This is a genomic window from Amycolatopsis eburnea (assembly GCF_003937945.1).
Taxonomy (GTDB): domain Bacteria; phylum Actinomycetota; class Actinomycetes; order Mycobacteriales; family Pseudonocardiaceae; genus Amycolatopsis; species Amycolatopsis eburnea.
In genome coordinates this window covers 227727-340782 of record NZ_RSEC01000062.1, presented here as the reverse complement: position 1 = coordinate 340782, position 113056 = coordinate 227727, and the positions used below count along the sequence as shown (strand labels likewise).

At 73.1% G+C, this 113056-nt stretch carries 111 protein-coding genes (2 of these 111 only partly in view); 56 read left to right on the top strand and 55 right to left on the bottom strand.

What is annotated here, in order from left to right; genetic code table 11:
- The 4 genes from aroC to EIY87_RS43750 form a co-directional block, all read right to left on the bottom strand.
- Positions 1–783, bottom strand: partial view of a chorismate synthase gene (gene aroC, locus EIY87_RS43765; protein ID WP_125315882.1) — the 5' portion only. The gene continues 405 nt to the left of window position 1, outside the view; 783 of the gene's 1188 nt are visible here — the first part of the coding sequence; the start codon lies at positions 781–783; its stop codon lies beyond the left edge, outside the window.
- Between the two features lie 97 nt (positions 784–880).
- Positions 881–1522: an anti-sigma factor family protein gene (locus EIY87_RS43760; protein ID WP_125315881.1), complete on the bottom strand. Its 642-nt coding sequence runs from the start codon at positions 1520–1522 to the stop codon at positions 881–883.
- The gene (locus tag EIY87_RS43755) at positions 1519–2004 is read right to left on the bottom strand and encodes a sigma-70 family RNA polymerase sigma factor (protein ID WP_239071945.1); all 486 of its coding nucleotides are present in this window, start codon (positions 2002–2004) and stop codon (positions 1519–1521) included. The genes EIY87_RS43760 and EIY87_RS43755 overlap by 4 nt, the downstream gene beginning before the upstream one ends.
- A 30-nt stretch (positions 2005–2034) precedes the next feature.
- Positions 2035–2403 carry a hypothetical protein gene (locus tag EIY87_RS43750; RefSeq protein ID WP_086678274.1) on the bottom strand — a complete coding sequence of 123 codons (369 nt, stop codon included), beginning with the start codon at positions 2401–2403 and terminating at the stop codon, positions 2035–2037.
- A gap of 105 nt (positions 2404–2508) precedes the next feature.
- On the opposite strand from EIY87_RS43750, the gene EIY87_RS43745 reads away from it, so the two are divergent.
- Entirely contained in the window at positions 2509–2943 is a 435-nt protein-coding gene (locus EIY87_RS43745) for a QcrA and Rieske domain-containing protein (protein ID WP_125315879.1), read from the top strand.
- A gap of 207 nt (positions 2944–3150) precedes the next feature.
- Here the strand turns inward: EIY87_RS43745 and EIY87_RS43740 are convergent, their stop codons facing one another.
- Positions 3151–3606, bottom strand: coding sequence for a PTS sugar transporter subunit IIA (locus tag EIY87_RS43740; protein ID WP_125315878.1), 456 nt, complete (start codon positions 3604–3606; stop codon positions 3151–3153).
- A complete protein-coding gene (locus tag EIY87_RS43735) occupies positions 3603–3842 on the bottom strand; it encodes a glucose PTS transporter subunit EIIB (protein WP_163046900.1) in 240 nt (79 codons plus the stop codon). The genes EIY87_RS43740 and EIY87_RS43735 overlap by 4 nt, the downstream gene beginning before the upstream one ends.
- Before the next feature lie 243 nt (positions 3843–4085).
- On the opposite strand from EIY87_RS43735, the gene EIY87_RS43730 reads away from it, so the two are divergent.
- The 5 genes from EIY87_RS43730 to EIY87_RS43710 all read left to right on the top strand — a co-directional run bounded on the left by EIY87_RS43730 (position 4086) and on the right by EIY87_RS43710 (position 8781).
- A complete protein-coding gene (locus EIY87_RS43730) occupies positions 4086–4874 on the top strand; it encodes a GntR family transcriptional regulator (RefSeq protein ID WP_125315876.1) in 789 nt (262 codons plus the stop codon).
- On the top strand, positions 4871–6106 hold the full coding sequence (locus EIY87_RS43725; protein WP_125315875.1) for a PTS transporter subunit EIIC: 1236 nt from the start codon (positions 4871–4873) through the stop codon (positions 6104–6106). The genes EIY87_RS43730 and EIY87_RS43725 overlap by 4 nt, the downstream gene beginning before the upstream one ends.
- 41 nt (positions 6107–6147) lie before the next feature.
- Entirely contained in the window at positions 6148–6414 is a 267-nt protein-coding gene (locus EIY87_RS43720; protein WP_086856385.1) for an HPr family phosphocarrier protein, read from the top strand.
- Positions 6415–6490: 76 nt separating this feature from the next.
- Positions 6491–7306 (top strand): serine hydrolase domain-containing protein, encoded by an 816-nt coding sequence (locus tag EIY87_RS43715; RefSeq protein ID WP_125315874.1) that lies wholly within the window; start codon positions 6491–6493, stop codon positions 7304–7306.
- Entirely contained in the window at positions 7303–8781 is a 1479-nt protein-coding gene (locus tag EIY87_RS43710; RefSeq protein ID WP_125315873.1) for an alpha/beta hydrolase, read from the top strand. The genes EIY87_RS43715 and EIY87_RS43710 overlap by 4 nt, the downstream gene beginning before the upstream one ends.
- Before the next feature lie 186 nt (positions 8782–8967).
- Here the strand turns inward: EIY87_RS43710 and EIY87_RS43705 are convergent, their stop codons facing one another.
- Positions 8968–9900 carry a D-2-hydroxyacid dehydrogenase family protein gene (locus EIY87_RS43705; protein WP_125315872.1) on the bottom strand — a complete coding sequence of 311 codons (933 nt, stop codon included), beginning with the start codon at positions 9898–9900 and terminating at the stop codon, positions 8968–8970.
- 4 nt (positions 9901–9904) lie between these two features.
- Positions 9905–11098, bottom strand: coding sequence for an endonuclease/exonuclease/phosphatase family protein (locus EIY87_RS43700; protein WP_125315871.1), 1194 nt, complete (start codon positions 11096–11098; stop codon positions 9905–9907).
- 79 nt (positions 11099–11177) lie between these two features.
- Here EIY87_RS43700 and EIY87_RS43695 point away from each other — a divergent pair, with 79 nt between their 5' ends.
- Entirely contained in the window at positions 11178–11585 is a 408-nt protein-coding gene (locus EIY87_RS43695) for a hypothetical protein (protein WP_125315870.1), read from the top strand.
- A 25-nt stretch (positions 11586–11610) separates the two neighbouring features.
- A complete protein-coding gene (locus EIY87_RS43690; RefSeq protein ID WP_125315869.1) occupies positions 11611–12270 on the top strand; it encodes a TetR/AcrR family transcriptional regulator in 660 nt (219 codons plus the stop codon).
- Here EIY87_RS43690 and EIY87_RS43685 read toward each other — a convergent pair.
- The 7 genes from EIY87_RS43685 to EIY87_RS43655 form a co-directional block, all read right to left on the bottom strand.
- A complete protein-coding gene (locus EIY87_RS43685) occupies positions 12257–13504 on the bottom strand; it encodes a GrpB family protein (protein ID WP_125315868.1) in 1248 nt (415 codons plus the stop codon). The genes EIY87_RS43690 and EIY87_RS43685 overlap by 14 nt on opposite strands.
- Before the next feature lie 43 nt (positions 13505–13547).
- Entirely contained in the window at positions 13548–14375 is an 828-nt protein-coding gene (locus EIY87_RS43680; protein ID WP_263855665.1) for a shikimate dehydrogenase, read from the bottom strand.
- 16 nt (positions 14376–14391) lie between these two features.
- Positions 14392–16764, bottom strand: a complete 2373-nt coding sequence (gene mltG, locus EIY87_RS43675) for an endolytic transglycosylase MltG (RefSeq protein WP_125315866.1) — start codon at positions 16762–16764, stop codon at positions 14392–14394.
- Positions 16761–17189, bottom strand: a complete 429-nt coding sequence (gene ruvX, locus EIY87_RS43670; protein ID WP_225440400.1) for a Holliday junction resolvase RuvX — start codon at positions 17187–17189, stop codon at positions 16761–16763. The genes mltG and ruvX overlap by 4 nt, the downstream gene beginning before the upstream one ends.
- A 64-nt stretch (positions 17190–17253) precedes the next feature.
- The gene (gene alaS, locus EIY87_RS43665; protein ID WP_125315865.1) at positions 17254–19914 is read right to left on the bottom strand and encodes an alanine--tRNA ligase; all 2661 of its coding nucleotides are present in this window, start codon (positions 19912–19914) and stop codon (positions 17254–17256) included.
- Positions 19915–19986: 72 nt separating this feature from the next.
- Positions 19987–20292, bottom strand: a complete 306-nt coding sequence (locus EIY87_RS43660; RefSeq protein ID WP_125315864.1) for a hypothetical protein — start codon at positions 20290–20292, stop codon at positions 19987–19989.
- The gene (locus tag EIY87_RS43655; protein ID WP_086865270.1) at positions 20289–20675 is read right to left on the bottom strand and encodes a DUF948 domain-containing protein; all 387 of its coding nucleotides are present in this window, start codon (positions 20673–20675) and stop codon (positions 20289–20291) included. The genes EIY87_RS43660 and EIY87_RS43655 overlap by 4 nt, the downstream gene beginning before the upstream one ends.
- Before the next feature lie 128 nt (positions 20676–20803).
- Here EIY87_RS43655 and EIY87_RS43650 point away from each other — a divergent pair, with 128 nt between their 5' ends.
- On the top strand, positions 20804–21691 hold the full coding sequence (locus EIY87_RS43650) for a hypothetical protein (RefSeq protein WP_125315863.1): 888 nt from the start codon (positions 20804–20806) through the stop codon (positions 21689–21691).
- Between the two features lie 92 nt (positions 21692–21783).
- Here EIY87_RS43650 and EIY87_RS43645 read toward each other — a convergent pair whose 3' ends face one another.
- The 3 genes from EIY87_RS43645 to EIY87_RS43635 form a co-directional block, all read right to left on the bottom strand.
- A complete protein-coding gene (locus EIY87_RS43645; protein WP_125315862.1) occupies positions 21784–22629 on the bottom strand; it encodes an NAD(P)-dependent oxidoreductase in 846 nt (281 codons plus the stop codon).
- Positions 22630–22655: 26 nt separating this feature from the next.
- Entirely contained in the window at positions 22656–23033 is a 378-nt protein-coding gene (locus tag EIY87_RS43640) for a VOC family protein (protein WP_125315861.1), read from the bottom strand.
- A gap of 129 nt (positions 23034–23162) precedes the next feature.
- Positions 23163–24539, bottom strand: a complete 1377-nt coding sequence (locus EIY87_RS43635; protein WP_125315860.1) for a replication-associated recombination protein A — start codon at positions 24537–24539, stop codon at positions 23163–23165.
- A 141-nt stretch (positions 24540–24680) separates the two neighbouring features.
- On the opposite strand from EIY87_RS43635, the gene EIY87_RS43630 reads away from it, so the two are divergent.
- The 3 genes from EIY87_RS43630 to EIY87_RS43620 all read left to right on the top strand — a co-directional run bounded on the left by EIY87_RS43630 (position 24681) and on the right by EIY87_RS43620 (position 27413).
- A complete protein-coding gene (locus EIY87_RS43630) occupies positions 24681–25376 on the top strand; it encodes a TetR/AcrR family transcriptional regulator (RefSeq protein WP_125315859.1) in 696 nt (231 codons plus the stop codon).
- 34 nt (positions 25377–25410) lie between these two features.
- Entirely contained in the window at positions 25411–26622 is a 1212-nt protein-coding gene (locus EIY87_RS43625; protein WP_125315858.1) for a cytochrome P450, read from the top strand.
- A gap of 62 nt (positions 26623–26684) precedes the next feature.
- Positions 26685–27413 (top strand): metallophosphoesterase family protein, encoded by a 729-nt coding sequence (locus tag EIY87_RS43620; protein ID WP_125315857.1) that lies wholly within the window; start codon positions 26685–26687, stop codon positions 27411–27413.
- Here the strand turns inward: EIY87_RS43620 and EIY87_RS43615 are convergent.
- The 7 genes from EIY87_RS43615 to sthA all read right to left on the bottom strand — a co-directional run bounded on the left by EIY87_RS43615 (position 27385) and on the right by sthA (position 36936).
- Positions 27385–28233, bottom strand: a complete 849-nt coding sequence (locus EIY87_RS43615; RefSeq protein ID WP_125315947.1) for an SGNH/GDSL hydrolase family protein — start codon at positions 28231–28233, stop codon at positions 27385–27387. The two genes, EIY87_RS43620 and EIY87_RS43615, sit on opposite strands and share 29 nt — an antisense overlap.
- Positions 28234–28476: 243 nt before the next feature.
- Positions 28477–29661, bottom strand: coding sequence for a phosphotransferase (locus EIY87_RS43610; protein WP_125315856.1), 1185 nt, complete (start codon positions 29659–29661; stop codon positions 28477–28479).
- Positions 29662–29740: 79 nt separating this feature from the next.
- Positions 29741–30688: a DUF389 domain-containing protein gene (locus tag EIY87_RS43605; RefSeq protein ID WP_191984492.1), complete on the bottom strand. Its 948-nt coding sequence runs from the start codon at positions 30686–30688 to the stop codon at positions 29741–29743.
- The gene (gene aspS / locus EIY87_RS43600; protein ID WP_125315855.1) at positions 30688–32463 is read right to left on the bottom strand and encodes an aspartate--tRNA ligase; all 1776 of its coding nucleotides are present in this window, start codon (positions 32461–32463) and stop codon (positions 30688–30690) included. Before aspS ends, EIY87_RS43605 begins: the two co-directional genes overlap by 1 nt.
- A gap of 97 nt (positions 32464–32560) precedes the next feature.
- Positions 32561–33163, bottom strand: coding sequence for an organomercurial lyase (gene merB / locus EIY87_RS43595; RefSeq protein WP_125315854.1), 603 nt, complete (start codon positions 33161–33163; stop codon positions 32561–32563).
- Positions 33164–33328: 165 nt separating this feature from the next.
- Positions 33329–35224 carry an intein-containing Rv2578c family radical SAM protein gene (locus EIY87_RS43590; protein WP_191984491.1) on the bottom strand — a complete coding sequence of 632 codons (1896 nt, stop codon included), beginning with the start codon at positions 35222–35224 and terminating at the stop codon, positions 33329–33331.
- Positions 35225–35523: 299 nt separating this feature from the next.
- Entirely contained in the window at positions 35524–36936 is a 1413-nt protein-coding gene (gene sthA, locus EIY87_RS43585) for a Si-specific NAD(P)(+) transhydrogenase (RefSeq protein ID WP_225440399.1), read from the bottom strand.
- Here sthA and EIY87_RS43580 point away from each other — a divergent pair.
- On the top strand, positions 36911–40027 hold the full coding sequence (locus EIY87_RS43580) for an ATP-binding protein (RefSeq protein WP_225440398.1): 3117 nt from the start codon (positions 36911–36913) through the stop codon (positions 40025–40027). The two genes, sthA and EIY87_RS43580, sit on opposite strands and share 26 nt — an antisense overlap.
- Before the next feature lie 72 nt (positions 40028–40099).
- Positions 40100–41488: an FAD-binding oxidoreductase gene (locus EIY87_RS43575; protein WP_125315850.1), complete on the top strand. Its 1389-nt coding sequence runs from the start codon at positions 40100–40102 to the stop codon at positions 41486–41488.
- A 242-nt stretch (positions 41489–41730) separates the two neighbouring features.
- Here the strand turns inward: EIY87_RS43575 and EIY87_RS43570 are convergent, their stop codons facing one another.
- Genes EIY87_RS43570 through EIY87_RS43555 form a run of 4 tightly spaced genes read right to left on the bottom strand, consistent with a single transcriptional unit; the run spans position 41731 to position 47751 of the window.
- Positions 41731–43035 (bottom strand): type I glutamate--ammonia ligase, encoded by a 1305-nt coding sequence (locus EIY87_RS43570; RefSeq protein ID WP_125315943.1) that lies wholly within the window; start codon positions 43033–43035, stop codon positions 41731–41733.
- Positions 43032–44762 (bottom strand): IucA/IucC family protein, encoded by a 1731-nt coding sequence (locus EIY87_RS43565; protein WP_125315849.1) that lies wholly within the window; start codon positions 44760–44762, stop codon positions 43032–43034. Before EIY87_RS43565 ends, EIY87_RS43570 begins: the two co-directional genes overlap by 4 nt.
- Positions 44759–46036 (bottom strand): lysine N(6)-hydroxylase/L-ornithine N(5)-oxygenase family protein, encoded by a 1278-nt coding sequence (locus EIY87_RS43560; RefSeq protein ID WP_125315848.1) that lies wholly within the window; start codon positions 46034–46036, stop codon positions 44759–44761. Before EIY87_RS43560 ends, EIY87_RS43565 begins: the two co-directional genes overlap by 4 nt.
- Positions 46033–47751, bottom strand: coding sequence for a pyridoxal phosphate-dependent decarboxylase family protein (locus EIY87_RS43555; protein ID WP_125315847.1), 1719 nt, complete (start codon positions 47749–47751; stop codon positions 46033–46035). The genes EIY87_RS43560 and EIY87_RS43555 overlap by 4 nt, the downstream gene beginning before the upstream one ends.
- Positions 47752–47893: 142 nt before the next feature.
- Between EIY87_RS43555 and EIY87_RS43550 the strand changes: the two genes are divergently transcribed.
- Genes EIY87_RS43550 through EIY87_RS43535 form a run of 4 tightly spaced genes read left to right on the top strand, consistent with a single transcriptional unit; the run spans position 47894 to position 49821 of the window.
- Positions 47894–48301: a fluoride efflux transporter FluC gene (locus EIY87_RS43550; RefSeq protein WP_125315846.1), complete on the top strand. Its 408-nt coding sequence runs from the start codon at positions 47894–47896 to the stop codon at positions 48299–48301.
- Positions 48301–48633 carry a DUF190 domain-containing protein gene (locus EIY87_RS43545; RefSeq protein ID WP_125315845.1) on the top strand — a complete coding sequence of 111 codons (333 nt, stop codon included), beginning with the start codon at positions 48301–48303 and terminating at the stop codon, positions 48631–48633. The genes EIY87_RS43550 and EIY87_RS43545 overlap by 1 nt, the downstream gene beginning before the upstream one ends.
- Positions 48630–48998 (top strand): fluoride efflux transporter CrcB, encoded by a 369-nt coding sequence (crcB, locus tag EIY87_RS43540; protein ID WP_125315844.1) that lies wholly within the window; start codon positions 48630–48632, stop codon positions 48996–48998. The genes EIY87_RS43545 and crcB overlap by 4 nt, the downstream gene beginning before the upstream one ends.
- Positions 48999–49005: 7 nt before the next feature.
- Positions 49006–49821: a hypothetical protein gene (locus EIY87_RS43535; protein ID WP_125315843.1), complete on the top strand. Its 816-nt coding sequence runs from the start codon at positions 49006–49008 to the stop codon at positions 49819–49821.
- Positions 49822–49825: 4 nt separating this feature from the next.
- Here the strand turns inward: EIY87_RS43535 and EIY87_RS43530 are convergent, their stop codons facing one another.
- The 6 genes from EIY87_RS43530 to EIY87_RS43505 form a co-directional block, all read right to left on the bottom strand.
- Complete coding sequence (locus tag EIY87_RS43530) at positions 49826–51619, bottom strand: serine/threonine-protein kinase (protein WP_125315842.1); 1794 nt, start codon at positions 51617–51619, stop codon at positions 49826–49828.
- Positions 51620–51686: 67 nt separating this feature from the next.
- On the bottom strand, positions 51687–52637 hold the full coding sequence (locus tag EIY87_RS43525) for an LLM class F420-dependent oxidoreductase (protein ID WP_125315841.1): 951 nt from the start codon (positions 52635–52637) through the stop codon (positions 51687–51689).
- Positions 52634–54739, bottom strand: coding sequence for a S9 family peptidase (locus tag EIY87_RS43520; protein ID WP_125315840.1), 2106 nt, complete (start codon positions 54737–54739; stop codon positions 52634–52636). The genes EIY87_RS43525 and EIY87_RS43520 overlap by 4 nt, the downstream gene beginning before the upstream one ends.
- Positions 54740–54759: 20 nt before the next feature.
- On the bottom strand, positions 54760–55611 hold the full coding sequence (locus EIY87_RS43515) for a PPK2 family polyphosphate kinase (protein ID WP_125315839.1): 852 nt from the start codon (positions 55609–55611) through the stop codon (positions 54760–54762).
- A gap of 17 nt (positions 55612–55628) precedes the next feature.
- A complete protein-coding gene (locus EIY87_RS43510; protein ID WP_125315838.1) occupies positions 55629–56096 on the bottom strand; it encodes an SRPBCC family protein in 468 nt (155 codons plus the stop codon).
- Complete coding sequence (locus EIY87_RS43505) at positions 56093–56413, bottom strand: ArsR/SmtB family transcription factor (protein ID WP_125315837.1); 321 nt, start codon at positions 56411–56413, stop codon at positions 56093–56095. Before EIY87_RS43505 ends, EIY87_RS43510 begins: the two co-directional genes overlap by 4 nt.
- 144 nt (positions 56414–56557) lie before the next feature.
- Between EIY87_RS43505 and rocD the strand changes: the two genes are divergently transcribed.
- Together rocD and EIY87_RS43495 are read left to right on the top strand one after the other, a co-directional pair.
- Positions 56558–57790, top strand: a complete 1233-nt coding sequence (gene rocD / locus EIY87_RS43500; protein ID WP_125315836.1) for an ornithine--oxo-acid transaminase — start codon at positions 56558–56560, stop codon at positions 57788–57790.
- Positions 57791–57871: 81 nt separating this feature from the next.
- Positions 57872–59230, top strand: coding sequence for a DUF2252 domain-containing protein (locus EIY87_RS43495; protein WP_125315835.1), 1359 nt, complete (start codon positions 57872–57874; stop codon positions 59228–59230).
- On the opposite strand, the gene EIY87_RS43490 is transcribed toward EIY87_RS43495, so the two are convergent.
- On the bottom strand, positions 59219–60097 hold the full coding sequence (locus EIY87_RS43490) for an FAD-dependent oxidoreductase (RefSeq protein ID WP_125315834.1): 879 nt from the start codon (positions 60095–60097) through the stop codon (positions 59219–59221). The genes EIY87_RS43495 and EIY87_RS43490 overlap by 12 nt on opposite strands.
- A 240-nt stretch (positions 60098–60337) precedes the next feature.
- Between EIY87_RS43490 and EIY87_RS43485 the strand changes: the two genes are divergently transcribed.
- Positions 60338–60889 carry a phosphatase PAP2 family protein gene (locus EIY87_RS43485; protein ID WP_125315942.1) on the top strand — a complete coding sequence of 184 codons (552 nt, stop codon included), beginning with the start codon at positions 60338–60340 and terminating at the stop codon, positions 60887–60889.
- On the opposite strand, the gene zapE is transcribed toward EIY87_RS43485, so the two are convergent.
- Positions 60843–61862 carry a cell division protein ZapE gene (gene zapE, locus EIY87_RS43480; protein ID WP_125315833.1) on the bottom strand — a complete coding sequence of 340 codons (1020 nt, stop codon included), beginning with the start codon at positions 61860–61862 and terminating at the stop codon, positions 60843–60845. The genes EIY87_RS43485 and zapE overlap by 47 nt on opposite strands.
- An 89-nt stretch (positions 61863–61951) precedes the next feature.
- Between zapE and EIY87_RS43475 the strand changes: the two genes are divergently transcribed.
- From EIY87_RS43475 to EIY87_RS43425, 11 genes are all read left to right on the top strand, one after another.
- Complete coding sequence (locus tag EIY87_RS43475) at positions 61952–62689, top strand: pyrimidine reductase family protein (protein WP_125315832.1); 738 nt, start codon at positions 61952–61954, stop codon at positions 62687–62689.
- Positions 62686–63234 (top strand): RNA polymerase sigma factor, encoded by a 549-nt coding sequence (locus tag EIY87_RS43470; RefSeq protein ID WP_125315831.1) that lies wholly within the window; start codon positions 62686–62688, stop codon positions 63232–63234. The genes EIY87_RS43475 and EIY87_RS43470 overlap by 4 nt, the downstream gene beginning before the upstream one ends.
- Complete coding sequence (locus EIY87_RS43465) at positions 63234–63647, top strand: Asp23/Gls24 family envelope stress response protein (protein WP_125315830.1); 414 nt, start codon at positions 63234–63236, stop codon at positions 63645–63647. Before EIY87_RS43470 ends, EIY87_RS43465 begins: the two co-directional genes overlap by 1 nt.
- Before the next feature lie 90 nt (positions 63648–63737).
- On the top strand, positions 63738–64175 hold the full coding sequence (locus EIY87_RS43460; RefSeq protein ID WP_125315829.1) for an Asp23/Gls24 family envelope stress response protein: 438 nt from the start codon (positions 63738–63740) through the stop codon (positions 64173–64175).
- Positions 64172–64405, top strand: coding sequence for a hypothetical protein (locus tag EIY87_RS43455; RefSeq protein WP_125315828.1), 234 nt, complete (start codon positions 64172–64174; stop codon positions 64403–64405). The genes EIY87_RS43460 and EIY87_RS43455 overlap by 4 nt, the downstream gene beginning before the upstream one ends.
- 48 nt (positions 64406–64453) lie before the next feature.
- The gene (locus tag EIY87_RS43450) at positions 64454–64630 is read left to right on the top strand and encodes a hypothetical protein (protein WP_086865721.1); all 177 of its coding nucleotides are present in this window, start codon (positions 64454–64456) and stop codon (positions 64628–64630) included.
- On the top strand, positions 64627–64977 hold the full coding sequence (locus tag EIY87_RS43445; protein WP_225440397.1) for an Asp23/Gls24 family envelope stress response protein: 351 nt from the start codon (positions 64627–64629) through the stop codon (positions 64975–64977). The genes EIY87_RS43450 and EIY87_RS43445 overlap by 4 nt, the downstream gene beginning before the upstream one ends.
- Positions 64978–64979: 2 nt before the next feature.
- Complete coding sequence (locus tag EIY87_RS43440) at positions 64980–65516, top strand: DUF6286 domain-containing protein (RefSeq protein ID WP_125315827.1); 537 nt, start codon at positions 64980–64982, stop codon at positions 65514–65516.
- Positions 65513–66112, top strand: coding sequence for an Asp23/Gls24 family envelope stress response protein (locus tag EIY87_RS43435; protein ID WP_125315826.1), 600 nt, complete (start codon positions 65513–65515; stop codon positions 66110–66112). Before EIY87_RS43440 ends, EIY87_RS43435 begins: the two co-directional genes overlap by 4 nt.
- Positions 66113–66139: 27 nt before the next feature.
- On the top strand, positions 66140–67219 hold the full coding sequence (locus EIY87_RS43430) for an ATP-dependent DNA ligase (RefSeq protein ID WP_125315825.1): 1080 nt from the start codon (positions 66140–66142) through the stop codon (positions 67217–67219).
- Positions 67220–67290: 71 nt separating this feature from the next.
- Positions 67291–68838 carry an alpha/beta hydrolase gene (locus tag EIY87_RS43425; RefSeq protein WP_125315824.1) on the top strand — a complete coding sequence of 516 codons (1548 nt, stop codon included), beginning with the start codon at positions 67291–67293 and terminating at the stop codon, positions 68836–68838.
- A 113-nt stretch (positions 68839–68951) separates the two neighbouring features.
- Here the strand turns inward: EIY87_RS43425 and EIY87_RS43420 are convergent, their stop codons facing one another.
- The 3 genes from EIY87_RS43420 to EIY87_RS43410 form a co-directional block, all read right to left on the bottom strand.
- Positions 68952–70100, bottom strand: coding sequence for an RNA polymerase sigma factor (locus EIY87_RS43420; RefSeq protein WP_125315938.1), 1149 nt, complete (start codon positions 70098–70100; stop codon positions 68952–68954).
- Between the two features lie 8 nt (positions 70101–70108).
- Complete coding sequence (locus EIY87_RS43415) at positions 70109–70516, bottom strand: YciI family protein (protein ID WP_125315823.1); 408 nt, start codon at positions 70514–70516, stop codon at positions 70109–70111.
- 101 nt (positions 70517–70617) lie between these two features.
- A complete protein-coding gene (locus EIY87_RS43410; protein ID WP_003068842.1) occupies positions 70618–70860 on the bottom strand; it encodes a DUF2630 family protein in 243 nt (80 codons plus the stop codon).
- 87 nt (positions 70861–70947) lie between these two features.
- On the opposite strand from EIY87_RS43410, the gene trxA reads away from it, so the two are divergent.
- Entirely contained in the window at positions 70948–71313 is a 366-nt protein-coding gene (gene trxA, locus EIY87_RS43405; protein ID WP_125315822.1) for a thioredoxin, read from the top strand.
- A 66-nt stretch (positions 71314–71379) separates the two neighbouring features.
- Here trxA and EIY87_RS43400 read toward each other — a convergent pair whose 3' ends face one another.
- Together EIY87_RS43400 and pruA are read right to left on the bottom strand one after the other, a co-directional pair.
- A complete protein-coding gene (locus EIY87_RS43400) occupies positions 71380–72309 on the bottom strand; it encodes a proline dehydrogenase family protein (RefSeq protein ID WP_125315821.1) in 930 nt (309 codons plus the stop codon).
- A gap of 13 nt (positions 72310–72322) precedes the next feature.
- On the bottom strand, positions 72323–73951 hold the full coding sequence (gene pruA, locus EIY87_RS43395) for an L-glutamate gamma-semialdehyde dehydrogenase (RefSeq protein ID WP_125315820.1): 1629 nt from the start codon (positions 73949–73951) through the stop codon (positions 72323–72325).
- 125 nt (positions 73952–74076) lie between these two features.
- Here pruA and EIY87_RS43390 point away from each other — a divergent pair, with 125 nt between their 5' ends.
- Both EIY87_RS43390 and EIY87_RS43385 read left to right on the top strand, forming a co-directional pair.
- Entirely contained in the window at positions 74077–75630 is a 1554-nt protein-coding gene (locus tag EIY87_RS43390) for a PucR family transcriptional regulator (RefSeq protein WP_125315819.1), read from the top strand.
- A gap of 19 nt (positions 75631–75649) precedes the next feature.
- Positions 75650–76306: a maleylpyruvate isomerase N-terminal domain-containing protein gene (locus tag EIY87_RS43385; protein ID WP_191984489.1), complete on the top strand. Its 657-nt coding sequence runs from the start codon at positions 75650–75652 to the stop codon at positions 76304–76306.
- A 30-nt stretch (positions 76307–76336) separates the two neighbouring features.
- Here EIY87_RS43385 and EIY87_RS43380 read toward each other — a convergent pair whose 3' ends face one another.
- The 4 genes from EIY87_RS43380 to EIY87_RS43365 form a co-directional block, all read right to left on the bottom strand.
- Positions 76337–76555: a S1 RNA-binding domain-containing protein gene (locus tag EIY87_RS43380; RefSeq protein WP_125315818.1), complete on the bottom strand. Its 219-nt coding sequence runs from the start codon at positions 76553–76555 to the stop codon at positions 76337–76339.
- A 215-nt stretch (positions 76556–76770) separates the two neighbouring features.
- The gene (locus EIY87_RS43375; RefSeq protein ID WP_191984488.1) at positions 76771–77742 is read right to left on the bottom strand and encodes an LLM class flavin-dependent oxidoreductase; all 972 of its coding nucleotides are present in this window, start codon (positions 77740–77742) and stop codon (positions 76771–76773) included.
- A gap of 48 nt (positions 77743–77790) precedes the next feature.
- Positions 77791–78183, bottom strand: coding sequence for a DUF6221 family protein (locus EIY87_RS43370; protein ID WP_125315816.1), 393 nt, complete (start codon positions 78181–78183; stop codon positions 77791–77793).
- Positions 78184–78450: 267 nt separating this feature from the next.
- Entirely contained in the window at positions 78451–79467 is a 1017-nt protein-coding gene (locus tag EIY87_RS43365) for a DNA polymerase domain-containing protein (protein WP_125315815.1), read from the bottom strand.
- Positions 79468–79693: 226 nt separating this feature from the next.
- Between EIY87_RS43365 and EIY87_RS43360 the strand changes: the two genes are divergently transcribed.
- From EIY87_RS43360 to EIY87_RS43325, 8 genes are all read left to right on the top strand, one after another.
- A complete protein-coding gene (locus EIY87_RS43360) occupies positions 79694–80359 on the top strand; it encodes a TVP38/TMEM64 family protein (RefSeq protein ID WP_125315814.1) in 666 nt (221 codons plus the stop codon).
- A 118-nt stretch (positions 80360–80477) separates the two neighbouring features.
- Positions 80478–82130, top strand: a complete 1653-nt coding sequence (locus EIY87_RS43355; RefSeq protein ID WP_191984499.1) for a serine/threonine-protein kinase — start codon at positions 80478–80480, stop codon at positions 82128–82130.
- 53 nt (positions 82131–82183) lie between these two features.
- A complete protein-coding gene (locus tag EIY87_RS43350) occupies positions 82184–82489 on the top strand; it encodes an aminotransferase class IV (protein WP_191984487.1) in 306 nt (101 codons plus the stop codon).
- A gap of 19 nt (positions 82490–82508) precedes the next feature.
- Positions 82509–82931 (top strand): peptide-methionine (R)-S-oxide reductase MsrB, encoded by a 423-nt coding sequence (gene msrB, locus EIY87_RS43345; protein ID WP_125315811.1) that lies wholly within the window; start codon positions 82509–82511, stop codon positions 82929–82931.
- Positions 82932–83005: 74 nt separating this feature from the next.
- Positions 83006–83917, top strand: coding sequence for a TIGR04222 domain-containing membrane protein (locus EIY87_RS43340; RefSeq protein ID WP_125315810.1), 912 nt, complete (start codon positions 83006–83008; stop codon positions 83915–83917).
- A gap of 66 nt (positions 83918–83983) precedes the next feature.
- A complete protein-coding gene (locus EIY87_RS43335; protein ID WP_125315809.1) occupies positions 83984–84898 on the top strand; it encodes a TIGR04222 domain-containing membrane protein in 915 nt (304 codons plus the stop codon).
- The gene (locus EIY87_RS43330; RefSeq protein ID WP_125315808.1) at positions 84891–85691 is read left to right on the top strand and encodes a DUF692 domain-containing protein; all 801 of its coding nucleotides are present in this window, start codon (positions 84891–84893) and stop codon (positions 85689–85691) included. Before EIY87_RS43335 ends, EIY87_RS43330 begins: the two co-directional genes overlap by 8 nt.
- Complete coding sequence (locus EIY87_RS43325) at positions 85688–86026, top strand: hypothetical protein (RefSeq protein ID WP_125315807.1); 339 nt, start codon at positions 85688–85690, stop codon at positions 86024–86026. The genes EIY87_RS43330 and EIY87_RS43325 overlap by 4 nt, the downstream gene beginning before the upstream one ends.
- A gap of 204 nt (positions 86027–86230) precedes the next feature.
- On the opposite strand, the gene EIY87_RS43320 is transcribed toward EIY87_RS43325, so the two are convergent.
- The 4 genes from EIY87_RS43320 to hemE are packed head-to-tail and all read right to left on the bottom strand — an operon-like array spanning position 86231 to position 90787.
- Positions 86231–87571: a CoA transferase gene (locus EIY87_RS43320; protein ID WP_125315806.1), complete on the bottom strand. Its 1341-nt coding sequence runs from the start codon at positions 87569–87571 to the stop codon at positions 86231–86233.
- Entirely contained in the window at positions 87571–88263 is a 693-nt protein-coding gene (hemQ, locus tag EIY87_RS43315; RefSeq protein ID WP_125315805.1) for a hydrogen peroxide-dependent heme synthase, read from the bottom strand. The genes EIY87_RS43320 and hemQ overlap by 1 nt, the downstream gene beginning before the upstream one ends.
- A 56-nt stretch (positions 88264–88319) precedes the next feature.
- Entirely contained in the window at positions 88320–89720 is a 1401-nt protein-coding gene (gene hemG / locus EIY87_RS43310; RefSeq protein ID WP_125315804.1) for a protoporphyrinogen oxidase, read from the bottom strand.
- Complete coding sequence (gene hemE / locus EIY87_RS43305; RefSeq protein WP_125315803.1) at positions 89717–90787, bottom strand: uroporphyrinogen decarboxylase; 1071 nt, start codon at positions 90785–90787, stop codon at positions 89717–89719. Before hemE ends, hemG begins: the two co-directional genes overlap by 4 nt.
- A gap of 88 nt (positions 90788–90875) precedes the next feature.
- Here hemE and EIY87_RS43300 point away from each other — a divergent pair, with 88 nt between their 5' ends.
- The 3 genes from EIY87_RS43300 (at position 90876) to EIY87_RS43290 (ending at position 94647) form a co-directional block, all read left to right on the top strand.
- Positions 90876–91439 carry a DUF3000 domain-containing protein gene (locus tag EIY87_RS43300; protein WP_191984486.1) on the top strand — a complete coding sequence of 188 codons (564 nt, stop codon included), beginning with the start codon at positions 90876–90878 and terminating at the stop codon, positions 91437–91439.
- 1169 nt (positions 91440–92608) lie between these two features.
- Entirely contained in the window at positions 92609–93325 is a 717-nt protein-coding gene (locus EIY87_RS43295) for a response regulator (RefSeq protein ID WP_033261886.1), read from the top strand.
- Between the two features lie 98 nt (positions 93326–93423).
- Positions 93424–94647, top strand: coding sequence for a ribonuclease D (locus EIY87_RS43290; RefSeq protein ID WP_125315933.1), 1224 nt, complete (start codon positions 93424–93426; stop codon positions 94645–94647).
- A gap of 13 nt (positions 94648–94660) precedes the next feature.
- On the opposite strand, the gene EIY87_RS49095 is transcribed toward EIY87_RS43290, so the two are convergent.
- Entirely contained in the window at positions 94661–95323 is a 663-nt protein-coding gene (locus EIY87_RS49095; RefSeq protein ID WP_125315802.1) for a TetR/AcrR family transcriptional regulator, read from the bottom strand.
- A 164-nt stretch (positions 95324–95487) separates the two neighbouring features.
- Here EIY87_RS49095 and EIY87_RS43280 point away from each other — a divergent pair, with 164 nt between their 5' ends.
- The 8 genes from EIY87_RS43280 (at position 95488) to EIY87_RS43245 (ending at position 107686) form a co-directional block, all read left to right on the top strand.
- On the top strand, positions 95488–96954 hold the full coding sequence (locus EIY87_RS43280) for an amino acid permease (RefSeq protein WP_125315801.1): 1467 nt from the start codon (positions 95488–95490) through the stop codon (positions 96952–96954).
- 10 nt (positions 96955–96964) lie between these two features.
- On the top strand, positions 96965–97798 hold the full coding sequence (locus tag EIY87_RS43275) for an urea amidolyase associated protein UAAP1 (protein WP_125315800.1): 834 nt from the start codon (positions 96965–96967) through the stop codon (positions 97796–97798).
- Positions 97795–98430, top strand: coding sequence for an urea amidolyase associated protein UAAP2 (locus EIY87_RS43270; protein ID WP_125315799.1), 636 nt, complete (start codon positions 97795–97797; stop codon positions 98428–98430). The genes EIY87_RS43275 and EIY87_RS43270 overlap by 4 nt, the downstream gene beginning before the upstream one ends.
- Positions 98427–101954: an urea carboxylase gene (gene uca, locus EIY87_RS43265; RefSeq protein ID WP_125315798.1), complete on the top strand. Its 3528-nt coding sequence runs from the start codon at positions 98427–98429 to the stop codon at positions 101952–101954. The genes EIY87_RS43270 and uca overlap by 4 nt, the downstream gene beginning before the upstream one ends.
- Positions 101951–103543, top strand: coding sequence for an allophanate hydrolase (locus EIY87_RS43260; RefSeq protein WP_125315797.1), 1593 nt, complete (start codon positions 101951–101953; stop codon positions 103541–103543). The genes uca and EIY87_RS43260 overlap by 4 nt, the downstream gene beginning before the upstream one ends.
- An 84-nt stretch (positions 103544–103627) precedes the next feature.
- Positions 103628–104257 (top strand): DUF998 domain-containing protein, encoded by a 630-nt coding sequence (locus EIY87_RS43255; protein ID WP_125315796.1) that lies wholly within the window; start codon positions 103628–103630, stop codon positions 104255–104257.
- A 127-nt stretch (positions 104258–104384) separates the two neighbouring features.
- Positions 104385–105575, top strand: a complete 1191-nt coding sequence (locus tag EIY87_RS43250; protein WP_125315931.1) for a thiolase family protein — start codon at positions 104385–104387, stop codon at positions 105573–105575.
- Complete coding sequence (locus tag EIY87_RS43245; protein WP_125315795.1) at positions 105575–107686, top strand: 3-hydroxyacyl-CoA dehydrogenase NAD-binding domain-containing protein; 2112 nt, start codon at positions 105575–105577, stop codon at positions 107684–107686. Before EIY87_RS43250 ends, EIY87_RS43245 begins: the two co-directional genes overlap by 1 nt.
- On the opposite strand, the gene EIY87_RS43240 is transcribed toward EIY87_RS43245, so the two are convergent.
- Entirely contained in the window at positions 107683–108123 is a 441-nt protein-coding gene (locus EIY87_RS43240; protein WP_125315794.1) for a hypothetical protein, read from the bottom strand. The two genes, EIY87_RS43245 and EIY87_RS43240, sit on opposite strands and share 4 nt — an antisense overlap.
- Before the next feature lie 57 nt (positions 108124–108180).
- Here EIY87_RS43240 and EIY87_RS43235 point away from each other — a divergent pair, with 57 nt between their 5' ends.
- Positions 108181–109707, top strand: a complete 1527-nt coding sequence (locus EIY87_RS43235) for a PHP domain-containing protein (RefSeq protein ID WP_125315793.1) — start codon at positions 108181–108183, stop codon at positions 109705–109707.
- Entirely contained in the window at positions 109701–110768 is a 1068-nt protein-coding gene (locus EIY87_RS43230) for an alpha/beta hydrolase (RefSeq protein WP_125315792.1), read from the top strand. Before EIY87_RS43235 ends, EIY87_RS43230 begins: the two co-directional genes overlap by 7 nt.
- A 339-nt stretch (positions 110769–111107) precedes the next feature.
- On the opposite strand, the gene EIY87_RS43225 is transcribed toward EIY87_RS43230, so the two are convergent.
- The 3 genes in view from EIY87_RS43225 to EIY87_RS43215 are tightly spaced (at most 35 nt apart) and all read right to left on the bottom strand, a layout consistent with a single transcriptional unit that may run on beyond the window.
- Positions 111108–112232: a sensor histidine kinase gene (locus EIY87_RS43225; RefSeq protein ID WP_125315791.1), complete on the bottom strand. Its 1125-nt coding sequence runs from the start codon at positions 112230–112232 to the stop codon at positions 111108–111110.
- Entirely contained in the window at positions 112229–112906 is a 678-nt protein-coding gene (locus EIY87_RS43220) for a response regulator transcription factor (protein WP_169734892.1), read from the bottom strand. The genes EIY87_RS43225 and EIY87_RS43220 overlap by 4 nt, the downstream gene beginning before the upstream one ends.
- A 35-nt stretch (positions 112907–112941) precedes the next feature.
- Positions 112942–113056: the 3' end of a PucR family transcriptional regulator gene (locus tag EIY87_RS43215; protein WP_191984485.1), read on the bottom strand. It continues 1388 nt past the right edge of the window; 115 of the gene's 1503 nt are visible here — the last part of the coding sequence; its start codon lies beyond the right edge, outside the window; the stop codon is at positions 112942–112944.

Genomic DNA, 113056 nt, shown 5'->3' with positions numbered 1-113056 from the left:
GACGCCCTTCATCGCCTGGACGCCCATCAGCGCGCCGGCCAGCCGCGCGTCGAGCCGGCGGTCCCAGTGGACGTGGGAGCCGAGGCCCGGCGGGAGGCCGTAGGCGAGGACCTCGATCACGCCACCGACGGTGTCGCCCGCCTTCCGCACGGCGTCGACCTCGGCGACCATCGCATCGGTGCCCTCCTGGCTGAACGCGCGGACCGGGCTCTCGTCGATGGCGGCCAGGTCGGCCGCGACCGGCAGCGGGCCCTCGGGGGCGTCCGCGCCGCCGATCGACACGACGTGGCTGAGGATCTCGACGCCGAGCAGCTGCTTCAGGTAGTTGCGCGCCACGGTGCCGAGCGCGGTCCGCGACGCCGTCTCGCGGGCGCTGGCGCGCTCCAGGACGGGCCGGGCCTCGTCGAAGCCGTACTTCTGCATGCCGGGCAGGTCCGCGTGGCCCGGGCGGGGCCGGGTGAGCGGTTCGTTGCGCGCGAGGCCCTCGAGGACCTGCGGGTCGACCGGGTCGGCCGCCATGACCTGCTCCCACTTGGGCCACTCGGCGTTCTCGATCTGCACCGCGACCGGGCCGCCCTGGGTGAGGCCGTGGCGCACGCCGCCGAGGAACTCGATGTGGTCGGTCTCGAAGCCCATCCGCGGGCTGCGGCCGAACCCGAGGCGGCGGCGGGCCAGCTGCTCGGTGACGTCGGCGGTGGTGACGGCGACGCCGGCGGGCATCCCTTCGAGCACGGCGGCCAGCGCGGGTCCGTGCGATTCACCTGCGGTGATCCAGCGCAACATGGGCTCAATCCTGTCACGGCGCCGGTCCGCGCCGGGACGTGCCTCCGATGGGCGGCCGGGTGGCTCGTCCGGGACCCCCTGCGGCCCGGACGAGCCCTCACAGCGTCAGCCGCAGCAACGGCCGCCCGCTGCCCCCGCGCACCTCCAGCACCGCCAGGTCCGAGCGCCGCAGCGCCGTGCCGATCACGATGCGGGCCGTGTTGTCCGGGACCGCCTTCCACGTCGCCAGCTGCGTCTCCACGCCCGTGCGGGAGATCGCCACCAGCACGTAGTCGCCGCCGCTGCGGCCGCCGGTGTAGCTGCACGACATGTCGACCTGCGTGCCCCACTCGAACGCGTCGAGGCGGGCGTCGGCGCGGACCGGGAACTGGCCCAGCGCCGTCATCGCGATCGACGGCGGCGGAGCCGGGGCGGGCCACGACGCCACCACCGCCAGCGCCACGCACGCCGACACCGCCAGTGCCGCCGAGACCGACGTCACCGCCAGCCGGATGCGGCGGCCGCGGCGGACCCGGGCGAGGACCGACGGGAGCAGGTCCGGCGGGGGCGGCCCGGGGTCGGGCGCGGCCGCCGGGGTGTCGACGCGGGCCAGCAGGCCCGGCAGCCCGGCCAGCTCGCGGACCGACGCCGCGCAGCGGTCGCACGTGCGCAGGTGCTCCTCGAAGCGCTGGCGGTCCTCGGGGGACAGCGCCCCCAGCACGTAAGCGGCGTCGAACGTCGCGAAGGGGTCTTCGCTCACTGGGTCACTCCCCTCTCCTCGAGCACCAGCCGCAGCGCGCGCAACGCGTAGTGCGTGCGGGACTTCACCGTTCCTTCGGCCACGCCCAGGCGCAGCGCCGCGTCCGCCACGGAATAGCCCTGGAAGTAACACAGCAGCAGGACCTCGCGGTGCCGCTCGGACAGCTCGGCCAGCGCCTCCGCGACCAGCCAGCCCTGGACCGCGCGGTCGGTCCCGTCGCCGACGGCGCGTTCCGGTGGCGCGTCCGTCACCACCTCCGACCGGGCCGACGCCGAACGCCAGCCGTCGATCGCGATGCGCCGCGCCACCGTGAACAGCCACGCGCGGGCCGAGCCCTGCGACTGGTCGAGCACCGCCGTCGAGCGCCAGGCGCGCAGCAGCGTCTCCTGGACGACGTCTTCGGCGCGGATCCGGTCGCCCGAGGTCAGGTGGAGCGCGTAGGACCACAGCGCGGCCGCGTGTTCCTCGTGCAGCGCGCGCATCAGCGCTTCTTCGGCGACTTCCCCCACGAACTAGGCCGAGACCCGGCGCCGGTCCTTCACGAACAGCAGCGCCAGGCCGCCCACGATGCAGACCGCCTCCGTGATGACGCCCCAGTACTCCGGCTGGCTGTTGAACTGGTCGTGGTTGCCGGCGAAGCCGACGGTCGCGGCCAGCACGTACGCGCCGAGCGTCAGCACGCCGAACCCGACCGCGCCCAGCGCCGGCAGCCAGTGCCGCCAGGCCAGCACCGCGATCGCGATGACCAGGCCGCCGATCGCGTCCAGCAGGAACAGCGGGCCGACGATGCCCGGGTAGTCCTCGGTCCACAGGAAGTAGTGCACGCCCGCCGAGCCCAGCAGCGCGGCCGCCACGACGATGCGCAGAACCCAACCCACCATGATCGTTCCTCCACTCCACACCCACTCGGCTAGATACACGGAACAGGGGCCGATCCGGTTCACCACGGATTGAACCGATGGGGTGCCGATCTCGTTGGTAAGGGCATGACTGCCGAACTGCACTCCCGCCGCACCGTCCTCACCACGGGTGCCGCCGTCGCCGGTGCCGCCGTCGGCGCCGTCGCGCTCACCGCCTGTTCGTCGGACGACGCCAAGTCCGGCACCGCCCAGGCCCCGATCGCCGCCGGGACGCCGCTGGTCGCGCTCGCCGACGTCCCGGTCGGCGAGGCGAAGGCCGCCAAGGCCCCGGACGGCTCCGACGTGATCGTGGCGCGGCCGTCCGAGTCGGCGTGCGCGGCGTTCAGCGCGATCTGCACGCACCAGGGCTGCACGGTCACCCCGAAGGGCGCCGACCTGGTCTGCCCCTGCCACGGCTCGGTCTTCAACGCGCTGACCGGCGAGGTCAAGCAGGGCCCGGCGAACAAGCCGCTGCCCAGCGTGCCGGTGAAGGTGGAGAACGGGAAGGTCGTGACCGGCTGACGAGCCGGGCGCACGCGAAGGGCCCTTGTGGACGGTGGTCCGCAAGGGCCCTTCGTGTGACAGAGGAAACTCAAGCGTCCCAGGCGAACAGCGGTCCGGAGGTCATGAACGACCCTTTCATCACGTCCGGCGAGATGAAAGGGTCGTTCATGACGTTGCGGGGCCTGTACTGCGGGTGTTCCCGCGGCCGGGTGTGACAGATGAGACTCAGGCGTCCCAGGCGAACAGCTTCTCGCCCGCCGCGACGTCGCGCTCGGCGTCCAAAGCGGACAGCACCTCCGCCGACGCGTCCAGTGCGACGACCGGGACGATCGCCGAGTAGCCCGCGGCGGTCACCGCCTCCGGGTCCCAGCTGACGACCGGCTGGCCGGCGCGCACCTGCTCGCCCTTGACGACGTGCAGCGTGAAGCCGTCGCCCTTCTCCTTGACCGTGTCGATGCCGAGGTGGACCAGCACGGCCTTGCCGTCCTCGGTGGCGATGACGTAGGCGTGCGGGTGCAGGGTGGCGACCGTGCCGTCGACCGGCGCCACCGCGTCCGACCGCCCGCCCGAGGGCTGCACGGCGATGCCCGGGCCCACCATGGCCTGCGCGAACACCGGGTCGGGGACCTCGGTGATCGGCACCACGCGCCCGGCGACCGGGCTGAGCACCTCGAGGCTCACAGCAGGTCCTCGATGTCGCTGGCGATGGTGTCCGCCTCCGGCCCGACGATGACCTGCAGGGCCGTCGACCCCATCTTCACGACGCCCATCGCGCCGGCCTTCTTCAGCGCCGCTTCGTCGACGAGGCTCATGTCCTCGACCTCGCAGCGCAGCCGCGTGATGCAGCCCTCCACCTCGGTCAAGTTCTCCGCGCCGCCGAGCGCCGCGAGGATCTTTTCCGGCCTGTCATCCGCCATCGCGGTCTCCTTGATCACTGTTTGTTCCCAACCTGACGCGAACCGCGTGTCCACCTGTACTACGCCGTTCGTCGGCATGCACCCCGCCGCGGGCCACGAACGGATAACGGTGGTTGACACCCGTCCGCGCGGCGGAGCATCCTGCCCCATCAGATCATTGGTCTAGACCGGAACGTACCAATGTTCCGGCCCGGACGCGAGCACCGGTCCCCCGGTGGCACGAGAACGAGGAGGGTGACGCCGATGAGCGCGGCCGCGCACGTCCCGCCACCCGACCGGGTCGTCAACGGGCCCACGCCCAAGCACGCCCAGCTGCGGGAAATCCTCCGCCGCACGGTGGAGCGGGAGCTCCCGCCGGGTGCGCCGATCCCGTCGGAACGCGAGCTGGCCCAACGCTACGGCGTGTCGCGGCTCACGGTCAGATCGGCGATCGGCAAGCTGGTCGAAGAGGGTCTGCTCGCCCGGGTCCGCGGCAAGGGCACCTTCACCGCGGCCCGGCGGATGGAACTGCAGCTGTACCTCATGTCGTTCACCGACGACATGCGGCGGCGGGGGCTGACCCCGACGACCGAGGTGGTCTCCGCGGCCACCGAGGTCCCGCCCACCGCCTCGGCGCACGCGCTCGGGCTGACCGAGGGCGCGCCCGCGCACCACCTGGTGCGGCTGCGCCACGCCGACGGCGTGCCCCTGGCCGTCGAGCGGGGCTGGTACCACGCGGGCCGGGCTCCCGGCCTGCTCGAGCTCGACCTGACCCAGTCCCTCTACGCGCAGCTGGCCGAGACGTACGACGTGCGTCCCGACCAGGCGTGGCAGACGGTCTGGGCGGAAGGGGCGGACCGCGAGACGGCCCGGCTGCTCGGCATGCGCGCCGGCAGCCCGCTGCTCGTGTTCCGCCGGGTCTCCAGCGCGAACGGCGACCCGATCGAAGACATCACTTCCTGGTACCGGGGAGATCACTACCAGGTGACCATGCAGTTGGACCGGAACACCCCGGAACCCGGTCAACCACCCCACTATGGAGGATCCAGATGAGCTCCACCACCGCGGAGGGGGCGAAGAAGAGCGGCAGCGGTCTCGCCGGTCTTCAGCGCTTCGGCCGTAGCCTCATGCTCCCCATCGCCGTGCTCCCGGCGGCGGGCATCCTGCTGCGGTTCGGGCAGGACGACATGCTCGGCAAGGACGGCCTCGGCTGGAACAAGGTCGCTTCGGTGCTGGGCGCCGCGGGCGGCACGCTGTTCAACTGGCTGCCGCTGCTGTTCGCGGTCGGCATCGCGGTCGGCTTCGCCAAGAAGGGTGACGGCTCGACGGCCGTCGCGGCGGTCGTCGGCTTCTTCGTCTTCAGCTCCGTCGTCCAGGTCTTCGCCCCGCTGAGCGACCTGCCCGGCTACAAGGCGGGCGCGACCGAGCTGGCGCCGATCAAGTGGCCCTACTCGGTGCTCGCGGGTGTCGTGGTCGGCATCGTGGCGGCGTTGCTGTGGCAGAAGTACCACCGCATCAAGCTGCCCGCCTACCTGGCGTTCTTCGGCGGCCGCCGGTTCGTCCCGATCATCACCGCGGTCGTCATGGTCGTCCTCGGCGTCGTCTTCGGCCTGGTCTTCCACTGGGTCGACCAGGGCATCCAGGCCGCCGGTGACGCGGTCACCGCCTCCCCGGTGGTCGGTGGCGGCATCTACGGCGCGCTGAACCGCCTGCTCATCCCGGTCGGTCTGCACCAGCTGCTGAACGTCCCCGTCTGGTTCATCTTCGACGGCGGTGACATCAACAACTTCGTCGCGGGCAAGATGTCGGCCGGCGCGTTCACCACGGGCTTCTTCCCGATCTTCATGTTCGCGCTGCCCGCCGCCGCCCTCGCCATCTGGCAGACGGCCCGCCCGGCGCAGAAGAAGGTCGTCGGCGGTGTGATGATCGCCGGCGCGCTGACCTCGTTCCTCACCGGTGTCACCGAGCCGATCGAGTTCTCGTTCATGTTCGTCGCGTGGCCGCTGTACCTCTTCCACGCGATCATGACCGGCACCTCGCTGGCGATCTGCAACGCGCTGGGCATCCACCAGAGCTTCAACTTCTCCGCCGGCGCGATCGACTACCTGCTCAACTTCGGCGCCCCGGCGGCGCAGAAGCCGTGGCTGCTCATCCCGATCGGCCTCGTCTACGCGGTGATCTACTACTTCGTGTTCCGGTTCGCGATCACCAAGTTCAACCTGCGCACCCCGGGCCGCGAGGACGACTCGATCGAGGCCGACCTCGACCGGACCGCCGCCGCGTAACATCCCTACCGACGCAAGACCCCGTTAGCGAGAGGACGAACATGCCGGAGAAACGCGTCGCCGTGGCGAGCAAGGTGGGCCTGCACGCCCGGCCGGCCGCGCTGGTGGCGAAGGCGGCCGCGGCGCAACCCGTCGCGGTGCAGATCGCCAAGGCCGGCGGGAGCCCGGTGGCCGCCGGCAGCGTGCTCAACCTGATGACGCTCGCCGCCGGCTACGGCGACGAGGTCATCATCAGCGCCGAGGGCGAGGGCGCCGAAGCGGCCGTGGAAGCGGTTGCGGAGCTCGTCGCCACCGACCTCGACGCCTGAGGCGGCGAATGCCGCGAAGGCCTCCGCACCGGTCCCCGACACCGGTGCGGAGGCCTTCGTTTCGTAGGGTGGGCGCATGGAGAGCCTGCGCCTGATCGACGAGTGGCCGGTGGACAACGCCGCGACGGCCGTGGTGTCCGCCGACGGGACCGTCCGGGGGCGCCACGGCGACACCGCGCGGAAGTTCCGGCTGGCTTCGGTCACCAAGCCGCTGACCGCCTACACCGCGCTCATCGCGGTCGAAGAGGGCGTCGTCGAGCTCGGCACCCCGGCCGGCCCCGAGGGGTCGACCGTGCGGCACCTGCTGGCCCACACCTCCGGGCTCGCGTTCGACGCGCACCAGGCGATGGCCGAGCCGGGCACGCGGCGGCTGTACTCCAACGCCGGGTTCGAGCAGCTGGCCGACGCGCTGGCCGAGCACTCCGGCATCCCCTTCGCGCAGTACCAGGCCGAAGCGCTGTTCGCGCCGCTCGGCATGACGTCGACCGCGTTGACCGGTTCGCCCGCGTCCGGCGCGGAGTCCACTGTGGACGACCTGGTGGCCTTCGCCGCCGAGCTGCAGTCCCCGAAGCTGCTCGACCCGGCCACCGTCGCCGAGGCGACGAACGTCGTGTTTCCCGGCCTGTCCGGCGTGCTGCCCGGGTTCGGGCACCAGAAGCCCAACGACTGGGGCCTCGGCTTCGAGATCCGCGACCACAAGAGCCCGCACTGGACCGGGGCGAACAGCTCGCCGCGCACCTTCGGGCACTTCGGCCAGTCGGGCACGTTCCTCTGGGTCGACCCGGACGCGGGCGCGGCCTGCGTGGCGCTGGCCGACCGCGCGTTCGGCCCGTGGGCGGCCGAGGTCTGGCCGCGCTACACCGACGCCGTGCTGGCGGAATTGAGCGCGTGAAGCGGGTCCTCCTCGCGGCCGTCCTGCTGGCCGCGGCCTGCAGCGCGCCGGCCGCCGTTTCCGCACCCGCTCCCGCGCCGTCACCCGAAACCGCTCCCCCGGCGCTCGGCACGAACGGCGCCGCCGTGCCCGCGCTGCGCTGGACGCCGTGCCACGGGTCGTTCCAGTGCTCGGGCGCGGCCGTGCCGGTGAGCTACCGCGAACCGAAGGGCGCCTCGATCACGCTCTCGGTGATCCGGCTCCCGGCGAGCGACCCGGGACGGCGGATCGGCTCGCTGTTCTTCAACTTCGGCGGCCCGGGCGCCGACGGCGTCGGCGAGCTGACGCGGTTCGCCGCCCGCTACCCCGCGGAGCTGCGTGCCCGGTTCGACCTGGTGAGCTTCGACCCGCGCGGGATCGGCGGGTCGTCGCCGGTCAGCTGCCCGGGCGCCGACCACCTGCCGCCCGCCGGGTCGCCGCTGCGGCAACCGGAGGAGTTCTTCGCGGCGAGCGCGGCCACCGGCCGGGCCTGCGCCGCCTCGGGTGCCCTGCTGAGCCATTTGTCGACCGCGAACGTGGCGCGGGACCTGGAGCTGCTGCGCCAGGCCGTCGGCGACCCTTCGCTGAACTTCTACGGCTACTCCTACGGCACGTACCTGGGCGGCACGTACGCGAACCTGTTCCCGGACAAGGTCCGCGCGATGACCCTCGACGGCACGCTCGACCTCGTCGCCAACGCGACCGGGAAGCCCGGTCAGGAGAAGCAGCCGGTGGACGTCCGCGCCGACGTCGCCGGGGCGCAGCAGCGGGAACTGGACCAGTTCTTCGCCGCGTGCACGGCGGCCGGGCCGCGGTGCGCGTTCTCCGGCGGGGACCCGAAGCAGCGGTTCGCCGGGGTGTTCGCGCGGGCGTCGCGCACCACCGGCGTCGGCTCGCTGATGCACACGGTCGACAGCGCGCTGTACCAGTCCGGCCGGTGGAAGCGGCTCGCGCAGACGCTTGCGGCGATGCCTTCGGACGCCGCTCCCGCCGCTCCCGTGCTCGACCCGTACGTGCCGACGTACTCCCCCGGCTTCCTGGCCGTGCAGTGCGTCGACAGCGACAACCCGGCGTCGGTCGCGGACTACACCGCGCTGGCGGCCCGCGAGAGCGCGCGGCAGCCGTACTTCGGGCTGGGCTCGGTGTTTTCGATGGCCCAGTGCGTCGGCTGGCCCGCGCACGACGCCGATCGCTACACCGGGCCGTGGAACCGGCCGCGGAAGAACCCCGTGCTGGTGCTGAACAACCGCTTCGACCCGGCGACCCCGCTGCACAACGCGGAGGCGACGGCGGCGGAACTGGGCGACGGCCGGGTGCTCGTCGTCGAGGGCTACGGCCACACGTCACTCGACGCGCCGAGCGCGTGCGCCTCGGCGGCGGTCGTGAAGTACCTGACCGAGCTGAACGCGCCGGCCGCCGGGACGACGTGCGCGCCGGACGCGGTCCCGTTCTCGTGACCGGGAAACCGGGTGCCGCCCCTGTTTCCCACTCACCACCAGCCGGAGCTCGTCGTTCAGCCCAACGGCCGACGGGAGCAGGGTCTTTGGACCCTGCCGGACGCACCCGGCGGGTGGTGTCATGGTTCTCGTGCGGGCCCGCCGCCGGGCCGGTGCGGGGACCTCGGGCCCCGGCGGGCCGCACGCCTACTCCATCAGCCGGATCGGTTCCCCCGCCTGGTAGGCCGCGATGTCCTCGACCGCGTCGCCGTAGAAGATCTCGTAGGTCTCGCGCGCGACGAAGCCGAGGTGCGGTGTCAGGACCGCGTTGTCGAGTGTCCTCAGTGGATGGTCGGCCGGGAACGGCTCGACGTCGTAGACGTCCAGCGCCGCGACCCGGATCTCGTTGCGGCGCAACGCGTCCACCAGCGCGGCCTCGTCGACGATCGGCCCGCGTGAGGTGTTCACCAGCATCGCGCTCGGCTTCATCGCGGCGAGTTCCGGCGCGCCGACCAGACCGCGCGTGCGGTCGCTGAGCACCAGGTGGATCGACAGCACGTCCGAGCGCGCGAACAGCTCCTCTCTGGACACCGCCGTGACGCCGTGCGGGGCGGCCTTCTCCGGCGTCAGGTTCTGGCTCCAGGCGATGGTCTCCATCCCGAAGGCCTGCCCGATCTTCGCCGCGCCCGCGCCGAGCCTGCCGAGACCGAGCAGGCCCAGCGTCTTGCCGTGCAGCATGGTGCCGACGGTCGTCTGCCAGCCACCCTCCCGCATGGACCGGAACTCCCGCGGCAGGTTCCGCGCCGCGGCGAGGATCAGCGCCCAGGTGTGCTCGGCGGTCGGCTCCCCGAGGTAGCCGGTCTTCGACACGACGACGCCGTTGCGCTTCGCGGCCGGGACGTCGATGGCGGCGTTGCGCGGGCCGGTGCTGACCAGCAGCTTGAGGTCGGGCAGCCGGTCGAGCACCTCGGCCGGGAACCGGGTCCGCTCGCGCATCGCGACGATCACCTCGAAGCCCTGCAGCTGCGCCACGACGTCGGCGAGGGGCTCGGTGAAGACCGTGATGCCGGCCTTCAGCGAGTCCCAGTCGCCGAACGTCAGCGCGACGTTCTGGTAGTCGTCGAGGATCGCGATGCGCATGATCTCACCGTAGTGGCACGAAGACGTCCACGCGGACCAAGTGGTGGTCCGAGGCGTCGTTGAGCCGGGCCAGCGGGTCGGACGGCACCGGCCAGAACACCTCCGCGTGCCACGGCAGCAGGCCCTTCGACGGCAGCACGTAGTCGGTCCGGAGGTTGCCCGGGGCGACGTCGTTGAAGTCGCCGGTGTCGTAGAAGGGGTCGCTCTTCTGCGTCGTGTTGGCCCCGCCTTGTGCCTGCGCGGCCAGCACCGCGCCCTGGCTGCCCGGGTGCGTCTCGATCACCCGGCGCGCGTTCAGGAGCTGGTCGATGGCGCCGGGGACGCTGTCGCCGTCGAGAGGGTCGGAGTTGTTGTCGCCCGCGACGACGAACCGTTCGGACGCGCCCAGCCCGCCGCGGTGGCCGCGGTCGTCGTAGAGGTAGCCGCCCTTGCCGGGTGTCACGTAGTCGGCCCAGAAGCGGATCTCGTCGTGGTTGCGGGTGCCGTTGCGGTCCTCCGGGCCGTCGAAGCTCGGCGGCGTCGGGTGCGAGACCAGGAAGTGCACGGTGGACCGGCCGATCTTCAGCGGCAGGTCCCAGTGCGACTTCGACGACAGCCGCAGCACGTCCAGTTCGGCGGGGCTGTACCAGTCGTGCGGCGCCGGCGTGGCCGGGTCGTCGGGCAGCAGCGCGCCCGGCATGTCCTTCCAGAGGAACTTCTGGAACGTCCGGACGTGCGCGAGGTCGATCGGGTACTTCGACAGCACGAGCAAGCCGTACTGGCCCTCGAACGCGCCGAAGCCCTGCGCGTCGTTGCCGCCGCCGACCGTGCCGCTGCGGTCGAGGTCGAACCCGGTCGGCACGCCCGTGTTGACCGGCGCGGTGTAGGCGTACGGGTAGTCGATGGGCTGCGCGCCGTGCTGGCCGACCGCCAGGTAGTTCTTGCGGAACAGGTCGGCGGCGGCGTTGCCGGGCACGTAGTCGAACTCGTTGATCAGCTGGACGTCGGCGCGGTTGCGCTGCACGACCTCGGCGACCTCCTGGGCCTGGGCGTTGCCCGGCGTGGACAGGTCGGTGACGAGCTGCCCGGCGGCGGCGCGGTTGAGCGAGGCGTTGAAGGTGGCGAAGCGGACGTTGGTGCCGAATCCGGCGTCGGCGGTGGCGGGGACGAAGAGCGCGGCGAGGGCGGCGATGGACAGCCCGGCGGCGATGCGTTTCACGAGCGTGACCCTACCCTCTTGAACGTGTTCAAAAAGCGCGCTACGGTCTTCTTGAACACGTTCAAAACTTGGAGGAACCATGGACCCCGTCGTCCTCGCGTATGCGCTCTACCTGCTGATCAGCATCCCGCTGACGGTGCTCGTGGCCCGGACGCTGAGCAAGCACGGCCGCACCTTCCTCGCCGAGGTCTTCGCCGACAGCCCGGGCCTGGCCGCCGCCGTCAACCAGCTGCTGGTCGTGGGCTTCTACCTGATCAGCCTCGGGTTCGTGACGCTGTTCCTGACCAGCCGGGCGAGCGTGCTCAGCGCCCGCGAGGTGTTCGAGCTGCTCTCGCTGAAGGTCGGTGTGGTGGCGCTCATCCTCGGCGTCATGCACCTGGTGAACGTGCTGGTCTTCAACGGCATCCGCCGCCGCCACCTGGCCCCGAAGCCGGTGCCGCCGGCGCCCGTCCCCTACCCGGGGATGCCGCCCTTCCCGCAGCACTGACGGAACCGGCGCTAACGTGCAGTCCGTGGCCAAGAGCGAGGAAACGCGGTCCCTGATCGTCACGACCGCGATGCGGCTGTTCACCGAGAACGGCTACGACCGCACGACGATGCGCGCGATCGCCGCCGAAGCGGGCGTCTCGGTGGGCAACGCGTACTACTACTTCTCGTCGAAGGAACAGCTGATCCAGGGCTTCTACGACGAGATCGCGCGGCAGCACCTGGCGAAGGCCCGCCCCCTGCTCGACGCCGAACCGGCCTTCGCGGCCCGCCTGCGCGCGGTGCTGCTGTGCTGGCTCGACGTCGCCGCGCCCTACCACCGCTTCGGCACCCAGTTCTTCGTCAACGCGGCCGACCCCGAGTCGCCGCTGAGCCCGTTCAGCGACGACTCGTCGGCCGCCCGCGAGGCCTCGATCGGCCTGATGCGCGAGGTCGTCGACGGCTCCGACGTCAAGCTGGACCCGGAGCTGCGGGGGCAGCTGCCGGAGCTGCTGTGGCTGTACCAGATGGGCGTGGTGCTGTTCTGGGTCCACGACCGCTCGGCGGGGACCCAGCGCAGCCGGATGCTGGTGGAGCGGAGCGTGCCGCTGCTGGCCCGGGTGGCGGCGTTGTCGCGGCTGCGGATCTTCCGGCCGGTGAGCCGGGAGATCGTGGAGCTGATCCAGGACCTGGCTAAGCGGGACTGACCGCCCGGAAGTACAGGAACCGCGGCTTCGTCCGCAGGTTCGCCGCCCACTTCGGGTCGGCTTCGTCGGCCTCCGGAACCGGCATCGGCTCCTCGAGCCGGTCCACCGCGAACCCCGCCTCCCGGACCGCGTTGAACGTCCAGCTCAACGGGCGCCGGTAGAAGCGCACCACCTGGCCGGCCGGGAACTCGTCCTCCAGCAGCTCCAGCTCGAAGTAGTTCTCCCGGTCGAACCAGCGCCAGTCCTCGCCCGGGTGGTGCACCGAAAACACCAGCGCCCCACCGGGTTTCAGCACCCGCCGGAACTCCGCCAGCATCGGCGCCCAGTCCTTCACGTAGTGCAGCACCAGCGAAGCCGTGATCACGTCGAAGGAACCGGTCTCGAGGGCGAGCGGCCGGGTCACGTCCGCGACCTCGAACCGCGCGACGTCGCCGAACTTCCGCCGGGCGACGGAAACCATCCCCGGGCTGGCATCCACCCCCAGGACATCCGCACCCCCCGAGGCCAGCAACGCGCTCAAGTGCCCGGCCGCACAACCCACGTCCAGAACACGTCGACCCGAGACCTCACCCGCCAGCGAAACGATCGCCGGGCGGTCGTACCACGCGTTCGTCACCGACTTCTCCGCGTGCGCCGCATAAGACTCGCTGAAAGCGTCGTACTGCTCGGCCCGAGCCCGGCCGAGGATTTCCTCCACCACCTCCGTTTTCGCGTCCGCGTAGTGCTGGATGTACTTCCACTCCCGCGCCGCGAGTTCCCGCTTCTTCGCCGCGTACAGCGCCAGCTCCGACGGATGCGACCGCAACCGGTCGCGGAAGAGCCGGTAGCGCGGCGTCTGGCCGTTGCCCGGCGAGTACACGTGGAGGTTGATGTTCGTGTCCGGGCCCTTGAAGCAGCGGTGCTTCTCCCAGTCCGGCTCACGGATGACGAGCCGGTACCCCGCCGCCTCCAGCGCCGGGACGTAGGCGTCCTCGTCGCCGGAATCCGGGACTTCCAGCAGGATGTCGACGATCGGCTTCGCGCACAGGCCCGGTACCGACGTCGAGCCGACGTGCTCCAGCACGAGCACCCGCTCCCCCAGCACGTCCCGGATCCGTTCGGCTTCGCGCTCGAAGAGCTTCGGCCACTCCGGGTCGTAGTCCACGAGTGTGACCGTCGAGTTGAGCTTCGGCGCCTCGCCGCCGACCCAGCCCGACTCGATCTCGTCGTCGCTCAAGGCTTCTTGACTGCTCATCCTGGGCAGACCCCCTTCTTTTGGGCAGTCCGCCAGAATAGCGTCAGGCGATCGGCAGCGGCAGCAGATTTCCGGTCGCTTCGCGCAGCGCGTCCCGCATCGCCGCGCGTGGGGCCGGCCGGCCGGTGAAGTGCTCGGCCTGGCCGAACGCCTGGTGCAGCAGCATGTCCAGCCCGGTCGCGAGGCGGCCGCCCCGCGCCGCCACCGCTTCGGCCAGCGGGGTCGGCCACGGGTGGTAGATGACGTCGAGGACGTGCGCGATCGCCGCCAGCTCCGCCACGTGCGGAGCCACCGCGGGCGGCGGGACCGTGTTCACCAGGACCGCCGAGGATGCCAGCGAAGCGAAATCCGTGTCGGCCCAGCGGAGGACGTCGACGTCGAGCGCGGCGCGCTTGGCCGCGTCGAGGGTTTCCGCCGCCCGGGCCGGTTCACGCACCACGAGGCGCACCCGGCGGACGCCGAGAGCCGCGAGGCCGACGACCGCCGCCGCCGCGGTGCCGCCCGCGCCGAGGACCACCGCCGTGTCGCCGGGCGACGGCTCGTAGCCGCCCGCCGCGCGCAGGGCTCCGGTGACGCCTTCGACGTCCGTGCAGTCCGCGAGCCAGCCGCGGGGGGTGCGGACCAGGGTGTTGGCCGCGCCGACCGCCGCCGCGCGCGGGGTCGCCTCAGCCGCGTGGTCCAGGGCCGCGCGCTTGCCCGGCATGGTGACCGAGAGGCCCGCCCACTCCGGGCCGAGGCCGTCGACGAGCGCCGGGAGCTCCTCGGCGCCCGTCTCGATCCGCTCGTACGTCCAGCCGGTCAGGCCGAGCGCGGCGAACGCGGCGCCGTGCAGCACCGGGGACAGCGAGTGCGCCACCGGCTTGCCGAGCACGGCCGCCTTGCGCGGCTCAGATGACACCGCGTTGCCTGGCCAGGTCGCGGTTCTTGTTGTGCTCGTCGTTGGTGACCGCGAAGCAGGACAGGCCGTTCTTCTCGCACTTGACGAAGTAGACCCAGTCCCCCGCCACCGGGTGCACCGCGGCCTGGATCGCGTCCGCGCTCGGCACCGAAATCGGCGTCGGCGGCAGCCCGGCGTTCTTGTACGTGTTGTACGCGCCGGACTTCACGCGGTCGGCCTCGTTCGTCAGCAGCGTCGGCCGGTCGAGCACGTAGTTGACCGTGGAGTCCATCTGCAGCCGCATGTTGATCGCCAGCCGGTTGTAGATGACCCGCGACAGCTTGCCGAAGTCGGCCTTCACCGCCTCGCGCTCGATGATCGACGCGATGATCAGCGTCTGGTACGGCGTCATGCCCGGGCCGGTCGACTGCGGGCTCAGCCCGGCGTTCTGGATGGCCTCGGTCGAGCTCTTCACCAGCTGCCCGAGGACCTCCTGGGCGTTCGCCCCGGGCCGGACGTCGTAGAGGCCCGGCGCGATCAGGCCTTCCAGCCTGCGGTCCTTGCGGTCGGCCTTGTTCGCCGGCTCGATCGCCCAGTCCGGCACGCCGAGCGCCTTCAGGTCCGCGCCGTCGACCGCCTTGCGGAAGTCGTCGGCGGACACGCAGGTGCTCTTGCCGTCGAGCTGCGCGCACGTCGCCTTCGCCAGCAGGCTGTACACGCCGGGCGTGACCTTGCCGTCGGGCTGGGTGATGTCGTCGAACTGCGTGTACGGCCGGATCTCCAGCTGGCCGACGCGCGACGCCGGCGAGGTGATCCGGTCGACCGCGCTGGCCCCGGACATGTGCGACTTCATCACGTAGAAGCCGTGCTGGATCCGGGCCAGCTTCGGGTTGTCCTCGCCGGCCTTCACGAACGCCTTGCCGCTGGCGACGATGCCGGCGGTGGCGAGCTTCGCTCCGATCGCCGACGTCGAGTCGCCGTCGTCGACCTGGAACAGCACGTCCCCGTCACCGGCGCCGTCGAAGTCCTCGTAGCCGAAGAACTTGGTGAAGCCGTAGTAGGCGCCGCCAGCGAGCAGGGCGATCACCGCGATCGCGGCGACCCAGCCCAGGAACCGCTTGCCCTTCTTCTTGCGGGGCTTGGCCGGCTCGTCCTCGTAGTCGTCGTACTCGTCGTCGTACTCGGCCTCGTCGTAGTCGTCTTCGTACTCGTCGTAGTCCGCGTACTCGTCGTCCTCGGCGAAGAACTCGCCGGGGTCCTCGTGGGCCGGCTCGGGCGGGGCCTGCGCCGGGATGATGTCCGTGGGCGGGTCGTCCCGCACCGGCGGGGGCGGCGGACGGCGGCGCCGCGGCGGTTCGGCACCGGGTTCGGGCACGCCGGCAGAGCGGTCACCCGGCTGGCGGGACCGCCGCGGGGGCTCGGCGCGGGGATCGAACTCGGCCTCGGGCTCGAGAGCCGCCCGGCGGCGCAGCGATTCGGCATCGGGCTCGGCGGCCCGGCGGCGGCGCGGATCGGCGCCTTCGGCCGGGTCGGGCGCCGGACCGCGGCGGCGCTGCTGCGGGGGCTCGTCGGCGGGTCCGCCGCGCAGGTGGGCGACTCGTGCTTCGGCGCCCTCGTCGGCGCTGCCGCGCATCCGGGCGGCCTGCGCTTCGGCGGCTTCTTCGAGGTCGAGCATCGCCTGGTGCCGTCGGGCGGCTTCGGCCTCGGCCAGCTCCTCGGGGCTGGGTCGCCGACGGCGGGCGTCGTCCAGCTCCGGCTCCGGCATCGCCTGACGGCGGCGAGCCTCGGCTTCCATCAGCTCTTCCGGGCTGGGTCGCCGACGGCGCGCGGCCTCGGCTTCGGCCAGCTCCTCCGGGCTCGGTCGCCGACGGCGGACGTCGTCCAGCTCCGGCTCCGGCATCCCCTGACGCCGACGCGCCTCAACCTCCGCCAGCTCCTCCGGACTCGGTCGCCGACGGCGGGCGGCTTCGTCCCGTGCGGGGCGGCGGCGCCGGGGCTCGGCGGGGTCCGGGGTGGTGCGGCGGCGGCGCGGGGCGGGGCCGTCGGCGCCCGCGTCGAGGCCGTGGCGGGCGCGGGCCGGGCCGGCGCGCTCGGCGTCGCGGGGGTCGAAGTCCGCTTCGGCCGGGGGCAGCGGGGCCGGGGGCTCCAGGCGGCGACGGCGGCCGCCCGGTGCGTCGGGGCCCGGCTCGGCGGAGCGGCCGCGGCGGGACGGCTGGGGCAGGTCGTACTCGCCGCTGTGCCGCGAAGCCTGCGGCAGTTCCTGGTACCCGCTCGCCCGCGGGTCGTCACGGCGCGGTGCGGGACGGGACGGCGGCGGGGTGGCCGGTCCCGGCTCGCGCAGTCGCCTGCGTCCGCGGGGCAGCTCGGGGTGCTGCTCGTTCATCGGTCTCCCTCCCGGGCGCGGTGCGCGGCGGCGGCGTCGATCCAGGCCTGCAGGATCTCGACGGCGGCGGCCTGGTCGACCACCGCGCGCTGCTTGCGGCCTTTGACCCCGCGCTGGGAGAGGATGCGGGATGCGGTGACCGTGGTCAGCCGCTCGTCGCCCAGCCGGACCGGCACGGGCGTGATCCGCCCGGCCAGGCGTTCAGCGTACGCGATCGCCAGCTCGGCCGCCGGTCCCTGGCGGTTGGCGAGCGTTCTCGGCAGGCCCACGATCACCTCGACCACCTCGTGCTCGGTGACGAGGGCGGCCAGCTGGTCCAGATCACTGTCGTCGGTCGCATCGCGGGAGAGGGTAACCAATGGCGAAGCGAGCAGGGGGGCCGGATCGCTGAGCGCCACCCCGACCCGGACGGATCCGACATCCACCCCGAGCCGACGGCCGCGCCCCGGATCGTCCTTGCCTGGGCGATCCGGGCCGCGGTTTCCGCGGTCAGCCAATGCCGGCAATCGCCGAGCGCAGGGCCGCGACCGCGTCGGCCGCGCCGGCCGGGTTGGTGCCGCCGCCCTGGGCCATGTCGGGCTTGCCGCCGCCGCGGCCGCCGATCTTCTCGGCGAACGACGGCACGAGCTTGCCCGCGGCGATCCCCTTGTCCTGGGCCGCCTTGGTCGTCGCGACGACGAAGCTCAGCTTCTCACCGGCCGGCGAGAACAGCGCCACCACGCCGGGCCGCGCGCCGAGCCGGCCGCGGATGTCGGCGGCGAGCGCGCGCAGGCCGTTGCCGTCGACGTCCGGGACGACCTCGGCCACGACCGTGACGCCGCCGATCTCCTGCGCCTTGTCGACCAGCGCGCCCGCCGAGCCCAGCACCTGCTGGGTCTTGAGCTGCGCGATCTCCTTCTCGGCGTTCTTCAGCCGGGTCAGGACGTCGTCGATGCGGCCGGGAAGTTGCTCCGAAGGGACCTTGAAGGTACTGGCCAATTGGGAGACCAGCAGCTGCTCCTTGCGGACGTACTTCAGCGCGTCCGAACCGACCAGCGCCTCGACGCGGTGCACGCCCGAGCCGATGGAGGCGTCGGAGACCAGCTTGACCAGGCCGAGCTCGCCGATCCGGCCGACGTGCGTGCCACCGCAGAGCTCGCGGGAGTACTCGCCCATGTCGACCACGCGGACGTCGTTGCCGTACTTCTCGCCGAACAGCGCGACCGCGCCCAGCTCGAGGGCCTTGTCCTTGGTCGTGGTGAAGCTGTTCACCTCGACGTTGGTCAGCAGGTAGTCGTTGACCTCCTGCTCGACCTCGGTCAGCACGTCCGCCGACACCGAGCCCGGCGTGGTGAAGTCGAACCGCATGCGGCCCGGCGAGTTCAGCGAACCCGCCTGCGCCGCGCGCTTGCCGTACGCGCCGCGGACGGCCGCGTGCACCAGGTGCGTCGCGGAGTGCGAGCGCTCGATGGAGAGACGCCGGTGCGCGTCGACCGAGCCGGTGACCTTCGAGTCCAGGCCGATCTCGCCGTCGACGACCTCGACGCGGTGCACGAACAGCCCCGGGACGATCTTCTGGACGTCCAGCACCTTCAGCTCGACGCCGTCGCCCAGCAGCACGCCGGTGTCGGCGACCTGGCCACCGCTCTCGGCGTAGAACGGCGTGCGGTCGAGGACCAGCTCCGCCTTCTTGCCCGCGGCGACGCTGCGGACCGGCTGGCCGTCTTCGAGCAGCGCGACGACCTTCGCCTCGGCCTGCAGGTCGGTGTAGCCGAGGAACTCGGTCTCGCCGTGCTGCTCCAGGACCTTCCGGTACTCCGAGAGGTCGCCGTGGCCGGTCTTGCGGGCCGCCGCGTCCGCCTTCGCGCGGGTCCGCTGCTCGTTCATGAGCGTGCGGAAGCCCTCTTCGTCGACGGTCAGGCCCTGCTCGGCCGCCATCTCCAGGGTGAGGTCGATCGGGAAGCCGTAGGTGTCGTGCAGCTGGAACGCCTTGTCGCCAGCCAGCACGTCGCCGCCGCCGCGCTTGGTCTCCTCGGCCGCGAGGTCGAAGATGCGCGAGCCGCTGGTCAGGGTCGAGAGGAAGGCCTCCTCCTCGATCCGGACGACCTCGTTGATCCGGTCGAAGCCGTCGACCAGCTCGGGGTAGGTCGGGCCCATCGTGTCGCGCACGACCGCCGCGAACGCCTGCAGCACCGGCTCGTGCACGCCCAGCAGGCGCGAGGAGCGGATGATCCGGCGCAGCAGGCGGCGCAGCACGTAGCCGCGGCCGTCGTTGCCCGGGGTGACGCCGTCGCCGATCAGCAGCACGCCGGTGCGGGCGTGGTCGGCGATGACGCGGAAGCGGACGTCGTCGGCGTGGTTGCTGCCGTAGCGGCGACCGGAGAACTCCTCGGCGCGGCCGATGACCGGGCGCACGAGGTCGGTCTCGTAGACGTTCTCGACGCCCTGCAGGATCGTCGCGACGCGCTCGACGCCCATGCCGGTGTCGATGTTCTTCTTCGGCAGCTCGCCGATCGGCTTGTGCCCGAGCTTGGGGCTCAGGTCGCCGCGGACGTCCTGCATGAAGACGAGGTTCCAGATCTCGATGTAGCGGTCCTCGTCCGCGACCGGGCCGCCCTCGCGGCCGTACGCCGGGCCGCGGTCGTAGTAGATCTCGGAGCACGGGCCGCCGGGACCGGGCACGCCCATGTCCCAGTAGTTGTCCTTGCCGTCGCGCGACTGGATCCGCTCGCCGGGCAGGCCGGTGAGCTTGCGCCACAGGCCCGCGGCCTCGGAGTCGTCCTCGTAGACCGTCGCCCAGATGCGGTCCGGGTCGAGGCCGTAGCCGCCTTCACTCTGGGGCTTGGTGATCAGCTCCCAGGCGTTCTCGATGGCGCCTTCCTTGAAGTAGTCGCCGAAGGAGAAGTTGCCCGCCATCTGGAAGAACGTGTTGTGCCGGGTGGTCTTGCCGACCTCGTCGATGTCCGGCGTGCGCACGCACTTCTGCACGGAGGTCGCGCGCGGGTACGGCGGCGGCGCCTCACCGAGGAAGTACGGCTTGAACTGCACCATGCCGGCGTTGACGAACAGCAGGTTCGGGTCGTCGAGGATCAGCGGCGCGCTGGGCACGCGCGTGTGGCCCTTGCCCTCGAAATGGCGCAGGAAACGATCGGTGATTTCGTGTGTGTCCACGGGTCAGTCCTTGTGCTGGTTGCTGCGAACGGGGTCGACGGCGGCGGCGGAAGGGTTCCGGGCAGGCCCGGATCAGCCCTCCGCCCGGCGAGCTCGCCGGACCGGGCGCCGCGCGGCAGCCGCGTGCCGTCCTTCGGCGCGGGGCGCCGAAACGCCCGTCCGCTCCTCGACCATGTCGTGCAACTCCTGCTCCCGCTCGTTCATGCCCGCGCGCACCTCGGCGCCGAACGAACCCACGGCGCCGGCCAGCTCGCGCACGGCGTCGCCCAGGTTCGATGCTAACCCCGCCGGAGTGGCCTGACGAGCCGTTTCGGCCGCCTTGCGGGACAGGGCTACCCCGGCGACCACGCCGACGCCGAGCCAGAACAGCCGCCTCATTTGGCGGCCTTCTTCGCGGCCTTCAGCGCGTTCTTCTTCTTGCGCGCGCGGATCGCCTTGGACAGGCCGTAGGACAGCGCCGCGGTCTTCACGAGCGGGCCGCCCAGCGTCGCGGTGAACACCGACGTCAGCGCGGAGACGTTGCCGGTGACGGCCTGCGCGTTCGACGTGATCCCGTCCACCCGCTCGAGCTGGGTGTTGACGTGCGTGATCGTCTGGTTCGCGCCGATCAGCAGCGGGTCGGTGTTGCTGTTGGTGCGCTCGATCGCCTCGGTGGCCGCGTCCAGCGTCTTGCCGAGCTTGATCAGCGGGATCGCCAGCAGGACGACCAGCACCACGAATGCACCTGCGGCGATCAACGCGGCGATCTGCCCTGCCGACACGGGCCCTCCTCGGATAGCGGTCTTGGGTGCTGGTGAGGTTACCGCCTGGCCGGGTCCCCGACCGTGTCACCCCGCGCGGGCCGGAAAACCCGTCGCCCCCGGCGCCCGCGGGGCGGTACACCTGGGCGATGGCACACGACGACGGACCCGGGCGCCGGGTCCTTTCCGGGCCGGGCGGCGCGGCGGCCGACGTGCTGGCCGCGTTGCCCGGCGCCGACCTGACCACGGTGCAGCTGGAGATCGCGCGCCGCCGCGCGGCCCGGGTGTCCGGTCCCGACGTGCTGCGGCGGCACCGCGACGACCGGTTCGCGGCGCCGAGCCCGCTGCCGTTCGCCCTGCTGCGCCGGGTCGAAGACGCCGCGCTCGGCGCCGCAACGGGCTTCGACCTGGTGCCCCTCTCGCCGCTCGTCCCGCTCGGCACCCATTCGGCGGTGGCCGGGGTGGCCCAGCACCGGGTGGTGCCGACCGGCCGCGGCACCGAGGTCGCCGCCGACCCCACCACCGGCCTGGCCCTGGAGGCGGCGGTCCGGCGCTCGTCGGCGGACGTCGTCCGCCTGGCCTCGGTGCAGCGCGTGGTGCGGGCCCAGCAGGTCCCGGCGGGGCTGTTCGCGCACTTCTCGCTGTTCGGTGCGGTGACGGCCGGCCGGGACTCCGGCGACCTGGCCTTCGAGCGGCAGCACTGGGCCGAGCACGCCCGGCTGCTGGCCGAGGCCTGCCGGACGCTGGGCGCGGCCGCGGTCGAGCTGGCCGTGACCGTGCTCGACCCCCGGTTCGAGGGCCTGCTCGATGCGGTGCCGGACGTGCCGGTCCGCCCGTTCCCGGACCGCGAAGGCGGCCGAGGTGGGTACTACGAGGGCCTCTGCTTCAAGGTGTACGCGTCCTTCGGCGGCGAGCTCGCCGAAGTGGGCGATGGCGGCTTCACGCCGTGGACGCGGCGGTTGCTGGGGAACGCGAAGGAACGGCTGATGACGAGCGGCCTGGGCGTGGACCGCCTGGCGACACTCCTCCCGGCCTGAAGCGCCCCAAGGTGGCCTTGGTTGCGTCTTGCGCACCGAAGGCCGCCTTGGGTGCGTCTGACGCACCCAAGGCCACATTGGGGCGCTTGGGCTCAGCACTCCTTCCGCACCGCGCGGTAGAGCGCCGCCATGTCCTCGTCGCCGTGACCCGCTTCGACGGCGGCCTCCAGGTGGGACAGCGCCGCGCGGGCGCCCGCCACGTCGACGTCCTCGCCCGCGGCCTCCACCACCAGGCGCGCGTCCTTCGCCGCCAAGCCCGCCGGGAACGACGGCGGGTATTCGCCCGACAGCATCGCCCCGCCCTTCACGTGCGCGTAGCCGACGTCCAGGCTCCCGCCCTCGATCGTCTCCAGGAACAGCGACGGGTCGACCCCCAGCGCCGCCGCCAGGCCGAGGCTCTCCGCCGTGGCGTTGGTCAGGGCCAGCACCCACGCGTTCAGCACCAGCTTCAGCCGGCTGCCCCGGCCCGCCGGGCCGAGCCACTGCGTCTTCACGGCGACCGCGTCGAACACCGGCGTCGCCTTCGGGCGGGCTTCCTCCGGGCCGGACGCCAGGACCTGCAGCTGCGCCTGCTCGGCGGGCTGGCGCGTACCGAGCACGGGGGCGTCGACGAACACGACGCCTGCCTGCTCCGCCGCCGCGGCGAGGCGGTCGGTCCAGTCGAGGCCGACCGTGCTCATCTGCAGCCACAACGTCCCCGAAGCGGGCGAAGCGGCTTCGAACGCTTCGGCCACCGCGGGACCGTCGGCGAGCATCGTCACGAGGATGTCCGCGCCCTCGGCGGCCGAAGCCGCCGAATCGGCGACCGTGGCGACGTCGGCCAGGGGCTCGGCCTTGGCCCGCGTCCGGTTCCAAACCCGGACGTCGAGGCCCGCCTTCGCGATGTTGGCCGCCATCGGGGCGCCCATGATCCCGGTTCCCAGGAAAGCGACAGTCATGCCCTCAGCGTGCCCAGCGGACGCGCTCAGTAATCACCGAGGAGGCAGAACGGGTGGCCCACCGGGTCGGCGTAGACGCGCCAGCCGCGGCCGCCGAGGTCCGGGTCCAGGAGCCGGCCGCCGTTCGCCAGGACGACGTGGTGGGACTCGCGGAAGTCGTCGACCTCGAAGTCGAGGTGGAACTGCTGCGGGAAACCGGGGTCCGGCCAGCGCGGCGGCCGGTAGTCGAGCGACCGCTGGAAGCCCAGGACCAGCCCGTCCACGTGCAAGGTCGACCAGTCCTCGTCGACCCGCCACCGCGGATCGGGCCGGTCCACCTCGCCGCCGAGCAGAGCCTGGTAGAAGCGGGCGAGCGCGACCGGTTCCGGGCAATCGAGGACGATGCACTGCAGCGTCGCGGGCACGGGTTCGCCTCCTGCGGTCACCGGGACCCGGTTCGGGTCACCTCAAGGCGCGAAGCTTACGAAACCCGATGATCTTGGACGCCGCGGCCCGCTTCGGTGATCAACCACCCGTGCATCGTTCCGCCGCGGTCACTTTTCCCCGCGGATCGTCCGGCGCAGCTTGGGGACGCGCTCGGCGAGCGTGCGCTCGGCCCCGCGCTGGGTCGGCTCGTAGTAGTCCCGGCCGACCAGCTCGTCCGGCGGGTACTGCTGCGCCAGCACGCCTTCCGGCACGTTGTGCGGGTAGCGGTAGCCCTGGGCGTTGCCGAGCTTCTTGGCGCCCGCGTAGTGCCCGTCGCGCAGGTGCGGCGGGACGGTGCCGGCCAGCCCGGCGCGGACGTCGGCCAGCGCCGCGTCGATGCCCGTGATGACCGCGTTCGACTTCGGCGCGGTGGCCAGGTGGATCGTCGCCTGCGCCAGCGCGAGCCTGCCTTCGGGCATGCCGATGAACTGGACGGCGTGCGAAGCCGCGACCGCCGCCTGCAGGGCCGTCGGGTCGGCCATCCCGATGTCCTCGCTCGCGTGCACGACCAGCCGCCGGGCGAGGAAGCGCGGGTCCTCCCCCGCCTCGATCATCCGGGCCAGGTAGTGCAGCGCGGCATCGACGTCGGAGCCGCGGATGGACTTGATGAACGCGCTGATCACGTCGTAGTGCTGGTCGCCGTCGCGGTCGTAGCGCACCGCCGCCTTGTCCACAGTGGACTCGACGATGGCGAGGTCGATCGCCTTCGCCTCGGTGGCCGAGGCCGCGTCCGCCGCCGCCTCCAGCGCCGTGAGCGCGCGGCGCGCGTCCCCGCCCGCGAGCCGGACGAGGTGGGCGCGCGCGTCCTCGCTCAGCGTCAGCTCGCCCCCGAGGCCGCGTTCGTCGGCCAGCGCGCGCTCCAGCAGCCGCGTGATGTCGTCGTCGGTCAGCGGGCGCAGCTGCAGCACCAGCGACCGCGACAGCAGCGGCGAGACGACCGAGAACGACGGGTTCTCGGTGGTCGCCGCGACCAGCAGCACGGTGCGGTCCTCGACCGCGCCGAGCAGCGCGTCCTGCTGGGTCTTGGAGAAGCGGTGCACCTCGTCGATGAACAGCACGGTGTTTTCGGCGTTGTACTGGCGCCGCCGCCGGGCCTCCTCGATGACCCCGCGGACCTCCTTGACGCCCGCCGAAAGCGCGGACATCGCGACGAACCGGCGGCCGGTGGCGATCGAGACGAGGTTGGCCAGGGTGGTCTTGCCGGTGCCGGGCGGGCCGTAGAGCAGCACGGAAGCCGGCGCCGCCCCTTCGACCAGCCGCCGCAGCGGGGCGCCCTCGCGCAGCAGGTGCTGCTGGCCGACGACCTCGTCGAGCGAACGCGGCCGCATCCGGACGGCCAGGGGCGAGCTCGCCGGGTCCGCCTGCGGTTCGCCGGCGTTCGACCCCGTCGGTTCCGGCGGGGGCGCCAGATCGGCGTTCACGGTGAAGAGCTCGTCCTGTGCCACACCGATGACGTTAACCGACGGCACCGACAGAACCGCTTGCCGTGGCACCGGTGGCCGCGCTACCGTCGTGATGACCGGTTGACCGAAAGTGCGATTCTGGTCAACAGGTCAAAAGTTCAACGAACCCGCAGGTGGAACCGCATGAGTCATCCGAACCGCGAGCGCGCCGACCGCATCCTGGACGCGGCGGGCGAGCTGCTGCTGCGCATGGGCTACCGCAAGGTGGCGATCGACGACATCGCGCGCGCGGCCGGCATCGGCAAGGGCACCGTCTACCTGCACTGGCGCACCAAGGAACTGCTGTTCCAGGCGCTGATGATGCGCGAATCGGCCGACCTGACCGACGAGATCCTGGCGGCGATCAAGGCCGACCCGGCGATGATCCTGCCGCACCGGATGATCTCGGCGTCGTTCCTGGTCACCCATCGCCGTCCGCTGGTGATGGCGATGCTGCGCGGCAACGCCGAGATGTTCGGCTCGCTCGGCGACCTCGCCCTGCGCAAGCAGCAGGACGAGCTGCGCGGGCAGTTCGAGGACGCGATGCTCCGGCGCGGGCTGATCCGCGCGGACGTCCCGAACGTCACCTACGCGCTGAACGCCGCGACGCTCGGCTTCTACCTCGGCGACACGCTCTCCGACGAGTTCGAGGGGATCGCCCTCGAGGAGAAGGCGGCCGTCCTCGCGCACATCATCCGCACCGCGTTCGAACCGGCGGGGGAACCCGATCCCGTGGCCGTGGCGGACGTGGCGGCGGAACTGGGTTCGGCGCTCGAGGCGCTCGTTTCGGGCTACCGGCAAGGGATCTACGCACACGATCCCGCCAAGGCCCCCGGCTGATCCCGGGGCCGCACAGGGGAAAGAAGGGGCGGACATGACCACCACACAAGCGGACACCTGGGGACTCCACGAATCCCAGTTCTGGCTGCGGGGGAAGCAGCCGGAGGCGCGGGTGCACCACGCGCCCGAGCTCGGCTTCTGGAACGTCTACGGGCACCCGGAGGCCGAAGAGGTCCTCCGCGACCCGGCGACGTACTCCTCGGACACCACCCGGCTGGTGCCGAAGGAGATGATGCAGGACGCCGACCTGAAGGAGATGTCGGCGGGCAACCTGCTGCAGCTGGACCCGCCGCTGCACAACAAGATGCGCAAGCTCGTCAGCCGCGCGTTCACGCCGAAGGTCGTCGCGGACCTGGAACCGCGCATCGCCGCGGTGACGAACGAAATGCTCGACGCGGCCGGCGGCGACGGACGGCTCGAACTGGTCGAAGACCTGGCCTACCCGTTGCCGGTGATCGTGATCGCGGAGCTGCTGGGGGTCCCCGCGAGCGACCGGTACCTGTTCAAGGGCTGGGTGGACAAGCTGTTCGACTCCTCGGAGCAGTTTTCGCTGAAGGAGCAGACGAAGTCCCAGGAGGAGTCGGTCGCGAAATCACTGGAAGGCCAGAAAGCGCTTGCCGAATACCTCGGCGCGCACGTCGACGAACGGCGGAAGCAGCCGCGGGAGGACCTGCTGACGAAGCTCGTCGAGGCCGAGGTCGACGGGGAACGGCTGACGCGCAACGAAGTCGTCAACTTCGCGAACATCCTGCTGCTGGCCGGGCACATCACCACCACGATGCTGCTCGGGAACGCGGTGCTGTGCCTGGACACGCACCCGGAGTGGGACCGGCGGGTGCGCGCGGACCGCTCGCTGCTGCCGGCGACGATCGAAGAGTCCCTGCGGTACCTCTCGCCGTTCGCGGCGGTGGCCCGCACGGCGACCCGCGAGGTGGAGCTGGGCGGGGTGACCGTGCCGCCGGACCAGATGCTGCTCGTGTGGGTGGCGGCGGCCAACCGCGACGACCGGGTGTTCACCGACCCGGACACGTTCAACCCGCTGCGCGACCCGAACCCGCACCTGGCGTTCGGCCGCGGGATCCACTTCTGCATCGGGGCGCCGCTCGCGCGGCTCGAAGGCCGGGTGGCGCTGAGCATCCTGTTCGACCGCTACCCCGCGCTGCGCACGATCCCGGGTGAACCGCCGAAGTTCCAGATCAACCCGAACATGACCGGGGTGCGCGAGCTGCCCCTCACCATCGGGTAGCACCGGTTGCGCCCTGGGCGAAAACCCTCGCCCAGGGCGCTGCCGTGCCCGAAGGTGGACCGATGACGGTGGCGGTGTTGTCCGACGTCCACGGGGTGCTGCCCGCGCTCGAGGCCGTCCTGGCGGAGCCGGACGTCGAGGTGGCGGACCGGATCGTGCTGCTCGGCGACGTCCTCGCCGGGCCGATGCCGGTCGAGACGCTGACGCGCCTGGAATCGCTCGGCTCCCGGGCGGTGTGGGTGCGCGGCAACGCCGACCGAGAGCTGGCGGCGTCCGCGCGCGGGGCCGGCGACTTCGTCCCGGACCCGATCTTCCCGTGGGCGGCCCGGCAGCTGCGGCCGGGCGATCTGCCGTTCCTGGACGCGCTTCCCCTGACCGTGAGCCTGGACGGCGTGCTGTTCTGCCACGCGACCCCGCGGGACGACAGCGAAATCGTGCTCGTCGACAGCCCGCTGGAGCGCTGGGCGGAGGTGCTGGCGGGGGTCACCGAGGACGTCGTGGTCTGCGGGCACACGCACATGCCGTTCGTGCGGCTGGCCGACCGGCGGCTGATCGTCAACCCGGGCAGCGTCGGGATGCCCTACGGCGCAAGGGGTGCGCACTGGGCCCTGCTCGGCGACGGCGTCGAGCTGCGGCGCACGGAGTACGACGCCGAAGCGGCGTGCCGGTTCCTTGCCGAGCACTGCGCGTACCCGGACATCGAAGCGTGGGCGGACTTCTTCGTCCGCAACCCGGCTTCGGACGCCGAAGCGCTGCGCGTGTTCAGCGGGCGCGGAACGAGTTCCACATGATGACCGCGGCGTAGGGCAGGAACTCGCGGCCGCGGCGCCACAGCCACGGGATCCCCTTGAGCACCAGCCACCCCACGTGCCCCGCGGCGCTCGGCTCGACCCCGCCGCTGCAGGTGAGGCTCACCGGCTCCGGCACGGCGAACCCGGCGCCGGCGAGCAGCCCGGTGAAGCCCTCGGCGAGCATGCGGTGCCCGAGTTCGGACGGGTGCAGGCGATCGACGCTCCACGACGCCAGCTCGTAGGCGCCGGGCAGCCGGTCGAGGTCGAGGCAGAGCACGCCTTCGCGGGCGACGACCTCGTCGATGGCCGCGTTGAGCTCGGCGACCCGGGCGCTGAGCGCGCGCTTGAGCGACGGCGGGAGGCGGAAGACCTTGCTGTGGTCGTGGAACCGCACGGGCACCACGGTCGTCCCGGCTTCGCGCAGCCGGTGGATCACGGCGGTGAGGTCGGCGGCGATCTTCGCGGCATCGAAGTCGGGCCGGAGCGTGTCGTTCATCCCGGCGACGAGCAGCGCGACATCCGGCCGGTGCGCGACGGCGGCGGGCACCTGCTCGGTGAGCACGCACCGCATCCGCGCGCCGGTGAAGGAGGGGTTGAGGTACCCGTCGTCGTCGACCCCGAGCGCGGCGGCGACCAGCGGGCCGACCCCGCGCCACCCGCCCCGCCGGGGCAGCGGATCCCCCAGCCCGACCGCGGTGGAGTCGCCGAGCACGACCAGCCGCCGCGCTTGCTTGAGGGCGTGGTCCGGCACGGCGGCGAGCGGCGGCCGGGAGGGTTCGGGAGTGACTTCGACACTGATCACGGTCACGCCCCCGACCATCGGCCACGGAGGCTCACGGCCGGTGAGGACGAGGTAACGCGACTCCGACACCGCGCCTAATTCTTGACGCTCACCTCACAAGTGCCGGAAAAGTCCCGTTCGCCGCCGCCGCACGCGCCCCGCCCTCCCTGGGGGCTGCCCTCGTCCAGCGTATCGGCGAGGTCCGACAAGACCGGCGCGGAAAAGGCGCCGCCGCCCGGCTTGTCCACAGCACCGCCCGGTTGTGGACAAGCCGAACCGGGCTCAGCGGAACGCCGGGTAGAACGCCAGGTCCGCGTGCGGTCCCAGCTTCGCCGCCAGTGCCGCCGCCACCCGGGCCGCGAACTCCGACACCGCCGTCATCCGCACGTACCCCGCGTGCTTGGCCAGATCCCGCCACCAGGTCACGAACGCCGCCTCACGGCTCACCGGGGCCGCGTGCCGGGACAGGTCGAGGGACGCCAGCTCCTCCCCCGTGATCAGCCACACCCGCAGCAGCTCGCTGGTGGTCAGGTGCGCCGCCAGCGCCTCGTCGTCGGCGAACGCCGGCCAGACGCCCACCACCTCCGCGCGCCAGGCCGCGATCATCGCCTCGCTCATGCCCGCCGGGAGGGCGAGCGCGTCCGGCCAGCTCGCGAACGGCAGCCTCAGGTGCGCCGCGTCGATCAGGGCCGAGCGGACGCAGCCGTACTCGAAGTCCAGGAAACGCACGCCCTCGCCGGTCACCAGGTTGTTGTCCGGGCTGAGCTCGACCGGGCTGAACGCGCGGAAGCCCGCCGAGCGGGACTGCTCAAGCGCCGCCGTGACCTGGGCGCGGACCGCGTCCGGGACCGGGATGCCCAGGCGCTCCTGGATCAGGGACGGCACGCGCGCGCACTGCTCGTCGACGCCGCTTTCGTCCTCTTTCGCCGGGCCGCCGAGGCGCCGGAGCAGGGCGTTGAAGTCCGCTTCGCGGCCCGCCGTGCTCGCGTGCAGCCTGCCCAGCGAGCGGGCCCAGGACAGCAGCGCGCGCTCGGCCGCGCGGGAGTCGCGCGCGTAGAGCTTGTCCTCCAGCGTCGGGGTGCGGCCGAGGTCCTCCAGCACCAGCGCGCGGTCCCGGCCGTCGTGGGCGAGCAGCTCCGGGCACATCCGCTCGTCCGGGGCCAGCGCCGTGAACAGCTGGTAGCTGACCGCCTCCTGGGCGAACGGGTCGGCGCCCGGGCCCGGCGGGTCCGGGTAGTGCTTGACGACCACCGTGCGCGGCAGCGCGAACGACGACGACACCACCCGCGCGCGGACCACCGTCGCCGGCCCGCTCCCCGCGAGGTCCTCGGGGGCGACCAGGGTGATCGCGCTGCCGAACCGGCGCGAGAGAACGGACTCGCCCGCCGCGACCGCCGCGGCGACGGCGAGCTGCTCGGCTCCTGCCCCGACCCCAGCGTCGCCGGAGGAGGAGGTGTCGACTGTCATTGGCACCGACCCTACTCGTGACTGAGCAACCATGACTACTGACATCCGGACAAGAAGACGCATCCCACCCGGATACGGGTCACCCGCGTGAAAGCGGACGCATCCCCACGGGTGAACGTTGCCCATTCCGGCGCACGATCAACACAATGGCCGCTGCTGCAACGATTCCGAGAAGGTTCACGAGCAGCTGACCCACCGATTGGACGCATCGGCTCCACTCCCCCGCCACGGCCGCCACCATCGCGTAACCCGCGGCGGGAACCGTCGTCACGGAGATGAACACGCCCACCAGCGCGGCCGATTTCGCCGACGTCATGGCCAGCATCCCCGCGGCGCCGGCCAGCATCGCCACGACCAGGGACGGCACCCCGACCGAGAAGACGAAGTCGACGTCGCTGTGCTGCTTCAGCTCGAACGCCTTTTCGCCGAAGACGTCGGTCGCGCGCACCAGCAGCGCGCCACCCAGCGTCACGGCCATCGCCAGCGGGAAGCCGACGCCGAGCGCGGCGCCCGCGAGCCGGACGAGGTCCCAGCGCCGCAGCACCACCCCCACCGCGAGCGCGGCGAGCGGGCCGAACTCCGGCCCGACGACCATCGCGCCGACGATCGTCACCGCGGAGTCCGTCAGCACGCCGACCGCGGCCAGCAGGCAGGCGATGGTGAGGAAGGCCAGGAACGTCACGTTCAGCCGCGACTCCTCGCCGGTGCGCGCGAGCAGCTCCTCCCACACCACGGCGTCCGCGCCCTCGCCCGGCGCGGCCTCTTCCGCCCGGTCGGCGGCGTCCGAAAGCGCCGTGTCGAGCGCTTCGAGCGTGATGCCACCGGTGTGGTCGAGCTCGAGCACGCACAGCGCCTCGAGGATCTCGTCCGCCGCCTCGCGCGCGATGTCGGCCTCGACCAGGTCGCCTTCGGGCGAGACGGCGGCACCGCGGTGCACGACCAGGTGCGCCGTCCCGGCGTGGGCCCGCAGGATGCCGAGCGCCTCGGCGGTCTTCTCCGGCGGGCACACGGCCCTGAGGTGCAGCACTAGTTCTGCGGGGCGGGGGCCGGCTTCGCGTCGATGCCGGCTTCCTTGCGCTGCTGCGCCGTGATCGGGGCCGGCGCCGCGGTCAGCGGGTCGTACCCGCCGCCGGTCTTCGGGAACGCGATCACGTCACGCAGCGAGTCGGCCTTGGCCAGCAGCATGACGATGCGGTCCCAGCCGAAGGCGATGCCGCCGTGCGGCGGGGGGCCGAAGGCGAAGGCGTCGAGCAGGAAGCCGAACTTCTCCTGCGCCTCCACGTCGCTGAGGCCCATCAGGTTGAACACGCGCTTCTGGACGTCGCCGCGGTGGATACGGATCGAGCCACCGCCGATCTCGTTGCCGTTGCAGACGATGTCGTAGGCGTAGGCCAGGGCGTTGCCCGGGTCCTGCTCGAACTTGTCGATCCACTCCGGGGTCGGCGAGGTGAACGCGTGGTGCACGGCGGTCCACTTGCCGGAGCCGACGGCGACGTCGTCGCCGATGTCCTCGACCGGCGCGAACAGCGGCGCGTCGACGACCCACACGAACGACCAGGCGTTCTCGTCGATCAGGCCGAGGCGCTTGCCGATCTCGTCGCGTGCGGCGCCCAGCAGCGGCTGCGTGCTCGACGCCTTGCCCGCGGAGAAGAAGATGCAGTCGCCCGGCTTGGCGCCCGCCGCGGCGGCGACGTTCTCGCGCTCGGTCTCCGACAGGTTCTTCGCGACCGGGCCGCCGAGCGTGCCGTCCTCGTTGACCAGGATGTACGCGAGGCCGCGCGCGCCGCGCTGCTTCGCCCACTCCTGCCACGCGTCGAGCTGGCGGCGGGGCTGGTCGGCGCCGCCCGCCATCACGACCGCGCCGACGTAGGGCGCCTGGAACACGCGGAACGGCGTGTCGGCGAAGAACTCCGTCATGTCGGTGATCTCGAGGTCGAAGCGCAGGTCCGGCTTGTCCGAGCCGTACTTGGCCATCGCCTCGTGGTAGGTGATGCGCGGGATGGGCCGCGGGATCTCGTGCCCGATCAGCTTCCACAGCGCCGAGACGATCTGCTCGCCGATGTCGATGACGTCGTCCTGCTCGACGAAGCTCATCTCGATGTCGAGCTGGGTGAACTCGGGCTGGCGGTCGGCGCGGAAGTCTTCGTCGCGGTAGCAGCGGGCGATCTGGTAGTACCGCTCCATGCCGCCGACCATGAGCAGCTGCTTGAACAGCTGCGGCGACTGCGGCAGCGCGTACCAGGAGCCGGGCTTGAGCCGGGCCGGGACCAGGAAGTCGCGCGCGCCTTCGGGCGTCGAGCGGGTCATCGTCGGGGTCTCGATCTCGACGAAGTCCTGGGCGTGCAGCACCTCGCGCGCGGCGCGGCTGACCTCGCTGCGCAGGCGCATGGCGGCGGCCGGGCCGCTGCGGCGCAGGTCGAGGTAGCGGTGCTTGAGGCGGACCTCTTCGCCGACGTCGACCCGGTCGTCGATCGGGAACGGCAGCGGCGCGGACTCCGAGAGCACCTCGAGCCCGGTGGCCAGCACCTCGATCTCGCCGGTCGGGATCTCGGCGTTGGCGTTGCCTTCGGGGCGCTTCGCGACCTCGCCGACGATCTTGACGCAGAATTCGGAGCGCAGCGCGTGCGCGCGCTCGGCCATCTCGCCTTCGCGGAAGACGACCTGGGCGACGCCGCTGGCGTCCCTCAGGTCGATGAAGATGACGCCGCCGTGATCGCGCCGCCGGGCCACCCATCCGGTGAGGGTGACGGTCTGTCCGGCCTGTCCGGCACGCAGGGTGCCGGCTTGGTGGGTGCGGAGCACTGCGACTGCTCTCCTTCGAGATGGGCTTTCCAGCGGCGGTTGTCGCCACCGCAAGGCTAACGAACAGCCCAGCCTACGACGTCGGCGGGCGCTCGCTTCAGAGGACGTGCCTGGGCCGGGCCTCCAGCGCCGCGACCAGGCGGTGAGCTTGGGCCAGGTAGGCCGCCACCTGGTAGATCCGGCCGCCCGGGTGGGCCACCAGCCAGCTCGCCGCGGCCGACGCCGAGGCGAAGAACGGCTGGCCGGCGCAGGCCACCGCGTCGACGTTCGCCAGGCCGAAGCCGAGGTCGATCGCGGCCACCACCGCGGTCGGCGGGTCGGCCTGCAGGATGCCGTGGCTCGTCAGGTCGATCCGGATGTGGGTGCCGGTGACCGGGCAGACCGCGGCCGCGTGCACGCGCTCGCCGGTGGCGATGGCCAGCAGGAACATGTCGACCGAGCCGTCCGGGCCGGCGCCGAGGGTGCCTTCGGCGGGCTCCGGCCGGTGGTGGGCGCCGCGCGGGGCGGGGCCGGTCGAGACGAGGTCGCGGCGCAGGGTGAAGCCGATCAGCTCGACCAGCCGCCGGGCTTCGGCGGGGGCGACGCCGACGATCGCGGCCAGCCGGTCGACGCCGACGGGGTGCCTGCCGGCCCGGGTCAGCTTCAGCGCGGCCCAGGCGAGCCGGGCGGCCGCGACGCGATCGGTCTGCGAGGTCGTCACCGTCCGCTCCTTCCGGATCGATCCCTTCGACGTTAGGCGCCGGTGACGCCGGACGACAACGGCACGATCGGACATTTTCCCGCAAGCCCGGGACAACGCGGCGCACCGGCCCGGCGATTACGTCGAACGGCGCAGCGCGTCACCCGGATGGTCCACAGTGGACCGTCAGAGCAGGCGCAGCTGCTCGGCGGGCGCGGCCGGTTCCGGGGCGGCCGCCGGTTCGGGGTCGCGAGGGTCGTAGCCGGTTTTCGGGGCCAGCCCGTGCCGCCGCAGCAGGGGCGCGACGCGCTCGGCGAGCCGCTCCCGGTACGCCTTCTGGACGTAGCTGCCCCGCGCGTACAGCTCCCGGTACCGCGGGACGAGCGCCGGGTACGAGCCGGCCAGCCAGCGGCCGAACCACTCGCGGGCGCCGGGCCGCAGGTGCAGCGGGAACACCGTCACGCTCGACGCGCCGACGTCGGCGAGCTGCGCGAACAGGGCGTCGAGGGCCTCGGCGGAGTCGGTCAGCCACGGCAGCACCGGCGCCACCAGCACCGAGCACGGCAGCCCGGCGTCCCGGGCCTTGCGGATCAGCTCGAGCCGCGCCCGCGGGCTCGGCGTGCCGGGTTCGAGGCGGTGCTGGAGCTCGCCGTCGAGCAGCGCGAGCGACACCGCGAGCCCGACCGGCACGTCGGCGGAGACGTCCCGCAGCAGGGGCAGGTCCCGCGCCAGCACGGTGCCCTTCGTGAGCACCGACAGCGGGGTGCCGGAGCGCGCCAGCGCCGTGATGATGCCCGGCATCAGCCGGTAGCGGCCCTCCGCGCGCTGGTACGGGTCGGTGTTGGTGCCCATCGCGACGTGCTCGCGCCGCCACGACGGCTTCTTCAGCTGCGCGGTGAGCACCTGCGGGGCGTTGACCTTGACGACCACCTGGGTGTCGAAGTCGCGGCCGGCGTCGAAGTCGAGGTAGGTGTGGGTGTTCCGGGCGAAGCAGTTGTGGGACACCATGCCGTCGGCGATGAAGTCGCCGGTGCCGGTGGTGATGTCGAACAGCGGCAGCTGCAGGCCCAGCGGCTCGACCGCCTCGACGCGGCGGCGGCTCGCGCCGATCACCGTGCCGTCCAGCGACCGCTTCCACGTCACCGCCGGGTTGCTCACGTGCAGGAACCGCAGCACCTCCCCGGCGCCGCCGAGCAGCCGGACCTCCTGCCGCGACGGGAACTTCGGCACCTCGTCGAGCTGGCGCGCGAAGCCGAACCGCGCCAGCGCGGCGGCTACGGCGTCGGTGATCTCGGGTTCGTCGTGCGCGATCGTGAGGATGCCGCGGCCGTAGCCGCCCGCGAGGTCGAAGACGCCGGCGAGGAACCCGCGCTGCCAGTGCGCGTCCGGGTCCGGCGGCACCTTCAGGAACCCGACGGACGACCCGAAGTCGGGCAGGTACCCGAGTGCGCGGGCGGCGGCGTCGGGCTCGGCGGCGAACCCGCCGGAGCGCAGCATCCCGCAGAGGTACCCGGCGCGGTACCCGAGCGTTTCGTCCGGCGTCGGCGCGAACCGCCCGACGCCGATCAGCTCGGTCCCGGCCTCGAGGTGCGGCCGCTGGGCGGCGCCGAACTTGCTGCCGGTGACGTGCTTCCACCCCTTGCTGGTGAGGAACCGGTGATCCCCGCCGGCGACGAGCCGAGTGCCGTCGTCGAGCGTCACCCGGTAGGCGGCGCGCAAGGTCGTCCAGTGCGCTTCGACCCGGGTCGGCACCAGCCGCCGGGCCGCGCCGTGGCCGCGGGTGCCGTAGAGGGCGTCCCCGACCTCCAGCTCGGCCAGCGCCTTGGTGCGGCCGTCGGCCATCAGGATCCGGGTGCCGCCTTCGAGGCAGTAGGTGCAGGCGTGGGAGCAGCCGCGGTAGGGGTTCACGGTCCAGCCGAACGGCACGCCGGAGCCGGCGGGCACCTTGTTCAGCACCGAGCGCGCGTGCACCTCGTGGAAGGTGACGCCGTCGAATTCCGGTGACCGCACGGAACGCACCAGGCCCTCCAGCCCGGGCAGTGCCGGCTCACCCTCCCCTGCTCGCTGCCGATCCCATCGCACGCGGCCAGTCGAACATATGTTCTAGTCGGGTGTCAAACCGGTTCGGGGCAGGGGAATCGGGTGGTGCTGGTGGGGTTCCTGAGGCGGACCGCGGTGGGGTCCCGGCAAAGTCGCGCCGGCGAGCGGGTGACCGACTGCAGGCCGGCCGCGTGGTCTGCCCGGCGTCGCGGGGATGCCGTGAAAGGGTCGTTCATGTCGTCCGACGAGGTGAACGACTCTTTCATGACATCGCGGAGGGGCGGATCGCCCGTGCTGCCCGAATTTGCCGGGGCCCTGAAGTGCCGCGCCGGACCGCCCGCTCAGGACGAGAAGCGGTCCAGCGCCCGGATCTTGTTCGTCGCGTCCAGCGCCGCCACCTTGTACGCCTCCGACAGCGTCGGGTAGTTGAAGACCGCGTCCACCAGGTAGTCGACCGTCCCGCCGCAGCCCATCACCGCCTGTCCGATGTGGACCAGGTCGGTCGCGCCCGTGCCGAAGACGTGCACGCCCAGCAGCTTCCGGTCCGTCGTGGACACCAGGAGCTTGAGCATCCCGTAGCTGTCGCCGGTGATCTGCCCGCGCGCCAGCTCGCGGTAGCGCGCGATCCCGACCTCGTACGGCACCGACGACGACGTCAGCTGGGCCTCCGTCGAGCCGACGTACGAGATCTCCGGGATGGTGTAGATGCCGATCGGCTGCAGCGCGCCCAGGCCGTTCGCCGGTTCGCCGAACGCGTGGTACGCGGCCAGCCTGCCCTGGTCCATCGACGTCGCCGCCAGTGCCGGGAAGCCGATCACGTCGCCGACCGCGTAGATGTGCGGGACCTCGGTGCGGTAGTTCTCGTCGACGACCAGCCTGCCGCGGCCGTCCGCGGTCAGGCCCGCCGCTTCCAGGTTCAGGTCGCCGGTCATGCCCTGGCGGCCCGCGGAGTACATGACGCCGTCGGCCGGGATGCGCTTGCCGCTGACCAGGGTGGTGATCGTGGCGTCCTCGGACACCGCGACGTCCGCGACCTTCTCGCCGAAGCGGAACGTGACGCCGAGGTCGCGCAACTGGAATTTCAGTGACTCGACGATCTCCGGGTCGCAGAAGTCGAGCATCTGGTCGCGCTGCTCGACCACGGTCACGCGCGAGCCGAGCGCGGCGAACATCGACGCGTACTCGATGCCGATCACGCCGGCGCCGACCACCACGAGCGACGACGGGATCTGCTCGAGCCGCAGGATCTCGTCGGAGTCGAGGACGCGGGCGGCGTCGAAGTCGACGTGGCCGGGCCGCGCCGGGCGGGTGCCGGTGGCGATGACGATGTGGTCGCCGCTCAGCGTCCGGCGGTCGCCCGGGTGCTTGCTCTCGACGACCACGGTGTGCGCGTCGGCGAACGAGCCGGTGCCGGGGATGAGGTCGACGTGGTTGCGCATCAGCTGCGCGCGCACGACCTGGACCTCGCGCCCGACGACGTGCTGGGTGCGCGCGAGCAGGTCGGCGATGGTGATGTCCTGCTTGACGCGGTAGCTCGCGCCGTACAGCTCGCGCTGGTTCATCCCGGTCAGGTAGAGCACCGCTTCGCGCAGCGTCTTGGACGGGATCGTGCCGGTGTTGACGCACACCCCGCCGACCATGTCGTGCCGGTCCACGACCGCCACCCGCTTGCCCAGCTTCGCCGCGGCGATCGCGGCCTTCTGCCCGCCCGGGCCCGAACCGATGACGATGAGGTCGTACTCGTGCTCGCTCACGACGTCGAGCCTGCGCACCCGGGCGCCCCGGCGCAACCCCTGCCCGGTGAAGATCCGCCCGCGACCCGGCGGCCGGACTAGCGTGACCGGGGTGCTGCGCGTTTCGCTGCTGGGCGAGCAGGTGATCGCCGACGACGCGACCGGGGCCGTGCTGACGCGGTCGCCGCGGTCGGTCGCGCTCGTGGCGCACCTCGTCGTGCACGCCGGCCTGGCGCAGCCCCGGCGCCGGATCGCCGGGCTGTTCTGGCCGGACTCCACCGACGCGCAGGCGCTCACGAACCTGCGCCGCGAGCTGCACCAGCTGCGCCGGGTGCTGGGCGATCCGCCGTCCCTGGTGGTCACCGGGCGCGACCTGTGCTGGCGCGACACGCCGTCGAGCCGGGTCGACGTCCGGGAATTCGACGCCGCCTACCGGGCCGCGCTCGCCGCCGAGGACGCCGAGGACGTGCTCACCCACGCCCACGCGGCGCTGGCGGTCCACCGCGGGGAGCTGCTGCCCGGCCTGGCCGACGACTGGGTGCTGGCGGCCCGCGCCGAGCTCGACCGCCGGTGCGTCGAGCTGTGCGACCTGATCTGCCGGACGCCGTCGGGCGACCCCGCCGCCGCGCTGGCCGCGGCCCGGCGCCGGATCCGGCTGCGGCCCCTCGAAGAGACCGGCTACCGGACCCTGATGGGGCTGCAGGCCGACGCCGGGGACCGGGCGGGCGCGGTGAGCACCTACCACCGGTGCGCGTCGGTCCTCGAGCGCGAGCTCGGCGTCGTCCCGGCGGAGCCGACCCGGGCGGCGCTGCGCCGGCTGCTCGCCCGGCCGGGTCCCGAGGTCCGGCGGGCGGCGGCACCCGGGCTCGTCGGCCGGGCCGCGGAGCTGGCCCGGCTCGGCGAGGCGTGGCACGCGGCCGCGGCGGGCCGGGCCGGGATCGTCCTCGTGCGCGGCGACGCCGGGGTCGGCAAGACGCGGCTCGTCGCCGAGCTGGCCGCGCTGGCGGGCGCGGAAGGCGCCGTCGTGGCCACCGGCCGCTGCTTCGGCTCGGCCGGCCGGCTCCCGCTGGCCCCGGTGGCCGAGTGGCTGCGCACGCCGTCGGTGCAGCGGGCGGCGGGGTCCCTGGAACCGGTGTGGCGCGCCGAGGTCGACCGGCTGCTGCCCGCCCCGCGCCCGGCCGCGGGCGGGCACCCCACGGTCGACGCGTGGCAGCGCCTGCGGTTCTTCGAGGGGCTGGCTCGCGCGCTGACCGCCGGCGGGCGGCCGGTCCTGCTGGTGCTCGACAACGTCCAGTGGTGCGACGAAGAGACCGGCGCGTTCCTCGCGTTCTGCCTCGGCCTCCTGCCGGACGCGCCGCTGCTGGTCGCCGGCACGCTGCGCGACGGCCACGTCGACGCCCGGGTCGAGGCCTGGACCGCGCACCTGCGCGCCGAGGGCAGGCTGGCCGAGCTGCCCCTGCGCCCGTTCGACGCCGAGGGCACCGCCCGCCTCGGCGAGGCGGTCGCCGGGCACCCGCTGTCCGAACCGGACCGCGCCCTGCTCCACGCGGCCACCGGCGGGTTCCCGCTGTACGTCGTGGAAGCGTTGCGCACCAACGCTTCCCCGCCGTCCGGACGGCTGAGCGGCGTCCTGCGGGCCCGGCTCGAACAGCCCGGCCCGGCGGCCCGCGAAGTGGCCGGGCTCGCCGCCGCGGCCGGCCGCGACTTCACCCTCGAGCTGCTCACCGAAGCCAGCGACCTCGACGCGGACACCGTCGTCGGCGCGGTCGACGAGCTGTGGCGGCGCCGCATCGTGCGCGAGGTCGGCGGCGGCTACGACTTCACCCACGACCTGCTGCGCGACGCCGCCTACCAGCAGATCAGCCCGCCGCGCCGGTGGCTGCTGCACCGGCGGCTGGCCCAGGGCCTGGAACTGCTGCACGCCGGCGACACCGACGCCGTGGCCGCGCAGCTGGCCGAGCAGTACGCGCGCGGCGGCCGCCCGGACCGCGCGGTCGAGCACTACCGGCGGGCCGCGGCCGTCGCCGCGCGCACCTTCGCCCACGCCGAGGCGATCCGGCTGCTGAAGGAAGCGCTGACGCTCGTCCGCGCCCGCCCGCCGAGCGGCGACCGCGACCGCGCGGAACTCGCCGTCCTCGAAGCGCTCGCCGGCCCGCTCAACGCCCGGCACGGCTACTCCTCCCCCGAGCTGCAGCACACGCTGGAGCGTTCGCTCGAGCTCGCGGAGTCCTCGGGCAGCAAGGATTCCGCGCTCACCGCCCTGCTGGAGCTGTGGTCGTCCCGGTTCGTCCAGGGCCGGACCGCGCAGGCGCACGAGTCGGCCGAACGCGCGCTCACGCTGGTCGCCCCCGGGACGAGCCCCGCGCTCAGCGGCTCGGCGCACTTCATCGTCGCGGGCTCGTCGGTGAGCCTCGGACGCCCGGGCGAGGCGCTGCGGCACTTCGAGCTGGGCGCCGAGCGCACGCGCGGCGCGTCGACGTGGCCGATCGGCACCCGCCCGGACATCCACGGCCCGGCCTGGGCGGCGCACGCCCACTGGCTGCTCGGCCACGACGACGCCGCGGTGGCGAGCAGCGCCGAAGCCGTCGAGCGCGCCCGCGCGGCCGGGCACCCGTACAGCCTGACCATCGCGCTGGCCTACGCCGGCGTCACCCACCAGATGCGCGACGACCGGCCGGCGCTCTGGACGGCCGTCACCGAACTGCACGCGCTGTGCGACCGGTACGGCTTCGCCTACTACCGGGAATGGGCGCTGGTGCTGGGCGGCTGGGCGCGCGGGGGCGAGGCCGGGCTGGCCGCGGCCCAGGAAGGCGTCGCGAACCTCAAGGCCGCGGGGTCCTTCGCCCGGATGCCGTACTGGCTGGCGCTGGTCGCCGCGCTGTCCCCGCCCGAGGCGGCCCGCGCGACGCTGGACGCCGCGCTCGCCGCCGGCGAGGCCCGCGACGACCGCTGGTGGCTGCCGGAGGTGCTGCGGCTGCGGGCCGCGTACGACGCCGATCCGGTCCCCCGCCTGCGCGCCGCCGCGGAGCTGGCCCGGGCCCACGGCAGCGTCGCCCTGCTGCGGCGGGCGGAAGCGGACCTCGGCGTCCGGACCGCCGCGGGACCGTCCTGAACGGACCGAACGCTTCGCGAACGCTCGCTGCCTAGCTTCGCCTCGGAACCAGGAATCCGAGAGGGGCCACCCATGACCACCACCGCGTTGCCGCACGAAGCACTGGCCGCCACCCTGCGCGGCACTCTCGTCACCCCGGCGGACCCGGGCTACGACGAAGCCCGGGCCGTCTACAACGCCATGATCGACAAGCGGCCGGCGGCGATCGCCTACTGCCGCGACGCCGCCGACGTCGTCGCCTGCGTCCGCTACGGCCGTGAACAGGGCCTGGACCTGGCCGTGCGCGGCGGCGGCCACAACGCGGGCGGCCTGGGCGTCGCCGACGACGCGCTGGTCATCGACCTGTCCGGGCTGCGCAGCACCACCGTCGACCCGGTGCACCACACCGTGCGCGCCGACGCCGGCTGCACCTGGGGCGACGTCGACCACGCCACGGTCGCGTTCGGCATGGCGACGCCGTCGGGCATCGTCGCGTCCACCGGTGTCGCGGGCCTGACGCTCGGCGGCGGCATCGGCTACCTGGCCCGGCGCTTCGGCCTGACCGTCGACAACCTGCTCGCCGCGGACGTCGTCCTCGCGGACGGCTCGTTCGTGCACGCTTCGGAGTCTTCGCACCCCGACCTGTTCTGGGCCCTGCGCGGCGGGGGCGGCAACTTCGGCGTGGTCACGTCGTTCACGTTCCGCTGCCACGACATCGGCGAGCACGGCGTCGTGCTCGGCGGGCCGGTGCTGTACGACCTGGCCGACACCCCCGCGGTGCTGCGCTGGTACCGCGAGTTGCTGCCGTCGCTGCCGGAGGAGGTCAACGGCTGGTTCGGCCTGCTGACCGTGCCGCCCGCGCCGCCGTTCCCGGAGCAGCTGTGGGGCCGCAAGGCGTGCGGCATCGTCTGGTGCTACACGGGTCCGCACGACAAGGCCGAGGAGGTGCTGGCCCCGGTCCGTTCGTTCGGCTCGCCGCTGCTGGTGGGGCTGCAGGAAATGCCGTACACGGCCCTGCAGGGGGCGTTCGACGCGCTGTACCCGGCGGGGCTGCAGTGGTACTGGCGCGCGGACGTGTTCCACGAGATCTCGGACGCGGCGATCGACATCCACCTCAAGCACGGCGAGGCGCTGCCGACGATGCACTCGTCGATGCACCTGTACCCGATCGACGGCGCGGCGAGCCGGGTGGCCGCGGACGCGACGGCGTTCCCGTACCGGTCCGGCGGCTGGTCGGGCGTGATCGTCGGGGTCGATCCCGCGCCGGAAAACGCCGAGCCGATTTCGCGGTGGACGCGGGACTACTGGGAGGAGCTGCACCCGACGTCGGCGGGCGGGGCGTACGTCAACTTCATGATGGAGGAGGGCCAGGACCGGGTCCGGGCCTCGTACCGGGGCAACTACGACCGGCTGGCGGCGGTGAAGCGGCGGTACGACCCGGAGAACGTGTTCCACGTCAACCAGAACATCCGCCCGGCCTAGCCGGGCTGTCGAACAGTCTCGCGCCGATCTCCGTCGTCAGACGGGAACGGCCGGCTCACCGCTCGCAGCGGCCAACTCGCGCACCGGAACGGCCAACTCGCCGGCAGGCGGGTGCGTTGGCCGTTCGGGTCGGTGAGTTGGCCGTTCCGGTTGGTGAGCTTGCGCCCCAATGTGGCGTTCGGTGCGTTGAACGCACCGAACGCCACATTGGGTGCGTTCCCGGTCGGCCGCACCAGCCGGGTTCAGGAACGGAGGGCGCCCCGGCGGCGCTGCCAGTCCGTGACCGCGTCCAAACCGGACTCGATCTCCTCGGTCAGCAGCGCCGTCAGCTGGGCCGCGACGTCCGCGCCCAGCAGCTCGCCCGCCCGCTCCAGCAGGGACAACGCCTCCCACGGCGAGGTCGCTAGCGTCCCGGCCGACACCCCGGGCTCCGGCGGGGCCAGGCCCTCCTCCAGCCCGAACCGCCCGGCCGCCAGCAGCGCCGCGACCACCAGGTGCGGCTGCGCGTCCGCGCCGGCGAAGCGGAACTCCAGGCGGGGGTCCGACGGCGGCCCGGCGACGCGCACCGCCGCGGTCCGGTCGTCGTGGCCCCAGCGGACGTCGCGCGGGGAGAACGGGGCCGTCCGCAGCCGGACGTAGCTGTTCCACGTCGGCGCCCAGACCGCCGTCAGCGCCCGCGCGTCGCGCAGCACGCCCGCCAGGAAGCCGCCCAGCAGGTCCGGTGGCGAGCCGTCCACAGTGGACAACGACAGGTGCACGTGACCGGAATTCCCCTGCCCCGGCTCGGGTGCGGCCAGGTAGGACGCGGTCACCCCGTGGCGCGCGGCGGCCCGGCGCACGATCAGCTGCTGCAGCAGCACGTCGTCGCACGCGGCCAGGGCGTCGCGGTGACGCAGCACGACTTCGTACTGCCCCGGGTGGCACTCCGCGCGCGCGGATTCGACGCCCAGCCCGGCTTCGGCCAGCCCGGACCGGATGTCGGCGAGCAGCGGCGCCAGGTGCTCGGTGCCGCCGAGCGCGTAGTCGGTGCCGTGCGCGGTGAGCGGGCCGTTCGCGCCGGTGAACACCACCTCGTGCTCGATGCCCACCGACGGCACCAGGCCGAGCCCCTCCAGCGCCGCGAGCTGCCCGCGCAGCACCTCGCGCGGGGCGAGCTCGGCGATCCGGCCCGACGGCCACTCGGCGTCGCAGACCACCGCCCACGTCCGGTCGCCCAGCGGGATCGCCGTCGCCGCGTCCGGGCGCATCCGCAGGTCGCCGAAGCCTTCGAGGTACCCGCCCAGCACGCCGGACGCCGCGAGCGGTTCGCGGTCCGGCGTCCACGCGAAGACGTAGCTGCACACGCCGTAGCCGTCGTCGAGAACCGACGCGGCGAACGGCGCGGCCAGCTCGACCGCGGCGAAGCGGGCGTGCGGGTCGGGCACGAGCAGGAGCAGGCGCGCGTCGTCCTCCGCGAGCACCCCGCGCAGCACGGCTGTCCCCGCCGCGGCCGCCGCCTGGCGCGCGGCCAGCGATCGCGGGCCGGCCGGGCGCGCGAACGGCGTCACCACGCGCCGCCGGGGTCCGGGGCGTGCAGCGGGTTCGGCACCCGGCCCCACCGGACGTCGAACTCGTCGTCGCGCTCCACCTTGTCGAACCCCTGGCCGGCGAGGTGCTCCCGGTTGAGCGTCACGCGCTCGACGTCCGGGGCGAACAGCCGGCACGCGTCGAACCGCGCGGCCACGTCCGGGTTCTCGTCCCGGTAGCGGCCCACGACCTCGCGCACGAGCGCCCAGAACCGGGCGCGGGGCAGGCCGGTCTCGTCGAGCAGGACCTCGGCCCAGAACCGGAACTGGCCGGAGAACACCGAGCTGAACAGCGACTGGGCCAGCAGGTGCGCGGGCCAGCGCAGCATGTCCGCCGCGGCTTCGGGCGGGAGGCTCTCGTAGCTCTCGACCTGCTCGTCGAGCAGGTCGACACCCTGGGCGAAGTCCTTGATGAGCACCCGCTGCGGGACGTTGACGGCGTCGACGACGAGGATCAGGTTCTGGCCGTGCGGGCAGAACCCGACGCCGTGGCGCAGCAGCCACTGCAGCAACGGCGTGAGCAGCAGGTCGAAAAGCCGGGCCAGCCACGTTTCCGGGTCGTGCCGCCCGATCAGGTGGGTGAGCACGGAACCGCCGCGAGGCCCGCGATAAGGCAGGGCGGCGAACGAAATCGCGCGTTCCCCGTCCCCGAGCGCGATCGGCTCGCGCCACAGCGCGCCGAGCGTCTCGTGGAAGCGGTACGGCAGCTCCTCCAGGTGCCCGAACAGCGGGTGCGTCACCGACACGCTGGCGACCTCGCCGAGCAGCCCGAACCGGTACCGCTCGCTCAGCAGCGGATCGGCCGCGCTGATCCCGCGCAGCCACGACGTCACCGACGGCCCGGCGAGCGTCGCGGCCGAGTTGAGCCCGCGGTAGACGAGCGTGTTGCGCACCGACACCGCGGTCTTGACGTCGTGGCGGCCCGGCGTGGTCACGTTGCCCAGCGTCCGGACCGTCTGGTGCGCGCGGTAGGCATCGGTGGTCTCGCCGAGGTCGACCACGACCCCGGTGGCGAGCTCGGCGGCGTAGAGCGTGCCGAGGATTTCGTCGGCCTGCCACGGGTGCACCGGCACCCAGACGTAGTCCTCGGGCGCCTTCCCGGCGAACTCCGCCCGCAGCTCGCCGAGTTCGGCGTCCAGGAGCGCGTCCCGGCTCAGGCCGTCGACGCACCGGAACTCGGCGTGGTCCGGGTGGACGGCGAACCAGCGGAGCCGGACGTCCGCGCCCGCCTCCGGCGCGTAGCGGGCGCGGTCGCGCGCGGAGAACCCGACCCGGCCCTTGTTCAGCACCAGCCGCGGGTGGCCGGTCAGGTGCCCGTCGGCGACGTTGTAGTCCATAGTGGACAGCACGGGTGCGATCGGGGCGCGGCGCAGCCGGGCGGCCTCGTTGGCGACCGTCGAGGTCAGCTCGGCCAGCACGTCGGCCAGGCGCAACCCGCTGAGCCCCAAGACTTCCCGTGCGTCCACGACGAGGGTGCGCGGGTCGGTGACCGGCTCGCCCGACCGGCGCGCGCTGCCCGGTTCGACCGTCCAGGAGTCGAACGCGCCCCGCCGCGCCCGGAACGCGTAAGTGGCGTCCGGCAGCTCGAGCCGGTACGCGTCACCGTCCCGGGCGGGCTCCAGCAGGTGCTCGTAGGACAGCTCCCCGAGCATCTTGTGCGTGATCAGGGCACCGGCCGCGCGCCAGGCGGCCGCCTCGTCGATGCTCACTCTTCCTCCAGGCCGAACGTGGTGAAGGCGGTGCGGTCGGGCAGCTCGTGCACGGTCTTGCCGCACACGGCGTTGAGGATCACGGCCGCCCGCCAGGCACCGAGCCCGAGGTCGGGGGCGCCGGGGCCGTGGGTGTGCCGTTCCGCGTTCTGGACGTACAGCGCGCCCGGCACGTCGAGGGCGACGCGGTAGCCGGCGTCGACGACCAGGCGGCCCCGGCCGTCGCGGTGGACGGCGTCGCCGAGCCCGGCCAGCAGCGGCCCGGTCGGCGCTTCCGCGTACCCGGTGGCCGCGACGACGGCGTCGGTGCGCAGGGTGCTTTCCCGTCCCTGCTGGGCCTGTACGACGCGCAGCTCGATCCGGCCCTCCACTGTGGACGATCCGACGACCTCGACCCCCGGCGTCAGCACCGCGCCCGGCGGGCCGGTGATGCTGCGGCGGTACAGCTCGTCGTGGATCGCGGCGATGGTCTCGGCGTCGATCCCCTTGTACAGCTGCCACTGCGCGGGCAGCAGCCGGTCGCGGACGGCTTCGGGGAGGCCGTGGAAGTACGCGGTGTAGTCCGGGGTGAACTGTTCGAGGCCGAGCTTCGAGTACTCCATCGGCGCGAACGCCGGCGTCCGCGCGAGCCAGCGCAGGCCGTCCACAGTGGACCGGGAGCGCAGCAGGTCGAGGAACACCTCGGCCCCCGACTGCCCGGACCCCACGACCGTGACGCTCCCGGCGGCAAGCAGCTTTTCCCGGTGCGGCAGGTAATCCGCGGAGTGCAGGGCGAGGACGCCGGGATCGGCGACCGGCTCGCGCAGCGGCGCCGGCACCGACGGCACCGAGCCGACGCCGAGCACGACGTTGTCCGCGAGCACCGGGTCGCGGCCCGCGACCGTCAGCTCGAAGGCGTCGCCGGCCCAGCGGATCCCGGTGACCTCGTGCCCGAACCGGCACGACGGCAGCCGGGCCGCGGCCCACCGCCCGTAGTCGTCGTACTCGGCGCGCGGCGGGTGGAACCGTTCGGCGAAGTAGAACGGGAGCAGCCGGCCGCGGTCGCGCAGGTAGTTCAGGAAGGAGAACGGGTTCGTCGGGTCGACCAGCGTCACCAGGTCGGCCAGGAACGGCACCTGCAGCGTCGCGCCCTCGACCAGCAGGCCGGGGTGCCAGCGGAACTCCGGGCGGGCGTCGAAGAACACCGCGTCCAGGCCGTCGACGCCGGTGGCCAGCGCCGCGAGCGAGAGGTTGAACGGCCCGATCCCGACACCCGCGAGGTGGTGGCGCCTCACGAAGCGACCGGGCTTTCCCGGCCGGCGACGAGTTCGGCCCCCGCGGTGGCGGCGATCCGGTCGAGCAGCGGCCGGTAGTCCGAGGCGGTGGCGTGCGGGTGCAGCAGCGTCAGCTTGAGCCACAGCTGTCCGGCGCCCCCGGGCCCGGCCGGCAGCGTGGCCCGGCCGATCACGGCGGTCCCGGCTTCGAGCAGCGCCCGGCGGACACGCGCGACGAGCTCGTCCCCGCCCGCCTCGTCGGCGACGACCGGCCGCAAGACCACTGTGGACAGTTCCGGCGCGCCCCAGAGCCGCAGCCCGGGGTGCCGCTCGACGTCCGCCGCGACCTCGGCCGCGGTGGCGCAGCAGCGTTCGACGAGCGCGCCGAGCCCCGAGGTCCCCAGCGCGCGCATCGTGACGGCCATCCGGAAGGCGTCCGGCCGCCGCGACGTCCGGATCGACCGGCCGAGCAGGTCCGGCAGCCCGGCTTCGGTGTCGTCGTCGGCGTTGAGGTACTCGGCCCGCACGGTCAGCGCCCCGAGATCACCGGCTTCCCGCGCGGCGAACAACCCGGCGGCGACCGGCTGCCAGCCGAACTTGTGCAGGTCGAGCGCCACGGAGTCGGCCAGCTCGAGCCCGGCGAGCTTGCCCTTCAGCGCCTCGCTGCACAGGGCGGTACCCCCGTAGGCGGCGTCGACGTGCAGCCGCGCGCCGGCCCGGCGGCAGATCCCGGCGATCTCGGCGAGCGGGTCGACGGTGCCGGTGTTGGTGGTCCCGGCGGTGGCGACGACGACGGTGCCCGGCCCGGCGACGCCGGCGAGCGCGCCGGGCAGCATGCGATCGCGTTCGCAGGGTACGACGATCGGCGCGGGCAGGCCGAGCAGCCAGGCGGCGCGCGCGACGCTGTGGTGGGCGTTGGCCCCGCAGACGGCCTGGACGATGCCGGACTCGCGGGCGAGGAGCAGGCCGAGGAGGTTCGACTCGGTTCCGCCGGTGGTCACGACGGCGTCGGGACTGGGCGCGCCGGGGTAACACAACCGGGCGATTCCGGTGGTGAATTCGCGCTCGAGTTCGCTGGCGACGGGCGCCTGGTCCCAGGAGTCCATGGAGGGGTTGAGCGCACCGGCGACGACATCGGCGGCCACGGAAACGGCGAGCGGCGGGCAGTGCAGGTGGGCGGCGCAGGCCGGGTCGGCGGGGTCGGCGGAGCCCGCGGCGAGGAGGCGGCTCAGCTCTTCGAGAGCGGCTTCGGCTCCCACGCCGTGGAGGGGGAGGGCGCCGGGTGCGGTGGGTTCGAGGGTGCCGGCTCCGGTTCGTGCGGTGTCGGCGGCAGCATGAGCGGCGGCCGGTTCGCGCGTGGACATCGGCCCGACACCGGCCACCGTCGCGGGCCCCGCCGGCCCATCAACTCCAGCAGCCGGTTCGCGCGCCGCCAGCGAGCCGACTCCGGCCACCGTTGTGGCGACCGCTCCCGGCTCGCGCACGCCCACCGGGCCGGCCCCCGCTACCGGTTCGCGCGCCGCCGAGCCGCCGGCCTGCGTCCCACCAGGAGCTTCCGCGGTCCCCGGCTCGCCGTGCTCGGCCATCAGGGCCGCCGCCACCGCGGCGGGGCCGCCGGCCGGGATCGGGCCGCCGCGTTCGGCGATGCCCGCCGCCATGCCGCGCAGGGCCGCCGGGATCAGCTCGGCGAGCCGGTCCGCGCCGTCGTGGCCACCGGCCAGCCCGTCTGCTCGCATGTACCCGCCTTCCTTAGGGTTGCCTTGCCTACGCTGAGCAACAGTACGGCGACCGACGGCTGCCTGTCATCCGGCCCCGTCCAGCATGCTCGACCGGGTGGCGGGGACGCGTCGGCCATCGGGAGTAGGTTCGGCTCCGGAGGTGATCAGCGTGCCCGCGACCCGGTGGGACGTCCTGCTCGCGATCGGCGCCGGCGGCGCGCTGGGCAGTCTCGCCCGCTACGGGCTGTCCGTCGCGATCCCGCACGCCCGCGGCGAGTTCGCCGTCGCGACGCTGCTCACCAACGCGCTCGGCTGCCTGCTCATCGGCGTCCTGATGGCGTTCCTGACGACCACCGCGCGCCCCCACCACCTGCTGCGGCCGTTCCTCGGCGTCGGCGTCCTCGGCGGGTTCACGACGTTCTCCACGTTCGTGACCGATTCCCTCGACGCGGCCACGACCGGGCGGATACTGGGTTCGCTGCTGTACGTGGCGGCGTCGCTGGTGCTGTGCCTGGCGGCGGTGACGGCCGGGCTGACGGCGACCCGCGCGATCCGGAAGGGACGCTGATGGAAGGACCGGCCACCCGCCTCACGATCTACCTCGGCGAAGACGACCACTGGCACCACAAGCCGCTCTACCACGAGATCGTCCGCCGGGCCCGGGACGCGGGCCTCGCGGGCGCTTCGGTGCTTCGCGGCGTCGAGGGCTACGGCGCTTCGTCGCTGATCCACACGACGCGGATCCTGTCGCTGTCGGAGGACCTGCCGATGGTCATCGTGATCATCGACGCCGAGGAGAAGCTCCGCGCGTTCCTGCCGCAGCTGGACGAGCTCATCGGCGAGGGACTGGTGACGCTCGACCAGGTCGAGGTGGTCCGCTACGTGGGGCGGACGGAGTGACGCTGCTCCTGGTGGCCCTCGGCGGCGCGGCCGGCTCGATCCTGCGCTACCTGACCGACCGCCGGGTCCAGGCCCGGCACGATTCCCCGTTCCCGTTCGGCACGCTGACGGTGAACATCGCCGGCTCGTTCATCCTCGGCTTCCTCAGCGGCCGGCTCCTGCACGGCGCGGAGCCGTCGTCGGTCCGCGCCTTGGTGGCGGTGGGCTTCTGCGGCGGCCTGACGACGTTCTCGACGTTCGGCTACGAGACGGTCCGGCTGTTCCTGGAGAAGACGCGGCTGTACGCGGTGCTCAACGTGGTGGTGACGGTCCTGGCGGGACTGGCTTCGGGAACTGCCGGACTGCTGCTGGCCACCGCCCTATGATTTCCGGATGCGAGGGAAGATCGCCGCACTGATCACGACGCTCGGCGTGCTGGCAGCCGGCTGCACCGCCGGCACCCCTCGGCCGGCGGAGCTGTCGAAGGAAATCGAGTCGTTCCCGTTCGGCGACACCGAGTGGTACGACGCGGTGGTGGACACCACCCTCACCTTGAAGGGCGGCCTCGCGCACCGGGAGACGGACGGCCCCGAATACCCCGGCGGTCTCGACTGGCGGATGCTCGGCCCGCCCGCCTACACCGACATCGACGACGACGGCGACGAAGACGCCGCCGTCGGCCTCTACAGCGCCGGCGGTCAGATGGTGTCGCAGACGTGGTTCGTGTGGCTGTGGACCGAACACACGGCGAAACAGGTACGGCATCCGCTCGCCGCGTCGTCCCGCTGCGACGGCTTCATCGAGTCGGTGACCGCGAAACGCGGCGCCTTCTCCGTTCGCGCGAGCCTTTCGGAAGAAGAGGATTCCTGCGCGAGCGGGGGCGGAACGCCGATCACCTACGAGGTGGGGCTCCGCGGCGACTGGCCCGTGCGCACCAGTCCCGCCTACGGCCCGCTCGAAACCTGCAACACCCGCGAACAGACCAAGCAGGTCACGCCGGCTCGCGACCTGCAGCTCCGGGTCGCGGCCGACGACGCTTCCCCTCCGATCGGCTCCCGGACCCGGTACGACGCCGTGCTGGTCGCGCCGTTGGACCTCACCGTTCTCCCCGATGGCAAGGGCAATTTCGAGTGGTTGCTCGTCACGGCCGTGCAGGGCGCCGAGAAGGTGTGCGGCTGGGCGCGCGTCGCCGACATCGTCGGGCTGTGACCGCTCAGGCGTGGTAGCGGCTCCACACCTTGACCAGGTCGACCGTGGGTGAGTCGGTGGTCAGGACACCGATCGCATGGCTTCTGTCGTCGGTCCAGACCAGGGCGCGCCGCGTCGGGCTCCACTGGAAAACGTGCGCGTCCGCCGGTGGGTTCTTCTCCTGGTCGACGGGTCTGGCCGGCGCGGGCGCCCTGCGGTACCGGTCGGCCACATCGCGGTACCAGCCTTCGACCAGGTGCTCGGCGAACATGACCGTGAGGTTGCCGCTGTTGCCGCAGGTGATGGCGTGCGTCGGGTCGTGCCGCTCGGAAACCGCCGCGGGGAAGCTCCCGTTCAGGGCCTCGTCGCCGGTGGCGAGCGCGCAGGCCGTCCAGTCCGGGTAGTTGTCCCAGGCGGCGACGAAGTTCTTCAGCTGCGTTGTCGCCGCCAGCGGGCTGGGCGTGCGCGCCGTGTTCGCGGTGGCGGCTGGATCGGCACCGGGAGGAGTCGTCCCGTCGGCCGTCAGGTTCAGCACGAGCACGATCGCCGCACCGGCGGCGACGGCGCCCGCGCCCGCCACCACCGGCCACTTCGGGCGACGGCCCGCACCCGGCTGCCCGGTTCCGGCGGCCCGGCGGGCCGCCGCCACCGTCGCCGCCGCCGGGCCGGACAGCGAAGCCACCCACTCCCGGACATCGGCTCGCCGCCCACCGCCCAGCGCGAAAAGAGTCTCCGCCGCATCACCGAGCAGATCCCCTTCGGCGGCGTCCGCCGCGTACCGCGCCACGGCGAGCACCCAGCCGGTCAACCGGCCGCGTCTACCACGCACGGACCGCGCCGCTCGCACGGCTTCGCCCAGCGTGCCCGGCGAAACGGCGGCGAAGTCGGAGAACTCGACCACCACCTGGTGGAACAGCGCGGGATCGGCGTCCGCATGGGCGGCCAGCTCGAGCAGCTGCCGCGCGGAAGCCGCGTCACCGGCGGCGAGCAGGCGCCGGCCGCGCTCCACCACCGGTTCGGCCGTCCCGTCCAGTGCCTCGGTCAGTTCCGCCAGCAACGCGTCGACGTCGGCGATCCGCGCCTCGGCCTCCATCCGCGTGGCGCGGCGGACGAGGGTCCGCCACGGTTCCGCCGGTGGCAGCAGCGCGACGTTCGCGAGCGGATCACGGCCGGTGAGCGCCCAGCCGATCAGCTGCCCGATGCTGTACACGTCGGCTTCCGGCCCCGCCTCGTGCGCGTCGACGGACAACTCCGGCGCCGCGAACCCGATGGTGCCGAAACCGGTGCCCGCCTGGGTCCGCGCGGGGTGGCTGGTTTCGCCCCGCGGCCGCCTGCCCAGTCCCCAGTCGGCCACCACCCAGCGACCGTCGAACCGGAGGATGTTGTCCGGCTTCAGGTCGCGATGGATCCACCCTTCGCGATGGGGCCGCCGCAACGCTTCGCACACGGCCGTCACCAGATCGCGCAACCGGTCGGGATCGGTCAGTTCGTCCGCGAAGTCCCGCGCGGTGCCGTCGGCCAGCGGCATGATGAACCACCGGTGCCCGGGGTCCCAGGCGATGATCGGCATGACGTGGGGGTGGTCGCCGAACCGCCGCGCCGCTTCGATCTCCCGCTTCATGCGGGCGACGGCGTCCTCGCCCCCGGAAGCCGATCTCTTGAACGCCACTTCGGTTTCCGTGGGCTTGTGCACGGCGCGGAAAACCTCGGCCTGGCCCCCTTTGGCCAGCGGACTCGGCGCCAAGCGGTATTCCCGGCGCAGGTCCCGGCCGGCGCGGCGCGGATCGGGGCCACCCGGGTCCGGGTTCGCCGTGCCCATCCGAATCCATCGCCCCCACGATCCGCCCCCGACCGACCGGGAACACCTTACCCGGGCCGGGTGACGATCATCGCGGTGCCAGGCCGCGCACCTGCTCGAACGGGTCCCCGCCGGTCGGCAGCAGCGCGATGATCGGCGTCGTCAGCCCGTTGTCCACATAGGACCGCACCTGCTCGCGACACGACTCCACGCTGCCGTGGATGACCAGGTCGTCCACCACCGAGTCCGGGATGACCTGGTTCGCCTTCTGCCGGTCGCCCGCCGCCCACGCCTCGTGCATCGGGGCCAGTGCCTCGCCCCGGCCGAGCCAGTCGTGGAACGCCGCGTACACCGGGACCGTCAGGTAGCTCGAAATCAGCATCCGGCCGAGGCCGCGGGCCGCGTCGGCGTCCTCGGTCGGGCAGACGAAGATGCGGGCCGCCAGCTCGGCGTCCGGGCCGAGCACCGAACGGACCTTGGGCACGTCCGAAGCCGCCAGCCAGTTGGTGATCGCGCCGTCCGCCTCGCGGGCCGCGAGGCGCAGCATGCCGGGGCGCAGCGCGGCCAGCATGATCGACGGCGGCGGGTCGGCCGGGCGCTCCAGGCGGAACTTCGAGACGGCGAACGTGTCGTAGGTTTCGCTCACCTTCTCCCCCGCCAGCGCCGAACGCAGGAACCGCAGGGTGTCCCGCGACCGCGCGAACGGCTCTTCGAAGGGCGCCGCGTTCCAGTTCGAGACGATCACCGGGGACGACGCGCCGATGCCGAGGACGAACCGGCCGGGCGCCAGCTCCGCGACCGTCGCCGCCTGCATCGCCAGCAGGCCGGGGCCGCGGGTGTACACCGGCACGATCGCGGTGCCCAGGCGCAGCTGCGGCGCCCACTGCGACGCGAGCACCAGCGGCGTGAAGGCGTCCGTGCCCGCCGTCTCCGCCGTCCACGCGTCGGTGTAGCCCAGGTCCGGCAGCTGCTCCACCAGCTCGCGGTGCGCGGCCAGCGGCACCCCGGTCAGCGGAATCGTCAGGCCCCAGCGGCTCATGCGTTCTCCTTGTCGACGGCGACGGCGGACAGCTCGCGCAGCAGCCAGTCCACCTGCGTGCGCATCAGGTTCTCCGCGACCTCTTCGGCCTGCGGCGTCATGTGGGTCGCCCCCGCCAGCGGCAGGAAGACGTGCGGGCGCCCCTTCGCCAGCAGCGCCGACGACAACCGCAGGGCGTGGGCGACGAACACGTTGTCGTCGGCCAGCCCGTGCACGATGAGCAGCGCGCGGCTCAGCTCGCCGGCGCTCTCGATCAGCGAGTTGTGCGCGTAGCTTTCCGGCTCGTCCTGCGGAGTCCCCAAGTAGCGCTCGGTGTAGTGCGTGTCGTACAACGACCAGTCGGTGACCGGCGCGCCCGCGACCGCCGCGTGGAACACGTCCGGGCGGCGCAGCACCGCCAGCGCCGACAGGTAGCCGCCGTAGGACCAGCCGCGGATCGCGACGCGCTCCAGGTCCAGCTCCGGGTGCGCGGCGGCCGCCGCCTGCACGGCGTCGACCTGGTCCTGGAGGGTGACGTCGGCGAGGCGGCCGTGGATCTCGCGCTCCCACACCGCGCCGCGCCCGGGCGTGCCGCGGCCGTCCGCGACGAGCACCGCGAAGCCCTGGTCGGCCAGCCACTGCGAGGTCAGGAACGCGTTGCGGCTCTGCAGCACGCGCTGGGCGTGCGGCCCGCCGTACGGGTCGAGCAGCACCGGGAGCTTGCCTTCGCTCGGCTCGTAGCCGCGCGGCAGCAGCAGCGCCGCGCGCAGGCCGCGCTCGCCCAGCGTCAGCCAGGTCAGGTTCGGCACGATGTCGGGGTCCACAGTGGACACCGAAATCGACGCCACCGGCTCGCCGTCGCGCAGCACCGAAACGCGTGGGCCGCTGTAGTCCAGGCTCCACGACGAAAGCACGGTGACCGCGGCGCTCCCGGCGCCGACGTGCACGCCGTCCACAGTGGACAGGCGGCGCACCGAAGCGCCCTCGGTGCGGAAGACGTGGATCTGCGTCGGGTCGGCCTCGGAGGCGCTGAAGAGGATCTCCTCGCCCACGTCCAGCACCGCGCGCAGCTGCAGCCCGGCCGGCGTGACGGCCTCGCCGCCGACGAACAGCCGGTGGTCGCCGTCCACCATCCCCTCGGTGACCAGGCGCCCGTCGGGCGTCCACGCCGGGACGCCGCCGACGATGTCGATCCAGTGCCGGTCGGTCGCGGTGTGCACGACCGACGTCGAGCCGTCGGCGACGTCGAGCGCGAGGACGTCCATGCGCTGCTGGTCGCGCGGCTGCACGGCCAGCAGCGGCGCGCCGCCCGCCGACCAGTGCACCGAGGCCAGGTACTCCCACTCCCCCGGCTCGACGTCGACGCGGGAGCCGTCCAGGCCGAGCACCGCGAGCGAGACGAGCGCGTTCGTGGTGCCCGCGGCCGGGTAGGCGACGACGTTCGCCGGGTGCTGCGGGTTGGCCGGGTCGGCGATGGTCCAGCGCGGGACCGGGCCGCGGTCCGAGCGCTCGGCCAGCACGCTGCGGCCGTCCGGGGCCCACCAGTAGCCGCGGGTGCGGTCCATCTCCTCGGCGGCGATGAACTCGGCGAGGCCCCAGGTGATGTCTTCGCCGTCCTCCTCGACGAGCACGCGGTCGTCACCGGTGGCCAGCTCCAGCACGTGCAGCCGCCGGTCCTGGACGTAGGCGACGTGCGTGCCGTCCGGGCTGGGCCGCGGGTCGATGACCGAGCCGTCGACGCGCAGCGTCACCTCGCCGGACGCGAGGTCCAGGGTGTAGAGCTTGCCCGAGAGCGAGAACACCGCGACGGTGAAGCCCGCGTCGACGCCGTAGTGCACGACGCCGCCGCCGGTCTCGCGGGCGCGCTCGCGGCGCGCCCGCTCCTCGGCGGGCAGCTCCTCCTCGCCGGGCAGCAGCTCGGCGGCGTCGACCAGCTTGGTCTCGGCGCCGGTCGCCAGGTCGGCCGACCAGAGGCTGTGCCGGGGGTCGGTGCCCGACTCCGCGCGCAGGAACAGCACGCGGGAGCCGTCCGGGGCGACCCGGAACTCCTTCGGCGCGCCGAGGGTGAAGCGCTGGGTACGGGCCTGCTTGCGGAGGAACGGGAGGTCGTCGACATCGGTCACGCCCGCACTCTTTCAGACGATCACGACGAGACGCCAACACCCTTCAGCTTCGCCAGCTCCGCGTCGACGTCGAAGCCCGGCTCCGGGAACCGCGGGTCCAGGTCGGCGAGGGTCTCGATGAGCAGCTCCGCGACCGCCCAGTTGCGGTACCACTTGTGGTCGGCGGGCACGGCGTACCAGGGGGCGTTCCCGGTGGACGTCTTCTTGAAGATGTCGGCGTAGGCCTGCTGGTAGGCGGGCCACTGCGAGCGCGCCTCCAGGTCGCCGGGGTTGTACTTCCAGTGCTTCTCCGGCGTGACGAGCCGGGCCTTGAGCCGCTTGAGCTGCTCTTCGGGCGAGATGTGCAGGAACACCTTGACGACGGTCGTGCCCGCGTCGGCCAGCTCCCGCTCGAAGGCGTTGATCTCGGTGTAGCGGCGGCGCCGCTCGGCCGCGGTGAGCAGCCCGGTCACCCGCGGGACCAGGATGTCCTCGTAGTGCGAGCGGTCGAACACGCCGATCCGGCCCGCGCCCGGGAGCTGCTTGCGGATCCGCCACAGGTAGTGGTGGCGGCGTTCGGCCGCGGTCGGGGCCTTGAACCCGGCGTAGCGGACGCCCATCGGGTTGACCAGGCCGAGCACGTGCGACACGGTGCCGCCCTTGCCGGAGGTGTCCATGCCCTGCAGCACGAGCAGGACGCTGCGGGTACCGCCGCCGACGCCCTCGGCGTAGAGCGCCTCCTGCAACCCGGACAGCCGTTCGCCCGCGTCGCCGAGTTTGGCGAGCGCCTTGGGCTTCTTGCCGGGTCCGACCGGCGTCGAGCCCGGGTCCGGCAGCTCCCCGTCGATGCGCAGCGCGTCCCGGACCCGGCTTCCTGTGTCCTTCTTGGCCATCTCGCGAAGCTACCTGCTCAGGCGGCGGCTTTCTCGGCGAAGAGGCCCAGGAGGGCGCCGTGCCCGCCCTCGCCGGAAACGCCTTCGCGGACCTTCGCACCGGTTTCGCCGTGCCGCTCGAAGCCCCGGTGCTCCAGTTCGACGCGGGTGCTGCGCGGCCCCTCCTCGACGAACCTGACCTCGATCTCGCTGGCGTGCGCGGGGTCCGGGTCGATCTGCCAGTCTCCGTCGATCCGCCACGAGAGGACCACCCGGGCGGGTGGCTCCCAGACGAGCACCTCGCCCCACTGGCATTCGGCGCCGTCGACGGTCCGCTCGTACCAGCGGCCGCCCGGCTTCGGCTCCAGGACGGCTTCGGCGAGGTCGGCCGCCCCGAGGTGGTGCGCCCGCGGCCACCAGCTGTCGAAGGCCTCGGTGTAGGTCTTGAACGCGTGCTCGCGCGAGCACGCGACGGTGATCGTCCTGCGGATCGGCTCGAGTGTCATGGTTCCTCGCTCTCGGTGGATTCGGCGAAATCGGCGAACGAGCGGAGCGCGTCCGACCACATGCGGTCGAGGTAGGCGCGCACCGCGGCGATGCCGTCGGGCTCGAGGCGGTAAAGCCGCTTCGTGCCTTCGGCCCGGTCGGCGACCAGGCCCGCCTCCTTGAGCACCTTGAGGTGCTGGGAGACGGCCGGGCGGCTGATCGGCAGGTCCGCGGCCAGCTCGCCGACCGCGCGGGGCCCGGCGCGGAGCGCTTCGACGATCGCGCGCCGCGACGGGTCGGCCAGCGCGGCCAGCTGGTCGCTTCCGTAAGTCGCCACGAACGGTAAGTTACGACTTACCATTGCGTCCGTCAACCGCCGCGCAGCGTTTCGGGGGTGTCGGCCGGGGATTGCGCAACGAACAACGGGTGAAAGCAACGTTTCCCGGCTGAATTCCGCGTGTCCTGCCTTTAACCTGAACGCATGACGACGTTCGCCGGCCGGGAGACCGCCGCCCCCTCCGCCGCGAGCTTCATCGAGCTCGACGAGCGGTGGAGCACGCACAACTACCACCCGCTGCCCGTCGTGATCGCCGAAGCCGAAGGCGCCTCGGTGACCGACGTCGAGGGCAGGTCCTACCTCGACTTCCTGTCCGGGTACTCGGCCCTGAACTTCGGGCACCGCCACCCGGACCTGGTCGCCGCCGCCGTCGGGCAGCTCGGGCGCGTCACGCTGACCTCGCGCGCGTTCCACCACGACCAGCTGGGCCTGTTCTGCCGCGAGCTGGCGGAGCTGACCGGCACCGAGCTGGTGCTGCCGATGAACTCCGGCGCCGAAGCCGTCGAGTCCGCGGTGAAGGTCGCGCGGAAGTGGGCGCACCAGGTCAAGGGCGTGCCGGACGGCACCGCCGAGATCATCGTCGCCGGCTCGAACTTCCACGGCCGGACCACCACGATTGTGTCGTTCTCGACCGACGAGACCGCGCGCGCCGACTTCGGCCCGTTCACGCCCGGCTTCGTCACGGTCAAGTACGGCGACGCCGCCGCGCTGCGCGACGCGATCACCCCGCGCACCGCAGCCGTGCTGCTGGAGCCCGTGCAGGGCGAGGCCGGCGTCATCGTGCCGCCGGAGGGGTACTTCGCCGAGGTCCGCGCCGCCTGCGACGAGCACGGCGTGCTGCTGATCGCCGACGAGATCCAGTCCGGCCTGGCCCGCACCGGCACCGTGCTGGCACTCGACCACGAAGGCGTCCGCGCCGACGTCTACACCCTCGGCAAGGCCCTCGGCGGCGGCATCCTGCCGGTGTCCGCGGTGGTCGGCCGCCGGGACGTCCTCGGCGTGCTGAAGCCGGGCGAGCACGGCTCGACCTTCGGCGGCAACCCGCTGGCGTGCGCGGTCGGCCGCGCGGTGATCCGCCTGCTGAACACCGGCGAGTTCCAGCAGCGCTCCACCGAGCTGGGCGCCCACCTGCACACGCGGCTCACCGAGCTGATCGGCACCGGGCTGTCCGAGGTCCGCGGCCGCGGCCTGTGGGCGGGCATCGACATCGCACCCGGCGGCCCGTCGGGCCGGGAAGCGTCGCAGGCGCTGTCGGCGCGGGGCGTGCTGTGCAAGGAGACGCACGAGCGCACGCTGCGCGTCGCGCCGCCGCTGGTGATCACGCGCGAGGAGCTGGACCGCGGCATCGACGCGATCGCCGAGGTCGTCCGCCCCTGAACCACCCGGATGCCGCCGGCCGAGCCTCCCGCCCCGGCGGCATCCGGGAGCACAACGTCCCCTTCGGACGTTGTGCCCGGTATGGGATCAGGGGAATGGGTGGAACGGCCGCTCGCCGGCGCGGACAGCGTCACACCGGGCGAGCTGTACGAACAGGGGAAGCGGCTGCGCGAGAAGACGCCGGCCGCGGTGCACGACCACGAGGCCGCGGGTGCGGGCCGGCCGAGCGCGCAGCAGTACTTCGAGGCTAGCAACGCCGGGCGCCTGCCCGAGCTGGTCGAACTCCGCCGTGAACGCATGCGCGCGTCGCCGTTCACGTTCTTCCGCGGTGCCGCCGGGCTGATGGGCGCCGACCTCGCGGGCACGCCGTCGGCCGGGCTCACCGCGCAGCTCTGCGGGGACGCGCACGCGGCGAACTTCGGGCTCTACGGCACGCCCGAAGGCAAGATCGTGATGGACATCAACGACTTCGACGAGACCGTACCGGGCCCGTGGGAGTGGGACCTCAAGCGGCTCGCGGCCAGCCTGGTGCTCGCCGGCCGCGAGGGCGGCATCGGCGAGGCCGGCTGCCGGGAGGCCGCCGAGGACGCCGTGAAGTCCTACCGGCGGACCATCCGCGCGCTGGCCGACCTGCCGTTCCTGCGGTCGTGGAACGCCCTGCCGGACTCCTCGGTGCTGTCGAAGGCCCGCGCGGACGAGCTGATCGACGACTTCGCCGACGCCGCCGAGAAGGCCCGCAAGAACACCAGCGCCAAGGTCGCGGCGAAGTGGACCGAGCACGTCGACGACCACGAGACCGGCCTGTCCCGCCACCGGTTCGTCGAGGACCCGCCGGTGCTGACGCACGTCGACGAGCGGACCGCCGAAGCCGTCGCCGCCGGCCTGGTGTCCTATGTGGACACCCTGCGCGAGTCGCGCCGGACGCTGATCGCGCGCTACCGGCTCGCCGACGTCGCCTTCCGGGTGGTCGGCACCGGCAGCGTCGGGCTGCGCAGCTACGTCGCCCTGCTGCACGGCAACGACGAAGAAGACCTGGTGCTGCAGGTGAAACAGGCGCAGCGGCCGGCACTGGCGCCGTACCTCGACCTGCCCGCCGCCGGCCACGAGGGCCGCCGGATCGTCGAGGGCGCCCGGCTGGTCCAGGCCGAAACCGACATCCTGCTCGGCTGGACCACCATCGACGGCGTGCCGTTCATCGTCCGGCAGTTCCGCAACCTCAAGGGCGACATCGACCCGTCGGAACTGGAGAAGGACCACCTCGACGACTACGGCCGCCTGGCCGGGGCGCTGCTCGCCCGCGCCCACACGCGGTCGCTGCACCCGAAGCTCCTGGCGGGCTACTTCGCCGAGGACTCCGAGCTGGACGAGGCGATGGGCGCGTACGCCGTCCGCTACGCCGACCTCACCGAGGCCGACCACGCCGAGTTCTCAGGGAGCTGACAGCAGATCGGCGACGTCGGCCGCGCAGCCCCAGGCCAGGGTGATCCCCGAGCCGCCGTGGCCGTAGCAGTGCACGACGTCGCCGTCGCGCTCCAGCCGGACCTCGCGCCGGAACGGGCGCAGCCCGACCACCGACCGCAGCACCCGCGCGCCCTCGAGGCGGGGCTCCAGCTCGCGGCAGCGGCGCACGATGTCGGCCGTCACGCCCGGGTTCGGGTCGGTGTCGCCGCGGCCGGGTTCCTCCGTGCCGCCGCACACCACGTGGGTGCCGTGCGGGATGACGTAGGCGACGCCCGGGCCGGTCTCGTCGACCGCGAACTCCGGCAGGCCCGGGTCGGTCAGGTGCACGACCTGGCCGCCGACGGGCACCATCGACGCGTCCCCCGCCAGCCGGCCCGCGGCGAGCCCCGCGGCGTTGACGACCGGGCCGAGGCCGGCGAGGGAGGTCAGCGGCCGGTACTCCACGCGCACGCCCAGCGCGCGCACCCGGTCCAGCAACCAGTCCAGGTAGACCGGGGTGTCGACCAGCGCCGTGGTGAACTCCAGCCGGTCGCCGTCGCGGACCGGGTCCGCCATCGCCGGCAGCCACGCCGGGTCCGGGGCACCCGGCGGCAGCAGCACCCGGCCGCGGCGGAACCGCACCCCGGGCGCGTGCTGCCCGCGCAGCACCGCGAGGGTCTCGGCGGTCCAGCGCACGATCCGCTCGTCCGGCCGGCGCACCGGCGGGTAGAGCACGCCGCCGGCGACGGCGGAGGTCGTCTCCCCCGGCGGCGCCGCGGCGACGACGGTGGTTTCGTGCCCGGCTTCGGCCAGCCGGTACGCGCAGCTGAGCCCCACGATCCCGGCCCCGGCGACTGTCACCCGCATCCCCGCATCGTGACGCACCGGCGCCGCACCCCGCCCGCGGGGGCGCGCCCACCCCTCGCACGGGTGAGGACGATCGGCCGCGGCGGGCTTCCCCGGGCGGCCGCGACGTCATGAAAGAGTCGTTCACCTCACCAGACGACATGAACGACCCTTTCATGGCATCCCCGCGGCGCCGGGCAGACCACGCGGCCGGTCACCCGCGCCAGCGCGACTACCCTCGCGGCGGTGAGAACGTTGTGGGTGCCCGCCGCCGGCTGCGGGGTGCTCGCCCTGCTGCTCGGCCTGCCCTTCGCGGGCGGCACCACCCCGGGCGCCGTCGACGCGGCCGCCGCCGGCGCCGTGGCGCACCTGGGTCCCGGGGTCGCGCGGGCGCTGGTGCTCCCCACCGAGCCCTACGTCGTCCTCGCGCTCGGCGTGCTCGCCGTCGTCCTCTGCCTCCGCGCCGGACGGCGGCTCGAAGCCGCGCTCTCGATCGGCGTCCCCGTGCTGGCCATCCTGCTGACGAGCTGGCTGCTGAAACCCCTCTACGACCGCTGGAAGAACGGCACGCTCGTCTACCCGAGCGGCCACACCGTGAGCCTGGTGGCGGTGCTGACCGTCCTCGTGCTCGTCACGCGCAAGGCGGTCGTGGCCGTGCTGTCCGCGCTCGCGCTGCTGGCGGCCGCCGCCGGGCTGGTCGGGATGGGGTACCACTACCTGACCGACGTCGTGGGCGGCACGCTCTTCGCCGTCTCCGTGGTGCTGTTCAGCTGGCCGGCGCCGCGTCGCGTGCCAGTGCCGTCAGGCGGCTGACCGCGCGCAGGTACTTCTTGCGGTAGCCGCCGTTCACCATCTCCTCGGTGAACAGCGACGGCAGCGGCTCGCCCGACACCACCACCGGGATCGCGCGGTCGTAGAGCCGGTCGGCGAACGCCACGAGCCGCAGGGCCACGTTCTGGTCCGGCGCCGGGTGGACGCCGCGCAGGTGCACGCGGGTGACGCCGTCCAGCAGCCGCCCGTAGCGGGAGGGGTGCAGGGAAGCCAGGTGCTCGCACAGCGCGTCGAAGTCGTCCACAGTGGACCCTTCGTGCGCGGCGGCCGACGCTTCCAGCTCGTCCGGGGTGACCGGCGGCGGCGCGTCCGGCAGGCCGCGGTGGCGGTAGTCCGGGCCGTCGACGCGCACCACGCCGAAGCGGGCCGAGAGCGTCTGGATCTCGCGCAGGAAGTCCTCCGCAGCGAACCGGCCTTCGCCCAGCTTCTCCGGCAGCGTGTTCGACGTCGCCGCGACGAACACCCCGGCGTCCATCAGCTCCTGCAGCAGCCGCGTGACCAGCGTGGTGTCGCCCGGGTCGTCCAGCTCGAACTCGTCGATGGCCAGGATCCGGTGCTCCGAGAGCCGCCGCACGGCTTCGGCGAAGCCCAGCGCGCCGACCAGGTGGGTCAGCTCGACGAACGTCCCGTACGCCTTGGGCGAGGGCGCCGCGTGCCACGCCGACGCCAGCAGGTGGGTCTTGCCGACGCCGAAGCCGCCGTCGAGGTAGAGGCCCATCGGCCCGCTCGGCTCGGCCGCGCCGCCGAATAGCTTGAAGCGCTTCTTCTCCTTGCGCGCCCCCACCTTCGCGGCGAACGCCGAGCACGCCTCGACCGCGGCGGCCTGGCTGGGCTCGTCGGGGTTGGGGATGTACGTCTCGAACCGGACCGCGTCGAAGCGCGGCGGCGGCACCAGCGCGCCGATCAGCTCGTCGGCGGACAGCTCGGGACGGCGGCCGGTGAGGTGCGCGGGCATGGTCGCAGAGCCTATCCGCCGCCTTCCCCCGTCCGGGCGCCGCTGTGCCCCGGTAGAGACGTGCTTCACGCCCGTGCTGGGATTGTCCCGTGCGGAGTGTGTGGCCCCTCTCGACGGGCGAGCTGACCGGGGAAGACCTCGAAGGGATCTACGCCTACCCGGCGAGCCTCGACCGGCCGTGGGTGCAGGTCAGCTTCGTCGCGTCGGCCGACGGCGCCGTCGAGGTGGACACGACGTCGGCCGGGCTGTCCCACACCGCCGACCGGCGGGTCTTCCTGCTCGGCCGCGACCTCGCCGACGTGATCCTGGTCGGCGCCGGGACCGCCCGCGCGGAGGACTACCGCGGGGTCGTCGCGGGCCCGAAGCGCCTGGCCCGCCGTCGCCGCCTCGGGTTCACCGGCGTCCCGCCGATCGCGGTGGTGACCCGGACCGCCGACCTCGACCCCGCTTCCCGCCTGTTCACCGAGACCGTCGTTCCCCCGATCGTGGTCACCACGGAGTCCGCGGACACCGGGGCGCTCGAAGCCGCCGGGGCGTCGGTCCTGCGGGCGGGCACCGCCGACGTCGACCTGCCGCGCGCGCTCGACCTGCTGGGCGAGCGGGGCCTGCGCCGGATCGCGTGCGAAGGCGGGCCGCGGCTGTTCGCGCAGCTCGTCGCGGCCGACCGCGTCGACCAGCTGTGCCTGACCGTCGCGCCACTGCTCGTGGCCGGGACCGCGGACCGGATCGCCACCGGCCCCGCGGCCGTCCCGCGCCGGCTTTCGCTCGCGTCGATCCTGGTCGAAGACGGCTTCACGTTCCTGCGCTACCGCCGGGCCGCCGGGTGAGCGGCGACGCCGACCTGGCCACCCGGGCCGCGGCCGGGGACGAAGCCGCGTTCGGCGCGCTCGTGCGGGAGCACACGCCCCGGATGTACCGGGTCGCGCTGCGGATCACCGGCAGCCCCGCCGAGGCCGAGGACGTCGTGCAGGAGTCGTGGCTGGCCGCGTGGCGCGCGCTCGGCACCTTCCGGCACGAGTCCGCGGTGTCGACCTGGCTCTACCGGGTCGTCACCAACAGCGCGCTCGCCCTGCTGCGCCGCCGCAAGCCCACCGTCTCGCTGGACGAACCCGCCGGCCAGTCCACTGTGGACACATCGGCGCTCGCCGTCCCGGGCCCCGAAGGCCGGGTCGTGCGGGCGGAGGAGGTGGACGCGGTGCTGCGGGCGATCGGCAGGCTCGAGGTGTCCCAGCGGGTGCCGCTCGTGCTGCGGGAGCTGGAGGGGCTGAGCTACGAAGAGGTCGCCGAAGTGCTCGACGTGAACGTCGGCGCCTTGCGTTCCCGGCTGCACCGCGCCAGGGTGGCGCTGCTCGCCGAATTGAGGGAGCGGTGATGGCCGAGCAGACCGACCCCGAGCGCGACCCGCGCTGGGACGCCGTGCGCGCCGCCGCCCGGCGCCGCGTGGCGACCCCGCCGGGCCTGGTCGAACGCGTGCTGCGGGCGGTCGCGCGCGGCGGCCGGGCCGCCGTCGAGGTGCCCGGGGACGACGGCGGGCTGCGGATCACCGAACAGACGGTCGTCCGCCTGGCCGGGACCATCGCGGCCGGCCGGGCGCCCGCGGGCGTGCGCGTCTCGGCCGTCGCCGTCGAGGACGGCGTCGTGCAGGTGCTGGTGTCGGTCCGCTTCGGCGTCGTCGCCGACGAAGCCGCCGAAGCGCTGCGGCGGGAGGTCACCGCCGAGCTGTCCCGGCAGCTGGGTGTCGAGACCGCGGTGAACGTGCACGTCGTGGACGTCCACCCGGGTTGAGCGTTCCCCCGATCGGGTGAGCTTGCGTGAGGGATTCGCGGTCCCGGGCATCGTAAGGGCGAGAGACCGCCGCGAGAGGAGCCAGCACGCATGCACCCGGAACGGACCGAGAGCCCCGGCACGGTGACGCCGCTCAACGAGGAGGGCGCCGCCGGCCGCACCACGATCTCGTCGCTGGTCGTGCAGAAGGTGGCCGGGCTGGCCGCCCGCGAGGTCGCCGGCGTGCACGCGCTGGGCGGCGGCGGGGTGTCCCGCGCGATCGGCGCGCTGCGCGAGCGGATCCCCGGTTCCGGCACGGTGACCACGACCGGCGTGTCGGTCGAGGTCGGTGAGAAGCAGACCGCGATCGACCTCGACGTCGTCGTCGAGTACGGCGCCCGGATCACCGACGTCGCCCGCGCGGTGCGGCGCAACGTGATCACCGCGGTCGAGCAGATCACCGGGCTCGAGGTGATCGAGGTCAACATCGCGGTCAACGACATCCACCTGCCGGGCGACGAAGAGCCCGAATCCACGCGGGTGGAGTGACCGGGCCCGCGCGGGAGGACCCGGAAGGCCGCGCGGCCTTCCGGGCGTTCGTGCGCGCGCACCACCCCGACGTGGGCGGGGACCCGGCCGAGTTCGCGGCCGGGCTGGCCCGCTTCCGGGACTCCACCGGGGACGCCCGCTTCGACGCCCCGGTCACCTTCGTGCGCCGCCGCCGGGGTCTGGCCGCGCTGGTGTCCCGCTTCCGCCGCCGCCCGCCCCGCGTGCGGTGACCGCCCCGCCGGGGCAAGCTCTTCGTTCGAACCGTCCAAGGAGGACATGTGAACGCAACGCAGACCGGGCTCCTGGCCGGGCTGGTCCTCGGCCTCGCCGCGACCCAGGGGTTCACCGCGTTCCTGGTGACCCTGGCCGTCGGGATCATCGGCCTGGTCGCCGGCCGGGTCCTCGACGGCGAACTCGACCTCGGCGAGCTGTTCGGCAAGGGCCGCGACAAGTGAACCGCGCCCTCGACGTGCCGCGCGAGCTCGCCGAACCGGACGAGCGCGGCACCCTCACCATCGGCCACGCCGTGGTGCGCAAGGTCGCGCAGCACGCGGCCGGCCAGGTGCCGGGTACCGCGCACGACGGCAAGAAGGGCGCGAAGGCCAAGGTCGGCGGCCTCGACAACGACGTCGACCTCGCCCTGGACCTGGCCTTGCGCTACCCGGGTGCGGTCCGGGCGGTCGTCGGCGACGTGCGGCGGAAGGTCACCGAAGAGGTCGAGCTGATCACCGGCTACCACGTGCGGACGCTCGCCGTGACCGTGTCCGCGCTGCTGCCCGAAGTCGCGCCGAGGGTGCGGTAGCCGTGCGCCCGTTCGTCCGCGTCCTGGCCACGCTGCTCGGCCTGGCCTTCGCGGCCGCCGGGGCGCTGCTCGCCCTCGAAGTCGGCTGGCACTGGTGGCGCCCGGCGGCGGCGCCGCTGGTGGTGCCGTGGCCGCGCTGGCAGGCGCAGCTCGCCGCGCTGGGCTGGGACGCCTACGCCGTCCGCGTCGGCGCCGGGGTCCTCGCCGCCGCGGGCCTGGTGCTCGTCGTCTGCGCGCTGGCCGCCGGCAGCCGCGCGGTGCGGCTGACCGACCCGGGCGACGAGGTGAGCGTTTCGACGTCGCCGCGGTCGCTGGCCCGGCTGGTCGGGCTGACCGTGCGCGCGCAGGACAACGTCGCCGGCGCGTCGGTCACCGCGAGCGCCCGGCGGATCCGCGTCCGGGCGAAGAGCACCCTGGAGGCCGAGGGCGAGCTGCGGCCGCGGCTGCTGGAAACCGTGTCCGCCCTGCTCGACGACGTCCCGCTGGCGCGGCGGCCGAAGGTCACCGTCGTCGTCGACTCGCCGAAGGACCGCCGATGAGCAAGTCAGTCGCCGCGAAGGCGCTTTCCCGGTCGTACGCGGGCGAACGCGCGCTCACGTTCCTCGTCGGGCTGCTCGCCCTGCTCGGCGGCGCCCTCGCCCTGGTGGTCGGCTTCGGCGTGCTCGGCGAGTACCGCGGGCGGCGGCCGCTGCTGGACCCGATGGCCGTCGAGTGGCTCGGGAGTCACGCGACCCCCGCGCGGATCGCCGCGATCGTGCTCGGCGTCCTGCTGTTCGTGCTCGGGCTGCGCTGGGCGCTGCGTTCGCTGCGCCCGGAACCGCGGCCGGACCTGGACCTCGACCGCACCGAGGGCGCCGAACTGGTGGTCACCGCGTCCGCGATCGCGGATGCCGTGCGGGCCGACGCCGAACGGCTCGACGGCGTCAGCCGCGCCCGCGTCCGCGCCGTCGGCTCGCGCACCGCCCCGGCGTTGCGCGTGACGCTGTGGCTGCACGAAGGCACCGACCTCAAGGGCGTCTGGGCCGGCCTCGACACCCAGGTGCTGGCGCGGGCCCGGGAATCGCTCGGCCTCGACGCGCTGCCCACCGCCGTCCGCCTGGAACTCGACACGGCCCCGGCGAAACGCGTGCGCTGAGCCGGGCTTGTGCGCAGAATGCGCAGCATGCCCCTACCGCTGCAGCCGCCGCTGAAGCCGATGCTCGCCAAGCCGTCGAAGGCCATCCCGGACTCCGGCGGCCTGCTGTTCGAGCCCAAGTGGGACGGCTTCCGCTGTCTCGTCTTCCGCGACGGCGACGAGCTGTACCTGCAGTCCCGCGCGGAAAAGCCGCTCAACCGGTACTTCCCCGAGGCGGTGGCCCGGCTGCTGGAGGTGCTGCCGCCGCGGGTCGTGCTGGACGGCGAGCTCGTCGTCGCCCGCGACGGTCGGCTCAACTTCGACGCCCTCACCGAGCGGATCCACCCCGCCGAAAGCCGGATCACGCTCCTGGCGGCCGAGCAGCCCGCGGAGTTCGTCGCCTTCGACGTCCTCGCCCTCGGCGACGACCTGCTGCTCGACGAGCCGACGTCGGTGCGGCGCGACCGGCTCGTGGAGCTGGCCGGCGAAAACTTCCCGCTCACCCCGGCCACCACCGACCCGGCCACCGCGCGGCACTGGTTCGAGCTGTTCGAAGGCGCCGGCCTCGACGGCGTCATCGGCAAGCCCCTGGACGAGCCGTACACGCCCGGAAAGCGCGTGATGCTCAAGTACAAGCACGTGCGCACCGCCGACTGCGTACTGGCCGGCCTGCGCTGGCACGTCGACGGCGGCCCCGGCGAGCTGGTCGGGAGTTTCCTGCTGGGGCTGTTCGACGAGCACGGGGTGCTGCACCACGTCGGCACGGTCGGGTCGTTCCCGATGCCGAAGCGCCGCGAGCTGGCCGAGGAACTGGCGCCGCTGATCACCGACGGCGAGGACCACCCCTGGGGCGGGCTCGCGAAGGGCGAGGGGCAGCGCATCCCCGGCGGGATCACCCGCTGGCGCGCCACCGAGCACGAGTGGGTGCCGCTGCGGCCCGAGCGCGTCGTCGAGGTGGCCTACGAGAACACCGAAGGCGGGATGCCGTCGCGCTTCCGGCACAACGCGCGGTTCAAGCGCTGGCGGCCGGACCGCGAAGCCGCGTCGTGCGACTACAGCCAGCTGGAGGAACCGGCCCGCTACGACCTCGACGCCGTGTTCCGCGGGCAGGTCGTGCGGACCCGCTAACCCGCGTCCCACACCGGCCGTGCGAAGCTCGGCGGTACTGCTGCCCTTGATCGAACGTGAGGACCTCGCCCGTGCGCCGCCGCCGTTCCCGTGTCCTGGTCGCGCTGCTCGCCCTGGCCTCCGCCGCGGGGTGCGCGGCCGGGCCGTCGGTGCGCCCGGCGCTGGTCGAGAACGACGGCAAGACCACCGGCAGCACGCCGGCCGGGACGCCGTCGGTACCGCTGCCGCCGCTGGCCGAACCGCAGTCGCCGTCGCTGAAGTGGGCCGACTGCGACGACGACACCCGGCAGCGGATCGGCACCCCGCCGGTCCCGGACAGCCTGCACTTCACCTGCGCCCGCGTCACCGCCCCGCTGGACGCGCCGGGCGAGCCCCGCCGGTCACTGGTCCGGCTGCTGGCGCTCAAGGTCGGCAGCGGGCCGGTGCCGCTGGTGGTCGTCAACGACGTCGACGGCGAGCCGGGCACGGTGTACGCCGCGCGGCTGGCCGCGACGCTGCCGCCGGCGTTCCTGGAGAAGTTCTCGCTGGTGGGCGTGGACCGCCGCGGCACGGGGATGTCCGGCGCGGCCCAGTGCGTGCCGCCGGACATCCGCCACGACCTGATCGACGCCGACCCGGCGCAGGGCGACCTGCAGGACGTGCTGGACGCGGCCCGCAAGGCCGGCCAGCAGTGCGCGATCGAGCTGGACGACTCCCAGACCGCGCTGGACAGCTGGCGCGCGGCGGGCGACCTCGAAGAGGTGCGCAAGCAGCTGGGCCTGGAGCACCTGAACGCACTCGGCCGCGGCGACGGCTCGAAGGTGCTGGCCGAGTACGCGGTCCGCTTCCCGGCCCAGGTCGGCCGCATGGTCCTCGACGGCGTCCCGGACCCGGGCGCGGACACCGCGGCGGTGCTCGACGCGGTCGCCGCCGGCGCGCAGTCCACATTGGACGCCTTCGGCACGGACTGCGCGTCCCGCGGCTGCGCCCTGGGCGACCCGAAGGCGGCCCTGGCGGCGTTGACCGACCAGCTGCGCGCGAACCCGCCGTCGACCGACGACGGCGTCGCGTTCGGCCCGGGCGTGGCGATGTTCGCGGTGTACTCGGGCCTTTCCCAGCGTTCGCGCTGGCCGGAGCTGGCGGACGCGGTGGTCGCGGCCCGGGGCGGCAACATCGGCCCGCTGGCGGCGTTCGCGGCCCCGGTCCTGCACGACTCGCGCGCGCACCCGTCCCGCATCGACGCGACGATCGCGACCCGCTGCAACGACAGCCAGTCCCGGCTGTCGGCCGCCCAGCTCGACCAGGTGGTGGCGGGCATGCGGGCGAAGTACCCGCAGTTCGGCACGGTGGTCGCCCAGCAGCTGGCGTGGTGCGGCCCGTGGCCGGTGCGCACGGAACCGCTGCCGCCCCCGGGCGCCCCGGGAGCCCCGCCGATCCTGGTCGCGGCGACGGCGGCCGACCCGTCGACCCCGGGCGTCGGCAGCACCCGGGCCGCGGACCAGATGCCGTCGGCGGTGACGATCACGTGGCAGGGCGCGGGCCACGGCGCGGTGGGCGCTTCGCCGTGCGTGACGGACGCGGCGCGGGCATTCCTGGTGGACGGGAAGATCCCCGCGAACGGCACCCTCTGCCCGGCCTGACATGTCATGCCTGGGGGCTGGGCCCGCGGTCAGCGAGACGGCTCACCCACCCGCCGAATGCCCGTGAAGGGCCCCTTCACGGGCATTAAGTGCCGTGAAGGGGCCCTTCACGGTCAAGAGCCCCGCAGCCCCGCGTTGAGCCGGGCCGCCTCCCGCGTCAGGTGCTCGACCTCCGCCGCGTTCGTCGCCTTCCGGGCCGCCTCGGCGTACAGCTCCGCCGCCTTCGCCGTATCCCCTTCACGCTCGTGGAGGTACGCCGCCACCGCCGTGTACCGCGGCAACGACGGATCCAGCTCCGCCAACGCCGCCAACCCGGCGCGCGCCCCGTCGGCCTCCCCCACCGCCACCGCGCGGTTGAGCCGCACGACCGGGCTGTCGGTCAGCCGGGCCAGCTCGTCGTACCACTCGACGATCTGCACCCAGTCCGTCTCCTCCGCCCGAGGCGCGTCCGCGTGCAACGCCGCGATGGCCGCCTGCGCCTGGAACTCCCCCAGCCGGTCCCGCGCCAGCGCGGCCTGCAGGATCGACACGCCCTCGGCGATCAGCTTCGTGTCCCACAAGGACCGGTCCTGCGACGCCAGCGGCACCAGCCCGCCGTCCGGGCCGGTGCGGCCGGCGCGGCGGGCGTGGTGCAGCAGCATCAGGGCGAGCAGCCCGGCCACCTCCGGGTGGTCGATCGACGCCGCCAGGCGGCGGGTGAGGCGGATCGCCTCCGCCGCCAGGTCGACGTCGCCCGAATACCCCTCGTTGAACACCAGGTACAGCACGCGCAGCACCGTCGCGACGTCGCCGGGCTCGTCGAACCGCACGCCCGAGACCGTCTTCTTCGCCCGGCTGATGCGCTGGCCCATCGTCGCCTCGGGCACCAGGTACGCCTGCGCGATCTGGCGCGTGGTCAGCCCGCCCACCGCGCGCAGCGTCAGCGCGACCGCCGACGACGGTGTCAGAGACGGGTGCGCGCACAGGAAGTACAGCTGCAGCGTGTCGTCGTGCGCGGGCACCTCCCCGGGCGGCACCTCGGCTTCGACGACGTCCTCGCGACGGCGGCGGGCGGTGTCCGAGCGGGTCTCGTCGAGGAACTTGCGCCAGGCGACCGTGACCAGCCAGCCCTTCGGGTCGCGCGGCGGGCCGTCCGCCCAGCCGCGGACGGCCTCGATCAGCGCTTCCTGGACGGCGTCTTCGGCCGCCGCGAACGGGGCGCCGCGGCGGACGAGGATCGCCAGCACCGCGGGGGTGAGACTGCGGAGGAGAACCTCGTCCACCGGTCCGGTCACTCCGTGATGGTGGGCAGCGGGGCCAGGCACGGGCGCAGCTCGAGCCACTCGTGGATCGGCTTCCCGCCCGCGCCCGGCGCCGCGGACAGCTCGGCGGCCAGCTCGAGCGCGCGCTCGTAGCTGTCGACGTCGATGATCATCCAGCCGGCGATGAGGTCCTTCGTCTCGGCGAACGGGCCGTCGGTGACCGGCGGGCGCCCCTCGCCGTCGTAGCGGACGAACGTCCCCTCGGGGGCCAGCCCCTGCTCGCCGACGAACTCCCCGGTCTCCCGGAGCTTGGCCGCGAACTCGTCCATGTACCGGATGTGCGCGGTGATCTCTTCCGGTTCCCACTGGTCCATCGGCACGCAGTTGACCGCCTCCGGGGCGCCGCGGTAGTGCTTGAGCAGCAGGTACTTGGCCATTGTGGTGCTCCCTCAGGTGGTGGGCGACCGGCCTGCCCGGTCGCTTTCACCCCGGGGACGGAGCCGGCTCCCGGCTTTCGACGTCGCCGCCGAAGAAATTTTTACTGGCGGTAGGACTCGACCTCGGAGACCGGGCGGGCCGCGGCGTCGTCCGGGTTCTCGTGGAACTCGGTCTTCGCGCGGCGCTGCCGCAGCAGGTCCCAGCACTGGTCGAGCTGCTGCTCGACCGCGGTGAGGCGGTCCTTGTCGCCGCCGCTCAGCCCCACGCCGACCGAGCGCGACCGGAGCTCGTGCTCCTCCGCGATCAGCTCGTCGATCCGGCCCAGGATTTCGCCGTCGGCCATCTGTGGTCCTCCTCTTCCGGGTTGCTCGGAAGGAGACGCTACCCCGGCCCGGGGAATTCCCGCCGCCCCCGGTTCGTTGACCAGGGCATGAGCACCGTTGAGCTGACCGCCGAGAACTTCGACCAGACGGTAAACGACAACGAATTCGTCCTGATCGACTTCTGGGCGAGCTGGTGCGGGCCGTGCCGCCAGTTCGCGCCGGTCTACGAAAAGGCGTCCGAGAAGCACGACGACATCGTGTTCGCGAGCGTCGACACCGAAGCGCAGCAGCAGCTCGCCGCCGCCTTCGACGTCCGCTCGATCCCGACGCTGGCGATCATCCGGGACAAGACCCTGATCTACGCCCAGCCCGGCGCGCTCCCCGAGCCCGCGCTGGAGGAGCTCATCAAGCAGGCCCGCGACGTCGACATGGCCGAGGTCAAGCGCAAGGCCGCCGAAGCCGAGCAGGCCTGACCACCACCACACCCGTGAAGGCCTCCTTACCGGTCAAAAATGCCGGTAAGGAGGCCTTCACGGCGTTCAGGAGCGGGTCGCGAGGCCGCGCAGGAAGAACGTCAGGTTTGCCGGGCGCTCGGCCAGGCGCCGCATGAAGTAGCCGTACCACTCGTCGCCGTAGGGCACGTAGACGCGCATGCGCGCGCCCGACGCCGCGATTCGCGCCTGCTCCTCCGGCCGGATGCCGTAGAGCATCTGGAACTCGTGGTCGTCGTCCTTGCGGCCGTTCTCCTCGGCCAGCGCGGCGGCGATCTCGATCATCCGCGGGTCGTGGGAAGCGACCATCGGGTACCCCTGCCCCGCCATCAGCACGCGCAGGCAGCGGACGTAGGACTTGTCCACTTCGGACTTCTCCTGGAACGCCACCGACTCCGGCTCGGCGTACGCGCCCTTGCACAGCCGGACGCGGGAACCCGGGCCGGACAGCGAACGGCAGTCCTCCTCGGTGCGCCGCAGGTAGGCCTGCAGCACCGCACCCACCCACGGGTACTCGCCACGCAGCTCGCGCAGGATGCCGAGCGTCGAGTCCGTGGTGGTGTGGTCCTCCATGTCGAGCGTCACGGTGGCGCCGACCGCCTCGGCCGCCGCGCAGATCTTCCGCGCGTTCTCCAAGGCGACGTCCTCGCCGTTCGACGGCAGGAACTGGCCCACCGCCGACAGCTTCACCGAGACGTCGGCGCCGGCCGCCAGTCCTTCCGCGGCGAGCGCGGTCAGCACGGCTTCGTAGGCCGCGACGGTCGAGGCGGCCTGCGCGGCGTCGGTGGTGTCCTCGCCCAGGTGGTCGAGGGTGATCCGGCGGCCGTCCGCGGCCAGTTCCCTGGCCACGCGGACGGCGTCGGCGGTCTCGGACCCGGCGACGAACCGGCGCACCACGGACCGCGTGGCGGGCACGGCTTCGACGAGCGCCCGGATCTTCCGGGACCGGGCGGCGGCGAGCAGCGGGGCACGCAGCATGACGGTCTCCCTCTCAGCCCTGGTGCGGGTAGCGCACGGAGGTCGGCGGCACGAAGGTCTCCTTGATCGAGCGCGGGCTGGTCCAGCGCTGGAGGTTGAAGATCGAGCCCGCCTTGTCGTTGGTGCCCGAGGCCCGCGCGCCACCGAACGGCTGCTGGCCGACGACGGCGCCGGTCGGCTTGTCGTTGACGTAGAAGTTGCCGGCGGCGAACTTCAGCGCCTCGGACGCCTTCGCCACGGCCGCGCGGTCGTCGGCGATGATCGCGCCGGTCAGCGCGTACGCGGCGGTCTCGTCGACGAGCTTCAGCACGGCGTCGAAGTCGTTGTCCTCGTAGACGTGGACCGACAGGATCGGGCCGAAGTACTCGGTCGAGAAGATCTCGTGCTTCGGGTTGCCCGAGACGAGGATCGTCGGCTGGACGAAGTAGCCGACGCTGTCGTCGGCCGTCCCGCCGGTGAGCACCTCCACCGAGTCGTCGGAAGCGACGCGGTCGAACAACGCGGTGTGCTTGGCGAACGCGCGGGCGTCGATCACCGCGCCGCCGAAGTGCGACAGGTCGGTGACGTCGCCGTAGGTCAGCGCCTCGGTCTCGGCCACGAGGCCGTCCTTCAGCCGGTTCCAGACGCTGCGCGGGACGTACGCGCGCGAAGCGGCGGAGCACTTCTGGCCCTGGTACTCGAAGGCGCCGCGGACCAGCGCGGTGCGCAGGACGTCGACGTCGGCCGACGGGTGCGCGAGCACAAAGTCCTTGCCGCCGGTCTCGCCGACCAGCCGCGGGTACGAGCGGTAGCCCGCGATGTTGGCGCCGACCGTGCTCCACAGGTGCTGGAACGTCGCGGTCGAGCCGGTGAAGTGGATGCCGGCCAGGTCGCGGTGGGTCAGGGCGACCTCGGAGACGGCCTTGCCGTCGCCCGGCAGCAGGTTGATCACGCCCGGCGGCAGGCCCGCCTCTTCCAGCAGCCGCATGGTGAGGTGCGCGGCGAACGACTGCGTCGGCGACGGCTTCCACAGGACCGTGTTGCCCATCAGCGCGGGCGCGGTCGGCAGGTTGCCGGCGATCGCGGTGAAGTTGAACGGCGTGATCGCGTAGACGAAGCCCTCGAGGGGCCGGTGCTCCATCCGGTTCCACACGCCCGGCGAGCTGACCGGCTGCTCGGTGAGCACGCGGCGGCCGAACTCGACGTTGAAGCGCCAGAAGTCGGCCAGCTCGCAGGCGGAGTCGATCTCGGCCTGGGTCGCGGTCTTGGACTGGCCGAGCATGGTGGCCGCGTTCAGGGTGGCGCGCCACTTGCCGGTGAGCAGGTCGGCGGCGCGCAGCAGGATGGCGGCGCGGTCGTCGTAGGACAGCGCGCGCCACTCCGGCGCGGCCTTCGCGGCGGCCGCGATGGCGTCGGTCGCGTCCTGCTGGGTGGCGCTGTGGATGGTGCCGAGGACGTGCTGGTGGTTGTGCGGCTGGACGACGTCGATCTGCTCGCCGCCGCCGGGGCGCTGCTCGCCGCCGACGGTGACCGTCAGGTCGATCGGTTCCGCCTGGCCCAGCCGCGTGAGCGCACCCTCGAGTTCGGCGCGCTCAGCGCTGCCCGGCGCGTAGGTGAGCACCGGCTCGTTCTTCGGGGCGGGGGTCTGGGTCACGGCGTCCACGGCGGCTCCTCTGCCTTTTCCTCTACGTCCTTGATGCCCCGAACGGTAACTCCGGACACGTGGTGACGGACTGTTCAACCGGCTAAAATCGCCCGTATGATCTTGGCTGATCAGACAACTCGGCGATGACGTCGCTGCGGCACGTGCTGGCGACGCTCGGCGAGCCGCTCGTCGAGGTCGTCGTGGCCCCGCACGGGCTGGGCGTCCCGGTCTCCGACGTCGTCATCCTCGACCCCGAAGACCCCCTCGAAGCCTCACCGGGCGACCTGGTGCTGGTGATCGGCGCGCGGGGGCGGGCGGCGGCGCCGGCGATCCGCGCGGCCGGGCGCGGCGGCGCGGCCGCGGTGGCGGTCAAGGGCGCGACGGGTGCCGACGTGGCCGCGGACGCGGGCGTCGCGCTGCTCACCGTCGGCACCGAAGCGCGGTGGGAGCAGGTCGAGTCGCTGGCGCGCGGGGTCGTCGAGGCGGCCCGCGCGGGCGGCGAGGCGGCCAGCGGCGAAGTGCTCGGCGACCTGTTCGCCCTGGCCCAGACCATCGCGACGCTCACCGGCGGCCTGGTCAGCATCGAGGACACCGCCAACCGCGTCCTGGCCTACTCGCGGGCGGGCGACGAGGTGGACGAGCTGCGGCGGCTGTCGATCCTCGGCCGCGAAGGCCCGGAACGCTACCTCGCGATGCTCCGCGAATGGGGCGTCTACCAGCGGCTGCGCGCCGGCGAAGGGATCGTGCGCATCGACGAGCGCCCCGAGCTGGGCATCCGCCGCCGGATCGCGGCCGGCATCCACGCCGGCAAGCAGCCGCTCGGCACGATCTGGGTCCAGGAGGGCGCCCAGCCGCTCACCGAACGCGCCGAGACCGCCCTGCTCGGCGCGAGCCGGACGCTCGCCCCGCAGCTCATCCGCGCCCGCACCCTGCCCAGCCCCGAGCTGCGGCTGCGCGAGGACCTGCTGGCCAGCCTGCTGGAGGGGCGGCTGGACGCGGAGTCCGTCGCGGACGACATCGGCGCCGATCCCGCGCGCCCGGCACAGGTGCTCGCGTTCTCGCTGGAGCGCTCGGACAACCGGCAGCTGCGGCGCGCGGAGCTGGTGCACCTGATCGCCGTGCACACGGCGGCCTACCGGCGCAGCGCGCTGGTGAGCGTGATCGGCGGCCGCGTCTACGCGCTGCTGCCGGACCTGCCCGAGCACTCAGACGCGGCGGTGCTGGCGCTGGCGCGCGAGATCGCCGCGACCGCCCGGCGGCACCTGGACGTCCCGGTGCGGGTGGCGCTCGGCGGCGTCGTGCCGCGCCTGTCCGATGCGGCCGCGTCCCGGGGCGACGCCGACCGCGTCCTGGCCGCCATGGCCCGCGGGCAGTGGGCGGCCGACGTCGCCTCGCTGGCCGACGTCCGCGCCGAGGTGCTGCTGTCGGAAGTGCTGGCCTACCTGGCCGGGCAGCCGCGCATCCGCGACCCGCGCCTGGTTTCGCTCGTGGACCACGACGCCGAACACGGCGGCATCCTCGTCCCCGCGGTCCTGGCCTGGCTGGACGCGTTCGGCGACGTCCGGGCCGCGGCGCGGGTGCTGAACATCCACCCGAACACCGTGCGCTACCGCGTCCGCCGCGCGACCGAGGTGTCCGGGGTGGACTTCGACGACCCCGCGCAGCGCATCCTTACTCAGCTGCAGCTGAGGCTCTGACCCTGCTAGCTTCGCCGCCGTGGATCTCTTTTCGCGCACGTGGGCGGCGTTGCGCGCCGCGGTCGCCGAACTGCCCGACGCCGATTTCGCCGAGCCGTCGGGCTGCCGGGGGTGGCTGATCCGGGACCTGGTGTGCCACCTGGTGATCGACGCGCAGGACGTACTGATCACGCTGGTCACGCCGTCCTCGGCCGCGGTCACGCACGACGCGGTGTCGTACTGGGCGCTGTCCGCCGAGCCACCGACCGGCGAAGACCCGCTGGACGCGCTGATCGTCCGCCTGGCGGCGGCGTACGAGGACCCGGCGCTGCTCAAGTTCCACCTCGACGACGTGGGCGCGGCGGCCGGCCGCGCGGCGGACCTGGCCGACCCGGCGATGCGGGTCGCGACGCAGGATATGGTCCTGACCGCGGGCGACTACCTCTCGGCGTACGTGCTGGAGTGGACGCTGCACCACCTGGACCTGGTGGCCCACCTGCCGGCGGCCCCGCCGCCACCCCCGGAGGGCCTGTCCCGCACGCGCGAGATGCTGGAGAAGATCGCCGGGACGGCGTTCCCGGCGTCGTTCTCGGACACCGACGTGCTGCTGGTGGCGACGGGCCGCCGGTCCCCCACGGACGCCGAGCGCGACGCACTGGGCGAGCTGGCCGCGCGGCTGCCGTTCGTGCTCGGGTGAGGCAGGGCGCCCTGCCTCACCCGGCTCGGATCACGCCCGCACCAGGCTGAACCGGCGCCGCTCCACGTCGATGGCTTCGATGCGGACCGTCACCCGGCTGCCCTGCAGCGGGACGCGGTCGGTCACGAGCAGACCGTGCACACCGGGAGCCACTTCGACGAACGCGCCGAAGGGCAGCACCCGGGCCACGACGCCGTCGAGGACGCCGCCCTCGCTGTGGGCCGCGACGAACTCTTGCCACTGGGACATGCGATTCACCTCCTTCCCGCGCACGTTCCGATGACGGAAGACGTGCGGGAGGCGGCGGGCCACGGGCCCGCCCGGAGGTCACGGCACAGCCGGGTACCCCGTCTGCTCACGGCTCGAGGCCGACCCGGCAGTCACGCCGGAAATGGTATCGCCGGGCCGCGGAAATGCGCCAGCGGTAATTCTCCGACGCGATATCAAGCTATGGGGAAATCGGCTCACACAACGGCGTGGAGATCGGCGAGCCGGGCGAGGGAATCGAGCCGCGCGGATTGGTCGTAGGCGGCCGTCGTCACCAAAACCTCGTCGGCGCCCGCGGCCGCGACCAGTGTCCCGAGGCGGTCCGCGACTTCGCCCCGGGTGCCGGAGATCTGGCCGTCGAGGGTCTCTTCGAGCCGCCTGCGCTCGCGGTCGGTCATGGGCAGCGCCAGGACTTCCGACGGCGGCGACAGCGGCGGGAAGACGCCGTGGGAGCGCGAATACACCGTCGCCCAGGCTTCCGAGACGAGCAGCCGCCGCGCCTCGGCCGCCGTGTCCGCCACGGCGATCGCCGTCGAGACGACGACGTACGGCTCCAGCGCCCACGCGCCCGGCCGGAACCCGTCGCGGTAGCGCGCCACGGCTTCGGCCATGACCCGCTCCCCGCGCACCGGCGCGATCACCAGCGGCAGCCCGAGTTCCGCGGCGAGGCCGGCGCCGGAACCGGTGGCCAGCAGGAACGGCGGCACGCGCAGCCCCTCGGCCGGGTAGGCGTGGACGCCGGGATAGGCGTGCTCGCCGGTGAAGAAGCCGAGCAGCTCGCGCACCTGCGCGGCGAACCCGTCGGCGGCTTCCTTGCCCTGGCCCAGTGCTTCGCGGACGCCGGCGGTGAAGCCGACCGACCGGCCGAGCCCCATGTCGATCCGCCCCGGGTACAGCGCTTCCAGCACCCCGAACTGCTCGGCCACGACCAGCGGCCGGTGGTTCGGCAGCATCACCCCGCCGGTCCCGACCCGGATCCGCCCGGTGGCCCCGGCCACGGCGGCGGCGAGCACGGTCGGCGCGGACCCGGCCACGCCGGGCACGCCGTGGTGCTCGGACACCCAGAACCGGTGGTACCCCAGCCGTTCGACGTCGACCGCGAAGGCGACGGTGTCCCGCAGCGCCCGCGCGGGCCCGCCGTCACGCCGCACGGGCGAGCGATCGAGCACCGAGAACTTCACACGGGGTGCAACGCGCGGCCGTGAACGGGATTCCCGTCAGGGCCGCCAGCGCTCGCTGTAGTCCGGGTGGTCGGCGTAGGGCAGGGCCAGCAGGCGCAGCGTGAGGCACCAGTTGGAGCCCGCCTCGTCGGCGGGCACGTGGCAGGTCTCACACCAGTATTCGCTGCCGTAGAGCGGAAACCCGGGGACCTTCTCCGAGACTGTGGTGCGGTGCGCGAGCAGGATCCGCCGCGTCGCTTCGATCTCGTTGATCATCTGGTTGACCGCGTCCAGGTCGAGATCGCTCAGCCCGCGGATCCGCTGCTCCACGGCGACCTTGGTCTCCCCGCGGTTCATCGCGTCGCCGGCCTTCGCCTTGTTGACGGCCTGCATGATCAACGCCTGCCGTGCGCCCACGCGCGCGGCGAGGAATGCGATCAGGTCGTCCACGAGGGCCTCCTTCCGTGAACCCGCTGCCCGGCCCTGCCCGGGGAGTCATCGATTCGGGACCGCACGTTACGCCAGCGAAGCCGGTGATCGTGATCCCGAAGAAGGCCGTGCGCCATTTGTGACCCGAAAGGCGACAGCGGGCGCCCGCGTGATCACTCCGCGTTCCCGGGAGAATTTCCGGCGGGCCGGTTAAAGCTTTGACGAGTGGTGCTCGACACCGGTGTGCCGCTCGTTACAGCGGGGGTATTCCCGAAGCGCCCGGAGCACCTACTCCGGGCGGGCCTTGCTCGGCTGCACCCGCTTCGGCTCCCCCGGCATCTTCGGGTAGTCCGGCGGGTACGGCATGTCCCCCAGCCCCTCGTCCCGCAGGTCCCGCTCGTACCACTCCAGCGCCGTCTCCAGCCCGAACGCCTCGGCGCCCATCCCGGCGTGGAGATCGCCGTGCTCGCTCAAGAACGCCGGGATCGTCAGGACGTCGAAGTCGTCCGCGTCGACCTCGTCCAGCAGGTCCCACGTGAGCGGGGTCGAGACCGTCGCGCGCGGGGTGCCGCGGACCGACCAGGACGACGCCACCGTGCGGTCGCGCGCGGCCTGGTTGTAGTCGAGGAAGACGCGGCCACCGCGTTCCTCCTTCCACCACGCGATCGTCGCCTTCTCCGGGATGCGGCGCGCGACCTCGCGGCCGAGCGCGATCACCGCGTGGCGGACCTCGACGAAGTCCCACTCCGGCCGGATCCGGACCAGGACGTGCACGCCGCGTCCGCCGGACGTCTTCGGGTAGCCGGTGAGGCCCGCGTCCGCCAGCACCTCGCGCACCACCCGCGCGACCTCGACCGCGTCCGCGAAGCCGGCGCGGTCCGGCGGGTCGACGTCGATGCGGAGCTCGTCCGGGTGGTCGGCGTCGGCGCGGCGGACCGGCCACGGGTGGAAGTCGAACGTCCCCAGGTTGGCCGCCCAGGCGAACACCGCGGGCTCGGTCGGGCACACCTCGGAGGCCTTGCGGCCCGAGGGGAAGGTGATCTCGGCCGTCTCGACCCACGGCGGCGCACCCTTCGGCACCCGCTTGGCGTAGAACCACTCGCCCTCGACGCCGTCGACGTAGCGCTTCAGCGTGGTCGGCCGCTCGCCGATCGCGCGCAGCAGCGGGCCGCCCACGGTGATGTAGTGCTCGACGACCTGGCGCTTCGTGATGCCGCGCTGGGGGAAGTACACCTTGTCCGGGCTCGAGACGCGGACCGTCCGCCCGCCCACCTCGTACTCGACCGGATCTCCGTGCTTCGGCATGCGGCCACGCTAGCGGGGATCGCGCGCCCCGGCCCCTTCCGAACCACCGGCCGCGTGGTCTGCCCGGCGTCGCGGGGATGTCGTGAAAGGGTCGTTCATGTCGTCTGGCGAGATGAACGACCCTTTCACGACATCGCGGAGGGGCGGATCGGCCGTGCTGCCCGACTTTGCCGGGGGCCCCAGGTCGCCGCTTTCACGTGAAAGCGGCGCCGGTAGGCTCGAACGGGTGTCCGGCCGCACCAAGCTGATCTGCGCGCTCGCCGTGCTCGCCGTCTTCGCGGCGGCCGCGGTGCTGCTGCCGATCCCCGGGCCGGCCGAGCTGCGGGCCTGGGCCGCCACCACCGGGGCCGCCACGCCGCTCGTGCTGCTCGTCGCCTACTCGCTGCTCACCGTCGCGCCGATCCCGCGGACGGTGTTCAACCTCGCCGCCGGGCTGCTCCTGGGCACCGCGGCCGGGATCGCGATCGGGCTGGTCGCCACCACCATCGCGGCCGCGCTGTCCTTCGGGCTGGCCCGGCTGCTCGGCCGCGACCTCGTCACCCGCCACCTGCACCGCTCGGCCGTCCGGACGGTGAACGACCGGCTCTCCGACGGCGGGGTCCTGGCCATCACCTCGCTCCGGCTGATCCCGGTCGTCCCGTTCGCGCCGTTCAGCTACCTCTGCGGCGTGTCGTCCGTGCGGCCGGTCCCCTACCTGGCCGGTACGCTGCTGGGGAGCGTGCCCGGCACCGTCGCCGTGGTCGTCCTCGGCGACGCCCTGACCGGCGGTACGCCGCCGGCGCTGCTCGTCTGTTACGGCGTGTTCGCGCTGGCCGGGGCGATCGGCCTGGTCCGGGTGTTCCGGAAACGAGCGCCGGTGCCCGCACCGGAGCCCGCCGGACCGGCTGGCTGACGCGAAGAGCACCGGGCCGACCGCTACACTCGATCGGGTGCGCGAAGCGGAAACGCGCTGAGCAGGGTCACCACCACCGGGAATTTCGTCAGGAGCAGCCGCCATCGACACCGGTCAGCTGATCGCGGGGCACTACCGCCTCGTCGAGCACATTGGTAGCGGTGCCATGGGAGTCGTGTGGCGCGCCACCGACGTGCGCCTCGAGCGCACCGTCGCGATCAAGCAGATCCTGCCCCAGCCGGGCGTCTCCGAGACCGAGCGCGACAACATGCGCCAGCGCGCGATGCGCGAGGCGAAGAACGCGGCCCGGTTCCAGCACCCGAACGCCATCGTGGTGTTCGACATCGCCGAGCACAACGGCGACCCGTGCCTGGTGATGGAGTACCTGAACGGGCCCAGCCTCTCCACGATCCTCGCCGAGGAGGGCACGCTCCCGCTCGGCCGGATCGCCCGCATCGGCGAGCAGGTCGCGTCCGCGCTGGTGGCCGCGCACCGCGCCGGCATCGTCCACCGCGACGTCAAGCCGGGCAACATCCTGATCGACGAGACCGGCACCGCGAAGATCACCGACTTCGGCATCTCGCGCGCGGCCGGCGACATGACGCTGACCGCGACCGGCCTGATCGGCGGCACCCCCGCCTACCTGGCGCCCGAGCTGGCGCGCGGCGCCGACCCGGTGCCCAGCTCCGACGTCTTCGCCCTCGGCGCGACCCTCTACCAGGCGATCGAGGGCACCACGCCGTACGGCAACACCACCAACCAGCTCGCGCTGCTCTACGCGGCCGCGAACGGCCAGATCAACCCGCCGGTGCAGGCGGGCGCGGCCACCGCGCTGCTGATGAGCCTGCTGCGCAGCGAGCCGGGCGAGCGGCCGAGCATGGCCGAGGCCCGCGAGCGGCTGGCCGCGCTGGCCCGCACCGAGGGCGGCACGTCGGCGTCGCCGCCGCTGCTGTCGGGCGGCGCGGGACGCAAGCCCGCCGGGCCCGCCGAGGGTGGCGAGCGCCCGCCGTGGCAGCGCACCGACCAGAAGGCGCCCGCGTCGCCGCCGGTCGGCACGCCGGTGCCCGCGAACAAGGCGGCGTCGAACCCGCCGCGCCCGACCGCGGCGTTCATGCCGATGCGCTCGCCCGCCGCACCGCCGAACACCCCGCCCAGACCGATGCCCGCGGCCGCGCCGACGGCCAGGGCACCGCAGTACTCTTCGAACCCGCCGAAACCGGACAACAAGCGCAAGTACGCGATCTTCGCCGGCGCGGGCGCCGCGGTCGTCGTGCTCGCGGTCGTCCTGTTCCTGGTGCTGAACTCCGGCAACGGCGGCTCGGGCGGCGACCAGACCGCCCAGTCGCCGGGCACCCAGCCGACGACGGGCCACACCACGCCGAAGAGCGGCGAGAGCAGCGCGACGAACGCGCCCGCCGGGCTCGGCAAGACGGTCCCGGAAAGCAAGATCACCGACTTCGGCGCCGCCGGCCGCGCGCTCACGGCGTTCTACGACAACCCCGCCGGCGGCTGGTCGAAGCTGACCCCGGCCGCCCAGCAGGTGTACGGCAGCGAGCAGGCCTTCGCCGACTACTGGGCCAACAACAAGGTCAACGACTACGCGAGCGCCCGCGCGGACAGCGGCGGCTCGAACTCCGACGGTTCGATCACGATGAACCTGACGGTCAACGGCACGCGCAACGGCTACCGGATCGTCATGAGCGGTGGCCAGATGCTCATCGACGCCGACACCCGGCTCGGCCCGCAGGGCGCGGCCGGCTCCGGCTACTGAGACTTAACGCGCCGCTGGTGGGCTGACGGGCGCCGATGGCCTACCGTGGGGGTATGGCCGAGAACGGAGCTTCGCTGCCGGGCCAGCATCCTCGCTTCCACGAGGACCTGGTCGGCCTGGACCCGTACGACCCGGAGGCGCGCGCGTTCGCCGAGCACCTCGACCGGATGGAACGCTCCGGTCCCAACTTCACCATCGAGGCGGCGCTGGACGGCGTCGCCGACTTCGCGGACTCCAGCAACCGCCTCGGCGGGCTGCGGTACTGGGTGTCGGCCCTGATCGTGGTGCTCATCGTGCTCGGCGTGATCGTGACCGCATGGGACATCGTGGTGCACGCCCTCGCCTGGCTCGCGGCGTAACGTGGATCGGGTGAAAGGTATGAAACCCGTTGTCGGCGCGACCCCGCGCGTCGTGAAGTCCGAGCAGGAATGGCGGCAGCAGCTCAGCCCCGACGAGTACGCCGTGCTCCGCCAGGCGGGCACCGAACGGCCGTTCACCGGCGAGTACACCGACACGAAGACGACCGGCGTCTACGAGTGCCGCGCGTGCGGTGCGGAGCTGTTCCGCAGCGACACGAAGTTCGAGAGCCACTGCGGCTGGCCGTCCTTCTTCGACCCGGCCGACTCCGACGCCGTGCTGCTGCGCGAAGACCGCGCGATGGGCATGAAGCGGATCGAGGTGCTCTGCGCCTCCTGCCACAGCCACCTCGGGCACGTCTTCGAGGGCGAGGGCTACCCGACGCCGACCGACCAGCGCTACTGCATCAACTCGATCTCGCTGAAACTGGTCTCCGAGTCCTAAATCCTCCTTAAGCGAGCAACCCGCCGCCCTTCCTCGAACGTAGTCTCCGCACACGGACGAGGGAGGGCGGACTCATGACCGACACCTGGGGCATTCCCGGACCGGTGTTCGCGGGCCTGTACCTGGCGCTGCTGCTCCTCACGGCGCTGGTGGCCGTCGTGCGCCTGGCGCTGCTGGCGCGCGGGCACGCCGGCGGAGCGCCGAAGCGGGCCGAAGAACTCGCGCTGCTGACCGGCGGGCGGCTGCGCGCCGGCGAAGTCGTCGTCGCGCGCCTGCTGGACCAGCAGGTCGTCCGGCTCGACGGCAGCGGCCGGGTCTCGCGGGTCAAGGGCTCGGCGATCGACGCGCTGGGCCGCGCGGCGCTGCAGAAGGTCGGCAAGCACGGCTCGTCGGTCGACCGGGTGCGCGCGGCCGTCGCCGAGCACCCGGAGCTGCGGGAGCTGGAAACCGCGCTGGCCGGCCGGGGCCTGCTCGCCGACCCGCGCAAGGCCCGCACGACCCGGGTGGCCGCCGCGGTGGCGTTGTGGCTGCTGGTGGTCCTCGGCGTGGTCCGGCTGATCGCCGGGGCGAGCACCGGGCACCCGGTCGGCTACCTGCTCGGCCTGCTCGTGCTCGGCCTCGTGCTGGCGATCTTCGCGACGGTCAAGACCCGCAACGAGCCGCAGGTCAAAGCCACTTCCGCCGGCCGGAAGGCCGCGGCGGACGCGCGCCGCGCCGGCACGCTCACCGCGGGCCCGGCCGGGGCGGTCGCGGCGGGCGGGTTCGCCGGGCACCCCGACAAGGACATCCGGCTGGCGGTCAGCCGGGCCACGCAGAAGTCGCCGGCGCGCCCCTACCGCGCTTCGCGCACCCGCTGGGCGAGCGCCGGGGGCGGCGCGGCCGTCGGCTACTACGGCGGCAGCTCCTGCGGCGGCGGGGGTGGCAGCTCCTGCGGCGGCGGGGGCGGGGGTTGCGGTGGCGGCGGTGGCGGGGGCTGCGGCGGTTGAAACGCCGACGCGAGCGCGTGCGTCTCACAGCTACGGTAATCGCGACACACTGAGGGGAGACGGGCGATGGACGACCCGTGGGGCATTTCCGGACCGGATTTCGTGGTCCTCTACATCGCGCTGCTCGGCGCGGTCCTGCTGATCAGGCTCATCGTGTCCGGCGTCGTGGGCAGCCGCGCGCTGCGCGCGGACTCCGGGCGGCCCGTCCCGCCGCCGACGGTCTACCAGCTCGCGTTCCTCGCCGGCGGCCCCGACCGGGCCGTCGACGCGGCGATCGCGGCGCTGGTGGACCGCGGGCAGCTGCGCGTCAACAGCGCCAAGCAGGTCAGCCAGGCGGGCGCCCGGCCGTCGGAGCCGCTGGAGCAGGCGGTCTACGACATGGCCCAGCAGAGCACGACGACGACCCTGCGGGCGTACGGCCGCCAGTCGGCGGCGATGCGGGCCTTGGAGGAGGGCCTCGACCAGCACGGCCTGCTGGCCTCGGCCGCGGCGAAGCGGCAGGCGCGGACGATCGGGCTGGTCCTGCAGCTCGCCGTGCTCGCGTTCGGCCTGGTGCGGCTGGTCAACGGCATCGCGCTCGGCCGCCCGGTCGGCATCCTGGTGTTCCTGGTCCTGGTCGCGGCGGTGCTGGCGATCGTGGCCGCGGTCCGCCGGTCCAAGACGGGCCCCCGGCAGCCGTCGGCGGCGGGGAACCGGGTGCTGGGCCAGGCGCGCTCGGCGGCGTCCGGGCCGGTGCCGGCCGGCATGCTCGCGGGCGGCGTGCTGCTCGGCGGCGCCGCGGCGGCGGTGGCGCTGGGCGGCTGGGCGATGTACCCGGACGAAGAGCTCGGCGCTGCGCTGACCCCGCCGGTGACGTCGTTCGGCGGCGGTGGTTCGTCGGGCGGGTCGTCGTGCAGCAGCGGCTCGTCCTGCTCGAGTTCGTCGTGCAGCAGCGGGTCTTCGTGCGGTTCGTCGTGCGGCGGAGGGGGTTGCGGTGGGTGAGCTCGGCATCGGGATCGGCTGGCGGCACGAACTGGACCTGTCCATCGCGCGGCTCCCGGGCGTCGACTGGGTGGAGGTGGTCGCGGAGAACCTGCACGCCGACCACCTCCCGGAGACGCTGGTGGCGTTGCGGCGCAAGGGGATGCCGGTGCTGCCGCACGCCGTCTCGCTGTCGCTGGGCGGGGCCGAGCCGCTCGACACCGGCCGCGTCCAGCACCTGGCGGAGATCGCCCGGGCCGTGGACGCGCCACTGGTCAGCGACCACGTGTGCTTCGTGCGCGCGGGCGGGCTCGACTCGGGGCACCTGATGCCGCTCCCCCGCACGCGCGAGGCGCTCGACGTGCTGGTGGCGAACGTCCGGCTGGCCCAGTCCATCGTGGACGTGCCGTTCGCGCTGGAGAACATCGCCGCGGTGCTGGAGTGGCCGGACGCGGAGCTGACCGAGGAGCAGTTCCTCACCGAGCTGACCGAGCGGACGGACTGCCGGCTGATCATCGACGTCGCGAACCTGTACGCCAACGCCCGCAACATCGGCACCGACCCGGCGGCGTTCCTCGACGGCATCCCGTGGGAGCGCCTGGCGTACGTCCACATGGCAGGCGGTATCGAGCGCGACGGCGTCTACCACGACACGCACGCGCACCCCGTGCTGCCGGAAGTGCTGGCGCTGCTGACGGAACTGCGGCGCCGGACGGACCCGCCCGGGGTGCTGCTGGAGCGCGACGACGACTACCCGAGCGACGCCGAGCTGGCCTCGGAACTGGCGGCGTTGCGCGCGGCGGTGACGGTGTGAGCCGCGAGGAACTGGCGGCGCGGCAGGCGGAGCTGCTGCACGCGCTGCTGGCTTCGGGCCCGGCGCCTTCGGGCTTCGATCCGGCGCGGTTGCGGGTGGAGGCTTCGGTGCTGCGGCGGAAGCACGGGCGGGTGCTGGCTTATCAGCGGCCTGAGGTGGCTGAGGCGCTGGGTGAGCGGTACGGGCCGTTGTTCGCGGAATTCAGCGCGGAGCGGCCGAAGCTCGCGGCGGAGCGGTCGGGGGCGTACGCGGACGAGTTCGTGGCGTGGCTGATCGCGGGTGGGCACTTGCCGAAGCCCCGGCGGGGGTTGCGGGAGCGGTTGCGGCGGCGCTGAATGAGTCATTCAGGACCTCCTCCCGGCAAAGTCGCGCCGGCGAGCCGGTGACCGGCCGCGGAGTCGGCTGGCCGCGTGGTCTGCCCGGCGTCGCGGGGATGTCATGAAAGGGTCGTTCATGTCGTCTGGCGAGATGAACGACCCTTTCATGACATCGCGGAGGGGCGGATCGGCCGCGCTGCCTGACTTTGCCGGGGCCCTGCGTCAGGGGGTCCAGGTCGGTTTGTCGACTCCCGGCAGCCGCGTCCCGAAGTCCCAGTGGGGCTCCGCTCCCGGCAGCCCGCCCGCCATCCGGACCCGCGTCAACCGGCCGTAGCCGCTGTCCGCGTCCTCCATCAGGTCGCTGTAGTCGACCTCGGCGCCCGCGGGATCCTTGCGCCCCAGCGAATCCAGCCACCGGCCGGTGCCCGCCAGCGACAGCCGCGCGCGCCAGGTGCCGCCGTCCACGAGCTGGCGGTGGATCGCCGTCATGATCGCCGCCGCCGCGAGCCAGCCCGTCGCGTGGTCCAGGGCCTGGACCGGCAGCGGCGACGGCTCGTCCGCACCGAACGCCATCCCGTTCGACATCTGGACCAGGCTGTCGAACCCGCGCCGGCGCGCCCACGGGCCTTCCCAGCCGTACGCGCTCAGGTCCGCGATCACCAGGCCCGGCCGCAGCTCGGCCAGCTCCGCGGGGCCGAACCCGATCTTCTCCAGCGCGCCCGGCCGGAAGGACTGGACCAGCACGTCCGCCCGGCTGATCAGCTTCTTCAGCCGCGCGCGCCCGCCCTCGGTGTCCAGGGCGACGAACGTCGAACGCTTGCCCTGCCCGGTATCCCGCACCAGCGCCTCGACGCGCGGCAGGTGCGCGGCCCCGACGTGCAGGACGTCGGCGCCGTGCGCGGCCAGGACCCGCCCGGCGACCGGCCCGGCCAGCACGTGGGTCAGCTCCAGCACCCGGACGCCGCCCATCGGCCGGTCCGAGTAGAAGAACGTCCGCTTCGGCGCCGCACCCACCGGCTCCAGCGAAACCAGCGGCAGCGAAGCCACCGCGGTCCCCTGCGGGTGCGCCGCCCAGTCCTCCGGCGACCGCAGCTCGGCGGCCGCTCCCCCGGCGGACACCACCGCGTGCTCGATCTCGCGCGCGGGCCGTCCCGCGACCGCCTTCGCGACCGCGCCCCGGGTGCCGGGTACGCCCAGCCCCCAGCACACCGCCGCTTCGTGGCGCGGGTAGTTGCAGTGCAGGCGGACCCAGCCGTCGGCCGTGCGGTAGTTGCCCGACAGCGGCGCCCAGACCGACTCCGCGCCTGTGCCGTCGACGCGCAGCAGCTGCTCGCTGTGGAACGCCGCCGCCGCGTGCCGCGTGTCCGCGGTGACGACGCCGGGCTCGATCCCGCGCTGCTTCAGCAGTTCGCCTGCCGCCAGCGTCGCCGCCGCGATCGACGCCGTCGCGGCGGCCGCCACCCGGTACGGGCCCGGCAGCACGTCTTCGGTGCCAGTCAGCTCGAAGGGGCCCGGCGCCGAACCGGTGAGCGCCCGCCAGGCGCCCTCGACTGCCTCGCGCACTACGGGAGGGCCGCGACGAGCTCGGCGGGCGGCACGCGCGTGCCGGTGTAGAACGGGATTTCCTCCCGCACGTGCCGCCGCGCCTCGGTGCCGCGCAGGTGGCGCATCAGGTCGACGATCCGGTGCAGCTCGTCGGCCTCGAAAGCGAGGATCCACTCGTAGTCGCCCAGCGCGAACGACGCCACGGTGTTCGCGCGCACGTCCGGGTAGTCGCGGGCTTCCTTGCCGTGGTCGGCCAGCATCTTGCGGCGCTCGGCGTCGGGCAGCAGGTACCACTCGTAGGACCGCACGAACGGGTACACGCAGATGTACTTGCGCGCCTCTTCCCCCGCGAGGAAGGCGGGGATGTGGCTCTTGTTGAACTCCGCGGGCCGGTGCAGCGCGGTCTGGCTCCAGACCGGCGTCGACGCGCGCCCGAGCGGGGTCCGCCGGAAGCCGGAGTAGGCGGCCTGCACCTGCTCGATCTCCTCGGCGTGCCACCAGATCATGTAGTCGGCGTCGGCACGCAGCGCGGACACGTCGTAGACGCCCCGGACGACGACGCCCTTGGCCTCCAGGCCGTCGAGGTACTCGGTCGTCTCGCGGCCGGCGGTCCCGCGGTCCTCGCCCAGCCTGCCGGGCTCGATCCGGAAGACCGACCAGGTCGTGTACCGGATGGTGTCGTTGAGCTCGTTGTAGTTGACCCGCGCCATACGTCCATCCTGTCACCGCGGCGGCCCGGTCGCCGCCACGGGTCAGGTGAGAGCACTCACTCGGCGAGGTGCGCCGCGATCCGCTGCGCGGCCGCCTCCGCGGTGGCCACGCAGGCCGGCAGCCCGACCCCGTGCAGCGTCGCGCCGGCGACCGCCAGCCCCGGGACCGCCGCGATCGCCTTCTCGATCCGCTCGACCCGTTCGAGGTGCCCGGCGCCGTACTGCGGCAGCCCGCCGCCCCACCGCGTCACGAGCGTCTCGATCGGCGCGGCCGTCACGCCGGTCAGGCGCGCGAGGTCGTCGCGCACCACGCGGACCAGCTCGACGTCGTCGGCCTTCAGCGCGCCCAGCTCGCCGAAGCGCCCGACCGAGCCGCGGACGAGCACCGGGCCGGTGCCGAAGTGGCTCCACTTGCGCGAAGAGAACGTGAACGCCTTCGACGCGTACGGCTTGCCTGCGGCGTCACGCTCGCCGTGGCCGATCAGGATCCCCGACGCGTCCGGCAACGGCGTGCCGGGCGGCAGCGCCAGCGCGACCACGGCCATCGACGCCAGTTCGACCTCGCCGAACGCCGCCGAAGCCGCGGGCACCAGGTCGGCCAGCAGCCGGCGGGCCGAGGGCGCGGGGACGGCGAGGACGACCGCGTCGGCCTCGACCGTGTTGTCGGCGGGCGCGTGCGCGGTCGGCGCGGCGCCGATGCGCAGCCGCCAGCCGGTGCCGTGCCGTTCGAGGTCGCAGACCGGCAGCCCGGCCCGCAGCTCGGCACCGGAAGCCTCGGTGAGCCGGTCGATCACCGTGCCGAGCCCGCCCGGGACGGTGCCGAACACGGGCGCGGTCGAGGGGTTCGCGGGCAGCTGGGCGGCCGCCGCGGCGGTCAGCGAACCCGCGCCCGCGGCCAGCGCCGAGGCGAGGCCCGGCATGGTCGCGCGCAGGCCGAGACCGTCCGCGCCCCCCGCGTAGACGCCGCCGAGCAGGGGGTCGACGAGCCGGTCGACCAGTTCGTCGCCGAAGCGCTCGCGCAGCAGCGGCCCGAGCGGCAGGTCACCGCTCGGCAGCCGCAGCTCGGGCAGCGTGGCTTCGGCTTCGACGGCTCGCCGTCCCGCTTCGGAAAGCACGCCGGCCACGGACTCCGCCGACGCCGGGACGCCCATCAGCGTGCCGGGCGGCATGCCGGTCACGCTGCCGCCGGCGTGGATCTTCGCGCGGGCCTTCGTCGGGTGGACGACGTCGAGGCCCAGCTCGCGGACCAGCGCGAGCATCTCGGGACGGCGGACGAGGAAGGCCTCGGCGCCGACGTCGTAGGGGACGCCGGCCAGCTCGGCCGTGCGCAGCTTCCCGCCCGGCGTCTTCGTCTTCTCGAACACGACGATCTCGGCGTCCGGGCCGAGCAGCCGCCGCAGCCGGTACGCCGCGGTCAGCCCGGAAACGCCCCCGCCGACGACCGCGACGCGCTTCACAGCTCGTGCACCAGCCCGACCACGCGCGTCAGCACGTCCGGGTCGACGCCCGGCAGCACGCCGTGGCCCAGGTTGAAGATGTGACCGTCGGCCGCCTTGCCCTCTTCGACGATCCGGCGGACCTCGGCTTCGAGGACCGGCCAGGACGCGTGCAGCAGCGCCGGGTCGAGGTTGCCCTGCACGACCGCTTTGCCGCCGAGGCGCCGCACGGCTTCGTCGAGCGGGATGCGCCAGTCGACGCCGACGACGTCCGCGCCCGCGTCGCGCATCGCGGCGAGCAGCTCGCCGGTGCCGACGCCGAAGTGGATGCGCGGCACGCCGTACTCCGCGACGCCCGCGAGGACCCGCGCCGAGTGCGGCAGGACGAACTCGCGGTAGTCCCGTTCGGACAGCGCGCCGGCCCAGGAGTCGAACAGCTGGACCGCGTCGACGCCCGCGTCGAGCTGCGCGCGCAGGAACGTCAGCGCGACGTCGGCCAGGCGCCCGGCCAGCTCGTGCCACAGCGCCGGCTCGCTGTGCATCAGCGCCTTGGTGTGCTCGTGGTTGCGGCTCGGGCCGCCCTCGATGAGGTAGCTGGCGAGCGTGAACGGCGCGCCGGCGAAGCCGATGAGCGGGGTGCCGCCGAGCCGCTCGACGAGCAGCCGGACGCCGTCGGCGACCTTCGCGACGTGCTCGGGCTCGAGCACCGGCAGCGCTTTCACGGCGGCGAGGTCGCGCACCGGCGAAGCGGCGACCGGGCCGGTGCCGGGCACGATGTCGATGTCGACCCCGGCGGCCTTCAGCGGCACCACGATGTCGCTGAAGAGGATCGCCGCGTCGACGCCGTGGCGGCGGACCGGCTGCAGCGTGATCTCGGCGAGCATTTCGGGGTCGAAGCAGGCGTCGAGCATCGGCACGCCCTCGCGCAGCGCGCGGTATTCGGGCAGCGAGCGGCCGGCCTGGCGCATGAACCAGACGGGCGTGCGCTCCGGGCGTTCGCCGCGCGCGGCGGCCAGGAACGGGGCTTCGGGCAGCTCGCGGCGGCCGGACGGGGCGGCTCGCTGCGGCAGGGGCGTGGTCGGTGACATCGCCGTCAATCGTGCCACGCCCTCGGGACGGCCCTTCTATCGGCGCGCCTGCGCCCGCAACGGGGCGTGCCCGCCCTAAAGTCGAAGCGTGACCGCGATGACGCCAGTGCCCGAGCTCTTCCGCGAAGCAGTCGCGGCGCTGCAGTCCGTCCGGCCCCGCCGGGAGGTGCTGCTGGAGCCCATGCGGGCCCCGCAGCGGCTCGCGCCGTGGTCGTACGCGGTCAGCTGCGAAGTGGCGGGCCCGGCCGACGTGCTGGCCTCGGGCCGCCTGGTCCTGCTGCACGACCCGGACGGCCAGGACGGCTGGGACGGCGTGCTGCGGCTGGTCATGTACGTGCGCGCGGAGCTGGACCGCGAGCTGGCGACCGACCCGTTCCTGCCGGCGGTCGGCTGGTCGTGGCTGACGGACGCGCTGGAGGTCTCCGGCGCGAGCTGGACGGCACTGGGCGGCACGGTCACCGAGACGTCCTCGGCCCGCTTCGGCGACATTTCGGGCCCGGCGCGGACCGACGACCTGGAGCTGCGGGCGTCGTGGACCCCGACGGACGCCGGGCTGCTGCCGCACGGGCAGGCGTTCTGCCAGGTGATGGCGAGCGTGGTGGGCCTGCCGCCGGTCGGCGTGACCCTGTTCGGGCAGCGGCAGAGCTCCTGACCCACGGCCCCTTCCGGACGCCATGAACGACTCTTTCATGACGTCCGGCGAGATGAACGACCCTTTCATGACATCGCCGCCCCGCTCCCGACCCGCAGCGACCGGGCTCCCGCTCCCGCCCCGGCAAGCGTCCTGAACGACTCATTCAGGTCTTCGGAGGTCCTGAATGACTCATTCAAGACACCGCAGCCCCGCCCGGCACGACATCGCCGACCCGCCCCTGACCCGCGGCGACCGGGCTCCCGCTCCTGCCCTGGCAAGCGTCTTGAATGACTCATTCAGGTCTTCGGAGGTCCTGAATGACTCATTCAAGACACCGCAGCACCGCCCGACACGACATCGCCGACCCGCCCCTGACCCGCGCCCCCTCCGGACGCCATGAACGACCCTTTCATGACGTCCAGCGAGATGAACGACCCTTTCATGACATCGCCGACCCGCTCCTGCCCCGCGGCGATCGGGCGATCGCGCGCAACGAAACGGCAACGGCACCCCGCCCGAAGTCCTCCCGAGGCAGCCCGCTTGTACCGATGTGAGCAAAATTCACGTCCACTGAACGCCGTTCACGCCTTCGCGGCCCCGGAAGCACCCCTCCGCGCCCGAAACCGAGCCGGACGATCACAGACCCCCATACGCCCATCCGGCCGCTCTGAGGCCGTTTCACGTCTCCTCGTTAGTGACTCACCGCGGTCACGCACCGCAACAAGATCAACACGGCGTTCCAGGCCGTCCCGGACCCCGTGATCGACACGGACAGTCACGCGCCACGGCCTCGGCAGACCCTGCCGAAGCCGCTCCGGCAACTTGATCATGCCCCGGCCGGGGCCACATTCCGGGACCGGCCCGCGGCCATCCGGACCCCCGTCACTAGGCGCACCGGCAGCTGCACGACCCATCTGCACGGCCATTTGGCCGTCGGCAACTTCTTTGCATCGTGTTCGCTGGGCTATCCGTTAACAACCGGCCGTGTACTAGCCCGATCGTGTTACTACGAACCCACTGAGTGACTGTTCGTTTGAGATAGATACCCATTCGATCCCCCCGCAACGGCCTCCGGGCGGCTACAGTGCCTTCGACGACACCACTTTCGGTCTAAAGCTGGCGCGGCTGAACGGCCGAAGGTCCCGGTGCCGGTCGGGGGGCACGACCGACTCCAGGGAGGTAGTGACGTGGCTACCGTCGGCATTTCTCAGGCCGTCCGATCCACGCCAGCCGGCGCGTTGCCGGCAAGCATGGTTCCGCACCCGCGGGAAGAGCTCTTTTCGGTATTGGTGGTCGACGACCACCCGCTGTTGAGGGAGGCAATCGCAGCAAGACTCGCACAGATGGGTGCGGGGACCGTCCACGAAGCCGCCACGGTGGCCGAGGCGAGGGCGCGAGCACAGGCCACCGGGCCTTGTGACCTGGCGATCCTCGATCTCGGACTGCCGGACGGCAGCGGCATCGAGCTGGTTACGGAACTCCGTAGCCACGGCTGGCCGCGCGTCGTGGTACTCGCATCCTCGGACGACCCGTACGCGGTCCGCTCGGCCTTCCAGGCCGGGGCCCAGGCGTACCTGCTGAAGTCCGCGTCGCCGGTCGTCGTGACCGATGGCGTGCGGCGCGTGCTCGAGGGCGGCGTGTACGCCGACCCGAGCGTGGCTCCGGTGCTGGCCACCGGGACCCGCGTCGCGGGCACCGACAACACCCCGCGCGAGCTGTCCGCTCGTGAGGTGGAGGTGCTCCAGCTGGTCGCCGACGGGCAGTCCAACAAGGAGATCGGCGAGGAGCTTTCGCTCTCCGCCCTCACCGTCAAGTCCCACCTGTCCCGGATCGGGCGCAAGCTCGGCACGGGCGACCGGGCCCAGATGGTGGCGCTGGCCATGCGAGCCGGCGTGATCCGCTGACGCAAGCGAACAGCCCTGCGGGGCGGGCAGACCAGGCGCGGTATGCCCGTCCCGTAGGGTCGTCAACCATGGGAAGCGCAGAGGCCGAGGACACCGGGATGGAGATCGAGTCCACGGGCGGCCCTGTGCTGCTACGCGAACCCGCCGAGGGCACGCCCCCGGTGATCACCGAACCGTCCGCGCTGGCCGAGGCCTGCGCGCGACTCGCCGCGGGCACCGGCGCGGTGGCCGTCGACACCGAACGCGCGTCCGGCTACCGGTACTGGCCCAAGGCCTACCTCGTGCAGCTGCGCCGCGAGGGTTCCGGCACGGTGCTGATCGACCCGATCGCACTGGCCGACGACCTCCAGCCGCTGCGCGACGTCCTCAACGACCTGGAGTGGGTGCTGCACGCGGCCTCCCAGGACCTCCCCTGCCTCGCCGAGCTGGACCTGCACCCGGCGGCGCTGTTCGACACCGAGCTGGCCGGCCGGCTGGCGGGCTACGAACGCGTCGCGCTGGGCACGCTCGTGGAGCTGCTGCTCGGCTACACCCTCGAGAAGGGGCACAGCGCGGCGGACTGGTCGAAGCGGCCGCTGCCGGTCGACTGGCTCAACTACGCGGCCCTCGACGTCGAGCTGCTCATCCAGCTGCGCGAAAAGCTGGAGGCGGAGCTGGGCGCCCAGGGCAAGCTGGAGTGGGCGCGGCAGGAGTTCGAAGCCGTCCGGACGGCCCCGCCGTCACCCCCGCGGGCCGAGCCGTGGCGCCGGACGTCCGGCGTGCACAAGATCCGCAACCCGCGTGGCCTGGCGGCGGTCCGCGAGCTGTGGCAGGCCCGCGACGAGCTGGCCCGCAAACGCGACCGCGCGCCGAGCCGCATCCTGCCGGACAGCGCGATCATCAACGCGGTGACGGCCGACCCGAAGACGGTCGAGGACCTCCAGGCCCTCCCGGTCTTCAGCGGCCGCGTCCAGCGCAAGTACACGGCGAGCTGGCTCCGCCACCTCCAGGCGGCCCGCGCCCTCCCGGCGTCGGAACTGCCGTCGCCGTCGCAACCGACCGACGGCCCGCCCCCGGTGAACCGCTGGGCGGACAAGGACCCGGACGCGGCAGCCCGCCTGTCCGCCGCGCGCGCGGCGCTGACGGCGATCGCGGAGGACCGCCGGCTCCCGGTGGAGAACCTGCTGCTGCCGGACCTGGTCCGGCGGACGTGCTGGCGCCCGCCGGCTGAGACCGACGAGGACTCGGTGGCTTCGGTGCTGCGAGCGGGCGGGGCGAGGCCGTGGCAGGTGGAGCTGACGGCGACGGCGCTGAGCAAGGCCCTCCAGACAACGGCTTCCTGACGCCGGGTTCTCGTCAGCCGGTGAGTGTCGCCAGCAGGGTGTGGGCCTCGGCTCGCAGCTCCTCCGACGGCTCCACCCCCACCAGCCGCACCACCCCGTCCGCCCCTTCACGGACATGGGCCTCGACATCCAGTTCCGGGTCGTCCCGCCGCACCACGGCGATGCTCTCCACCAGACCGAACACCAGGTCCGTCCGGATCGCCACCGCCTCCGGGGCCACCCCCGCGGCCGCCACCAGGCGACCGTAAGACGCCTTCAGATCCGCCCGTTCCGCCCGGAACCGGGCCAGGTTCGCCGACCCCACCTCCGGCAGCAGGTACAACGCGCCCAGGTTGTGCCGGGCGCCGCCGAGCAGCCCGATGTCCGCGTACGCCAACGCCCACAGCCGGACCGCCGCCGGGCCGGAAGCACCCACCAGGCGGGCCGCCAGGTCCAGGGACGGCCGGACCGTCTCCGCCAGCAGCGCCGCGAGGATGTCTTCCTTCGCCGGGAAGTGGTAGTAGAGCGACGCCTGCCGCAAACCAGCGCGCTCGGCGATCGCGCGGGTTGTCGTCGCCGCGTAGCCGGCTCCGGTGAACAGCTCCCCTGCCGCGTCGAGCACCGCCTGGCGCGCGTCCGGGCGGCTCGCCGCCGCTCCGCTCGCCCTCGGCCTGCCGACTCCCGCGCCTTTGACCACGGGGTGATCTTGCCAGGTCCGGCGCCCCGGCACCCGCGGTTACCCCCACATGTCGCTGTTGACGCCCGGAAGCCCCCGCCGTTAACGCACCCCTAACGCGACGGAGACCGGGACGTCCAGCCGCGGGCCTAATTTCTGTCGCACGATCGAAACAAGGAGACCGCATGCCACCCGACGATCTCGCCGCCTTCGGTTACCGCCAGGAGCTCCGCCGGTCGCTGGGCGGGTTCTCCGCCTTCGCCGCCGGCTTCTCGTTCGTCTCCATCCTCACCACCGTCTTCCAGCTCTTCGGCTTCGGCTACACCTTCGGCGGCCCGCTCTTCTTCTGGACCTGGCCGGTCGTCCTCGGCGGCCAGCTGCTCGTCGCGCTCACCTTCGCCGAGCTCGCCGCGCGCTTCCCGCTCGCCGGATCCGTCTACCAATGGGCGAAACAGCTCTCGAAGGGGTTCCTCGGCTGGCTCGCCGGCTGGATGATGCTGATCGGCTGCATCGTCGCGCTCGCCGCCGCGGCGATCGCGCTGCAGGTCGTGCTGCCCTCGGTGTGGGACGGCTTCCAGCTCGTCGGCGGCGACCCCTCGGTGACGTCGCCGTCGGGCGCGGCCAACGCCGTCCTCCTCGGCACGCTCTTGCTCGTCTTCACCACGCTCGTCAACGCCGGCGGCGTCCGGCTGATGGCGAGGATCAACGACGTCGGTGTCGCGGCCGAGCTGCTCGGCGTCGTCGTCCTGATCTCCGGGCTCGGCCTGTTCGCCGTCCGCGGCCCGCAGGTGGTCGCGCACGACGCCCCCGGCACGAGCGCCGGGATCGGCGGCGTCCTCGCTTCGGCGCTCATGGCCGCGTACGTCCTCTACGGCTTCGACACCGCCGCGTCGGTCGCCGAGGAGACGAAGGACGCACGAAAGGCCGCGCCGCGGGCCGTGCTGCGGGCGGTGCTCGTGTCCGGGATCGGCGGGCTGGCCGTGGTCGTCACCGCGCTGATGGCCGCGCCGAGCCTCACCGACGGGCAGCTCGCCGGGCACGGCCTGCCGTACGTCATCACCGCCGTCTTCGGCGACACCCTCGGCCGCGTCTTCCTCGCCGACGTCGCCGTCGCGGTCGTGGTCTGCACCCTCACCATCCAGACCGGCACCGTCCGGCTGATCTTCGCGATGGCCCGCGACGGCGCGCTCCCCGCTTCCGCCCGACTTTCGTCGGTGAATCCGAAAACCGGGACGCCGGTCGCGCCCGCGCTCGTTTCGGGCGTGCTGGCCATCGCGCTCCTGCTGCTCAACGTCGGCAACCCGACGCTCTTCAGCACCATCACCGGGACGTCGGTGGTGGTCGTCTACCTGGCGTACCTGCTGGTCACCGGCCCCCTGCTGGTCGCAAGGCTGCGCGGCCGCTTCCCCGCGGAACCCGGCCGGTTCTCGCTGGGCCGCTGGGGTGTTCCGCTGAACGGGGCAGCCGTGCTCTACGGGATCGCCATGATCGTCAACATCGCCTGGCCGCGCGCGGAGATCTACGACGTCGCCGGTTCGGGCGCCCCCTGGATGCTGCTGTTCCCGCTAGAGTTCGTCGGCGGCGCACTGGTGATCGGCTGGCTCTGCTGGCTGCGGCTGCGCCCCGCTCCCGCCCTCGAACCCGCGATCTGAGAGGACGTCCATGAGCACCACCGCCACCACCTACGGCGCCCGGGACCACGCCCGGGCCCAGGCCGGCACCGTGGTCGAAACGATGCCGTCGATCCCGGCGAGCACCTGGCCGGCACCCCCGCCCGGGGTGGCGCCCGAGGCGCTGACCTGGGCGGAGACCGTCGCCGGGGGCGGGTACACGCACAAGGTGCTGGCCCGGGGGACGCGGCTGCGCCTGACCGACGTCGAGGGCGACGCCTGCGCGCACGTGCTGCTGTTCAACGCCGACGGGCCCTGGGAGCGGCTGAACGTCGCGGACACGGTGAAGGTGCAGTGGAACGCGTACCTCGGCGAAAAGGTGGCGCTGCTGTCCGATCAGGGCCGCGTGCTCGCCACGATCGTGGCCGACGCCAGCGGCCGCCACGACGCGCTCTGCGGGACGTCCACTGTGGACGGCAACACCGAGCGCTACGGCGACGGCGCCCCGCAGGGTCTCTCCCCCGCCGGCCTGCCACTGTTCACCTTGGCCGCGGCCAAGAACGGGCTCGGGCCGCGCGACCTGCCGCCGAGCCTGTCGTTCTTCCAGGGCGTACGCGTCCAGCCGGACGGCGGGCTGGAGTTCACCGGCTCCGCGGGCGCCGGGAAGTCCGTCGACCTGCGGATCGAGATCCCGTCGATAGTGCTGGTCGCCAACGTGCCGCACCCGGTGGACCCGCGGGCGGACTACACCGTGACGAACCTCGAAGTCCTCGCCTGGCGGGACCAACCGTCCACTCCAGACAGTCCGGAGTGGACGCACTCGCCGGAAGCGCAGCGCGCGTTCGAGAACACCGCCGACTACCTGACCGCACGGGGGATCGCATGAGCACGGCGTACGAGTCCCGGCTGGAGCTGACGTTCGACGTCCCGGCGCGCGCCCCGTTCTCCACGGTGCTGAAGCGCGGCAGCGAGCTGGCCATCATCGACCTGGGCGGCAACCAGGCCGTCGACTTCCTCTGCTACGACGCGAACGACACGGCCAAGCGCTACAGCGCGGCGGCGACGATCGCCGCACAGCGCACCATCTTCCTCACCACGGGCAGCGTCCTGCGCACCCAGGAGGGCGCGCCGCTGCTGACCGTCGTCGCCGACACCTGCGGCCGCCACGACACCATCGGCGGCGCGTGCAGCAAGGAGTCCAACAGCCTGCGCTACGGCCAGCACACCCGGTTCCAGCACGCGTGCGTCGAGAACTTCCTCAGCGAAGGCGCCAAGTGGGGGCTCGGCAAGCGCGACCTCGTCAGCAACGTCAACTGGTACATGAACGTGCCGGTCGAAGAAGACGGCACGCTTGGCATCGTCGACGGCATTTCCGCGCCGGGCCTGGAAGTCCGGCTGCGCGCGGAGACCGACGTGCTCGTCCTCGTGTCGAACTGCCCGCAGATCAACAACCCCTGCAACGGGTTCGACCCGACGCCGGTCCGCATGGTCGTCACGTCCCCCGGAGGCGGCGAGTGAGGCTGCTCGTCGCCAACCGCGGCGAGATCGCGGTCCGGATCCTGCGCACTGCCGGGGAACTGGGGCTCGAAACCGTCGCGGTGTACTCCGACGCCGACCGCCTGGCACCGCACGTGCGGCTGGCCGACCGGGCCGTACGGCTCGGCCCCGCACCCGCCGCGGAGAGCTACCTGCGGGCGGACGCGATCGTCCAGGCCGCGCTCGACACCAGCTGCGACGCGATCCACCCCGGCTACGGCTTCCTGTCGGAGGACGCGGCGTTCGCGCGGGCCTGCGAAGACGCCGGGATCGCGTTCGCCGGTCCGTCGCCCGAGCACCTGGAAGTGTTCGGCAGCAAGCACACCGCGCGCGAGGCGGCGATCGCGGCGGGCGTGCCGCTGCTGGCCGGCACCGGCCTGCTGTCCGATGTGGACGAAGCGCTGGCGCGCGCGGCGGACATCGGCTACCCGGTGATGCTCAAGGCGACCGGCGGCGGGGGCGGCATCGGCATGCGCGCGTGCGCGTCGCCCGATGACCTGCGCGCCGCCTGGGACACCGTGCGCAGCGTCGCGGCCAAGAGCTTCGCCAGCTCCGGCGTCTTCCTGGAACGGCTGGTGACCCGGGCGCGGCACGTCGAGGTCCAGGTGTTCGGCGACGGCCTCGGCGAGGTCATGGCGCTGGGTACCCGGGACTGCTCGCTGCAGCGGCGCAACCAGAAGGTCGTCGAGGAGTGCCCGGCGCCGGACCTGCCCGAGGCCGTCCGGCGGCAGCTCGTCGACTCGGCCGTCGCGCTGTGCTCGTCGGTCCGCTACCGCTCGGCGGGCACGGTCGAGTACGTCTACGACCCCGAACGCGGCGAGGCGGCGTTCCTCGAGGTCAACACCCGGCTGCAGGTCGAGCACCCGGTCACCGAGGCGGTGTACGGCGTCGACCTGGTCGCCTGGATGCTGCGGCTCGCCCAGGGCGACCGCGCGATGTTCCGCGCGACGCCGGTCCCCCGCGGCCACGCCGTCGAAGCCCGCGTGTACGCCGAGGACCCGAACGCCGGGCACCGGCCCAGCTCCGGCCTCGTCACGCGGGCGGAGTTCCCGGCCGGGACCCGGGTGGACACCTGGGTCGGCCCGGGCACCACGGTGACCACGCACTACGACCCGTTGCTGGCCAAGGTGATCTGCACCGGCCCCGACCGCGCGGCCGCGCTGGCGAACCTGCGGGACGCGCTCGCCGGGACCCGCGTCGACGGGGTCCGGACCAACCTCGGGCAGCTGCGCGCGGCGGCGGCCGACGCGTCATTCGGCTCGGCCGCGCACGACACGTCTACTTTGGACGGCATCGCGGACACCGAGCCGCGGATCGACGTCGTGCGCGGCGGCACGATGACGACCGTGCAGGACTGGCCGGGCCGCACCGGGTTCTGGCACGTCGGGGTGCCGCCGAGCGGCCCGATGGACGACCTTTCGCTGCGGCTGGGCAACCTCGCCCTCGGCAACCCCGAGGGCGCGCCCGGCCTGGAGTGCACTGTGGACGGTGTCGCGCTGCGGTTCTCGCACGCAGCGCAGGTGTGCGTCACCGGCGCGCCCACGACTGTCCTCGTCGACGGCGCCGAAGTTCCGTTGTGGACCCCGGTCGAAGTCCCCGCCGGAGCCACTTTGGACGTCCGCGCGTGCACGGCCGGGCTGCGCAGCTACGTGCTCGTCCGGGGCGGCGTGGACGTCCCGGAGTTCCTCGGCAGCGCGGCGACGTTCACCCTCGGCGGGTTCGGCGGGCACGGCGGCCGCGCACTGGCCGCGGGCGACGTCCTGCGGCCCGGCCCGGCACCGGCGGACCCCGTCGTGGGCCCGGTCGCGGACCGGCCGGCCTTCACCGCCCACTGGACGATCGGCGCGCTCGAAGGGCCGCACGCGGCCCCGGAGTTCTTCACGCCCGAAGACGTCGACACCTTCTACGCCACCGACTGGCAGGTGCACTTCAACTCCGCGCGCACCGGCGTCCGCCTGGTCGGGCCGCGGCCGCAGTGGGCGCGCCCGGACGGCGGCGAGGCGGGCCTGCACCCGTCGAACATCCACGACACGCCGTACGCGATCGGCGCCGTCGACTACACCGGCGACCTGCCGATCCTGCTCGGCCCGGACGGGCCCAGCCTGGGCGGGTTCGTCTGCCCGGCGACGGTCGCCACCGGCGAGCGCTGGAAGCTCGGGCAGCTGCGGCCGGGCGACACCGTGCGGTTCGTGCCGATCGGCACCGACCACGCGGCGGCACTGCGGACCCGGCCCGCGTCGGCGGTCGAGCCGAGCCGGCCCGCGCGCGAGGACGGCGGAGTCCTCTCGCGACTGTCCGCTTCGGACGGTGAGCCGCCGGTCACCTACCGCCGCAGCGGCGACGACAACCTGCTCGTCGAGTACGGCGAGATGAAGCTCGACCTGGCGCTGCGGATGCGGGTGCACGCGCTCGCGGAACGGCTCGCGGCCGAAGGCGTGCCGGGCATCGTGGACCTGACCCCGGGCATCCGGTCGCTGCAGGTGCACGTCGATCCCGACGCGCTGCCGGTCGGCAAGGCGCTCGGGCTGGTGCGCGAGCTGGAACGCGACCTGCCGCCGACGCACGATCTCGTGGTGCCCAGCCGCCAGGTCCGGCTCCCGCTGTCCTGGGACGACCCGGCCACGCGCGAGGCGATCGAGCGGTACATGACCGGCGTGCGCGACGACGCGCCGTGGTGCCCGTGGAACATCGAGTTCATCCGGCGGGTCAACGGCTTGTCCACTGTGGACGACGTATACCGCACGGTGTTCGACGCCGAATACCTGGTGCTGGGCCTCGGCGACGTCTACCTCGGCGCGCCGGTCGCGACGCCGCTCGACCCGCGCCACCGGCTCGTCACGACGAAGTACAACCCGGCGCGGACGTGGACGGCGGAGAACTCCGTCGGCATCGGCGGCGCCTACCTCTGCATCTACGGCATGGAAGGCCCGGGCGGCTACCAGTTCGTCGGGCGGACCACGCAGGTGTGGAACAGCTGGCACGGCGGGGAGCGCCCGTGGAACCTGCGGTTCTTCGACCGGATCTCCTGGTACCCCGTGTCCGCCGAAGAACTCCTGGACCTGCGCGCGCGGAGCGCCTCCGGGCAGCTCCCACTCGACACCACCGACGGCACCTTCGCGCTCGCGGACTACGAGAAGTTCTTGGCGGACAACGCCGAAAGCATCGCGGAGTTCCGGGCGACGCAGGCGGCCGCGTTCGAGGCCGAGCGGCAGGCGTGGGCCGCGGCGGGCGAGTTCGACCCGAAACCGGAACCGGTCACCCGGCCCCCGGCCCGGGTCGAGGCACCCCCGGGCGGGCACGTGGTGGAGGCGCCGTTCGCGGCGACCGTCTGGCGGGTCGACGTCACCGCGGGCGAGCGCGTCGAGGACGCGCAGTCGCTGGTGACGCTGGAAGCGATGAAGACCGAGGCGCGCATCCCCGCGCCGGCGAGCGGAGAGGTGGTCGAAGTGCTCGTGTCCCCCGGCGACCAGGTGGCGCCCGGAACGCCGCTGGTGGTGCTCGGATGAGCCCGGTCGAACGCGTGCGGGCGGCGTACCGCCGGATCGAGCAGGTCGACCGCCCGGAGATCTGGATCGACCTGCGGCCCGAAGAAGAGGTGGTGGCCGAGGCCGCGGCGCTGGCCGACCGCGGGCTGCCGCTGTACGGGAAGCTCGTCGCGGTCAAGGGAAACATCGACGTCGCGGGCCTGCCGACGACGGCCGGCTGCCCGGCCTACGCGTACAAGCCGGAGGCCGACGCCCCGGTGGTCGCCCGGCTGCGGGCGGCCGGGGCGCTGGTGCTCGGCACGACCAACCTGGACCAGTTCGCGACCGGGCTGGTCGGGACCCGCAGCCCGTACGGCGCGGTGCGCAACGCCGTGGATCCGGCGTACGTCTCGGGCGGGTCGAGTTCGGGGTCGGCGGTGGCCGTCGCCCTGGGAATCGTCGACCTGGCGCTGGGCACGGACACCGCGGGGTCGGGCCGGGTGCCGGCGGCGTTCAACGGGATCGTCGGGCTCAAGCCGACCCCGGGCCTCCTGCCGACCGAAGGCGTGGTGCCCGCGTGCGCGAGCATCGACTGCGTCTCGCTGTTCGCACGGACGGTCGAGGAAGCGTCGTTCGCATTGACGTGCCTGGCCGAACCCGCGCAGGTCCACACGGGACGGTTCCGGCTCGGCGTCCCCGCCGAGCTGGGGCCCCTGGCGCCGGGGTGGGCCGAGGCGTTCGAGGCCGCCGTCGAGGAGTACGCGGCCGCGGGTGCCGAAGTGACCACTGTGGACATATCGGCTTTCCTGGAGGCGGCGCAACTGCTGTACGGCGGCGCGTTCGTCGCCGAGCGGTACACCGCGGTCGGCGAGTTCCTGGACGCGCACCCCGCCGACGTGGACCCGGTGGTACACGGCATCATCACCGGCGCCAGGGACATCCCGGCCCACCGGCTGTTCGCGGACCAGGCGAAACTGGCGGGCCTGCGAGCCGAAGCACTGGCGACGCTGGCCGGCGTCGACGCGCTGCTGGTCCCGACGACGACCGAGCACCCCACGCTCGCCGAGGTGGCCGCGGACCCGGTCGCGGTCAACGCGCGCCTGGGCCGGTTCACCAACTCCACCAACCTGTTCGGCCTCTCCGCGCTGGCGGTGCCGGCCGGGACCGTGGCCGGGCGCCCGTTCGGCGTGATGCTGCTCGGCGCCCCGCACGACGACCTGAAGCTGGCGGCACTGGCGGGCCTGCGCGGCGAGCGGGTGCCGATCGTCGTCGTCGGCGCCCACCTGCGCGGCCAGCCGCTGAACCACGAGCTGACCTCGCGGGGCGGCCGGTTCGTGGCTGCGGTTTCGACGTCGGCGTCCTACCGGTTGTACGCGCTGGACACGGTGCCGCCGAAGCCGGGTCTGGTGCGGGTGGCGTCGGACGGCGTCGCGATCGCGGCGGAGGTGTGGGAGCTGCCGGTGCGCGGCTTCGGCGAGTTCGTGTCCCGGATTCCCGCCCCGCTGGCGATCGGCAAGGTCGAGCTGGCGGACGGCACCCGGGTACCGGGCTTCCTGTGCGAACCGGCGGCGATCGAAGGCGCGGAGGACATTTCGGCGAAGGGCGGTTGGCTGGTGCACCTCGGCGGGTAACGATCAGCTGCCCGGCGCGGTAACGGCCCTCAAACCCCGTCGCCGGGACGCCGATGTACCCGGTAGCGACTCCCGGAGGCAGCCATGACCACGGCAACCCGATCCCCGCAGAACACCCTCGTCCACTCCTACCTGTTCCTCCGGCGCGCCATCGGGCTCATCGGCCTGGCGCTGCCGTTCGTCCTGATCTTCGGCAAGCAGTGGGCGCAGGGCGGCGACCTCGTCGGGTCGCTCAGCGGCTACTACTACACCGACGTCCGCGACGTCTTCGTCGGCTCGATGTGCGCCGCCGGGGTGTTCCTGCTCGCCTACTACGGCCACGACTTCGTCGACAACGTCGCCAGCACCGTGGCCGGGCTCGGCGCGATCGGCCTCGCCCTCTTCCCCACCACGCCGGACCACGACGTCACGGCCTGGGACCGCACCTCGGGCGTGCTGCACCTGACGTTCGCCGCGGTGTTCTTCCTCTCCCTCGCGTACTTCTGCCTCCGCCTGTTCCCCCACGACGGCGAACAGCCCCCAGGCGTCGGGGTCGTCTACCGCGTCTGCGGCGTGGTGATCCTCGCCGCGCTCGTGCTGATCGCGCTGACCAGCTGGCTGCGGCTCGTGCCGGAATGGCACCCGGCGCTGTGGCTGGAGAGCGCCGCGGTGTGGGCGTTCGGCGTGGCGTGGCTCGTGAAAGGCGGGACGCTGACGCCCAAGAGTGTGCCGTAGCCCACTCGACCGGGCCACACCACTGGTTACCGACGGGTAACAAGGGCTATCGTGCGGGCAAAGACCTCTACTTTCTGGAGCTTCAGTGGCCGCACCAGCAACGCCGCTCGCGCCGAACGCGCGGGGCGTGCGCACCGTCGCCTTCGTCGAGGGGGTACGCACCCCCTTCGGCAAGGCCGGCGACAAGGGCATCTACGCCGGGACCCGGGCGGACGACCTCGTCGTCAACGCCATCCGCGAGCTGCTGCGGCGGCACCCCGAGCTGCCGCCCGAGCGCGTCGACGAGGTGGCCATCGCCGCCACCACGCAGATCGGCGACCAGGGCCTGACCATCGGCCGGACCGCCGCGCTGCTGGCCGGGCTGCCGAAGTCCGTCCCGGGCTTCGCGATCGACCGCATGTGCGCCGGCGCGATGACCGCCGTCACCACCGCCGCGTCCGGCATCGGCTTCGGCGCCTACGACATCGCCATCGCCGGCGGCGTCGAGCACATGGGCCGGCACCCGATGGGTGAGGGTGTCGACCCGAACCCGCGGATCATCGCCGACAAGCTCGTCGACCCGACCGCGCTCGTCATGGGCCAGACCGCCGAGAACCTGCACGACCGGTTCCCCGCGATCACCAAGCAGCGCACCGACGCCTACGCCGCGCGCAGCCAGGAGCGCTACGCCGAGGCCGTCAAGACCGGCAAGATCGGCCCCGAGCTGGTCCCGGTCGCCACCCGCTCGAAGGAGCTGGGCTGGGGCCTGGCCACCGAGGACGAGCCGCCCCGCCCGGGCACCACGCTCGAAACCCTCGCGAACCTCAAGACGCCGTTCCGCCCGCACGGCCGGATCACCGCGGGCAACGCGGCCGGCCTCAACGACGGCGCCACCGCGTCGCTCCTCGCCGACGAGGACACCGCCCGCGAGCTGGGCCTGCCGGTCGCCATGCGGCTGGTCGGCTACGCCTTCGCCGGCGTCGAGCCGGAGGTCATGGGCATCGGCCCGGTGCCGGCCACCGAGAAGCTGTTCAAGCGCACCGGCCTGACCATCGACGACATCGGCCTGTTCGAGATCAACGAGGCCTTCGCCGTGCAGGTGCTGGCCTTCCTCGACCACTTCGGCATCGACGACGAAGACCCGCGCGTCAACCAGTGGGGCGGCGCGATCGCGTGCGGCCACCCGCTGGCCTCGTCCGGCGTCCGGCTCATGACGCAGCTGGCCCGCCAGTTCGCCGAGCGGCCCGACGTCCGGTACGGCATGACGACGATGTGCATCGGCATCGGCATGGGCGGCACCGTGATCTGGGAGAACCCGGCCTTCGAGGGGGCGAAGTAATGACTTTCACCGCTGAAGAAGCGAAGGCCGCCTTCCCGGACGAGGTCGTCACGCACGCCGTGACGCGCCTGGTGAAGGTGCCCGGGCTCGCCAAGCCCGTCGCGCTCATCACGCTCGACAACGGCCACGACCACACCCGGCCGAACACCTTCGGCCCGCAGGGTCTCGTGTCCCTGAACGCGGCCATCGACAAGGCGTTCGAGGCCGAGCCGGCCGCGATCGCCGTCACCGGCAAGCCGTTCATCTTCGCCGTCGGCGCGGACCTCTCGGGCGTCGAGTCCGTGAGCGACCCGAAGCTGGCGCGCGAGATCGCCCAGACCGGGCACGACGTGTTCCGCCGCCTCACCGAGTCGTCGATCCCGACGTTCGGGTTCATCAACGGTGCGGTCATGGGCGGCGGCCTCGAGCTGGCGCTGTCCTGCCACTACCGGACGCTGTCGGAGAACACCGCCGCCATCGCGTTCCCCGAGGTCTTCCTCGGCCTGTTCCCGGGCTGGGGCGGCACGCAGCTGCTGCCGAACCTCATCGGCGCCGACGCGGCCGTCACGGTGATCATCGAGAACGCCTTGGCGCAGAACAAGATGCTCAACGTCAAGCAGGCGGCCGAACTCGGCATCGTCGACGCGGTCTTCGGCTCGGCCGACTACCTCGAGCAGTCGCTGCTGTGGCTGGCGAAGGTCGTCAACGGCGAAATCACCCCGGCCCGGCGCGAGATCGACCGCGGTTCGGCGTGGGACGCCGCGATCGCCCGCGCCAAGTCCATTGTGGACGGCCGGACGCACGGCGCCTCCCCGGGCGCCACCAAGGCCGTCGAGCTGCTCGAACTCGCGAAGGAAAACGACCTCGACCGCGGGTACGCGGCCGAGACCGACGGCCTCGCCGAGCTGCTCATGTCCGACGTCCTGCGCGCCGGGCTGTACTCGTTCAACCTGGTCAACAAGCGCGCCAAGCGCCCGGCCGGCGCGCCCGACAAGTCGTTGGCGCGCAAGGTGAACAAGGTCGGCATCGTCGGCGCCGGCCTGATGGCCAGCCAGCTCGCATTGCTGTTCGTGCGCCGCCTCAAGGTGCCGGTCGTGCTGACCGACGTCGACCAGGAGCGCGTCGACAAGGGCGTCGGCTACGTCCACGCCGAGATCGACAAGCTGCTGGGCAAGAAGCGCGTCTCCCCGGACGGCGCGAACCGGCTCAAGGCGCTCGTCACCGGCTCGCTCGACAAGGCCGCCTTCGCCGACGCCGACTTCGTCATCGAAGCCGTCTTCGAGGAGCTGGGCGTCAAGCAGCAGGTGTTCGCCGAGCTGGAGCAGCACGTCTCCCCCGAGGCGATCCTGGCGACGAACACCTCGTCGCTGTCGATCACCGCGATGGCGTCGAAGCTGCAGCACCCCGAGCGGGTCGTCGGCTTCCACTTCTTCAACCCGGTCGCCGTGCTGCCGCTGCTGGAGATCGTCCGCGGCGAGCAGACCGACGACGCGTCGCTCGCGACGGCGTTCTCGGTCGGCAAGCAGCTGAAGAAGTCCAGCGTGCTGGTGAAGGACGCGAGCGCGTTCGTCGTCAACCGGCTCCTGCTGCGCTTCCTCGGCGAGGTGCTGGTGACCGTCGACGAAGGCACGCCGTTCGACGTCGCCGACCAGGCTCTGGAACCGCTGGGTCTGCCGATGACGCCGCTGACGCTGATGCAGCTCGTCGGCCCGGCCATCGCGCTGCACGTCGGCGAGACGCTGCACGAGGCGTTCCCGGACCGGTTCACCGTGTCCGAGAACCTCGCGAAGTTCGTCAAGGCGGGCAAGAAGGGCGTCTGGGTCTGGGACGACCAGGGCAACCAGTCCGCCGACCCCGAGGTCGTCGAGCTGTGGACGCAGGGTGACTCGCCGTCCACTTCGGAGCAGGTGCGCGACCGGGCGCTGTCCGCCATCGCCGAGGAGATCCGGATCATGCTCGACGAGGGCGTGGTCGCGGAGGCGCAGGACATCGACCTGTGCCTGATCCTCGGCGCGGGCTGGCCGTTCTGGAACGGCGGCATCACGCCGTACCTGGACCGCTCCGGCGTCTCCGAGCGCGTGAACGGCAAGCCGTTCCTCGCCCCGGGCGTGGCTTCGGTTCCGGCTTCCTAGTATTCGCCCTCCCGAGGGCACTTCGGCGGCGGCGCGGTGAGTTTCAGCTGCGCCGCCGTCGCGTCGGAATCGATGACCGTCACGCGCTCCGCGGTCCGCAACCGCGCGTGCAGCTCCTGCGCCCAGGCCTTCAGATCGGTGCCCGGGACCGCGAGCAGCGAGACCGACGGCGAGTCGACGAACAGCCGCCGCGCCTTCGGGTCGTCGTGGAGCACCGGTACGGCCGCCCGCAGCTCGGCGTCGGACGGGAAGACCACGACCACCGCCGCGCACAGCCGGTGGCCGGACAGGGGCGCGGGGTTCGTGTCCACCGGCAGGTCCGGCGGCCGCTTCAGCTCCGCGACGCCGAACGCCAGCCCCACGCCGGCCGCCAAGGCCAGTGCGAAGGCCGGGACGACCACACGGACCAGCGGCTTTTCCGGCACACCGAAGATCACAGCACACGTTGGCCGCCGGGACACCGCGCGTTCACCCCGGCGGCTTAACGTCCCGCCGTGACCACCGACAGACGCCGGTTCCTCAAAGGCGCCGGGCTCGCGGCCGCCGCCGCGGGACTCCCCCTCCCCGACCTCGACGTCGATCTGAGCCGATTGTGCGGCCGCTACCAGTGGCTGGTGGGCGATCACCACACGCACAGCCAGTACTCCTACGACGCGATGTACCGGATCGAGCAGATCGCGGCCGGCGGGCGGGCGCACGGCGCCGACTGGATCGTCTTCACCGACCACGGCCACGCCGAGCACGAGAAGGTGTCGGTCGAGCCCACCGAGGCCGATTTCCTCGCCGCCCGGCGGAAGTACCCGGAACTGCTGCTGTGGCACGGCATGGAGTGGAACGTCCCGGGTGCCGAGCACGCGACCGTGTTCTTCCAGGCCGGCGCCGACCAGGCCGCGAAACTGCGTGAGTTCGAGCGGACCTTCGACTGGCGGCTGACGAACTCCGAGGCGTCGGACCCGGCGAACGAGGCGCTCGCGCTGCGGGCGTTGCGCTGGCTGGCTTCGGAGGAACAGGCGAAGCGGATCCACGCGCCGGTCGTGCTGATCAACCACCCGCTGCGCAACGGCCGCGTCGCCCCGCACGAGCTGCGCGCCTACCGCGACGCCGCCCCGCACATCGTGATCGGCATGGAGGGCGCGCCCGGCGCGCAGGCCGACGGCTTCCCGAAGCCGCTCGGCAACGGCGGCGCGCGCGGCGGCTACGCCAACAGCGCGGGCCCGAACTCGTGGCCGGGCTACCCCGCCGAGGCGTACCGGACGTTCGGCGGCTGGGACTGGTCGACGGCGAAGGTCGGCGGGCTCTGGGACTCGCTGCTCGCCGAGGGCAAGCCGTGGTGGATCACCACGAACTCCGATTCGCACTACAACCGCGGCGACACGCTGGTCCGCCCGCCGGTCGCCGGTGACTGGTACGACACGCACAGCAAGTACCCGGACCCGGTCGACAGCGGCGTCCCGCAGCTGGCCCCGCCGTACGCCGACTTCTTCCCCGGCGAGTTCAGCCGGACGCACGTCGGCGTGACGCGGCGCAGTCTCGAAGGGGTGCTGGAGGGCCTGCGCGCGGGCCGGATCTGGCTGTCGCACGGCGGCCTGGTCCAGGCGCTCGACGTCGGCGCGTACGGCGGCGGCTCGGCGGCGACGCTCGGCGGGCGGCTGCGGGTGCGGCGCGGTTCGGACGTCACGCTGGTGGTTTCGGCGCGGCTGGCTTCGCGACCCAACGGCGGCGGCTCGGTACCGCGGCTGGCCCGGCTGGACGTCGTCGCGGGACCGGTCACCGGCCCGGTGACCGACCCGGACACGATGACGGCGCCGGGCACCCGGGTCGTGGAGTCGTTCGAGCCGCGCTGGGCGCCCGGGCGGCAGGTCGTCTTCCGGCACACCTTCCGGAACGTGCGGGCGCCGTTCTACGCCCGGGTCCGCGGATCGAACGGGGATGCCGAGCCCACTCCGGACGTCGTCGGGCAGGCGAACCCCTTCGAGGACTTGTGGATGTACGCGAACCCGATTTTCGTGGACGTGTGCTGAACGGAAGAGTGCTCCTCGTCCGGGCCGTGATGGCCGGGTTGCGGTGGCTGCTGGGCCTGCCTTCGCCGGTGCTGCGCGTGCTCGCTGGCCGTCCGGTGGTGGTCGACGGGCGGCAACCGGTGCTCACGGCCCAGGTGCTGATGCGGGTTTCGCGGTTCGCGCCGTTCGACGCGCCGCACCGGAACGGCAGCCTCGCGCGGGCCCGGGCCGAGCTGAACCTGGCGGGCGCGCTCGCGGGTGCGGGGATCTGCCCGGGCGTCCGGACGCGCGACTCGTCGTGGCCCGGCCCCGGCGGCCCATTGCCGCTGCGGCACTACGAACCGGCCGGGGTCCCGGCGCCCAGCCCGGCGATCGTGTACTTCCACGGCGGCGGGTTCGTCCTCGGCAGCCTGGACACGCACGAAGGCGCGTGCCGCCTGCTGGCCGAGGAGGCCGGCGTCCGCGTGGTGTCGATCGGCTACCGGCTGGCCCCGGAACACCCGTTCCCCGCGGCGGCCACCGACGCGGTGGCGGCGTTCGCCTTCGTCCACTCGCGGGCGGCGGACTTCGGCATCGACCCGGCCCGGCTCGCGGTGGGCGGCGACAGCAGCGGCGCCAACCTGGCGGCGGTGGTGGCCCACGCGGCCGCCCGCGGCGAGCTGCCCCGCCCGGCGTTCAGCCTCCTGCTGACCCCGGCGACGGACGCGCTCGGCGAGTCGGAATCGCACCGGCAGTTCGGCTCGGGCTTCCGGCTCGACCGGGACGAGTGGGCCTGGTACCGCGCGCAGTACCTGCGTGACCCGGCTTCGTACACCGATCCCCGCGCGTCGGTGGCCTACGACGAGACCCTCGACGGCCTCCCGCCGACGTACGTGGCGACGTGCGGCTTCGACCTCCTGCGAGACGAAGGCGAGGCCTACGCGGCCCGCCTGGCCGCCGCAGGAGTCCCCCTGGTGCACCGGCGGCACGAGGGCCAGCTGCACGGCTTCGCGAACCGCGTCGGCATCGACCCGGACGCCCGCGCGGCCCTGCTCCACGCGGCGGGTGTCCTCCGCGCCGGTCTCGCCCTGGCCGGGTCGTGAGTGTTCAGTCGGGTTAGAACCCTACTGAACACTCACGACCCCACCCGGAGAGTCGGCGGCGGCCGGGAACGCACCCAATGTGGCGTTGGTTGCGTCTGACGCACCGAACGCCACATTGGGTGCATCCGGACCCGGCACACCGGCCCCCCTTGAGTCCCAGCAGCACCACCGGCCACAACACCTCCCCGACGGCCAACTCGCCAACCGGAACGGCCAACTCACCCGCCTTGCCGGCGAGTTGGCCGCTGCGGGCGGTGAGTTGGCCGTTCCAGCACCCGGCGACAACGCAGGTCGGCAAAAGAACGTTCGCCAGAACCCGACTGAACACTCACGAGGTCTTCAGCGGACGGGGAGGTGCACCGTCACCGCCAGGCCGCCGCCCACGATCGGCTCCGCCGCCACGTTCCCGCCGTGCGCCTGGACCGCCGCCCGGACGATCGACAGCCCCAGCCCGGCGCCGTGGCGGGCGGTCCGCGCGACACCGGCTCGGCGGAACGGCTCGAACAGCTCCGCCACCGTCGCCGGGTCCACCAGGCCGCCCGACGACCGGACCCGCAGCGTCGACCACCGCGGCCCGGACTGGGTCACGACGTCCAGCCAGCCGCCTTCGACGTTGTGGCGGACCGCGTTCTCCAGCAGGTTGCCCGCGATCCGTTCCAGCAGCGCCGGGTCGCCGAACGCCGGCGCCGGCGGCGTGGTGAACGACGCCTGAATGCCGCGGTGCTCGGCTTCGCGGTGCACCGCGCGCCAGGCCCGGTCGACCACGACGGCCAGGTCGACCGGCTCGCGCACGCCCAGCCCGGCGCCGTCGGTGCGGGCCAGCAGCAGCAGCGAGTTCACCAGCTGACCGGCGCGCTCGGTCGCGTCGCGGACCACCCCGCCCATCCGGCGCAGCTCGGCTTCGTCGGCGTCGTCGTCGGCGAGGGTGACGTCGAGTTCCGTGCGGATCACCGACAACGGCGTCCTCAGCTCGTGGCTCGCGTTCGCGACGAAGCGCCGCTGGGCGTCGAACGCGGCCTGGAGCCGGTCGAGCATGTCGTCGAACGTCTCCGCCAGCACGGCCAGCTCGTCGCGCGGGCGCACCTCGCCGATCCGCTCCCCCAGCGACTCGACCGACAGCCGCCGCGCGGTGCCGGTGATCTCGCGCAGCGGCAGCAGGACGCGGGAGGTGAACGTCCAGGCGAGGATCGCCGCGGCCGCCACCACGAAGAGGAACGCGATCGACCCGAACAGCAGCATCCGGTTGCGGGCGTGCACCCGCAGGGACTCGGCGAGCGTCGAGGCGTCGACCGTGACGCCGTCGACGACCACCGTGCTGCCCGGCGGCATCCGCGGCACCGCGTCGAGCGAATCCCGCACCAGCGTCCAGGCCAGCCAGAGCAGCAGCAGGCTGACGACGGCGACCAGCACGGTCGCCAGCAGGGTGATCCGGGCGCGGAGGCTGCGGGTGCCCGGCAGGTTCACGCGCGTGGCGCGCCGGGCTCCGGCACCCGGTACCCGGAGCCGACGACGGTCTCGATGATCCCCGGCTCGCCGAGCTTCTTGCGCAGCGTCATGACGGTGACCCGGACGGTCGTGGTGAACGGGTCGGCGTTCTCGTCCCACACCCGTTCGAGCAGCTCTTCGCTGCTGACGACGGACCCGGCGGCCGACAGCAGCACCTCGAGGACACCGAACTCCTTGCGCGTCAGCTCGACCGGCCCGCTCGCCCGGCGGACCGTGCGTTTGGCCGGGTCCAGCTCGACGTCCCCGGCGGTGAGCAGCGGCGGCGCGGCCGGCGTGGCGCGGCGGCCGAGCGCCCGGACGCGGGCGACCAGCTCGGGGAAGGCGAACGGCTTCGCGAGGTAGTCGTCGGCGCCGAGGGACAGCCCGTCGACGCGGTCGGACACCGAACTGCTCGCGGTGAGCATCAGCACCCGGGTCAGCTCCCCGGACGCGACGATCTCGCGGCACAGCTCGTCACCGGACATCCCGGGCAGGTCGCGGTCCAGCAGCACGACGTCGTACCGCGTGACGGCGGCCTTCTCGTGCCCATCGTCACCGGTGAGCGCCACGTCCACGGCCATGCCTTCGCGGCGCAGGCCACGGGCGATCGCGTCGGCCAGGGGTTCTTCGTCCTCGACTACCAAAACTCGCACGAGCCCACAATCCCATATTTTCCTGAGAGTGCCCTTTAAGGACCAGGCGTGGCCCAACGCAGGGCGAACCACAGCCGCATCCGGGTCTCCGGGTCCGCCAGATCGACGCCCAACGCCCGTTCGACCTGGGCGATCCGGTGCCGGACGCTG

Excerpts from the sequence above, each read along its gene's own strand:
- EIY87_RS43630 (WP_125315859.1), top strand. The coding sequence starts at position 24,681 with ATGAGTCATCCGAACCGCGAGCGCGCCGACCGCATCCTGGACGCGGCG.
- EIY87_RS43580 (WP_225440398.1), top strand. The coding sequence starts at position 36,911 with ATGAGGTCGTACTCGTGCTCGCTCACGACGTCGAGCCTGCGCACCCGG.
- EIY87_RS43735 (WP_163046900.1), bottom strand. The coding sequence starts at position 3,842 with ATGGCGGATGACAGGCCGGAAAAGATCCTCGCGGCGCTCGGCGGCGCG.
- EIY87_RS43270 (WP_125315799.1), top strand. The coding sequence starts at position 97,795 with ATGAGCACGGCGTACGAGTCCCGGCTGGAGCTGACGTTCGACGTCCCG.
- EIY87_RS43645 (WP_125315862.1), bottom strand. The coding sequence starts at position 22,629 with ATGACTGTCGCTTTCCTGGGAACCGGGATCATGGGCGCCCCGATGGCG.
- EIY87_RS43725 (WP_125315875.1), top strand. The coding sequence starts at position 4,871 with ATGAGCTCCACCACCGCGGAGGGGGCGAAGAAGAGCGGCAGCGGTCTC.
- EIY87_RS43750 (WP_086678274.1), bottom strand. The coding sequence starts at position 2,403 with ATGGTGGGTTGGGTTCTGCGCATCGTCGTGGCGGCCGCGCTGCTGGGC.
- EIY87_RS43390 (WP_125315819.1), top strand. The coding sequence starts at position 74,077 with ATGACGTCGCTGCGGCACGTGCTGGCGACGCTCGGCGAGCCGCTCGTC.
- EIY87_RS43435 (WP_125315826.1), top strand. The coding sequence starts at position 65,513 with ATGAGCAAGTCAGTCGCCGCGAAGGCGCTTTCCCGGTCGTACGCGGGC.
- EIY87_RS43610 (WP_125315856.1), bottom strand. The coding sequence starts at position 29,661 with ATGACAGTCGACACCTCCTCCTCCGGCGACGCTGGGGTCGGGGCAGGA.
- EIY87_RS43660 (WP_125315864.1), bottom strand. The coding sequence starts at position 20,292 with ATGAGGCGGCTGTTCTGGCTCGGCGTCGGCGTGGTCGCCGGGGTAGCC.
- EIY87_RS43620 (WP_125315857.1), top strand. The coding sequence starts at position 26,685 with ATGACGGTGGCGGTGTTGTCCGACGTCCACGGGGTGCTGCCCGCGCTC.
- EIY87_RS43575 (WP_125315850.1), top strand. The coding sequence starts at position 40,100 with ATGACCACCACCGCGTTGCCGCACGAAGCACTGGCCGCCACCCTGCGC.
- EIY87_RS43465 (WP_125315830.1), top strand. The coding sequence starts at position 63,234 with ATGGCCGAGCAGACCGACCCCGAGCGCGACCCGCGCTGGGACGCCGTG.
- EIY87_RS43720 (WP_086856385.1), top strand. The coding sequence starts at position 6,148 with ATGCCGGAGAAACGCGTCGCCGTGGCGAGCAAGGTGGGCCTGCACGCC.
- EIY87_RS43410 (WP_003068842.1), bottom strand. The coding sequence starts at position 70,860 with ATGGCCGACGGCGAAATCCTGGGCCGGATCGACGAGCTGATCGCGGAG.
- EIY87_RS43400 (WP_125315821.1), bottom strand. The coding sequence starts at position 72,309 with ATGCTGCGTGCCCCGCTGCTCGCCGCCGCCCGGTCCCGGAAGATCCGG.
- EIY87_RS43415 (WP_125315823.1), bottom strand. The coding sequence starts at position 70,516 with ATGGCCAAGTACCTGCTGCTCAAGCACTACCGCGGCGCCCCGGAGGCG.
- EIY87_RS43255 (WP_125315796.1), top strand. The coding sequence starts at position 103,628 with ATGACCACGGCAACCCGATCCCCGCAGAACACCCTCGTCCACTCCTAC.
- msrB (WP_125315811.1), top strand. The coding sequence starts at position 82,509 with ATGAAACCCGTTGTCGGCGCGACCCCGCGCGTCGTGAAGTCCGAGCAG.
- hemQ (WP_125315805.1), bottom strand. The coding sequence starts at position 88,263 with ATGGCGCGGGTCAACTACAACGAGCTCAACGACACCATCCGGTACACG.
- hemE (WP_125315803.1), bottom strand. The coding sequence starts at position 90,787 with ATGTCACCGACCACGCCCCTGCCGCAGCGAGCCGCCCCGTCCGGCCGC.
- EIY87_RS43535 (WP_125315843.1), top strand. The coding sequence starts at position 49,006 with ATGCGAGGGAAGATCGCCGCACTGATCACGACGCTCGGCGTGCTGGCA.
- EIY87_RS43490 (WP_125315834.1), bottom strand. The coding sequence starts at position 60,097 with ATGCGGGTGACAGTCGCCGGGGCCGGGATCGTGGGGCTCAGCTGCGCG.
- trxA (WP_125315822.1), top strand. The coding sequence starts at position 70,948 with ATGAGCACCGTTGAGCTGACCGCCGAGAACTTCGACCAGACGGTAAAC.
- EIY87_RS43245 (WP_125315795.1), top strand. The coding sequence starts at position 105,575 with ATGACTTTCACCGCTGAAGAAGCGAAGGCCGCCTTCCCGGACGAGGTC.
- mltG (WP_125315866.1), bottom strand. The coding sequence starts at position 16,764 with ATGAACGAGCAGCACCCCGAGCTGCCCCGCGGACGCAGGCGACTGCGC.
- EIY87_RS43275 (WP_125315800.1), top strand. The coding sequence starts at position 96,965 with ATGAGCACCACCGCCACCACCTACGGCGCCCGGGACCACGCCCGGGCC.
- EIY87_RS43495 (WP_125315835.1), top strand. The coding sequence starts at position 57,872 with ATGGGATCAGGGGAATGGGTGGAACGGCCGCTCGCCGGCGCGGACAGC.
- zapE (WP_125315833.1), bottom strand. The coding sequence starts at position 61,862 with ATGCCCGCGCACCTCACCGGCCGCCGTCCCGAGCTGTCCGCCGACGAG.
- EIY87_RS43525 (WP_125315841.1), bottom strand. The coding sequence starts at position 52,637 with ATGAGCCGCTGGGGCCTGACGATTCCGCTGACCGGGGTGCCGCTGGCC.
- EIY87_RS43335 (WP_125315809.1), top strand. The coding sequence starts at position 83,984 with ATGGACGACCCGTGGGGCATTTCCGGACCGGATTTCGTGGTCCTCTAC.
- EIY87_RS43515 (WP_125315839.1), bottom strand. The coding sequence starts at position 55,611 with ATGGCCAAGAAGGACACAGGAAGCCGGGTCCGGGACGCGCTGCGCATC.
- EIY87_RS43365 (WP_125315815.1), bottom strand. The coding sequence starts at position 79,467 with ATGCCGAAGCACGGAGATCCGGTCGAGTACGAGGTGGGCGGGCGGACG.
- EIY87_RS43745 (WP_125315879.1), top strand. The coding sequence starts at position 2,509 with ATGACTGCCGAACTGCACTCCCGCCGCACCGTCCTCACCACGGGTGCC.
- EIY87_RS43625 (WP_125315858.1), top strand. The coding sequence starts at position 25,411 with ATGACCACCACACAAGCGGACACCTGGGGACTCCACGAATCCCAGTTC.
- EIY87_RS43755 (WP_239071945.1), bottom strand. The coding sequence starts at position 2,004 with ATGCGCGCGCTGCACGAGGAACACGCGGCCGCGCTGTGGTCCTACGCG.
- EIY87_RS43280 (WP_125315801.1), top strand. The coding sequence starts at position 95,488 with ATGCCACCCGACGATCTCGCCGCCTTCGGTTACCGCCAGGAGCTCCGC.
- EIY87_RS43545 (WP_125315845.1), top strand. The coding sequence starts at position 48,301 with ATGGAAGGACCGGCCACCCGCCTCACGATCTACCTCGGCGAAGACGAC.
- EIY87_RS43510 (WP_125315838.1), bottom strand. The coding sequence starts at position 56,096 with ATGACACTCGAGCCGATCCGCAGGACGATCACCGTCGCGTGCTCGCGC.
- EIY87_RS43730 (WP_125315876.1), top strand. The coding sequence starts at position 4,086 with ATGAGCGCGGCCGCGCACGTCCCGCCACCCGACCGGGTCGTCAACGGG.
- EIY87_RS43695 (WP_125315870.1), top strand. The coding sequence starts at position 11,178 with ATGGACCCCGTCGTCCTCGCGTATGCGCTCTACCTGCTGATCAGCATC.
- EIY87_RS43290 (WP_125315933.1), top strand. The coding sequence starts at position 93,424 with ATGGAGATCGAGTCCACGGGCGGCCCTGTGCTGCTACGCGAACCCGCC.
- EIY87_RS43555 (WP_125315847.1), bottom strand. The coding sequence starts at position 47,751 with ATGCGAGCAGACGGGCTGGCCGGTGGCCACGACGGCGCGGACCGGCTC.
- rocD (WP_125315836.1), top strand. The coding sequence starts at position 56,558 with ATGACGACGTTCGCCGGCCGGGAGACCGCCGCCCCCTCCGCCGCGAGC.
- EIY87_RS43685 (WP_125315868.1), bottom strand. The coding sequence starts at position 13,504 with ATGAGCAGTCAAGAAGCCTTGAGCGACGACGAGATCGAGTCGGGCTGG.
- EIY87_RS43340 (WP_125315810.1), top strand. The coding sequence starts at position 83,006 with ATGACCGACACCTGGGGCATTCCCGGACCGGTGTTCGCGGGCCTGTAC.
- EIY87_RS43430 (WP_125315825.1), top strand. The coding sequence starts at position 66,140 with ATGCCCCTACCGCTGCAGCCGCCGCTGAAGCCGATGCTCGCCAAGCCG.
- EIY87_RS43650 (WP_125315863.1), top strand. The coding sequence starts at position 20,804 with ATGGCACACGACGACGGACCCGGGCGCCGGGTCCTTTCCGGGCCGGGC.
- EIY87_RS43260 (WP_125315797.1), top strand. The coding sequence starts at position 101,951 with ATGAGCCCGGTCGAACGCGTGCGGGCGGCGTACCGCCGGATCGAGCAG.
- EIY87_RS43715 (WP_125315874.1), top strand. The coding sequence starts at position 6,491 with ATGGAGAGCCTGCGCCTGATCGACGAGTGGCCGGTGGACAACGCCGCG.
- EIY87_RS43615 (WP_125315947.1), bottom strand. The coding sequence starts at position 28,233 with ATGGTCGGGGGCGTGACCGTGATCAGTGTCGAAGTCACTCCCGAACCC.
- EIY87_RS43530 (WP_125315842.1), bottom strand. The coding sequence starts at position 51,619 with ATGGGCACGGCGAACCCGGACCCGGGTGGCCCCGATCCGCGCCGCGCC.
- EIY87_RS43705 (WP_125315872.1), bottom strand. The coding sequence starts at position 9,900 with ATGCGCATCGCGATCCTCGACGACTACCAGAACGTCGCGCTGACGTTC.
- EIY87_RS43460 (WP_125315829.1), top strand. The coding sequence starts at position 63,738 with ATGCACCCGGAACGGACCGAGAGCCCCGGCACGGTGACGCCGCTCAAC.
- EIY87_RS43380 (WP_125315818.1), bottom strand. The coding sequence starts at position 76,555 with ATGTCCCAGTGGCAAGAGTTCGTCGCGGCCCACAGCGAGGGCGGCGTC.
- EIY87_RS43350 (WP_191984487.1), top strand. The coding sequence starts at position 82,184 with ATGGCCGAGAACGGAGCTTCGCTGCCGGGCCAGCATCCTCGCTTCCAC.